Origin of the sequence: Streptomyces sp. NPDC018045, from assembly GCF_044327445.1 — a bacterium.
Taxonomy (GTDB): domain Bacteria; phylum Actinomycetota; class Actinomycetes; order Streptomycetales; family Streptomycetaceae; genus Streptomyces.
Genome location: NZ_JBIRFL010000004.1, coordinates 222,541 through 336,815 on the forward strand (window position 1 = coordinate 222,541; position 114,275 = coordinate 336,815).

At 73.1% G+C, this 114,275-nt stretch carries 97 protein-coding genes, 1 tRNA gene and 2 pseudogenes (2 of these 100 only partly in view); 47 read left to right on the forward strand and 53 right to left on the reverse strand.

Annotation, left to right across the window (positions count from 1 at the left end; all coding sequences use genetic code 11):
• The 6 genes from cobT to ACH4EB_RS11940 all read right to left on the reverse strand — a co-directional run.
• Positions 1-2,429: the 5' portion of a nicotinate-nucleotide--dimethylbenzimidazole phosphoribosyltransferase gene (cobT, locus tag ACH4EB_RS11915; RefSeq protein ID WP_398347273.1), read on the reverse strand. 1,543 nt of this gene lie to the left of the window's left edge; 2,429 of the gene's 3,972 nt are visible here — the first part of the coding sequence; its start codon is at positions 2,427-2,429; its stop codon lies off the left edge, out of view.
• A gap of 237 nt (positions 2,430-2,666) precedes the next feature.
• Positions 2,667-3,881: a precorrin-6y C5,15-methyltransferase (decarboxylating) subunit CbiE gene (cbiE, locus tag ACH4EB_RS11920; protein WP_398347274.1), complete on the reverse strand. Its 1,215-nt coding sequence runs from the start codon at positions 3,879-3,881 to the stop codon at positions 2,667-2,669.
• A 323-nt stretch (positions 3,882-4,204) separates the two neighbouring features.
• A complete protein-coding gene (locus ACH4EB_RS11925) occupies positions 4,205-4,840 on the reverse strand; it encodes a GNAT family N-acetyltransferase (RefSeq protein ID WP_398347275.1) in 636 nt (211 codons plus the stop codon).
• A gap of 192 nt (positions 4,841-5,032) precedes the next feature.
• On the reverse strand, positions 5,033-5,893 hold the full coding sequence (locus ACH4EB_RS11930) for a MetQ/NlpA family ABC transporter substrate-binding protein (RefSeq protein WP_398347276.1): 861 nt from the start codon (positions 5,891-5,893) through the stop codon (positions 5,033-5,035).
• Positions 5,894-5,999: 106 nt separating this feature from the next.
• Entirely contained in the window at positions 6,000-6,776 is a 777-nt protein-coding gene (locus ACH4EB_RS11935) for a methionine ABC transporter permease (protein WP_398347277.1), read from the reverse strand.
• Positions 6,773-7,834, reverse strand: coding sequence for a methionine ABC transporter ATP-binding protein (locus tag ACH4EB_RS11940; RefSeq protein ID WP_398347278.1), 1,062 nt, complete (start codon positions 7,832-7,834; stop codon positions 6,773-6,775). The genes ACH4EB_RS11935 and ACH4EB_RS11940 overlap by 4 nt, the downstream gene beginning before the upstream one ends.
• A gap of 704 nt (positions 7,835-8,538) precedes the next feature.
• Here ACH4EB_RS11940 and ACH4EB_RS11945 point away from each other — a divergent pair.
• A complete protein-coding gene (locus ACH4EB_RS11945) occupies positions 8,539-8,907 on the forward strand; it encodes a hypothetical protein (protein WP_398347279.1) in 369 nt (122 codons plus the stop codon).
• The gene (locus tag ACH4EB_RS11950; protein WP_398347280.1) at positions 8,900-9,352 is read left to right on the forward strand and encodes a hypothetical protein; all 453 of its coding nucleotides are present in this window, start codon (positions 8,900-8,902) and stop codon (positions 9,350-9,352) included. The genes ACH4EB_RS11945 and ACH4EB_RS11950 overlap by 8 nt, the downstream gene beginning before the upstream one ends.
• Positions 9,353-9,401: 49 nt before the next feature.
• Here ACH4EB_RS11950 and ACH4EB_RS11955 read toward each other — a convergent pair whose 3' ends face one another.
• The 3 genes and pseudogenes from ACH4EB_RS11955 to ACH4EB_RS11965 all read right to left on the reverse strand — a co-directional run bounded on the left by ACH4EB_RS11955 (position 9,402) and on the right by ACH4EB_RS11965 (position 11,868).
• Entirely contained in the window at positions 9,402-9,932 is a 531-nt protein-coding gene (locus tag ACH4EB_RS11955) for a GNAT family N-acetyltransferase (protein WP_398347281.1), read from the reverse strand.
• Positions 9,933-10,074: 142 nt separating this feature from the next.
• Positions 10,075-10,596: pseudogene (locus tag ACH4EB_RS11960) on the reverse strand (RNA polymerase sigma factor); the annotation flags it as partial.
• 117 nt (positions 10,597-10,713) lie between these two features.
• Positions 10,714-11,868: a glycerophosphodiester phosphodiesterase gene (locus ACH4EB_RS11965; RefSeq protein WP_398347282.1), complete on the reverse strand. Its 1,155-nt coding sequence runs from the start codon at positions 11,866-11,868 to the stop codon at positions 10,714-10,716.
• A gap of 251 nt (positions 11,869-12,119) precedes the next feature.
• On the opposite strand from ACH4EB_RS11965, the gene ACH4EB_RS11970 reads away from it, so the two are divergent.
• Positions 12,120-12,788, forward strand: a complete 669-nt coding sequence (locus ACH4EB_RS11970) for a lysophospholipid acyltransferase family protein (RefSeq protein WP_398347283.1) — start codon at positions 12,120-12,122, stop codon at positions 12,786-12,788.
• A 108-nt stretch (positions 12,789-12,896) separates the two neighbouring features.
• On the opposite strand, the gene ACH4EB_RS11975 is transcribed toward ACH4EB_RS11970, so the two are convergent.
• The 6 genes from ACH4EB_RS11975 to ACH4EB_RS12000 form a co-directional block, all read right to left on the reverse strand.
• The gene (locus ACH4EB_RS11975) at positions 12,897-14,849 is read right to left on the reverse strand and encodes a bifunctional metallophosphatase/5'-nucleotidase (protein ID WP_398347285.1); all 1,953 of its coding nucleotides are present in this window, start codon (positions 14,847-14,849) and stop codon (positions 12,897-12,899) included.
• Positions 14,850-15,000: 151 nt separating this feature from the next.
• Positions 15,001-16,587, reverse strand: a complete 1,587-nt coding sequence (locus tag ACH4EB_RS11980; protein WP_398347286.1) for an MFS transporter — start codon at positions 16,585-16,587, stop codon at positions 15,001-15,003.
• A complete protein-coding gene (locus ACH4EB_RS11985) occupies positions 16,584-17,135 on the reverse strand; it encodes a TetR/AcrR family transcriptional regulator (protein ID WP_398347287.1) in 552 nt (183 codons plus the stop codon). Before ACH4EB_RS11985 ends, ACH4EB_RS11980 begins: the two co-directional genes overlap by 4 nt.
• A gap of 294 nt (positions 17,136-17,429) precedes the next feature.
• Positions 17,430-18,857 carry an argininosuccinate lyase gene (gene argH / locus ACH4EB_RS11990; protein WP_398347288.1) on the reverse strand — a complete coding sequence of 476 codons (1,428 nt, stop codon included), beginning with the start codon at positions 18,855-18,857 and terminating at the stop codon, positions 17,430-17,432.
• 108 nt (positions 18,858-18,965) lie between these two features.
• On the reverse strand, positions 18,966-20,159 hold the full coding sequence (locus ACH4EB_RS11995; RefSeq protein ID WP_398347289.1) for an argininosuccinate synthase: 1,194 nt from the start codon (positions 20,157-20,159) through the stop codon (positions 18,966-18,968).
• 146 nt (positions 20,160-20,305) lie between these two features.
• Positions 20,306-20,671: a DUF488 domain-containing protein gene (locus ACH4EB_RS12000; RefSeq protein WP_398347290.1), complete on the reverse strand. Its 366-nt coding sequence runs from the start codon at positions 20,669-20,671 to the stop codon at positions 20,306-20,308.
• A gap of 161 nt (positions 20,672-20,832) precedes the next feature.
• Here ACH4EB_RS12000 and ACH4EB_RS12005 point away from each other — a divergent pair.
• A tRNA-Pro gene (locus tag ACH4EB_RS12005) sits at positions 20,833-20,906 on the forward strand.
• A gap of 194 nt (positions 20,907-21,100) precedes the next feature.
• On the opposite strand, the gene ACH4EB_RS12010 is transcribed toward ACH4EB_RS12005, so the two are convergent.
• Positions 21,101-21,658, reverse strand: a complete 558-nt coding sequence (locus ACH4EB_RS12010; protein ID WP_398347291.1) for a TetR/AcrR family transcriptional regulator — start codon at positions 21,656-21,658, stop codon at positions 21,101-21,103.
• Positions 21,659-21,730: 72 nt separating this feature from the next.
• On the opposite strand from ACH4EB_RS12010, the gene ACH4EB_RS12015 reads away from it, so the two are divergent.
• Positions 21,731-22,888: an FAD-dependent monooxygenase gene (locus ACH4EB_RS12015; RefSeq protein ID WP_398347292.1), complete on the forward strand. Its 1,158-nt coding sequence runs from the start codon at positions 21,731-21,733 to the stop codon at positions 22,886-22,888.
• Between the two features lie 213 nt (positions 22,889-23,101).
• Here the strand turns inward: ACH4EB_RS12015 and ACH4EB_RS12020 are convergent, their stop codons facing one another.
• The 8 genes from ACH4EB_RS12020 to ACH4EB_RS12055 form a co-directional block, all read right to left on the reverse strand.
• Positions 23,102-23,644: an arginine repressor gene (locus tag ACH4EB_RS12020; protein WP_030999552.1), complete on the reverse strand. Its 543-nt coding sequence runs from the start codon at positions 23,642-23,644 to the stop codon at positions 23,102-23,104.
• An 8-nt stretch (positions 23,645-23,652) separates the two neighbouring features.
• Entirely contained in the window at positions 23,653-24,906 is a 1,254-nt protein-coding gene (locus tag ACH4EB_RS12025; protein ID WP_398347293.1) for an acetylornithine transaminase, read from the reverse strand.
• Positions 24,903-25,880, reverse strand: coding sequence for an acetylglutamate kinase (gene argB, locus ACH4EB_RS12030; protein WP_398347295.1), 978 nt, complete (start codon positions 25,878-25,880; stop codon positions 24,903-24,905). Before argB ends, ACH4EB_RS12025 begins: the two co-directional genes overlap by 4 nt.
• Positions 25,877-27,031 carry a bifunctional glutamate N-acetyltransferase/amino-acid acetyltransferase ArgJ gene (gene argJ / locus ACH4EB_RS12035; RefSeq protein ID WP_398347296.1) on the reverse strand — a complete coding sequence of 385 codons (1,155 nt, stop codon included), beginning with the start codon at positions 27,029-27,031 and terminating at the stop codon, positions 25,877-25,879. Before argJ ends, argB begins: the two co-directional genes overlap by 4 nt.
• Complete coding sequence (gene argC, locus ACH4EB_RS12040; RefSeq protein ID WP_398347297.1) at positions 27,028-28,056, reverse strand: N-acetyl-gamma-glutamyl-phosphate reductase; 1,029 nt, start codon at positions 28,054-28,056, stop codon at positions 27,028-27,030. The genes argJ and argC overlap by 4 nt, the downstream gene beginning before the upstream one ends.
• Positions 28,057-28,208: 152 nt before the next feature.
• Entirely contained in the window at positions 28,209-29,318 is a 1,110-nt protein-coding gene (locus ACH4EB_RS12045) for a hypothetical protein (RefSeq protein WP_398347298.1), read from the reverse strand.
• A gap of 2 nt (positions 29,319-29,320) precedes the next feature.
• Positions 29,321-30,370, reverse strand: coding sequence for a hypothetical protein (locus tag ACH4EB_RS12050; RefSeq protein WP_398347299.1), 1,050 nt, complete (start codon positions 30,368-30,370; stop codon positions 29,321-29,323).
• A gap of 268 nt (positions 30,371-30,638) precedes the next feature.
• The gene (locus tag ACH4EB_RS12055) at positions 30,639-31,043 is read right to left on the reverse strand and encodes a DUF5997 family protein (protein ID WP_398347300.1); all 405 of its coding nucleotides are present in this window, start codon (positions 31,041-31,043) and stop codon (positions 30,639-30,641) included.
• A gap of 58 nt (positions 31,044-31,101) precedes the next feature.
• Between ACH4EB_RS12055 and ACH4EB_RS12060 the strand changes: the two genes are divergently transcribed.
• The gene (locus ACH4EB_RS12060) at positions 31,102-31,896 is read left to right on the forward strand and encodes a LysR family transcriptional regulator substrate-binding protein (protein ID WP_398347302.1); all 795 of its coding nucleotides are present in this window, start codon (positions 31,102-31,104) and stop codon (positions 31,894-31,896) included.
• A 123-nt stretch (positions 31,897-32,019) separates the two neighbouring features.
• Here the strand turns inward: ACH4EB_RS12060 and ACH4EB_RS12065 are convergent, their stop codons facing one another.
• Complete coding sequence (locus ACH4EB_RS12065; protein ID WP_398347303.1) at positions 32,020-32,646, reverse strand: TetR/AcrR family transcriptional regulator; 627 nt, start codon at positions 32,644-32,646, stop codon at positions 32,020-32,022.
• Positions 32,647-32,775: 129 nt separating this feature from the next.
• Here ACH4EB_RS12065 and ACH4EB_RS12070 point away from each other — a divergent pair, with 129 nt between their 5' ends.
• Complete coding sequence (locus ACH4EB_RS12070; protein ID WP_398347304.1) at positions 32,776-33,888, forward strand: FAD-dependent oxidoreductase; 1,113 nt, start codon at positions 32,776-32,778, stop codon at positions 33,886-33,888.
• A 259-nt stretch (positions 33,889-34,147) separates the two neighbouring features.
• Here ACH4EB_RS12070 and ACH4EB_RS12075 read toward each other — a convergent pair whose 3' ends face one another.
• Positions 34,148-36,370 carry an NADP-dependent isocitrate dehydrogenase gene (locus tag ACH4EB_RS12075; protein ID WP_398347305.1) on the reverse strand — a complete coding sequence of 741 codons (2,223 nt, stop codon included), beginning with the start codon at positions 36,368-36,370 and terminating at the stop codon, positions 34,148-34,150.
• A 361-nt stretch (positions 36,371-36,731) separates the two neighbouring features.
• On the opposite strand from ACH4EB_RS12075, the gene ACH4EB_RS12080 reads away from it, so the two are divergent.
• The gene (locus ACH4EB_RS12080; protein ID WP_398347306.1) at positions 36,732-37,955 is read left to right on the forward strand and encodes a beta-ketoacyl-[acyl-carrier-protein] synthase family protein; all 1,224 of its coding nucleotides are present in this window, start codon (positions 36,732-36,734) and stop codon (positions 37,953-37,955) included.
• 196 nt (positions 37,956-38,151) lie between these two features.
• On the opposite strand, the pseudogene ACH4EB_RS12085 reads toward ACH4EB_RS12080, so the two are convergent.
• Positions 38,152-38,529: pseudogene (locus ACH4EB_RS12085) on the reverse strand (VOC family protein); the annotation flags it as partial.
• Between the two features lie 168 nt (positions 38,530-38,697).
• Positions 38,698-39,732: an AsnC family transcriptional regulator gene (locus ACH4EB_RS12090; RefSeq protein WP_398347307.1), complete on the reverse strand. Its 1,035-nt coding sequence runs from the start codon at positions 39,730-39,732 to the stop codon at positions 38,698-38,700.
• 140 nt (positions 39,733-39,872) lie between these two features.
• Here ACH4EB_RS12090 and ACH4EB_RS12095 point away from each other — a divergent pair, with 140 nt between their 5' ends.
• Positions 39,873-40,754 carry an inositol monophosphatase family protein gene (locus tag ACH4EB_RS12095; protein WP_398347308.1) on the forward strand — a complete coding sequence of 294 codons (882 nt, stop codon included), beginning with the start codon at positions 39,873-39,875 and terminating at the stop codon, positions 40,752-40,754.
• Between the two features lie 123 nt (positions 40,755-40,877).
• On the opposite strand, the gene ACH4EB_RS12100 is transcribed toward ACH4EB_RS12095, so the two are convergent.
• Positions 40,878-41,387 carry a GNAT family N-acetyltransferase gene (locus tag ACH4EB_RS12100; RefSeq protein ID WP_398347613.1) on the reverse strand — a complete coding sequence of 170 codons (510 nt, stop codon included), beginning with the start codon at positions 41,385-41,387 and terminating at the stop codon, positions 40,878-40,880.
• Positions 41,388-41,881: 494 nt separating this feature from the next.
• Here ACH4EB_RS12100 and ACH4EB_RS12105 point away from each other — a divergent pair, with 494 nt between their 5' ends.
• The 7 genes from ACH4EB_RS12105 to ACH4EB_RS12135 all read left to right on the forward strand — a co-directional run bounded on the left by ACH4EB_RS12105 (position 41,882) and on the right by ACH4EB_RS12135 (position 50,076).
• On the forward strand, positions 41,882-42,625 hold the full coding sequence (locus ACH4EB_RS12105; RefSeq protein WP_398347309.1) for a GNAT family N-acetyltransferase: 744 nt from the start codon (positions 41,882-41,884) through the stop codon (positions 42,623-42,625).
• A gap of 46 nt (positions 42,626-42,671) precedes the next feature.
• Positions 42,672-43,760 (forward strand): IPT/TIG domain-containing protein, encoded by a 1,089-nt coding sequence (locus ACH4EB_RS12110; RefSeq protein ID WP_398347310.1) that lies wholly within the window; start codon positions 42,672-42,674, stop codon positions 43,758-43,760.
• 391 nt (positions 43,761-44,151) lie between these two features.
• Entirely contained in the window at positions 44,152-45,417 is a 1,266-nt protein-coding gene (locus tag ACH4EB_RS12115; RefSeq protein ID WP_398347614.1) for an extracellular solute-binding protein, read from the forward strand.
• A gap of 308 nt (positions 45,418-45,725) precedes the next feature.
• Positions 45,726-46,694: a carbohydrate ABC transporter permease gene (locus ACH4EB_RS12120; RefSeq protein ID WP_398347615.1), complete on the forward strand. Its 969-nt coding sequence runs from the start codon at positions 45,726-45,728 to the stop codon at positions 46,692-46,694.
• Positions 46,691-47,602 (forward strand): carbohydrate ABC transporter permease, encoded by a 912-nt coding sequence (locus ACH4EB_RS12125; RefSeq protein ID WP_398347311.1) that lies wholly within the window; start codon positions 46,691-46,693, stop codon positions 47,600-47,602. The genes ACH4EB_RS12120 and ACH4EB_RS12125 overlap by 4 nt, the downstream gene beginning before the upstream one ends.
• Positions 47,603-47,731: 129 nt before the next feature.
• Positions 47,732-48,736, forward strand: coding sequence for a carbohydrate kinase family protein (locus ACH4EB_RS12130; protein WP_398347312.1), 1,005 nt, complete (start codon positions 47,732-47,734; stop codon positions 48,734-48,736).
• On the forward strand, positions 48,733-50,076 hold the full coding sequence (locus ACH4EB_RS12135) for an alpha-glucosidase/alpha-galactosidase (RefSeq protein WP_398347313.1): 1,344 nt from the start codon (positions 48,733-48,735) through the stop codon (positions 50,074-50,076). Before ACH4EB_RS12130 ends, ACH4EB_RS12135 begins: the two co-directional genes overlap by 4 nt.
• Before the next feature lie 55 nt (positions 50,077-50,131).
• Here ACH4EB_RS12135 and ACH4EB_RS12140 read toward each other — a convergent pair whose 3' ends face one another.
• The gene (locus tag ACH4EB_RS12140; protein WP_398347314.1) at positions 50,132-50,650 is read right to left on the reverse strand and encodes a GNAT family N-acetyltransferase; all 519 of its coding nucleotides are present in this window, start codon (positions 50,648-50,650) and stop codon (positions 50,132-50,134) included.
• Positions 50,651-50,690: 40 nt separating this feature from the next.
• Complete coding sequence (locus tag ACH4EB_RS12145; protein WP_398347315.1) at positions 50,691-52,187, reverse strand: PLP-dependent aminotransferase family protein; 1,497 nt, start codon at positions 52,185-52,187, stop codon at positions 50,691-50,693.
• On the opposite strand from ACH4EB_RS12145, the gene ACH4EB_RS12150 reads away from it, so the two are divergent.
• Together ACH4EB_RS12150 and ACH4EB_RS12155 are read left to right on the forward strand one after the other, a co-directional pair.
• Positions 52,186-53,184 carry a DMT family transporter gene (locus ACH4EB_RS12150; RefSeq protein WP_398347316.1) on the forward strand — a complete coding sequence of 333 codons (999 nt, stop codon included), beginning with the start codon at positions 52,186-52,188 and terminating at the stop codon, positions 53,182-53,184. The genes ACH4EB_RS12145 and ACH4EB_RS12150 overlap by 2 nt on opposite strands.
• A gap of 140 nt (positions 53,185-53,324) precedes the next feature.
• A complete protein-coding gene (locus ACH4EB_RS12155; protein ID WP_398347317.1) occupies positions 53,325-53,528 on the forward strand; it encodes a DUF1918 domain-containing protein in 204 nt (67 codons plus the stop codon).
• A gap of 13 nt (positions 53,529-53,541) precedes the next feature.
• Here ACH4EB_RS12155 and ACH4EB_RS12160 read toward each other — a convergent pair whose 3' ends face one another.
• A complete protein-coding gene (locus ACH4EB_RS12160; protein ID WP_398347318.1) occupies positions 53,542-54,852 on the reverse strand; it encodes a glycoside hydrolase family 10 protein in 1,311 nt (436 codons plus the stop codon).
• Positions 54,853-55,031: 179 nt separating this feature from the next.
• On the opposite strand from ACH4EB_RS12160, the gene ACH4EB_RS12165 reads away from it, so the two are divergent.
• Complete coding sequence (locus tag ACH4EB_RS12165; protein ID WP_398347319.1) at positions 55,032-55,889, forward strand: 3-hydroxybutyryl-CoA dehydrogenase; 858 nt, start codon at positions 55,032-55,034, stop codon at positions 55,887-55,889.
• Positions 55,890-56,095: 206 nt separating this feature from the next.
• Positions 56,096-56,458 (forward strand): ArsR/SmtB family transcription factor, encoded by a 363-nt coding sequence (locus tag ACH4EB_RS12170; RefSeq protein WP_398347320.1) that lies wholly within the window; start codon positions 56,096-56,098, stop codon positions 56,456-56,458.
• A gap of 105 nt (positions 56,459-56,563) precedes the next feature.
• On the opposite strand, the gene arsB is transcribed toward ACH4EB_RS12170, so the two are convergent.
• Positions 56,564-57,664, reverse strand: a complete 1,101-nt coding sequence (gene arsB / locus ACH4EB_RS12175; protein ID WP_398347321.1) for an ACR3 family arsenite efflux transporter — start codon at positions 57,662-57,664, stop codon at positions 56,564-56,566.
• Positions 57,661-57,969, reverse strand: a complete 309-nt coding sequence (locus ACH4EB_RS12180) for an ArsR/SmtB family transcription factor (protein WP_398347322.1) — start codon at positions 57,967-57,969, stop codon at positions 57,661-57,663. Before ACH4EB_RS12180 ends, arsB begins: the two co-directional genes overlap by 4 nt.
• Before the next feature lie 211 nt (positions 57,970-58,180).
• On the opposite strand from ACH4EB_RS12180, the gene ACH4EB_RS12185 reads away from it, so the two are divergent.
• The gene (locus ACH4EB_RS12185) at positions 58,181-58,600 is read left to right on the forward strand and encodes an arsenate reductase ArsC (protein ID WP_398347323.1); all 420 of its coding nucleotides are present in this window, start codon (positions 58,181-58,183) and stop codon (positions 58,598-58,600) included.
• Positions 58,601-58,793: 193 nt separating this feature from the next.
• On the opposite strand, the gene ACH4EB_RS12190 is transcribed toward ACH4EB_RS12185, so the two are convergent.
• Both ACH4EB_RS12190 and ACH4EB_RS12195 read right to left on the reverse strand, forming a co-directional pair.
• Positions 58,794-59,549 carry a MerR family transcriptional regulator gene (locus ACH4EB_RS12190; RefSeq protein WP_398347324.1) on the reverse strand — a complete coding sequence of 252 codons (756 nt, stop codon included), beginning with the start codon at positions 59,547-59,549 and terminating at the stop codon, positions 58,794-58,796.
• Positions 59,550-59,977: 428 nt separating this feature from the next.
• Entirely contained in the window at positions 59,978-60,484 is a 507-nt protein-coding gene (locus ACH4EB_RS12195; RefSeq protein ID WP_398347325.1) for an SDR family NAD(P)-dependent oxidoreductase, read from the reverse strand.
• 437 nt (positions 60,485-60,921) lie between these two features.
• On the opposite strand from ACH4EB_RS12195, the gene ACH4EB_RS12200 reads away from it, so the two are divergent.
• Both ACH4EB_RS12200 and ACH4EB_RS12205 read left to right on the forward strand, forming a co-directional pair.
• On the forward strand, positions 60,922-61,713 hold the full coding sequence (locus ACH4EB_RS12200; protein ID WP_398347326.1) for a helix-turn-helix domain-containing protein: 792 nt from the start codon (positions 60,922-60,924) through the stop codon (positions 61,711-61,713).
• A gap of 225 nt (positions 61,714-61,938) precedes the next feature.
• On the forward strand, positions 61,939-62,307 hold the full coding sequence (locus ACH4EB_RS12205; protein ID WP_398347327.1) for a YciI family protein: 369 nt from the start codon (positions 61,939-61,941) through the stop codon (positions 62,305-62,307).
• 20 nt (positions 62,308-62,327) lie between these two features.
• Here the strand turns inward: ACH4EB_RS12205 and ACH4EB_RS12210 are convergent, their stop codons facing one another.
• The 7 genes from ACH4EB_RS12210 to ACH4EB_RS12240 form a co-directional block, all read right to left on the reverse strand.
• Entirely contained in the window at positions 62,328-63,581 is a 1,254-nt protein-coding gene (locus tag ACH4EB_RS12210; RefSeq protein WP_398347328.1) for an RNA polymerase sigma factor, read from the reverse strand.
• 143 nt (positions 63,582-63,724) lie between these two features.
• Positions 63,725-64,093, reverse strand: coding sequence for a YciI family protein (locus ACH4EB_RS12215; RefSeq protein ID WP_398347329.1), 369 nt, complete (start codon positions 64,091-64,093; stop codon positions 63,725-63,727).
• Positions 64,094-64,239: 146 nt separating this feature from the next.
• A complete protein-coding gene (locus ACH4EB_RS12220) occupies positions 64,240-64,788 on the reverse strand; it encodes a flavin reductase family protein (RefSeq protein ID WP_398347330.1) in 549 nt (182 codons plus the stop codon).
• 4 nt (positions 64,789-64,792) lie between these two features.
• Positions 64,793-65,272: an acyl-CoA thioesterase gene (locus tag ACH4EB_RS12225; RefSeq protein ID WP_398347331.1), complete on the reverse strand. Its 480-nt coding sequence runs from the start codon at positions 65,270-65,272 to the stop codon at positions 64,793-64,795.
• A complete protein-coding gene (locus ACH4EB_RS12230) occupies positions 65,269-71,094 on the reverse strand; it encodes an SDR family NAD(P)-dependent oxidoreductase (protein ID WP_398347616.1) in 5,826 nt (1,941 codons plus the stop codon). The genes ACH4EB_RS12225 and ACH4EB_RS12230 overlap by 4 nt, the downstream gene beginning before the upstream one ends.
• A 71-nt stretch (positions 71,095-71,165) precedes the next feature.
• A complete protein-coding gene (locus ACH4EB_RS12235) occupies positions 71,166-72,131 on the reverse strand; it encodes a hypothetical protein (protein WP_398347332.1) in 966 nt (321 codons plus the stop codon).
• Positions 72,128-74,110, reverse strand: a complete 1,983-nt coding sequence (locus ACH4EB_RS12240; RefSeq protein ID WP_398347333.1) for a CRTAC1 family protein — start codon at positions 74,108-74,110, stop codon at positions 72,128-72,130. The genes ACH4EB_RS12235 and ACH4EB_RS12240 overlap by 4 nt, the downstream gene beginning before the upstream one ends.
• Positions 74,111-74,367: 257 nt before the next feature.
• Here ACH4EB_RS12240 and ACH4EB_RS12245 point away from each other — a divergent pair, with 257 nt between their 5' ends.
• The 8 genes from ACH4EB_RS12245 (at position 74,368) to ACH4EB_RS12280 (ending at position 83,152) form a co-directional block, all read left to right on the forward strand.
• The gene (locus ACH4EB_RS12245) at positions 74,368-76,179 is read left to right on the forward strand and encodes an amino acid adenylation domain-containing protein (protein WP_398347334.1); all 1,812 of its coding nucleotides are present in this window, start codon (positions 74,368-74,370) and stop codon (positions 76,177-76,179) included.
• Position 76,180: 1 nt separating this feature from the next.
• Positions 76,181-76,405 (forward strand): MbtH family protein, encoded by a 225-nt coding sequence (locus ACH4EB_RS12250; RefSeq protein ID WP_398347335.1) that lies wholly within the window; start codon positions 76,181-76,183, stop codon positions 76,403-76,405.
• The gene (hppD, locus tag ACH4EB_RS12255) at positions 76,402-77,478 is read left to right on the forward strand and encodes a 4-hydroxyphenylpyruvate dioxygenase (protein WP_398347336.1); all 1,077 of its coding nucleotides are present in this window, start codon (positions 76,402-76,404) and stop codon (positions 77,476-77,478) included. The genes ACH4EB_RS12250 and hppD overlap by 4 nt, the downstream gene beginning before the upstream one ends.
• Positions 77,475-78,332: a hypothetical protein gene (locus tag ACH4EB_RS12260; protein ID WP_398347337.1), complete on the forward strand. Its 858-nt coding sequence runs from the start codon at positions 77,475-77,477 to the stop codon at positions 78,330-78,332. The genes hppD and ACH4EB_RS12260 overlap by 4 nt, the downstream gene beginning before the upstream one ends.
• Positions 78,325-79,854: a class I SAM-dependent methyltransferase gene (locus tag ACH4EB_RS12265; RefSeq protein ID WP_398347338.1), complete on the forward strand. Its 1,530-nt coding sequence runs from the start codon at positions 78,325-78,327 to the stop codon at positions 79,852-79,854. The genes ACH4EB_RS12260 and ACH4EB_RS12265 overlap by 8 nt, the downstream gene beginning before the upstream one ends.
• A gap of 82 nt (positions 79,855-79,936) precedes the next feature.
• Positions 79,937-81,460, forward strand: coding sequence for an FAD-binding oxidoreductase (locus ACH4EB_RS12270; protein WP_398347339.1), 1,524 nt, complete (start codon positions 79,937-79,939; stop codon positions 81,458-81,460).
• Positions 81,461-81,507: 47 nt separating this feature from the next.
• The gene (locus ACH4EB_RS12275) at positions 81,508-82,281 is read left to right on the forward strand and encodes an SDR family oxidoreductase (RefSeq protein ID WP_398347340.1); all 774 of its coding nucleotides are present in this window, start codon (positions 81,508-81,510) and stop codon (positions 82,279-82,281) included.
• Positions 82,282-82,357: 76 nt separating this feature from the next.
• The gene (locus tag ACH4EB_RS12280; RefSeq protein ID WP_398347341.1) at positions 82,358-83,152 is read left to right on the forward strand and encodes a DUF2306 domain-containing protein; all 795 of its coding nucleotides are present in this window, start codon (positions 82,358-82,360) and stop codon (positions 83,150-83,152) included.
• A 185-nt stretch (positions 83,153-83,337) separates the two neighbouring features.
• Here ACH4EB_RS12280 and ACH4EB_RS12285 read toward each other — a convergent pair whose 3' ends face one another.
• From ACH4EB_RS12285 to ACH4EB_RS12300, 4 genes are all read right to left on the reverse strand, one after another.
• A complete protein-coding gene (locus ACH4EB_RS12285; RefSeq protein ID WP_398347342.1) occupies positions 83,338-84,936 on the reverse strand; it encodes an MFS transporter in 1,599 nt (532 codons plus the stop codon).
• 136 nt (positions 84,937-85,072) lie between these two features.
• Positions 85,073-86,089, reverse strand: coding sequence for an alcohol dehydrogenase catalytic domain-containing protein (locus tag ACH4EB_RS12290; protein WP_398347343.1), 1,017 nt, complete (start codon positions 86,087-86,089; stop codon positions 85,073-85,075).
• A gap of 31 nt (positions 86,090-86,120) precedes the next feature.
• Positions 86,121-87,395 carry a cytochrome P450 gene (locus ACH4EB_RS12295; protein WP_398347344.1) on the reverse strand — a complete coding sequence of 425 codons (1,275 nt, stop codon included), beginning with the start codon at positions 87,393-87,395 and terminating at the stop codon, positions 86,121-86,123.
• Positions 87,396-87,438: 43 nt separating this feature from the next.
• Positions 87,439-88,620 (reverse strand): acyl-CoA dehydrogenase family protein, encoded by a 1,182-nt coding sequence (locus ACH4EB_RS12300; protein ID WP_398347345.1) that lies wholly within the window; start codon positions 88,618-88,620, stop codon positions 87,439-87,441.
• 230 nt (positions 88,621-88,850) lie between these two features.
• Between ACH4EB_RS12300 and ACH4EB_RS12305 the strand changes: the two genes are divergently transcribed.
• The 3 genes from ACH4EB_RS12305 to ACH4EB_RS12315 are packed head-to-tail and all read left to right on the forward strand — an operon-like array spanning position 88,851 to position 91,904.
• A complete protein-coding gene (locus ACH4EB_RS12305) occupies positions 88,851-89,276 on the forward strand; it encodes an SgcJ/EcaC family oxidoreductase (protein WP_398347346.1) in 426 nt (141 codons plus the stop codon).
• 23 nt (positions 89,277-89,299) lie between these two features.
• Positions 89,300-90,721, forward strand: coding sequence for an FAD-dependent oxidoreductase (locus ACH4EB_RS12310; RefSeq protein ID WP_398347347.1), 1,422 nt, complete (start codon positions 89,300-89,302; stop codon positions 90,719-90,721).
• 28 nt (positions 90,722-90,749) lie between these two features.
• Positions 90,750-91,904 (forward strand): epoxide hydrolase family protein, encoded by a 1,155-nt coding sequence (locus ACH4EB_RS12315; RefSeq protein ID WP_398347348.1) that lies wholly within the window; start codon positions 90,750-90,752, stop codon positions 91,902-91,904.
• 270 nt (positions 91,905-92,174) lie between these two features.
• On the opposite strand, the gene ACH4EB_RS12320 is transcribed toward ACH4EB_RS12315, so the two are convergent.
• The gene (locus ACH4EB_RS12320; protein ID WP_398347349.1) at positions 92,175-93,749 is read right to left on the reverse strand and encodes a 4-hydroxyphenylacetate 3-hydroxylase family protein; all 1,575 of its coding nucleotides are present in this window, start codon (positions 93,747-93,749) and stop codon (positions 92,175-92,177) included.
• A gap of 186 nt (positions 93,750-93,935) precedes the next feature.
• On the opposite strand from ACH4EB_RS12320, the gene ACH4EB_RS12325 reads away from it, so the two are divergent.
• Positions 93,936-95,261 (forward strand): extracellular solute-binding protein, encoded by a 1,326-nt coding sequence (locus ACH4EB_RS12325; protein WP_398347350.1) that lies wholly within the window; start codon positions 93,936-93,938, stop codon positions 95,259-95,261.
• 149 nt (positions 95,262-95,410) lie between these two features.
• Here ACH4EB_RS12325 and ACH4EB_RS12330 read toward each other — a convergent pair whose 3' ends face one another.
• A complete protein-coding gene (locus ACH4EB_RS12330; protein ID WP_398347351.1) occupies positions 95,411-96,589 on the reverse strand; it encodes an LLM class flavin-dependent oxidoreductase in 1,179 nt (392 codons plus the stop codon).
• Positions 96,590-96,782: 193 nt separating this feature from the next.
• Entirely contained in the window at positions 96,783-98,135 is a 1,353-nt protein-coding gene (locus ACH4EB_RS12335; RefSeq protein WP_398347352.1) for a condensation domain-containing protein, read from the reverse strand.
• 200 nt (positions 98,136-98,335) lie between these two features.
• On the opposite strand from ACH4EB_RS12335, the gene ACH4EB_RS12340 reads away from it, so the two are divergent.
• Entirely contained in the window at positions 98,336-99,580 is a 1,245-nt protein-coding gene (locus ACH4EB_RS12340; protein WP_398347353.1) for an acyl-CoA dehydrogenase family protein, read from the forward strand.
• Entirely contained in the window at positions 99,577-100,959 is a 1,383-nt protein-coding gene (locus ACH4EB_RS12345) for an FAD-binding oxidoreductase (RefSeq protein ID WP_398347354.1), read from the forward strand. Before ACH4EB_RS12340 ends, ACH4EB_RS12345 begins: the two co-directional genes overlap by 4 nt.
• Positions 100,960-101,656: 697 nt before the next feature.
• On the opposite strand, the gene ACH4EB_RS12350 is transcribed toward ACH4EB_RS12345, so the two are convergent.
• Positions 101,657-102,463, reverse strand: a complete 807-nt coding sequence (locus tag ACH4EB_RS12350; protein WP_398347355.1) for a TIGR03084 family metal-binding protein — start codon at positions 102,461-102,463, stop codon at positions 101,657-101,659.
• A 176-nt stretch (positions 102,464-102,639) separates the two neighbouring features.
• On the opposite strand from ACH4EB_RS12350, the gene ACH4EB_RS12355 reads away from it, so the two are divergent.
• From ACH4EB_RS12355 to ACH4EB_RS12400, 10 genes are all read left to right on the forward strand, one after another.
• Positions 102,640-103,641: a DUF1702 family protein gene (locus tag ACH4EB_RS12355; RefSeq protein WP_398347356.1), complete on the forward strand. Its 1,002-nt coding sequence runs from the start codon at positions 102,640-102,642 to the stop codon at positions 103,639-103,641.
• A 76-nt stretch (positions 103,642-103,717) separates the two neighbouring features.
• Positions 103,718-104,698: a DUF1702 family protein gene (locus tag ACH4EB_RS12360; protein ID WP_398347357.1), complete on the forward strand. Its 981-nt coding sequence runs from the start codon at positions 103,718-103,720 to the stop codon at positions 104,696-104,698.
• A complete protein-coding gene (locus ACH4EB_RS12365) occupies positions 104,695-106,062 on the forward strand; it encodes a cytochrome P450 (protein ID WP_398347359.1) in 1,368 nt (455 codons plus the stop codon). Before ACH4EB_RS12360 ends, ACH4EB_RS12365 begins: the two co-directional genes overlap by 4 nt.
• A gap of 309 nt (positions 106,063-106,371) precedes the next feature.
• On the forward strand, positions 106,372-106,941 hold the full coding sequence (locus ACH4EB_RS12370) for a DUF5987 family protein (protein ID WP_398347360.1): 570 nt from the start codon (positions 106,372-106,374) through the stop codon (positions 106,939-106,941).
• Entirely contained in the window at positions 106,938-108,599 is a 1,662-nt protein-coding gene (locus tag ACH4EB_RS12375; protein WP_398347361.1) for an FAD-dependent oxidoreductase, read from the forward strand. The genes ACH4EB_RS12370 and ACH4EB_RS12375 overlap by 4 nt, the downstream gene beginning before the upstream one ends.
• A 36-nt stretch (positions 108,600-108,635) precedes the next feature.
• Positions 108,636-109,694: a carboxymuconolactone decarboxylase family protein gene (locus ACH4EB_RS12380; RefSeq protein WP_398347362.1), complete on the forward strand. Its 1,059-nt coding sequence runs from the start codon at positions 108,636-108,638 to the stop codon at positions 109,692-109,694.
• Between the two features lie 99 nt (positions 109,695-109,793).
• Complete coding sequence (locus ACH4EB_RS12385) at positions 109,794-111,461, forward strand: MFS transporter (protein ID WP_398347363.1); 1,668 nt, start codon at positions 109,794-109,796, stop codon at positions 111,459-111,461.
• A 42-nt stretch (positions 111,462-111,503) separates the two neighbouring features.
• Positions 111,504-111,662 carry a hypothetical protein gene (locus ACH4EB_RS12390; protein ID WP_398347365.1) on the forward strand — a complete coding sequence of 53 codons (159 nt, stop codon included), beginning with the start codon at positions 111,504-111,506 and terminating at the stop codon, positions 111,660-111,662.
• Positions 111,659-111,916 (forward strand): DUF4190 domain-containing protein, encoded by a 258-nt coding sequence (locus ACH4EB_RS12395; RefSeq protein WP_398347366.1) that lies wholly within the window; start codon positions 111,659-111,661, stop codon positions 111,914-111,916. The genes ACH4EB_RS12390 and ACH4EB_RS12395 overlap by 4 nt, the downstream gene beginning before the upstream one ends.
• Before the next feature lie 512 nt (positions 111,917-112,428).
• Positions 112,429-112,686: a hypothetical protein gene (locus tag ACH4EB_RS12400; RefSeq protein ID WP_398347367.1), complete on the forward strand. Its 258-nt coding sequence runs from the start codon at positions 112,429-112,431 to the stop codon at positions 112,684-112,686.
• Positions 112,687-112,728: 42 nt separating this feature from the next.
• Here ACH4EB_RS12400 and ACH4EB_RS12405 read toward each other — a convergent pair whose 3' ends face one another.
• Together ACH4EB_RS12405 and ACH4EB_RS12410 are read right to left on the reverse strand one after the other, a co-directional pair.
• On the reverse strand, positions 112,729-113,259 hold the full coding sequence (locus ACH4EB_RS12405; protein ID WP_030017683.1) for an NUDIX domain-containing protein: 531 nt from the start codon (positions 113,257-113,259) through the stop codon (positions 112,729-112,731).
• Positions 113,260-113,308: 49 nt separating this feature from the next.
• A protein-coding gene (locus tag ACH4EB_RS12410; protein WP_398347369.1) for a transcriptional regulator crosses the window boundary here: on the reverse strand, positions 113,309-114,275 show its 3' portion. The gene runs 371 nt beyond the window's last position; 967 of the gene's 1,338 nt are visible here — the last part of the coding sequence; the start codon falls outside the window, past its right edge; the stop codon is at positions 113,309-113,311.

A 114,275-nucleotide genomic window follows, 5' to 3' on the forward strand; every position in this document is an offset into this window, starting at 1 on the left:
GAGCGGATGACGACGAAGTCCCAGGGCTGGGAGTGGCCGACGCTGGGGGCGGTGTGGGCCGCCTCCAGGACGCGCAGCAGCACCTCGTTGGGGATGGGGTCGGGGCGGAAGCCGTTGCGGATGTCGCGGCGCTCGCGCATGACGCGGTGCACGGCGGCCCGCTCGGAGTCGTCGTAGCCGGTGGCCGGAGGGGTGGTGGGTCCGGCCGGTGCGGCCACCGGGCCGGTCTCGGCGCCGGGCTCCGCGACAGCTTCCACCACGGGCTCCTCGGGGACGGCGGGCGCGGCCGGCGCGTCCGGAGCCGGGGCGGCGGCCTCGGCGGGCGGTACGGCCGCACCGGTGGCGGCCGCGGCGGGCTGCTCCCGGGGGGCTTCGGCCGGGGGGGCCGGGGCGTGCCGGGTTTCCGGTGCGTCCGTGGTGTCCAGGTCGTCGCCGAGCTGGACCAGTTCGGAGACGTCCTGCTCCGGGACCGGCTGGCCGGCGTCGTCCGGCGCTTCGGCCGGGGCGGGCTCGGCGGCGGGGGTCTGGGCGTCCTCGGCCACCGGGGCGGCCGGGGTCTGCTCGGCGGCCTGGGCCTCGTCGGCCTGCGGGGTGTCGCCGGGCTCGGCGGCCTGCTGCTCCGGGGCCGGGGCGGCGGCCTGCCCGGCCTCGGCGGGGGCGGCCTCGGCGGGGGCGGCGGGGACGGCCTCGGTGGCCGGGTCCTGCGCCTCGGCGGCCGGAGCGGCCTCGGCGGGCTGTGCCGCTTCCGCGCCCGTCTCCGAAGCGGGCTGTGCCCCCTCGGCCGCCGGGGGCTGCGGCTGCTCGGCCTGGGCGGCGGCCTCCTGCGGTACGTCGGTCACGGGCACGGCGGCCTGGTCCTGTTCCGGTACGGCCGGGACGGCCTCGGCCGCCACGGGGGCGGCGGGCTGCTCGGCGCCGGCAGCGGCCTCGGCCGGTGCGTCCGGGGCCGGTGCGTCCGGGGCTTCGCCGGCGGGCTCCTCCGGCTCGGCGGCCGCTGCCGCCGCGTCCGGGGACTCCGCGGGTGCCTCGGCCGGGGCGGCCGGTGCCTCCTCGGCGACCTGTATGGGCTGCGGTACCTCGGCCGGTTCCGCGGGCTGCGCCGACTGTGCTCCTTCGGCGGTGCCCGTGGCGTGCGTCGTCTCGCCGGCGCCGGCCTCGTCCTGGGCCGGTTCCACCGGCTGCGCGCCCTCGGCTACCGTGCCCGGCTGCTCGGCCGGTACGGGCTGCTCCGTGGCCACGGTCTGGCCGGCCGGTACGGGCTGCTGCTCGGCCGCCACGGTCTGCTCCGTCTGCGCGACCTGCTCGCTGCCGTCGGCGGCCGCCTGGGGCGCGGCACCCAGCGGGGCCGCCTCCGGGGCGCCCTCGCCGCCTTCCGGCGCGGGCTCCGACGGTGCTGCCGGGGCGGGGACTCCGGCCGTCGCAGCGTCCGGAGTCCCAGCCGCCTCGGCCGCCTCCGTCGTCTCAGTCATCTCTGTCGTCTCAGCAACTTCTGGCATCACATCAGCCACCGCAGCCTCCTCGGTACCGCGATCGACCGTTTCTGCAACCGGAGCGGCGCCGGCGTCGGCAGCGGTGGCCGCGTCGGCGCCGGCGTCCGGAGACGTCTGCACGGCGGCGGGCTGCGCGGCGACCGGCGCCACCGGGGCCGCCTGCGCCGGAGCGCTGTCCCACGACGGGGCCTGCGCGGGGATCTCGCCGAGCTGCGGCCCGGGCAGCGGTGCGGTGCCGGGGGCCGCGTACGCCTCGGCGGGCGTCTCCTGCGCGGCGGGAGCGGGGGCGGCCGCCGCCTGCTGCGCGCCCTCCTCGACGTCCAGGTACTCGGGGCCGCTCGCCGGCGGGCCGGGGACGCCGCGCACCGGAGTGCCCGGCGGCGCGCCGGCCGGGCCGCGGTCGGCGAGCGAGCGGACCACCCCGCCGGTCGCGTCGGGGACCGGCGGGCCCATGTGGAGGGGGCGGCGCGGCGGCGCGGGGGCCTGCTGCGGCGCGGCGGGCGGCGGTACGCGTACGCCGCCGAGGTCGACGGAGGCCGAGTCGCGGCCGCCGCTCTCGTGGTCGCCGGCCTCCGGCGGCAGGGGCTCGTACGCCATGGCGCCGCGCGGCGCGGAGTCGTACGGGCCCGGCTGCTCGGGCACGCCCTGCTGGGGCGGCGCCTGCGGCGGCTGGGTCTGCTGCGGGAACTGCGGCTGGTGGTGCTGCTGCTCGCTGCCCCACGCGCCCTGCGCCCCCGGCATCAGCAGCAGGTCGTCGTCCTCGGCGCCCGTGTCGGCGGGGTCCAGGAAGGTGTACGCGTCGGGCGCCTGGGGCATCCCCGGCGCCTGCGTCGGGCCGGCATCGGCAGGGGAGGGAACGGCCGCCGGCTGCGGCTGTCCGGGCTGTCCGCCTGCGTTCTCCGGCTGTCCCTCGCCCGGGACCTGGCCGGTGTCGGTCATGCGTACCCCTCGCCCATTGGTAGTGCTCCTTCCAACCGCTCGTGCGACGCGCTCCACCGCGGCGCGCCGACCGCCCCTATAGCTAGAACGAGCGAGCGCGCCTCGCGGCACGTCCGCCCGTGAGTGCTTCAATTACGGCCAAAACCACGGCATGTTCCCGATATTGGCGTACGAAACCGAACGTCGGACGGCGGCGCAACGATCCGCCAGCCTACCCCGCGCCGGTGGCGGGCCCGGTCACGGGTGAGCCACCCGGTAGCCGCTGAGCAGGAAGACGACGGCGCGCTCCCGCTCGACCCAGGCGGAGGTGTCCAGTTCGACGGACTGGAGCAGCGCGCACTCGGTCTCGTAGCCGCCGTCGGCCAGCGCGCGGCCGATCGCCTCGGCCTCGTCACGGGTCGACGCGTGCGTCACGATGCGCTCGGGACGGCGGGCGGCGCAGGCGGTGACCACCGCCGCTCCCCCGCCGCCGACCCGTACGACGTCCGGTTCCGGGAGGTCCTCCAGCACCTGGGGCGCCCGGCCCCGTACGACCTGGAGCTGGACGCCGTACCGGCGGGCGACGGCCGCGGTGCGCTCGCAGGCGTCCGGGTCGGCGTCGACGGCGATGACGGCGGCCCCGAAGCGCGCGGCCTCGACGGCGGCGGCGCCGCTGCCCGCGCCGATGTCCCAGACGAGGTCGCCGGGCCGGGGGCCGAGGCGGGCGAGCTGGGCGCTGCGGAGCTGGACGGACTCCCCTTCGTCCAGGACACCGCCGTACGCCTGCGCGGGCAGCCCCCAGCCGCGCGGCGGTGCCGGGTAGGCGACATCGCGCCCCGCCAGCCAGCCGCTGCCCTGGGTGGCGGCGTTGGCCCCGCCGACGACGATGACGACGTTGGGGTCGCGCCAGACGTGGTCGGCGGCCTTGTCGGAGGTGAGGACCGTCACCTGCTCGCGCGCGGTGCCCAGTTCCTCGCAGATGACGAAGGTGCGGTGGACGCCGTCCAGCAGCAGGGCGAGTTCGGCGGGCCCCGCGCCGGGCGCGGTGAGCACCGCGACCTTGGTGTGCGCGCGGCAGATGTTGACGGCCCGCCGCAGGTCGCGGCTGTGGGCGACGACGATCTGGGCGTCGTCCCAGGGCATCCCGGCGCGGGCGAAGGCCGCCGCGACGGACGAGACGGCGGGCACCACCTCGACCTCCAGGCCGTGCTCGGGCGCCCGCAGGGTCCGTACGACGCCGAAGAACCCGGGGTCGCCGTCGGCGAGCACCACGGCGGTGCCGCGGTGCTGGGCGATGCGGCGGGCGGCCAGGCCCACACTGCCCAGCCGGATGTGTTCGGCGTGCGGGGGGACTTCGGGCAGGGCGAGGTGGTGGGCGGCGCCGGCCACGAGGGTCGCCGCGCCGAGGGCGGAGCGGGCGGCGGCGGTCAACGGCGAACCGTCCCACCCGATCACCGTGACCCGGTCGGCCATCGTCGTCAGTCTCCTGGGCTTCGCTGGACGGAACAGGACTGGGCAATACGGGACAGAGCTAGGGGACACGGACTCGCGGGGCGCGCGCCGGACGGCTCACACGGCAGCGGTCAGCCGGTCACGGAGCCCTGTGGGCAGGCCGAGACTACCCCGAGAGGTCCGGACCACAGCGAAGCGGGCCGGGCCTCCCCCGGCCGGGCTCACCCGGCCACGCGGGCGGCGCGAGGCGGGCGGACACCCTCCCGGCGGAGCGGCGGACCGCGAGGGCGGAAGTCCGCTCAGAGTCTGTGTCACCACTCCGGCCGGGGTCGTGACACAGGCTCTCAGCTCCACTCGGGATAGGCGAAGCCGTTGGCGTCGGCCATCCGGCCCGGTACACCGTCGAGGTCCTCGGGCAGCAGGCTCCAGACGATCAGATCCGTACGGATGTCCGTCCAGCTTCCGTCCTCGGTGCGGGAGCGGGCTATCCAGGCGTTGCGCAGCACGCCCTCGCTGATGCAGCCGACCTTCTGGGCCACCTGCTGGGCGGCGGTGTTGCCGGCGGCGGTGCGCAGCTCGACCCGTTCGAACTTCTGGTCCCGGAAGAGCCACTGCGCGACCGCGAGGACGGATTCGCAGGCGTAGCCCTCACCGCGCGCCCAGGGGGCGGTGACGTAGGCGGCCTCGGTGCTCAGCACCCGCCAGTCGGTGTGGTCGAGTGCGATCGTGCCGACCAGGCGCTGGGTGAGGAATTCGGTGACGGCGAAGGCGATGCCGCGGCCTTCGGTGCGTACCGCGCCGGCCCGGCGGGTGGCCCACTCACGGGCGGCCTCGGTGGTGTAGGGCTGCGGCTGCGCGGTCCAGGCGGCGGTCAGCTCGTCGTTCATCATCTCGGTGAGCGCGGGCACGTCGGCCTCTTCGAACGGGCGAAGCACCAACCGATCCGTGCTGATGGAGATGTCCGGAAAGGTGGATGTCATGCCGCTGCTCCAACGCCGTTGACCGTGCTGCTCCGAAGTTCGGGCCCTGTTGACCGTCTTGAGTGCACCAGGATGCAGCATCCGACCGGGGATGTGCCACGCACGCGGGCCCCGGTGGCGCGGAGTGCGCGTCCGGGGCCCGTCGTGGCACGGCTCAGCCGTCCGTACGGTGCCGGCCTGAGGGGGCGGTGGTCAGCCCTGAGGGGCGCCGAAGGCCGGGATGACCGAGCCGTCCCGGTACTTGTCCTCGATGAACTTCTTGACCTCGGGCGAGTTCAGCAACTTCGCCAGCTTCTTGACCCGCGGGTCTTCCTCGTTGCCCTTCTTGACGGCCAGGAAGTTGGCGTACGGGTTGCCCGCGGCCTTCTCCAGCGCGAGTGCGTCGGTGGAGGGCTTGAGCTGGGCGCCGATGGCGAAGTTGCCGTTGATCACGCCGGCGTCCACGTCGGCGAGGCGCGGCGCGACCTGGCCGGCCTCCAGCTCGGTGAGCTTGATGCCCTTGCTGTCCTCGACGTCGGTCAGCTTGGCATCGGAGCCGACGCCCTTCTTGAGGGTGATGACGCCGTTGTCGGCGAGCAGCTTGAGCGCGCGGCCCTCGTTGGACGGGTCGTTGGGGACGGAGACGGTGTTGCCCGCGGTCAGCTCGGAGAGCTTCTTGACCTTCTTGGAGTACACGCCGAGCGGCTCGATGGCGACGTTGACGACCGGCACGACGTGGGTGCCGTTCTTCTCGTTGTAGGTGTCCAGGAACGGCTTGTGCTGGAAGAAGTTCGCGTCGACCTGGCCGTCCTCGGTGACCTTGTTCGGCAGGTTGTAGTCGTTGAACTCCTGCACCTCCAGCGTGAGCCCCTCCTTCGCCGCGAGCTTGTCCCGGACGAAGTTGAGGATCGCCCCGTGCGGGGTGGGGCTGGCGGCGACGGTCAGCGGCGCGGCGCTGTCCTCCTTCTTGCCCCCGGAGGAGGAGACGTCGGAGGGCGCGCTGCAGGCGCTCGCGCCGAGGGCGACGGCTGCCGCGGCCGCGACGGCCACGGTGATGTTGCGGGTGGTACGCACGAAAAGTGCCCCTATCTCGGTTTCTCGGACGCGCGGGGCCGGCGGCCCCGCGCGGGTGCGCCCGGCAAAGGGTCCGGGCTCAAGAGGGTCCGGAGCGGACCCGGGCTCAGGCGCCGGCACACTCCTCGGGGGCGTCGGCGGTGGCGGCCGCCGCGGGCTGTCCGGCGACGGTGGCCGGGGCGGGCGCCCGGCGCAGCCCGACGCGTACGGCGGAGGTGCCGCGGCTGCCGCGGCGGGCCAGCCGACGCACGATCAGGTCGCCGAGGAGCTGGACCAGGACCACCAGGACGACCAGGAGCACGATGGTGATGACCATCAGGTTGGTCTCGTACTGGAGGTAGCCGTAGGTGTAGGCCAGGTTGCCCAGCCCGCCGCCGCCCACCGCGCCGGCGATGGCGGAGTAGCCGATCAGCGTGATGACGGTGGTGGTGACGGCCGCGACCAGCGCGGGCAGCGCCTGCGGCAGCAGGACCTTGAAGACGATGGTCCAGGTGCCGCCGCCCATGGACTGGGCGGCCTCGACCAGGCCGTGGTCGACCTCGCGCAGCGCGGCCTCCACGAGCCGGGCGAAGAACGGGACGGCCGCGATGACCAGGGGCACGACCGCGCCGGTGGGGCCGATGGAGACGCCCACCACCAGGCGCGTGAAGGGGATCAGTGCGACGGCCAGGATCAGGAAGGGGAAGGAGCGGCCGATGTTCACCACCGCGCCGAGGACCTTGTTGACCACGACGTTCTGCAGGAGGCCGCCGCGGTCGGTCAGGATCAGCAGGACGCCGAGCGGGATGCCGAACAGGACGGCGTAGAACGTCGACCACCACACCATGAAGAGCGTGTCGAGCGTGTTGTTGTACAGCAGCGGCTGCATCTGGGACCAGGTCACTTGGCACCTTCCTTCACCAGCGCGCCGGCGGTCGCCGTCGTCGCGGGGCCGGCCGGCTCGCCGGCGACGTCGACCTGGAGGCCCTGCTCGCGCAGGAAGCCGATGGGCACGACGTTCTCCTCGAAGCGGCCGGGCAGCTCGATGCGCATCCGGCCGATCTGCCTGCCGCCGACGGTGTCCATGGCGGCGCCGAGGATGGAGATGTCCACGTTGTACGTACGGGACAGCTCGGAGATCACCGGGCGGGTGGCGGCCTCGCCGTGGAAGGTGACGTCCACGACGGTGCGGTCCGGCCCAGAGGGCTCGCCGCCGACCGGGAACAGCTCGCGGGCCAGTTCGGAGCCGGGGGTGGCGAGCAGTTCCGAGACGGTGCCCTGCTCGACGACGCGGCCGTTCTTCATCAGCGCGGCCGAGTCGCAGATCGTCTTGACGACGTCCATCTCGTGCGTGATCAGCAGCACGGTCAGGCCGAGCTGGCGGTTGAGATCGCGCAGCAACTGGAGGATGGAGCGGGTGGTCTCCGGGTCCAGGGCGCTGGTGGCCTCGTCGGAGAGCAGCACCTTGGGGTCGCCGGCCAGGGCGCGGGCGATGCCGACGCGCTGCTTCTGGCCGCCGGAGAGCTGGGCGGGGTACGCCGTGGCCTTGTCGGCGAGGCCGACCAGGTCGAGCAGTTCCCGTGCCTTGCGGGCGCGCTCGCGGCGGTCGACCTTGAGGATCTCCAGCGGCAGTTCGATGTTGTCCTGGACGGTGCGCGAGGACAGCAGGTTGAAGTGCTGGAAGACCATCCCGATGTGGCTGCGGGCGGCACGCAGCGCGGCGTTGGCGCGCTGCCCCCTGCCGGCCAGCGAGGTCAGCTCCTGTCCGGCGACGGTGACCGTGCCGGAGGTGGGGCGCTCCAGGAGGTTGACGCAGCGGATGAGGGTGGACTTTCCGGCGCCGCTCTGGCCGATGACGCCGTACACCTCGCCCTCGCGGACGTGCAGATCGACGCCGTCCAGGGCGGTGACTTCGCGGTCTCCTGAGCGGTAGACCTTGGTCAGGCCCGTTGTGGTGATCACAGGGAATTCCGTCACTGTCGTGTGCCGGGCGGCTCGCCCGCCGGGCACGGGGCATTCATTGCGGAGTGCGGCATGGGGGACCCGGAGGGCGCGGGGGCCCGGCTTCGGGTTCCGGTGGCGCGGGGCGGCCAGGGTCGTGGCGTACGGACGGGCGTACGGCCGGCACGGCGCAAGGCGGCGGGTCTCGCTTCGGGGCGCGAGGCTCGGCGGGGGCCCTCAGCGGTCACACATTCGACACATGCGACGAGCACCGGGCGTCATGGTCGCCTCGGTCGCAGGGGTGCGGTTGCTCGTCGTGGTCATGTTCGCCAGTAAACCAGACAGGCGTACGGACCGATCAAGCCTGTCCGTATCGCGGACAGGCCCGACCGAGGCGTGGACGACGGGTCAGTCGGCCGCGATGACCTCCAGGCTGCCCACCGTGGCCTGCGCGGACACCCCCGACAGGCCCTGGACGGGCGCATCGGCGGCCGGCCCGGCGCCCGGCGCGCTGTGGTCAACGCCACGACGACCAGGCCCCGCGCGCGGCCGGATCTCGGCCGCGTCCGGGTGACGGGGTGATCGGCGGCCGTGACCACGGGTGACCGGGCGGAACGGCCGGTCGCGACCGGCGGGGCCGCGCGCACCCGGCCCCCCGCCGCCGTTTAGAGTCACCTCATGCCCCTTTTCTCCACTGCGCGCAGCCGCGCCGCGCGGAGGTCCCGGTGATCGACGCGCTGACGGTCACGCTCGGCGTGACCGCGCTCGCCCTGGCCGCCTGGTGCGGCTTCGCCGCGTACCGCGACGAGCCGACGAAGGACTGGCACTTCATCGGCATGGCCGTGGTCTGCCTGCTCGGCGTCGTCCAACTCGTCGTGGGTCTGGTGCAGTTGGGCAGCGGCGGGACGCCGCGGGACGGTACGGCGATCTTCGTCGCCTATCTGATCGGCGCGACCGCCTGCGTACCGGCCACCGGATTGATGTCCCTCTCCGAGCGGACGCGCTGGGGCTCGGCGACCGTCGCGGCGGGCGCGGTGGTCCTCGCCGTACTGGAAGTACGGCTGTTCGACATCTGGGGAGGCGGCCATGCCTGAGACATCCGCAGGAGCCCGGTCCTCCGAGGCCGTGCCGCAGGGCGCGGCCGGAAAGCGGCGCTCCCTGGGCACCGGGCCCGGCCGGCTGCTGGTCGCCCTGTACGGCGTCTTCACCGTGGCCGCCGCGTCGCGGGCGGCCTACCAGCTCATCGCGCAGTTCGACCGGGCACCGCTGGCGTACATCCTGTCCGCGGTCTCCGCGGTGGTCTACGCCTTCATCCTGTTCTCGCTGGTGCGCGGCGGCGAGGGGGCCCGCAGGGCCGCGGTCGTGTGCTGCGCGCTGGAGCTGGCCGGTGTGCTCGGCGTCGGTACGTGGACGCTGGTGGACCACTCCGCCTTCCCGGACGCCACCGTCTGGTCCGACTACGGGATGGGCTACCTCTTCATCCCGGTCTTCCTGCCGGTGACCGGCCTGCTGTGGCTGCGGCGGGCCCGCCGGGCGTGACGCGCCCGGCGCCCGTACGCCCGGCGGGCCCCTGCCGCGCGGCGGCCGGTCAGGCGCTCGCCACGTAGGTCGGCGCGCCGTCCCCGGTGGTCGCGTCCGCGGTGGCCGCCTCCTTCTCCAGCGTGATCAGGCTGAGGCGGGGGCTGAGCTGCTCGGTGCCGACGGTCGTGTAGCCGTGGCCACGGTACAGGCGCAGGTTGCCCTCGCTGCGGTGGCCGGTGGACAGGCGGTAGCGCTTGGCCGAGCGCTCGGCGGTCAGCCGCTCCTCGACGGCGGTGAGCAGCCGTCCGCCGAGGCCGTGGCGCTGTAGCCGGGGGTGGACGACGAGTCTGCCGATGGCGGCGGTGCCGTCGGCGTCGACCGTGCCGCGCACCGCCCCGACGACCTCCGTGCCGAGCCGGGCGACCACCACGCAGGCGTCGCTCAGTTCGGCACGCAGGTCATCCAGGGTCTGGGTGAGCGGCTGGATCGAGTAGTCGTCGTACAGCGCGGCCTCCGGCTGGTAGCAGAGGTACTGGAGTTTGAGGATCTGCTCGGCGTCCTGGCCGGTCGCCGCCGAGATGGTCACGCTCATGCCCATGCGCGTATGCCTCCCCTTATTCGGTTCGGTGCGCCCGGGCGTGCAGAGGGTGAGAGGGTACGCCCGGACCGGTTGCCCTGACGGACGGGGCCGTGTGGTGCACGGCGCCGTCGTGGCGTGACTGACGCTGCTGCTTCCGGACTCCCCGGTTTTGCGCAGCGGCAACCTCCGCCGTGAGCATTCTGCGCAGGCATCCCAGGCAACGGGAACGGACCGGCCCCAAGCTCCCCTGTGACATTCCCAACTCGGATGAGATCTCGCGGTAGGTGAGGTCGGAGCGCGACAACAGGGCGCGCACCAGGGCGGGGCAGCGCCCGGGGAGCCGGGCGACGGCGGCGTGCAGCGCCCGCCGTTCCTCGGTCTCCAGCGCCGCGCGTTCGGCGACGGCGGCGACCAGGGGCTGTGGTCCGGTGGGGTCGTACGGGACCTCCCGCAGCGCCAGCCGCCGTGCGCCGCGGGCCTCGGCGCGGACCGCGCGGCGCAGCCAGCGGGCGGGTTCGGCGGGCGGCCCCGCCTGGCGGGTGTGCTCCAGCAGTCGGGTCCACACGCCCTGTTCGAGGTCCTCGGCGTCGGCTCCCGCCGCGGCCGCCTCGGCGGCGACTTCTGCGGCCAGCAGGGGGCGCAGCGTACGAATGAGGTCGTTGTCCGTGATGGCGTGCCGCATGGCGTGCGAGACGTGGCGGCGCGGCCGGGCGGTTTCGCCGGCGCCACGGCCTCACTCGTCCGTGGCGCCGGCGGCGCCGGGGTGACGCCCCGCGGCGCCACCCGTGGTGGGCGGGGGTCAGCGCCGGCGGAACTCGGCGGCGGCCAGCAGGGCCGTGTCGCAGTTGTCGGAGAAGAGGCCGTCGATGCCGGTGGCCAGGCACTTCCTGAAGTAGCCCAGCGCGTCGCCGTACGCCGCCGGGTCGCTGCCGCGGCGGAAGTCGGCGGGCAGGAAGGTGTTCTCGTTGCGGCCGGTGTAGGGGTGCAGGACCAGCCCGGCGGCGTGCGCGTCCTTGACGACCGAGGTGGGCCTGCCCAGCTTGTCGTCCTCGGTGCGCGGGAGGATGACGGTCAGGTCGGGGCCGATGCCCTGCGCGAAGCCGGCGATCCACTTCAGGCCGGCGGGCTTGACCAGGTCGGCGGTGGTGCGCGGGTCACCCGCCACCTCGAAGTCCCACGGGCGGTCCTTGGGGGTGCCCAGCAGGAGGACCTTGGGGCAGTCGACGAGCTGGTCGAGGCGCTGGAGGCTGCTCGGCTCGAAGGACTGGAGGAAGTTCGGCGCGTGCTTCTTGTGCCGGCCGTACTTGCGCAGCAGCCGGGCGAGACGTTCCTCCAGGCCCAGACCGAGCTTGCGGAAGTAGGTGGGGTGCTTGGTCTCGATGTGCAGCCAGACGCGGCGGCCCCGCTTGCGGCCCTCACGGTCGGCCCACTTCAGCACCTCTTCGAAGGTGGGTACCTCCCATACGCCGTCATAAAGGGTGTTGTGCTGTCGCGTGCCCGGAATGCGCTCCTTGGCCCGGAGCGTCTTCAGCTCGGCGAGCGTGAAGTCCTCGGTGAACCAGCCGGTGAGCTTGGCCCCGTCGACCGTCTTCGTCGTCCTGCGGTCCGCGAACTCCGGGTGCGCGGAGACGTCCGTGGTGGCCGTGATGTCGTTCTCGTGCCGGCAGACGAGGTGGCCGTCCTTGGTGGGCACCACGTCCTGCTCGATGATGTCCGCGCCCATGTCCAGGGCGAGCTGGTAGGAGCCGAAGGTGTGCTCGGGGCGGTAGCCGCTGGCGCCGCGGTGACCCACGATCAGCGGTACCGGCAGCTCGCCGTGCGCGCCGTGGCCGTGGCCGCGCCCGCGGGAACTCGCGGCGCTCGCCGTGCCGGTGCCGCCCCAGACCGCCGCGCCCGCGCCGAGGGCCGCCGCGCCCAGTACCGTCCGGCGTCCCGGCTGCTGCCGTTCCTGCATGTTCGCGCTCCTCGCTCCACGGCGCCGGTGAGGGTGTCCGGCACCTGTCAATGGGTCGAAGCGATCCTAGGCACGTACACCTTTCGCGCGGCAGACGTGGTCCGAAACGCCCGGAAAACCCACGTCAACTCTGCGTATCGGGCCCGTGAACCCGATGTGCGATCGAGGTGGGCCGACGAGTATCGTCCTGGGCTGCATACTCTTGCACGCTCGCGGCGACCGCCGCAGACCACCCACGACCGGAGGGCCCGTTGTCCCGCATTCTGCTGAAGGCGTTTCTCGGATTCGTCATGCGTGTCCTGTTCCGCCCGAAGGTCGAGGGCGTGGAGCGCATTCCCGGCAGCGGACCGGTGATCCTGGCCGGCAACCACGTCACCTTCATCGACTCGCTGTTCCTCACCCTCATCGTCAAGCGGCCGGTGTTCTTCATCGGCAAGGACGAGTACGTCAAGGGCAAGGGTCTCAAGGGCCGTCTGATGGCCTGGTTCTTCACCACCGCCGGCATGGTCCCGGTGGACCGGGACGGCGGGCACGGCGGCGTCGCCGCGCTGATGACCGGCCGCCGGATCCTGGAGGAGGGCCACGCGTTCGGCATCTACCCCGAAGGCACCCGCTCCCCCGACGGCCGCCTGTACCGCGGCCGTACCGGTATCGCCCGCCTCGCGCTGATGACCGGCGCGCCCGTCGTGCCGTTCGCGATGATCGGCACCGACAAGGTGCAGCCCGGCGGCAAGGGCCGCCCGCACCTCGCGCCGGTGACCTGCCGCTTCGGTGAGCCGCTGGACTTCTCCCGCTACGAGGGCATGGACCGGGACCGCTACGTGCTGCGCGCCGTCACCGACGAGGTGATGAGCGACGTCATGGAGCTGTCCGGCCAGGAGTACGTGGACATGTACGCCACCAAGGCCCGTGCGGCCTGACCGCCGCCGGACCGCCACGTGCGGGGCCCCGTCCGATTCCGGGCGGGGCCCCGCACGTTGCCGGTGGCGCGGCACGACGCCGTACCGCCGGCGATGCCTCCGTACGGCTCAGCAGGGCACCCGGAAGCCGTCCGCCGTGGGCCGTCCGGCGGCGAGCATCGCGGCCTCGGCCCGGGGCAGCACCGTGCCGTCCGCGCTCCGCAGCCGCGGCGGGACCGTGGTCTCGCCGATCCGCGCGCCCGGGGCGCCGCTGTTCTTCACCGTCACCCGGTTCAGCGGCGCGGGCGCGATCCGCTGCCGCTCCTTGACGTACGCGACGAAGCTCTCGAAGTCGCGGTTGTGCCGGAAGGGGCGGGTGAAGCCGGTGAACGCCGGATACCCGTCCTGGTTGAGCAACGTGTACGAGGGCGCCGCGACCCGGTACGAGCGGCCCACGTCCAGCGCGGTGCCGTCGATGAACACGTCCGCCGGGTCGACCCGGTCGCCCGCCGGGCCCGTCGCGTCGAAGCCGTAGCGGACGTTGGCGGAGACGGCCAGCGGCGCGTACTTCAGACCGCCGCCCGCGGGCACGGTCCACTGCTGCTCCAGCACGTCGTGGATCTGCTGCCCGGTGACGGTGGCCGTCACGATCGGGTCGCCGAAGCCGACCGCGTTCCACGCCTTGCCGAAGGCGACCGTGCCGCCGGTCGCGGAGTCGTACGTGAGGTCCCCGGCGATGATGGCCTGCCCGATGCGCGGCGCGATGGCGATGAGGGCCAGGTCGGCGGGGACGGCGGGGTCGAGGTTGGCGTCGTTCATCGGGCCCTGCGGCTGCCGCCCGGCCCACAGCGCCCAGTCGGCCACCAGGTCGCCCATGGTGGACTCGCCCGCCGCGTTGCGGGTCCGGGTGAAGGAGGCGGTCTGCTTGCCGAGGGCGACGGCGGCGCGCCGGGTGCCGTACCCGGCCCAGTACTTGACGACCTCGGACAGCTCCGGGTCGGGTGCCACGTCGCGGGTGTTGGGGTGGTTGGTGGCGGTGGTCAGCTCCCGGACGACCTTGCCGGTGCCCGGGTCCAGCCGGAGGCTGATCTCGTTGACGAGCTGGCCGTGGCAGCCGGCCTCGACGAACGGACGGGGCACGCCGTGCGGGTCGGGGACCATCATGGTGAAGGCGGTGTGCCAGTGGCCGCAGACGATGGCGTCGATATCCGGCGAGCAGCGCAACGCCAGTTCGTAGGCGGGGCCCGAGGGGTTGCTGCCGCTGTTGAAGTCACCGCCGGCCACCGCGCCGTCGTGCATGCTGAGCACGATCGCGTTGACGCCGCGGGACTTGAGTTCGGCGGCGCAGCGGTCGGCGGTGGCGAGCTGGTCCAGGGTGCGCAGCCCGGGCTGGTAGGAGGCGGGCATGGTCTCGGTGCCGATGGCGGTCAGGTGGATGAAGCCGATCGGCAGCCGCCGCCCCCGGCCGGCGTCCACCCACTCGATGTTGTACGGCGGCAGGACCCGCTCCCCGCTGCCGGCCCACACCGTGTTGGCGCAGTAGTACGCGAAGTCCGCGCCGTGGAACCGCTGTCCGGAGGAGTCGACGAAGGAGTTGTCCCAGTCGACCGTCGGATAGGAGATGCCGTCCACCATGTGCTGGGAGAGGAAGGCGGGCGACTTGTCGAACTCGTGGTTGCCGGCCGAGGCGAAGTCCAGGCCCATCCGGTTCAGGGCTTCGATGGTCGGTTCGTCGGCGAGCGACTCGGCGGGGAACTCCCAGCCGGAGAAGAGGTCGCCGGGCGCGAAGAAGAGGGAGTTGGCGCGGCCCGCCCGCAGCCGTTCGAGGTGCGCGGCCATGTAGGCCACGCCGCCCACGGTGTACTTCTTGCCACCGGCGCCGGTGATGACCGAGCTGCTGCCCGGTGCCGCCTGGAGGTATCCGTGGAGGTCGGTGATGTTGAGCAGTTGCACGTCCACGTACTCGTCCGCCGACCGCGCGTCGCGCGCGTGGCCGGTGGCGAAGGCGTGGGTGCCGACCGCGGTGGCGGTGGCCAGGGCCCCCGCTGCGGTGAAGAAGAGACGTCTGCCGAGCTCTGCCATGGTCTTCACCCTCCTGAGACTGCACGAGTGCGGGGGAATGCCTGGAGAGTCAAACGAGCCATGGGAGCCTTGCGGCCCACACGAGGCGGCCGGGACGTGAACGGGCGGGGGACAACTGCCGCCCCCCGCCCGGTACCACGGATTCCGCGGGTCAGTGGTGCGCGGCCTCGGGCTCGGTCTCCGCCGCGGCGGAGCCGTCCTCCAGCCGCTGGCCGCGCAGCAGGAACCACGCGGCGCAGGCGGCGGCGATCAGGACGGCGGCGCCGACCCCGGCCGCGGTGTCCAGGCCGTCGACGAACGCGTGCTGGGCGGCCCTCAGCAGACCGGCCCCGGCGTCGGCCGGAAGGGTGCCGGACGCCTCGACGGCGCCGCCGAGCGACTCCCTGGCGGCGTTCGCGGTCGTCTCGGGCACGCCGTGCGGGGTGGCGAAGTCCCGGTAGATGCCGGTGACGATGGAGCCGAGCAGCGCGATGCCGAGGGCGGCGCCCAGTTCGTACGCCGTCTCCGAGACCGCGGACGCGGCGCCCGCCTGCTCCTTGGGCACGCTGGAGAGGATCACGTCCGCGGTGACGGTGAAGGCGAAGCCCGCGCCGACGCCGACGACGAACAGGATCGCGCCGAGGGTGAGGGTGCTGGTGTCCTGGTCCAGGCCGATGCAGCCGGCCAGCGCCAGGCCGACGACGCCCAGTCCGCCGGCGACGACGAGCCGTACGGACAGCTTCCGGGCGACGTATCCGGCGGCCAGTCCCGCGCCCACCGCGCCGATCGCGGCGGGCAGTTCGACCAGGCCCGCGTTGAGCGGCGAGCGCAACTGCACCATCTGGAGGAACTGCGAGAGGAAGAAGACCAGGCCGGACAGGCCCAGGATGGTCAGCAGGTCGGCCAGTACGGCACCGGAGAAGCCACGGTGCTGAAAGAGCTTCATGTCCAGCAGCGGCGAGGCCAGGGACTGCTGTCGGCGGACGAAGGTGACCAGCGCGAGCGCCCCGAGGACGGCGGCCGCCGCGATGTCCCAGCGGAGGCCGTGCACCGAGGCTTCCTTGATCGCGTAGACGACGCCGATCATGCCCACCAGGGACAGGCCCACGCTGGGCAGGTCCCACGGGCCGGGGTTCGGGTTGCGGGACTCCGGCAGCACCTTGGCGCCGACGATCACCAGCAGGGCCATCACGGGCAGGTTGATCAGGAAGACCGAGCCCCACCAGAAGTGACCGAGCAGGAAGCCGCCGAGCACCGGACCGACGGCCGCGCCCGCCGAGGCCATGGCGCCCCAGATGCCGATGGCCAGGCTGCGTTCCCTGGGGTCGTGGAAGAGGTTGCGGATCAGGGCCAGGGTGGACGGCATCAGCGTCGCGCCCGCCACGCCCAGCAGCGCCCGCGCCACGATCATCATGGCCGGGGTGCCGGCGTACGCGGCGAGCACCGACATCGCGCCGAACGCGACCGATCCGGTCAGCAGCAGCTTCTTGCGCCCGATGCGGTCGCCGAGGCTGCCCATGGAGACCAGCAGGCCGGCGATGACGAACGAGTAGACGTCGCCGATCCACAGCAACTGGGTGCCGGACGGGCGCAGGTCCTCGCTGAGGAACGGGGTGGCCAGGCCCAGGACGGTGGCGTCCACGCCGACCAGCAGGACGGCGAGGACCAGGACGGCGAGCGCGAGCCAGCGTCCGGCGCCTGGCTGGTGCTCCGCGGTGACGCCGGTGCGGCCGGCGGTTTCCTTGGCGGGCTTGCTCATTTCTCCATGCTCCGTCGGATGCCGCCGAGCAGCAGCTCGGCGATCGAATGGTCGAGGTCCCTGCGGGCGACGCGCCCCTCGTGCACGGCCCACGCGCCGGCGCCGATCAGTCCGTACAGCGCCTCGGTGAGCCAGACGGGCGTCAGGTCGATCCGGAAGTCGCCCTCTTCCTGACCGCGCCGGAACAGCGCGTGGATACGGGCGTCCAGCCGCTCCCAGCCCTCGTTGACCTCCTCGCCCTCGAAGAGCTGGTTCTCGGTGTAGAGGAAGGCCATGAAGCCGGCCACCGGCTCGGCTTCGGCGATCAGCCGGCGCAGTGCCGACACGGCGTCGTCCTCGTCGAGGCGGGCCGCGTCCAGCGCCCCCGCGAACTGCCGGATGCACAGCTCCTCCAGGGCCTTGATCAGGGCGTCGCGGCCCGCGAAGTGGCGGTGGAGGGTGGCGCGGCTGATGCCGGCGGCCTTGGCGATCTCGTCCATATTGGCGGTCGCCCTGCGGGTGAGCAGGCCGGCGGCTTCCCTGAGTACGTGTTCACGGTCCACAGCCATGAGACATAGAGTACCCGAATGAGACATGGACGTCTCATGAGCGGGGTGCGTGTCGCCGTCCGCCCGTCTCCGGAACGGCTGCGGCCCCTCGGAGACTCCAAGGGGGCCGCGGCCCGGGTACGAGCACCGCCGTCCGGTGCTCGCCCCGACGTATGCAGGGGGTGGCGGAAAAGTGCGCCTGAGGGGGCCGGGGAGGCTCACCCCCGGGGCCGAGGAGACCCGTCCCAGGGAACCGGGAAGCCCCCGCGTGATCTCAAGGAGCCGGGAAGGTCCACCTCAAGAAGGCCGGAAGGCTCAGCGCTTGGCGTCGGCCCACGCCCGCTGGGTGGCCAGGTCCGTCTTGACCTCCGCCAACTGGACGGCGACGGCCGACGGCGCCGTGCCGCCCCGGCCGCTGCGCGAGGCGAGCGCGCCGGGCACGTTCAGGACCGTACGGACCTCCGGGGTCAGGTGCGGCGAGATCGCGGCGAACTGCTCGTCGGTGAGCTGGTCCAGCTCGATGCCGTGCCGCTCGCACGCCTTGACGCACTCCCCCGCGACCTCGTGCGCCACCCGGAACGGCACACCCTGCCGAACGAGCCACTCGGCGATGTCCGTGGCCAGCGAGAACCCGGCCGGGGCCAGCTCCGCCATCCGCTCCCGGTTGACGGTCAGCGTGGCCATCATCCCGGTGAACGCGGGCAGCAGGACCTCCAACTGGTCGCAGGAGTCGAAGACCGGCTCCTTGTCTTCCTGGAGGTCGCGATTGTAGGCCAGCGGCAGCGCCTTGAGGGTCGTCATCAGGCCCGTGAGGTTGCCGACCAGCCGGCCCGACTTGCCGCGCGCCAGCTCGGCGATGTCCGGGTTCTTCTTCTGCGGCATGATCGAGGAGCCGGTGGAGAAGGCGTCGTGCAGGGTCACGAAGGAGAACTCCTTCGTGTTCCAGATGATGATCTCCTCGGCGATCCGGGACAGGTCCACGCCGATCATCGCGGTGATGAAGGCGAACTCGGCGACGAAGTCCCGCGAGGCGGTGCCGTCGATGGAGTTGGCCGAGCTGCCGTGCTCGAAGCCCAGGTCGGCGGCGACCGCCTCCGGGTCCAGCCCGAGCGACGAACCCGCCAGCGCGCCCGACCCGTAGGGCGAGACCGCCGTGCGCTCGTCCCACTGCCGCAGCCGCTCCGCGTTCCGCGACAGCGCCTGGACGTGCGCGAGGACATGGTGCGCGAACAGCACCGGCTGTGCGTGCTGGAGGTGCGTACGGCCCGGCATCGCGACGTCCGGGTGCGCCTCGGCGAGGCCGACCAGCGCTTCCTGGAGGTCCGTGATCAGTCCGCCGATGATCCGCGCGTGGTCGCGCAGGTACATCCGGAAGAGCGTGGCGACCTGATCGTTGCGGGACCGCCCGGCCCGCAGCTTGCCGCCGAGGTCCGGGCCGAGCCGCTCCAGCAGGCCCCGTTCCAGCGCGGTGTGCACGTCCTCGTCGGCGATGGTGCCGGTGAAACCGCCGTCGGCGACATCGGCCTCCAGCCGGTCCAGCCCCTCCAGCATCCGCGTCAGCTCGTCCTCGGTGAGCAGCCCGGCCTTGCGCAGCACGCGCGCGTGCGCACGGGAACCGGCGATGTCGTACGGCGCCAGCCGCCAGTCGAAGTGGACGGAGGCGGACAGTCGCGCCAGGGCCTCCGCGGGGCCGTCGGCGAACCGGCCGCCCCAGAGCCGGACGTCACCGCTGTTGCTGCTCACTTGCTCAGCTCCTCGTGGATGGTGAGATGTGACGGTCCCCGGCGGCCGGACGAACCGGCCACCGGGGACGGAGTCGGGACGGTGCCCTGACCCGGGTGGAGCCCGGCCCTACGCCAGGTCCCGCTTGGCGGCGATCTTCGACGACATTCCGAAGATCTCGATGAAGCCCTTCGACAGCGACTGGTCGAAGGTGTCGCCCGTGTCGTACGTGGCCAGGTTGAAGTCGTACAGCGACTGCTCGGACCGCCGCCCGGTGACCACCGCGCGGCCACCGTGCAACGTCATCCGGATGTCACCGGAGACCGCCTGGTTGGCTTCCTGGATGAACCCGTCCAGCGCCCGCTTCAGCGGCGAGAACCACAGGCCGTCGTAGACCAGCTCGCCCCACCGCTGCTCGACCTGCCGCTTGTAACGGGCCAGCTCCCGCTCGACGGTGACGCTCTCCAGCTCCTGGTGGGCGGTGATCAGCGCGATCGCGCCGGGCGCCTCGTAGACCTCCCGGGACTTGATGCCGACCAGCCGGTCCTCGACCATGTCGATCCGGCCGATGCCCTGGGCGCCGGCCCGCTCGTTGAGCTGCTGGATCGCCTGGAGGACGGTGACGGGCCTGCCGTCGATCGCGACCGGCACGCCCTCCTTGAAGGTGATGACGACCTCGTCGGCCTCGCGCGGGGCGGCGGGGTCGGAGGTGTACTCGTACACGTCCTCGATCGGCGCGTTCCAGATGTCCTCCAGGAAGCCGGTCTCCACGGCCCGTCCGAAGACGTTCTGGTCGATCGAGTACGGCGACTTCTTGGTGGTCGTGATCGGCAGGTTCTTGCTCTCGCAGAAGGCGATCGCCTTGTCCCGGGTCATCGCGTAGTCCCGGACCGGGGCGATGCACTTCAGGTCGGGCGCGAGGGAGGAGATCCCGGCCTCGAACCGCACCTGGTCGTTGCCCTTGCCGGTGCAGCCGTGGGCGACGGTGGTGGCGCCATGCTTCTCGGCGGCGGCGACCAGGTGCTTGACGATCGTCGGCCGGGACAGCGCGGAGACCAGCGGATAGCGGTCCATGTACAGCGCGTTGGCCTTGATCGCGGGCAGGCAGTACTCGTCGGCGAACTCGTCCTTGGCGTCCGCGACCTCGGCCTCGACCGCGCCACAGGCGAGCGCGCGCTTGCGGATGACGTCCAGGTCTTCGCCACCCTGGCCGACATCCACGGCCACGGCGATGACCTCGGCGCCCGTCTCCTCGGCGATCCAGCCGATGGCGACGGAGGTGTCCAGGCCGCCCGAGTAGGCGAGTACGACGCGCTCGGTCACGGGTTTCTCCTTACGGTGCATTCGCTGATGGGTATAACTATGCACTCCACCGCATGTTTCGTCAACGCACTCCACCCGAATGGCGCAGCCGTAACGTCCCGAGGGGTCATAGCCCCAGCTCAGAGGTGGTACGCACCCCGCACCGACTACTCCCCCAGCGCCTCCGCCAGCACCGTCACATGGCTCAGCTCCATGCTCTTGGTCGCGGTCAGCAAGGTCAGCGGCCCGGCCGCCGCATACTCCCGCAGCCGCCCCAGCGCCTCCGCGGCCGGCGAGGCGGCCAGCTCCTCCCGGTACCGCGCGGCGAACTCCTCGTACCGCTCCGGCCGGTGCCCGTACCAGGTGCGCAGCCCCTTCGACGGCGCCACGTCCTTGCACCACTCGTCCAGGCGCGCCGCGTCCTTCGCCAGCCCTCGCGGCCACAACCGGTCCACGAGCACCCGCGCCCCGTCCCCGGCATCGGGCGCCTCGTACACGCGACGCCGCCGGATCTCTCCGCGTCGATCAGCCATAGCGCCATGGAAGCACGCGCCCACACGGCCTGCGTGGCACTTTCCCGCCCCTTTTCGACCGTTCTGTGCTCCGGCAGGGACCCCACTTTGGAATCAGAGCCCCGGACAGGGTATTTTTCTTGTGCACGCCGCGACCGGGGAAACCCGGCCGAAGCGAGCACCGGGACGTGGCGCAGCTTGGTAGCGCACTTGACTGGGGGTCAAGGGGTCGCAGGTTCAAATCCTGTCGTCCCGACTCATTGGAGTCGCAGATCAGAGGCCGCATCGGAGAAATCCGAGGCGGCCTCTTGATCGTTTTCTGCCCGAAGGATCACTGGACGAGAGCTGCGGCAGCGGAGACGGCCGAGGCGGCGGGCCGGTCCGGGCAGCCCGCCGCTGGTCGCTGACGGGGCGCGCGGCGCTCAGGCCGGAGCCGTGGACGGTCAGGGGCTATCGGAGGGCGGCGGTCACGAGGCTTTCGAGGGCCTCGCGCGGCACTTCGCCGCCGCCGACAAGCCGGTCGAAGACCAGGCCGTCGATACAGGACAGCAGTGTGCGCGTGCGGTTGTCGGCGTCCGTCACGCCGTGCCCGGCGAGGAACAGCCGGACGGCCTCGCGGCCGGCGTTCTCGCGGGGTACGAGGATCTCCCGCAGTTCGGGGTCCCGCGCGCTCTCGGCGGCGCAGGCGAAGCGGGCCAGCGAGCGGCGGCGACCCTCACCGGTGAGCCGCTGCCGGACGAGCGGCGCCATGGCGTTCACCAGGTCCTCGGCGGTGCGCAGGGGCGGGAGCCGCTCGGCCGCCGTCTGCAGTTCCGCCTGGTCGAGTTGGACCAGGCGGGTCACGAGCGCGGTGAGCAGCGCGGCCCGGGTACGGAAGTACGCCGACGTGGTGCCGGGTGGCAGGCCCGCTCGGCGGTCCACCGCGCGGTGGGTCAGGCCGCGGATGCCTTCGTCGGCGAGTACGTCGAGAGCCGCGTCCGCGAGGAGGGTGCGCCGGTCCGTAGCCATGCTCCCTTTCTACACCTGTAGCGCTTCCGATAAGGTCATCTTCTACAGATGTAGAAGAAGTGGGGGCTCGCCATGGGCAAGTCAGCGGTAATCGTCGGAGGCGGCATCGGCGGCCTGGCCGCCGCGGTCGGCCTGCGCCGCATCGGCTGGGAGGTGACGGTCGTCGAGCGCGCGCCCGTGCTCGACGACGTGGGGGCGGGCATCTCACTGGCCGCCAACGGCCTTCGGGCACTCGACGAACTCGGCGTGGGCAAGGCGGTGCGACAAGCATCGCGGGCCCAGTACAGCGGCGGTACCCGCACGCCGGAGGGCGGGTGGCTGGCCCGGATGGACGGCGCGGCGCTGGAGAAAGCGGTCGGCACGCCGATCATGGGCATCCCCCGCGCCACCCTGCACCGGCTGCTGCGCGAAGCCCTGCCCGCCGGGACACTGCTGCTGGGCTCTGCGGCCGGCCCGGTCCGGCAGGCTGGGCCAGGAGCGGTGCGCGTCGGCTGCGGCGAGACCATCCTGGACGCCGATCTGGTGGTGGCGGCCGACGGCGTCGGCAGCAAGATCCGCGACCACCTCTTCCCCGCCCACCCCGGACCGGTCTACAGCGGCTCGACGGTACTGCGCGCCATCACCGAGCAGGCAGTCGCACTGCGCACCGACTTCGAGCTGACCTGGGGCCACGGTACCGAGTTCGGGCACATCGCCTTCCCTGACGGGCGCGCCGAGTGGCACGCGGTCCTCAGCCTCCCCGCCGGAACGCGGTTCACCGACCCCCTGGCCGAACTGCGCCGGCGGTTCCACGACTGGCACGCCCCGATCCCCGCCCTGCTCGACGCGACCCGGCCCGACGCCGTACTGCACCACGACATCAACGAACTGCGCACGCCCCTTCCCTCGTACGCGGTCGGCCGGATCGCGTTGCTCGGCGACGCGGCGCACGCGATGACCCCGAACCTGGGCCAGGGCGCCTGCCAGGCGCTGGAGGACGCGGTCACCCTGGCCGCCGCGCTCACCACCGAACCCACCGTGGAAGCCGCACTCACCCGCTACGACACCGAGCGCCGACCGCGCAGCCAAGCCGTCGCACGCGCCGCCCGCCAGGCCGGACGGATGGGCCAGCAGCTCACCCACCCCCTGCCCGTCGCCCTACGCAACACCGCGATGCGGATGACCCCCTCCCGCACCGCCATACGCATGATCCTCCGGCACCACGCCTGGACCCCACCCCACCTGAACTGACCCTACGGGCGTCCCCCCAACTCGCCACCACCCCACCCCAAGCCAGCAAACTCGCTGCGAGCCCCACCTCCACCACCAGTCGAGGCGGCGCGCTCAGGCGAGCAGCGTTCGTGCCCGTGTTGCCGGCGGCGGTCCTCCCGTGTCGGCCGGGCGCGGCGGCGGGGCTGGGGAACGTGTGCCGCCGTACGGCGGACGGCATGGGGTGCGGGTGGTTCAGCGGGCCTTTTGTGCCAGGTTGAGCAGGTGGTCGGCGAGGGCCTGGCCGCCGGCCGGGTCGCGGCTGATGAGCATCAGCGTGTCGTCGCCGGCGATGGTGCCGAGGATGTCGTGCAGTTCGGCCTGATCGATGGCGGAGGCGAGGAACTGGGCGGCACCGGGCGGGGTGCGCAGGACCACGAGGTTGGCGGACGCCTCGGCGGAGATGAGGAGCTCGCCGGAGAGGCGGCGCATCCGCTCCTCCTTGGCGGACTCCCCCAGGGGCGCCCGCGGCTTGCGGTCGCCGCCCTCGCTGGGCACCGCGTAGATCAGTTCTCCGCCGGTGTTGCGGATCTTCACCGCGCCCAGTTCGTCCAGGTCGCGGGAGAGGGTGGCCTGGGTGACGGACAGGCCGTCGTCGGCGAGCAGCTTGGCGAGCTGGCTCTGGGAGCGGACGGCCTGCCGGTTGAGGATGTCCACGATCCGGCGGTGGCGGGCGGTGCGGGTCTGCGGTACGGCAGGCCCCCCGTGCAGCGTCTCGTTGTCCTGCGCCTCGGTCATCGTTGTCGTCAGTCTCCGGATCGTTGTACCCCGTGTGCCCCCGCGAGGGCCGCGTCGAGGACGGCGGGGAGCTTCCGGAGGAACGTATCCGCTTCGTCGTCCGAGACGATCAGCGGCGGAGCGAGCCGGATGACGTCCGGCGCGACCGCGTTCACCAGGAGGCCCGCGTCCTGAGCCGCTCGCTGCACCTGCGGTGCGACGGGCTCGGACAAGACGATACCCAGGAGGAGTCCCGCGCCGCGGACCTGGCCGACGAGCGGGTGTGCCGACGCCTCGATCCCGCCACGCAGCCGCTCGCCCACCCGCTTGACGTGATCGAGCAGGCCGTCGGCCTCGATCGTGTCCAGCACGGCGAGCGCGCCCGCGCACACCACGGGGTTGCCGCTGAACGTCGAGCCGTGCGAGCCGGGGGTGAGCAGGCCGGCTGCCGGGCCGAAGGCGAGGGTGGCGCCGATGGGCAGGCCGCCGCCGAGGCCCTTGGCGAGCGTGATCACGTCGGCCTCGACGCCCTGGGCCTGCGACGCCAGCCAGTGGCCGGTACGGCCGATACCGGTCTGGATCTCGTCCAGCACGAGCAGGGTGCCGGTGGCGGCGGTGATCTCGCGGGCGGCGGCGAGGTAGCCGGGCGGCGGGACCACGACGCCGTTCTCGCCCTGGACGGGTTCGATGATGACGAGGGCCGTTTCGGTGGTGACGGCGGCGCGCAGGGCCGCGGTGTCCCCGTACGGGACGAAGTCGACGTCGCCGGGGAGCGGCCGGAAGGGGTCCTGCTTGGCGGGCTGGCCGGTGAGCGCGAGGGCACCCAGGGTGCGGCCGTGGAAGCCACCGGTCGTGGAGACCATGTGGGTACGGCCGGTCAGCCGGCCGATCTTGAAGGCGGCCTCGTTTGCCTCCGCGCCGGAGTTGGAGAAGTAGACCCGGCCGGGGCGGCCGGCGATCCGCAGCAGCCGCTCGGCCAGCGCGACGGTCGGTTCGGCGACGAAGAAGTTGGAGACGTGCCCGAGGGTGGCGATCTGCTCGGAGACCGCGCGGACGACGGCGGGGTGCGCGTGGCCGAGGGCATTGACGGCGATGCCGCCGAGGAAGTCCAGGTAGTCGTTGCCGTCGGCGTCCTGGACGCGTACGCCCTCGCCGCGTACGAGAGGGACACGGGGCGTGCCGAAGTTGTCCATCATGGCGCCCTGCCAGCGCTCGGTGAGAGCCGCGTTGGACCCCGTGCCGTCCGCCGTGCCGGGCGCTGTGCCGATCGCCGTGCCGCTCATGCCGCTCCCGCCTTCTCGCTCTCGCTCGTGTTCGCGCCGGCCCCGGCGTCCGCCGCCGTGTCCGAGCCCGCGTGCGCGTCCGCGTCCGGCACAACCATCGTGCCGATCCCCTCGTCGGTGAAGATCTCCAGCAGGATCGAGTGCTGGACCCGGCCGTCGATGACCCGGGCGGTGTGCACCCCGTTGCGTACGGCGTGCAGGCAGCCCCGCATCTTCGGCACCATGCCGCTGGCCAGGTCGGGCAGCAGCTTCTCCAGCTCGGTGGCGGTGAGCCGGGAGATCACCTCGTCGCTGTGCGGCCAGTCCTCGTACAAGCCCTCCACGTCGGTGAGGACCATCAGCGTCTCGGCGCCGAGGGCCGCGGCCAGGGCCGCCGCCGCGGTGTCGGCGTTGACGTTGAAGACACCGGTTTCGTCGCCCGCGTCGGCGCTGCGGGCGACGGAGGAGATGACCGGGATGCGGCCGTCGTCCAGCAGCGCCTGTACGGCGCCGGGGTCGACCGCGGTGACTTCGCCGACCCGCCCGATGTCCACCCGCTCGCCGTCGATCTCGGCGTAGTGCCGGGTGGCGGACATCAGGTGGGCGTCCTCGCCGGTCATGCCGACGGCGAGCGGGCCGTGCTGGTTGAGCAGCCCGACCAGTTCCCGTTGCACCTGGCCGGCGAGCACCATCCGTACGACGTCCATCGCCTCGGGCGTGGTGACCCGCAGGCCCGCCTTGAACTCCGACTCCAGGCCCAGCCGGTCGAGCTGGGCGCTGATCTGCGGGCCGCCGCCGTGCACGACGACGGGACGGAGCCCGGCGTGCCGCAGGAAGACGACGTCCTGCGCGAAGGCGGCCTTCAGCCCCTCGTCGACCATGGCGTTGCCGCCGAACTTGATGACGACGGTCTTGCCGTGGTGGCGGGTCAGCCAGGGCAGCGCCTCGATGAGGGTGCGGGCCTTGGGCAGCGCGGTGTGCTTGCGGGTGCTCATGACGAGTACGCGCTGTTCTCGTGGACGTAGTCGGCGGTGAGGTCGTTCGCCCAGATCACCGCGGACTCGGTGCCCGCGCTGAGGTCGGCGGTGATCCGCACCTCCCGGTAGCGCATGTCGACCAGGTCCCGGTCCTCGCCCACCGAACCGTTCTTGCAGACCCATACGTCGTTGATGGCGACGTTCAGCCGGTCCGGGTCGAAGACGGCGGAGGTGGTGCCGATGGCGGACAGCACCCGGCCCCAGTTCGGGTCCTCGCCGTGAATGGCGCACTTCAGCAGGTTGTTCCGGGCGATGGACCGGCCCACCTCGACGGCGTCGTCCTCGCTCGCCGCACCGATCACCTCGATGCGGATGTCCTTGCTCGCGCCCTCCGCGTCGCCGATGAGCTGCCGCGCCAGGTCGTCGCAGACCGTGCGGACCGCGTCCGCGAACGCGTCGTACTCCGGGACCTCCCCGGACGCCCCCGAGGCGAGCAGCAGCACCGTGTCGTTCGTGGACATGCAGCCGTCCGAGTCGACCCGGTCGAACGTCGTGCGGGTCGCGTCCCGCAGCGCCCGGTCCAGTTCCGGCGCCGGAAGGTCCGCGTCGGTGGTGAGCACGACGAGCATGGTGGCCAGCCCCGGCGCGAGCATCCCCGCGCCCTTGGCCATGCCACCGACCGTCCAGCCATCGGTGGAGACCACCGCCGTCTTGTGCACGCTGTCGGTGGTCTTGATCGCGATGGCGGCCTTCTCCCCGCCGTGCACGCTCAGATCGACCGCGGCCTTCTCGATCCCCGGCAGCAGTTTGTCCATCGGCAGCCGTACGCCGATCAGCCCGGTCGAGGCGATGGCGACCTCGCCCGCGCTGTGCCCCTTGAGGACCTCGGCGGCCCGCTCCGCGGTGGCGTGGGTGTCCTGGAAGCCCTCGGGGCCCGTGCAGGCGTTGGCGCCGCCGGAGTTGAGGACGACGGCCGAGATCCGGCCGCCCTTGACGACCTGCTCCGACCAGAGCACCGGGGCGGCCTTGACGCGGTTGGCGGTGAAGACGCCGGCGGCGGCCAGTCGGGGGCCGTTGTTCACCACCAGGGCGAGGTCCGGGTTCCCGTTCTCCTTGATCCCGGCGGCGATGCCCGCCGCCGAGAAACCCTTGGCTGCCGTGACGCTCACGGTGCGACTCCGATCGTAGAGAGCCCGGTGGCCTCGTCGAGACCCAGGGCGATGTTCATGCTCTGCACCGCGCCGCCGGCGGTGCCCTTCGTCAGGTTGTCGATGGCGCTGACCACCACGATCCGGCCGGCCGCCGTGTCATGGGCGACCTGCACCAGCGCGGTGTTCGACCCGTACACGGCCGCGGTGGACGGCCACTGCCCCTCCGGGAGCAGCCGGGCGAACGGCTCGTCGCCGAGCGCCTTCTCGTACGCGGCCCGCAGGTCGGCGCCGTCCACGCCGGGCCGGGCCTTGGCGGAGCAGGTGGCGAGGATGCCGCGGGACATGGGCGCGAGCGTCGGGGTGAAGGAGACGGTGACCGGCTCCCCCGCCGCGGCGCTCAGGTTCTGCGCCATCTCCGGCGTGTGCCGGTGCACCCCGCCCACGCCGTACGGGCTCATCGAGCCCATCACCTCGCTGCCGAGCAGGTGCGGCTTGGGTGCCTTGCCCGCGCCGGAGGCGCCCGAGGCGGCGACCACGACGGCCTCCGGCTCGGCGAGCCCCGCCGCGTACGCCGGGAAGAGGGCCAGCGAGACGGCCGTCGGGTAACAGCCCGGCACCGCGACGCGCCGGGCGCCGCGCAGCGCCTCCCGTGCGCCCGGCAGCTCGGGGAGCCCGTACGGCCAGGTGCCGGCGTGCGGCGAGCCGTAGAACTGCTCCCAGTCACCGGCGTCCGCCAGCCGGAAGTCCGCGCCGCAGTCCACGACGAGGACGTCGGGCCCCAGCGCCTCGGCCACCGCGGCGGACTGCCCGTGCGGCAGCGCGAGGAAGACCACGTCGTGCCCGGCCAGCGCCTCGGCCGTGGTGGCCACCAGCTCCCGCCCGGCCAGCGGCACCAGATGCGGCTGCACCGCCCCGAGCCGCTGCCCCGCGTTGCCGTGCGCGGTCACCGCGCCGATCTCGATCTCCGGATGCCCCAGAAGCAGCCGCAGAACCTCTCCCCCGGCATAGCCACTCGCTCCGGCCACTGCTGCTCGTACTGCCATGGACCCTCCTCCTTGAGGGCATGACTATACGGATAGGGGAAGTTTTATGCAATGGTCGGTGGGCGGGTGGGCGTCCGGGCTGTGTGGCCGGGCCGCCGGAGGGCGGAGACGGGGGCTCCGCGCGCGGCGGACGGAGCCCCCGTTCGGCGTCCTCAGCCGAACCGCAGGACGCGCGGGGCGAAGGTGCTCTCGGGGCCGGCGGCGCGGCCGACCGACCACACCGCCGACGTGCCCGGCACCGGGGTCAGCCGCAGCACGTAGGAGTCGCCCTCCCCGGCCACCGTCGGTTCGCTGTACTCGGCGAAGGACTGTCCGTTCCAGGCGAGGAAGTCCGGTCCGGGGACCAGCGGCGGATGGCTGCCCGGCGGGCCCCACTTCTGCGAGCGGGCCACCGAGACCCAGCCCAGCGCGCCGGACGGGCCGGGCGCCAGTGAGCTGACCGAGCCGAAGTCGGTGGGCATGATCACCCGGCTCCACGCCTGGCCGTCCCAGCGGACCAGCAGCGGCGGAATCGGCTTGCCCGGCGGGCCGCCGATGAACCCGGCCGTGCCCCCCGCCCACACCTCCGTCGGCGAGACCGCGAGCACACTGCCCACGGCCGACCGCGGGAACCTGTTCACGATCGTCTGCTGCCACGCCTTCCCGTCCCAGTGCGACACGGCCGCGCCCGAATTGGCGGCGCCCGCGGCCCAGACGTCGTCGGCCGCCAGGATGTGCAGGCCGTACACGGCTCCCGGCGGCACCGGCAGCTCCTGCCAGCCACGCCCGTCCCGACGCAGCAGCACCTGCGCGCCGTCCCGTGCACCGATCAGCCAGGTCTCCCCGCCGCCGGCGACGACATCGGTCAGTACGACGCCACGCGGCGGCCGGCTCTCGGACCACGCCCTGCCGTCGAAGCGGAGCAGGCGGGCGCCGCCCGCCGCGTCGCGGCCGACCGCCCAGACCGCGGCCGGCGAGGTCGCGGCGATGGACAGCAGCTCGCCCTGCCAGCGGATCCCGGGCAGGCCCTGGCGCTGCCAGGCGGTTCCGTTCCAGCGCAGCACCAGCGGGAAGCCCGGCGCCGCGCGACCGACGGCGTCGGCACCCACCGCCCACGCCCGGTCGGGACCGAACGCCACGGCCCCGTTCAGCCCGGCCTGGGGACGCACCTGGGCCGGGACCGGAACGTGGCGCCAGGACGGGGTCTGCGCCGTGGCCGTGGTCATGACGGCCAGCAGGGTCATGGCGACGGCGAGGGCCGCGACGAGAAGTCTGCGCGCCATGGTCAGCCTCCCAGCCGCTCGCTCATCAGGTTCGGTTTCGAGCCGTAGATCTCGGCCGTCCCGAAGGACAGCAGTGCGGACCCGGCCCTCGCCAGCGCACGCGGCTGGACGTCGATCGCGTTCATGCGCCGCGGGCCGTAGGAGAAGGTGGTGCGGGAGCCGTTCATCCGCGCGTACTCCGACTGGAACGCGCGGTCGCTGCGCACCGGCAGCCACAGCGCGCCGTCCGGGCCGCGCACCATGGCCCCGGTGGAGGTGTCGCCCAGCGGCGGGTAGGTGGTGCGCCAGGCGTGCCCGTTCCAGGTCATCAGGTAGGGGCGGGACACGCCGTCGGCGTACCGGCTGCCGCCGACCGTGACCCGGCCGGACGGTTCGAGCAGGATCGTGTGCACGTTGCCGTTCGGCGGCAGCGGTACCCTCGCGTCCCGCCACGCCGTACCGTCCCAGCGCAGGACGGTGGTCCCGGTGCGGGTGTCCGCCCAGGCCCAGGCGTCGGTGGCAGTACGCGCGGTGATCCCCATCACGTACAGCACACCGTCCGGGACGGGCTGCGTGGTCCAGCGGGAACCGTCGTGGTGCAGCACCTTCAGCCCGGTGTCGTCCTCCCCGACCACCCACGCGGCACCCGGTACCGCGGCGAAGTCCTGGTGGCTGCGCAGGGTCTGCGGCAGCGGGACGGCACTCCACCCGCCCGCCGACCGGCGCAGGATCTGCCCCGCCCCCGCGCGGCTCTGGAAGATCCACACCTCCTCGCCGACGAACTGCACCTTGCCGAGCCGGCCCGGCTCACCGGCGCCGGGGAAGGATGCGTCCCGACGCCACGCCGTGCCGTCCCAGCGGTACAGCATCGGCCGCAGCCCGTCGGCGGCGTGCTCGTACCCGGTCGCCCACGCCTCGCCCGGTCCGCGGGCGGCGAGGTCGGACACGGTCACCGGCGGGGCCGCCGCCGGCACCGGCAGCGCCGACCAGCGCGGCGGCACGGCCGCGGCCGGCGACACCACCGCGGCACACGCGATCACAAAGCAGATGAAGAGCGCACGGAGACCGTTCACAGGACCTCCCCAGAACGCGAAGGCCGCTCAGCTTATTGGCGGTCACCCACCCATGAACAGACGGCACACGGCCATGCCTGCACTACGCGTCGACCGTGCGCACCGCGGGGGCCGGGCCGCGGCCGGAGCCGGGGCCGGTCCCGGCTGAAGTGGGCTGCTGACCAGGGCGGGAAGAGTCCTGCCCTGGTGACTCTTCGCCCGCCGGCTTCCCTGCTTCCCTGCCTGCTTCCCCCGCTGTCTCTCCTGCTTCTCTTAACTTCCCCTGCTGCTACTTCTCCTGCTGCTCGCGCTTGGCCTGGTCCGCCTTCTGCTTCTCCTTGATCCGCACGGTCTCCTTGCGGACCTCGGCCTGGGTGGCGCGCTCCTTCTGCAGCCACTCGGGGGACTCCGCCTTCAGGGCGTCGATCTGCTCCGTGGTGAGCGGCTCGGTGACTCCACCGCGCGCGAGACCCGAGATGGAGACGCCCAGCTTCGCGGCCACGACGGGACGCGGGTGCGGGCCGTCGCGCCGCAGCTCCCGGAGCCACTCGGGCGGGTCGGTCTGCAGCGCGTTCAGCTCGGCGCGCGAGACGACACCCTCCTGGAACTCGGCGGGGGTGGCTTCGAGGTACACACCCAGCTTCTTGGCCGCGGTCGCGGGCTTCATCGTCTGGGCGTTCTGGTGCGACGTCATGATGTCAAGGGTATCGATCGTGTGCGCTACCTCTGACCACGACCGGTAACCTGGCGGAGTGACAGGCTCGGAAGAAACCCTCTCGTTCCGGCTCGCGTACGTCCCGGGGGTGACGCCCACGAAGTGGGTGCGTATCTGGAACGAGCGGCTGCCCGGCATCCCGCTGGAACTCGTCGCGACGCCCCCCGCCGAGGCGTACGACGTACTGCGGGACGGCGGCGCCGACGCGGGTTTCGTACGGCTGCCGGCCGACCGGACGTTCTTCAGCGCGATCCCCCTTTACACGGAGACGACGGTGGTCGTGGTCCCGAAGGACCACCTCTTCACGGCGGCCGACGAGGTCTCCACGGAGGATCTCGCCGACGAGATCGTGCTGCACCCCCTCGACGACACCCTCGGCTGGGAGCGCCCGCCGGGGCAGCCCGCGTTCGAGCGGCCCGCGACGACGGCGGACGCGATCGAGCTGGTGGCGGCGGGCATCGGTCTGCTGGTCGTCCCGCAGTCGCTGGCCCGGCTGTATCACCGCAAGGACCTCAAGTACCGGACGCTGACGGACGCCCCCCAGTCCCAGGTCGCACTGGCCTGGCCGGAGGAGCGGACCACCGACCGGGTCGAGGATTTCATCGGCATCGTCCGCGGCCGGACCCTCAACAGCACCCGTGGCCGTACGCAGGACCAGCCCCGGTCCCAGGACCAGCCCCGGTCCCAGTCGAAGTCCAAGAACGCGGGCAAGTCCGGCGCCCGCCAGAAGCCCGCGGCCGGCAAGCCGACCGGCAAGGGCGCCAAGGGCCCGCGCGGAGGCTCGGGCGCGGCGAAGGGCGCCCGGCGCGGCAAGCCCCGCCGCCGGCCGTGACCACCGTCGGCGTGCACCCGGTGCCGGGGCAGTCGTAAATCCCGGGCCGGGGTGATTTCCGGCTCCGGCGCACCCCATCCTCGGCGCACCCCACCCTCGGCGCACCCCACCCCGGCGCACCCGTCACCCTTCCCGTTGCACCCCCTCCCACCCCCGTTCCAGCAGGGTGAAGATTTCTTCGGTGGCTCGGCGGGGTGTGGGGTGCTGGTTGGTGAGGGTGCGGGAGGCGAGGGCGAAGTGGGCCAAGGCGGCGCAGGTGATGTCGTCCTCGGGGGCGCCGGCCTCGTGGGCGATGGCGCGGGCCAGGGCCGTTTCATGGCGCATCCACATGCGCTGCGCGTAGTCGCGCAGCGCCGGGGTTTCGGCCACCAGGCGGGCGAACGCGGTGAAGTCGGACCGGGCGGCGTGGTCCTCGGTCAGCAGGACGTAGGCACGCAGGGCCTGGAGGATCGACTGGCCGGGGGCCCGGTCGCGTACGGCGGCGACGAGGGCGGCCTCGATGTCGTCGTCCAGGTCGAAGACGAGCGCCTCCTTGCCGGCGAAGTGCTTGAACAGGGTGGTCACGGACACGTCGGCGGCGTCGGCGATCTCTTTGACACCGACCTGCTCGTAACCGCGTTCGAGGAAGAGCCGCAGTGCGGCGTCGGCCAGGGCCTGGCGGGTCCGGGCCTTCTTGCGTTCGCGGCGGCCGACGGGGGCGCCGGTCCCGGCGGGGGCGGGGGGCTCGATGCGGGGGGCGGGTTCGGTCACGGTCGCAGCCTACCTCGCGGTGTAGTGAGTTCGAAGGTTTAGTCGTTGCACTTTTTTAGTGGGTGTGGTTTTTTTGGTGCGGCGCCGGACGGTCGGTCCGGCGTTCCTGCACCCCTGGAGGGGAACCCCATGAACCTCACCCGTGAGGCCCGTGTCGCGATCGTCGGCGGCGGCCTCGGCGGCCTCGTCTGTGCACGTGTCCTCCAGCTCCACGGCCGTTCCGTCACCGTCTTCGAACGTGAGGCGGCATTCGACGCCCGTCCGCAGGGCGGCACTCTCGACCTGCACCCGAACACGGGCCAGGCGGCTCTCCGCGCGGCGGGCCTGCTCGACCGGTTCCACGCCCTGTCCCGCCCCGAGGGCCAGGAGTGGCGGAAGGTGGACCACATCACCGCGGCCGCTCTGGAACAGGAGTGGCCCCCCGGGGACGAGGGCGCAGGTGAGGAGGACCGGCCGGAGATCGACCGGGGGCACCTGCGGGGGCTGCTGCTGGACTCGCTCGCACCGGGGACGGTCCACTGGGGGCGCGCCGTCAGCAAGGCGGCGCCGCTCGACGACGGCACCTGCCGCCTGGTGTTCGCGGACGGCGTCACCGAGGACTTCGGCCTGGTCGTCGGCGCCGACGGCGCGTGGTCGCGGGTCCGCCCGGCCGTCTCGGAGGCGCTGCCCGGGTACACGGGGGTCACCTTCGTCGAGACCGGCTTCGACGACAGTGACGTGCGCCATCCGGACCTGGCGCAACTGGTCGGTCCGGGCACGCTGATGACGGGGTCCGGCTCGACGCTCCTGTTCGCCCAGCGGAACAGCAACGGTCACATCCGCGCCTACGTGGCGTTCCGGGCCCCGCAGGACTGGCACACGGCCGCCGGGCTGAACCTGGACGATACGGCGGCGACGCGCGCGTACCTCGCCGAGCGGCTCGACGGGTGGGCCGACGGGCTGCGGTACGCCGTGCTCGGCGGTGACCACGCCTTCGTCCACCGGCCCCTGTTCGCGCTGCCGGTGCCGCACGTCTGGGAGCACGTTCCGGGCGTCACCCTGCTGGGCGACGCCGCGCACCTGATGCCGCCCCTCGGCGTGGGCGCCAACCACGCGCTGCTCGACGGCGCCGACCTCGCGCAGGCGCTGATCGGCGCGGAGCGGGTGGATGACGCCGTGCGGGCGTACGAGGGGCTGATGCTGCCCCGTTCCTCGGAGCTGGCCAAGCAATGCGCGGAGGGGCTGGCGCATCTGGTGCCGTAGGCGGTGGCGCCTGGGCACCGGTGCCCGGGCGTCGGCGCCGTAGGCATGTGGCTGAGACGGTCAGCGCGCGGAACAACCGCGTGACCGCCACGCCCCCCACGACCACCACGGCCGGTCGCCGGATCAGCCGGCCCGGCCGCCCCCGGCGTCGGGCCGACGGCCCCGGTCGGCAAGCCGCCCCGGCCGGGCAGTGTTCCCGGCCGGGGCGGACCCGTGCCCACGGGCGGCGGACGGAGGGGTTCCGTCCGCCGTCGTGGTGTCAGCTACCGAGCGTCGCCAGCGCCTGGTTGAGCGTCTGCGACGGGCGCATGACGGCCGCGGCCTTGGCCACCGAGGGGCGGTAGTAGCCGCCGATGTCGGCCGGCGAGCCCTGGACGGCGATCAGCTCGTCGACGATGGTCTGCTCCTGCTCGGCCAGCGTCGCCGCGAGCGCCGCGAAGGACTGGGCGAGTTGCGTGTCCTCGGTCTGCTCGGCCAGCTCCTGGGCCCAGTACAGGGCCAGGTAGAAGTGGCTGCCGCGGTTGTCGATACCGCCGAGCTTACGGCTGGGCGACTTGTTCTCGGCGAGGAACGTGCCGGTCGCGCGGTCGAGGGTGTCGGCGAGCACCTGGGCGCGCGCGTTGCCCGTCTTCTGCGCGAGGTGCTCGAAGCTCACCGCGAGCGCGAGGAACTCGCCCAGGCTGTCCCAGCGCAGGTAGTTCTCCTTGACCAACTGCTGGACGTGCTTGGGCGCGGAGCCGCCGGCGCCGGTCTCGAACAGGCCGCCGCCGTTGATGAGCGGCACCACCGAGAGCATCTTGGCGCTGGTGCCCAGCTCCAGGATCGGGAACAGGTCGGTGAGGTAGTCGCGCAGCACGTTGCCGGTGACGGAGATGGTGTTCTCGCCGCGGCGGATGCGCTCGACCGAGAACTTCGTCGCCTCGACCGGGGACATGATCTCGATCCGCAGGCCCTCGGTGTCGTGCTCCGGGAGGTACTGCTTGACCTTGGCGATGAGGTTGGCGTCGTGCGCGCGGCCCTCGTCCAGCCAGAACACGGCCGGGTCGCCGCTCGCGCGGGCGCGGGTGACGGCCAGCTTGACCCAGTCGCGGATCGGCACGTCCTTGGTCTGGCACATGCGGAAGATGTCGCCGGCGGCGACCGTCTGCTCCAGGACGGCGTTGCCGTCCTGGTCGAGGACGCGCACCGTGCCGGTGGTGGCGATCTCGAAGGTCTTGTCGTGGCTGCCGTACTCCTCGGCCTTCTGCGCCATCAGGCCGACGTTCGGCACCGAGCCCATGGTCGACGGGTCGTACGCGCCGTTCGCCCGGCAGTCCTCGATGACGGCCTGGTAGACGCCGGCGTAGCTGCTGTCCGGGATGACGGCGAGGGCGTCCTGCTCCTGGTCGTCCTTGTTCCACATGTGGCCGGAGGTGCGGATCATGGCCGGCATGGAGGCGTCGACGATGACGTCGCTCGGGACGTGCAGGTTGGTGATGCCCCGGTGGGAGTCGACCATCGCCAGGTCCGGGCCCTCGGCCAGCTCCGCGTCGAAGGAGGCCTTGATCTCCTCGCCCTGGGGCAGCGACTCCAGGCCCTTCCAGATGCCGCCCAGACCGTCGTTCGGGGTCAGACCGGCCTTGGCGAGCACGTCACCGTACTGGGCGAAGGTCTTCGGGAAGAAGGCGCGCACGACGTGACCGAAGATGATCGGGTCGGAGACCTTCATCATCGTGGCCTTGAGGTGCACCGAGAACAGCACGCCCTCGGCCTTGGCCCGCGCGACCTGCTCCTTGAGGAACTCGCGCAGCACCGCCACCCGCATCACGGACGCGTCCACGACCTCGCCCGCGAGCACCGGTACCGACTCGCGCAGGACGGTGGTCGAGCCGTCGTCGCCGGCCAGCTCGATGCGCAGCGTGCTGTCCTCGGCGATGACCACGGACTTCTCGGTGGAGCGGAAGTCGTCGCCGGTCATGTGCGCGACGTTGGTCTTCGAGTCGGCCGACCAGGCGCCCATGCGGTGCGGGTTGGCCTTGGCGTAGTTCTTCACCGAGGCGGGGGCGCGGCGGTCGGAGTTGCCCTCGCGCAGCACCGGGTTGACGGCGCTGCCCTTGACCTTGTCGTAGCGGGCGCGGATGTCGCGCTCCTGGTCGGTCTTCGGGTCGTCCGGGTAGTCCGGCAGCGCGTAACCCTGCTCCTGCAGTTCGGCGACGGCCGCCTTGAGCTGCGGGATGGAGGCCGAGATGTTCGGCAGCTTGATGATGTTGGCCTCGGGCGTCTTCGCCAGCTCGCCGAGCTCGGCGAGGGCGTCGTCGATACGCTGTTCCTCCTGGAGCCACTCCGGGAAACCGGCGATGATGCGGCCCGCCAGGGAGATGTCGCGGCTCTCCACCGCGACCCCGGCCGTCGAGGCGTAGGCCTCGATCACCGGCAGGAACGAATACGTCGCCAGGGCCGGGGCCTCGTCAGTGTGTGTGTAGATGATGGTCGAGTCAGTCACCGGGTGCTCCGCTCCACGTCTGCAACATTGCTCGACATCAAGATATCTCGTGATCGGGTCCTTTCCGGAAGGGCCCTGGCCAGTCGGGTTCCCGTCCCGTGAAGTCACCGCCCCTGAGCCGGCCGCGCCTCCCCCGCCTGCCCCGCCGCTCCCGGGCCGCCGCCCGGCTGCCGGGCGGCTGGGACGCATCGCCTCACCACGAGCGGCTTGCATGTTTCCCACAAGATCGCACCGACGAACTCCGTGGAAGCAGCCACCTGTCACCCCAAGAACCTCCTGGCAGAGTGAGCGACAAGCTGATCACTTCCCGGGCAGTCACGGCCCGGGAAGTTGTCTCCATACGACAAAGGGGGTTCATCTCGTGCACGCTGTCACCGAGGATGTGGTGGTCACCGGACTCGGCGCCACCACACCGCTGGGCGGCGACGCCGCCGCGACCTGGGACGCCATGCTGGCCGGGCGGTCCGGCATCCGCGCCATCGAGGAGGAGTGGGCGGCCGGCCTGCCCGTACGGATCGCGGGCCGGCTCGCGGCCGAGCCCGGCGAGGTCCTGGACCGGGTGCGGGCCCGGCGCATGGACCGGTGCGAGCAGGTCGCGCTCGTCGCGGCCCGCGAGGCGTGGGCCGACGCGGGCGCCCCGGCCGTCGATCCGGAGCGGCTGGCCGTGGTGATCGGTACGGGTACGGGCGGCGCGCTGACCCTGCTCGGCCAGGACGACGTGCTCGAAACCTCCGGCGTACGGAAGGTGTCCCCGCACACCGTCCCGATGCTGATGGCGAACGGCCCCGCCGCCTGGGTCAGCATCGAACTGGGCGCGCGCGGCGGCGCCCACACCCCGGTCAGCGCCTGCGCCTCGGGGGCCGAGGCCATCGCCATGGGCCTGGACCTGATCCGTCTCGGCCGGGCCGACGTGGTCGTGGCGGGCGGCGCGGAGGCCTGTATCCACCCGCTGCCGATGGCCGGTTTCGCCCAGGCCAAGGCGCACTCGACGCGCAACGACGCGCCCCATCTGGCGTCGCGCCCGTTCGACGTCGACCGGGACGGGTTCGTGATCGGCGAGGGGGCGGCCGTGGTCGTCCTGGAACGCGCCGGGTTCGCCGCCGCCCGCACGGCCCGCGCGCACGCCGCCCTCGCGGGCGCGGGCGTCACCTCGGACGCCCACCACATCACGGCCGCCCACCCGGAGGGCCAGGTCCGCGCGATGCGGCTGGCCCTGTCCGCCGCCGGGCTGGCCCCGCGCGACATCGAGCATGTGCACGCCCACGCGACCTCCACACCCAAGGGTGACCTCACGGAGGCCCGGTCGATCGCGGCGGCCGTCGGCACCCACCCGTCCGTCACCGCGACCAAGTCGATGACCGGCCATCTCTTCGGGGCGGCCGGAGCGACCGGCGCGCTCGCCGCGATCCTCGCCGTACGCGACGGTGTCGTCCCCGCGACGCAGAACGTCGACACGCTGGACCCGGAGATCGGCCTCGACGTCGTCACGGGCGCGCCGCGGAAGGGCGCGCTGTCCGCCGCCCTCACGAACTCCTTCGGCTTCGGCGGTCACAACGCGTGCCTGGTGTTCACGGGCGCGCCCTGAGGGCGGGGCGGCCGGCGGGGCCCGTACGGAAGCTGGACGGGGACGGTCGTCGCGCGCCTCAGCCGGATCCGGGTCACGCGCGCGACCGTCGGTGCGCCGCCCCTCCCGCTCAGGCCGGCGAGGGCGTACCCGCGCCGTCCGACGCTTCGTCCGGGGCGCCGCCCTCCTTCAGGTCACCGCCCTCATCCGGGTCACCGCCCCCGTACGGGCGGGTGATGATCTCCATCGCGTGGCCCGCCGGGTCGAAGAAGTAGACCCCGCGTCCACCGTCGTTGTGGTTGATCTCCCCCGGCTGCTTCCCGTGCGGGTCGGCGTGGAAGGTGAGGCCGGCCTGCTGGATCCGCGCGAAGGCGGTGTCGAATTCCGCCTCGCTGATGAGGAACGCGTAGTGCTGCGTGACGATCGACTCGGCCGGGATCGTGGCGAAGTCCAGCGTGACGCCGTTGGCGGTGTCCACCGGAATGAAGGGGCCCCACTCCGGGCCGGCTTCGAGCCCGAGGACGTGCGCCAGGAAGGCGGCGGACTCCCGGTTGTCCCGGGAGTGGATGATGATGTGGTTCAACTGCACCGACACTGTGGAATGCCTCCGTAAGGCAAACTCACGGGCACCTCCATGCCTCACCCGGTCGGTGACCGACACGCGATGCCGTGGCCGTGATGGTAAGCGGCGTCGCCGGTTTCGTCGAGAGACTTCCGGCGCTCCCCGGTGCCTGCCACCCGGCGCCTGCGGATGGCCGACGGTTCATCTGCCAGGGCGCTTGACCGCCTGACCGACGATGACGGTCTCCACGCCGGCGATGCCCAGGCCTGTCAGGTCCGCGCTGATCAGCCGGTACAGAGCAGCGAGGTCCCGCACCCAGACGGCAGCGTGCAGATTCGCGGCACCGCTGGTGGCGAACGCGCCGTGCACGGCGGGGTGCCGGGCCAGGGTGCGGCCCACGGCGTCCAGGTGGTCCGGGGGCACCCGCATCATCACGTTGGCGTCGATGTGCAGGCCCAGGCGCCTGGGGTCCACGGCCACCTGCGTGCGGAGCCGGCCGTCGCTCGTCAGGCGGGCGAGGCGGCGCCGGACGGTGGAGGCGGGGTGCCCGGTACGGGCGGCGATCGCCGCGGCCGGGGTACGGGCGTCGTCCCGCAGGGCCGCCAGGATGTCGGCGTCGACGGCATCGGGCGCGGACCCGGGAGCGGCGGGCGGTACGGATGTGTCGCGCACCGGGGTCAGCGCGGCCCGTTCCGCCGCGGTCAGGACGTCATGGCGCCAGTCGGACGCCTCGGAGAACACGTGCAGCACGGTGGCGGCCGACACGGACGCCACCGCCGGTGTGGCCGGCAGTTGCCGGAAGACCAGGTGGTCGCGGGATCCCGGTTCGGTGAAGGCGACCGCCGAGATCTCGTCTCCCGAGGCGGACAGGTCGATGAACGGGATGTCCGGGCGGGCGGCCAGGGCGGCGGTGAGGGCGTCCAGCTTGCCCTTGAGCACCTTGATGCGCAGCAGCAGCGCGCCGACCGAGTCGGGGCGCACCGGCTGGGCGAACACCTTGACCGTGCCGTCGCCGGTCAGCACCTGCCAGCGGCGGTGCACCGTGCGGGGGTTCTCCCCCAGCACCTCGGCGGCCCGCTCGGCGCTCAGCCGGCCATCGCACTGCAACGCGGCGATCAGGCGCTGATCACGGAGCCCGAGGACGGGCGCGGGGGCGGGGGCGGGGGCGGCCGTGGGGGCGGTGGCCGGGCGCGGGGCGGCGGCAGCACGTACGGGATCGCTCGGTTGTCGGGTCATGAGTGACAGTTTCGCTCACTTCACGCGTACGGAGAGTCCGGTTCTCGACTGCGCGGCGCAGGATCGACGGCATCAGCCGCGCCCGGTGCCGGAGGAGGCCTTCCCGCCCTCCGGCGCGGGCTGAGGACATGGAGAAGCTCATGACGTACGCCTCCCTGCTCGCCCCGATGGCAGCCGCCGCCCACGAAGTCGGCGCGCTCCTGGTGCAGGCTCCGCGCCGCGCCGCCGCGGCCGCCGACACCATGGAGGAACTGGCCGCCGTCTACCGGGCCTTGGAAGCACCGGCCGTCGCCGTCATGCGCCGGCATCTGGACACGCTGCTCCCCGGGGTTCCCTGGGCCGAGGAACTGCACGACGACAGCAGCCCGGGCGACGGGCCGGGCGCCGCGCCCGGGGCCACCCCCGGTGCGGGCCCCGCGCCGGGCGCCGCGCCCGCTCCCGGGGTGCCCGCGGTGGGTGACGTGTGGGTGGTGGACGTGATCGACGGCGCGGTGCAACTCATGCGGGATCTGCCGTACTTCTGCGTCAGCCTCGCGTTGGTGCGGGACGGCGAGCCGGTGGCCGCGGCCCTGCACGCGCCGCTGCTCGGGGAGACGTATCTCGCCGCGGCCGGGCACGGCGCCACCCGCAACGGCGAGCCGGTCGCGCCGTCGGCCAGGACCCGGCTGGAGGCGGCCCTCGTGGGCACCAGCCAGCCGCCCTTCGTCGCGGGACAGCCCGCGGCCGTGGCGGCGGCCGGCCGGTCGCTCGCGGCCGTGCTGCCCGCCGTGGGGGCCGTACGGAATCTGGGCCCCACCTCGTGGCAGATCGCCGACACGGCGGCGGGGCGGCTGGACGCGTTCTGGGAGTACGGCCGGGACGACGCCAATCTGCTGCCCGGCGCGCTGGTGGCCCGCGAGGCGGGGGCCGTCGTCTCCGACACCGCGGGCCGTCCGTGGCGGGCCGGCGCGTCCGGCTTCCTCGCCGCGCCGCGCGAGCTGCACGGCGCGCTGCTGGATCTGCTGAAGGTGCTGGAGCCGTGATCAGTTCCGGGTGGGAGAGCCGTGATCAGCTCCGGACGGGCGGACCCGTGACCGGGCCCGGCCCGCGCGGCCGTTACCGGACCGGCGCGGCCGTTACCGGGCCTTGTGTCGTCGGGCCCGTGCTCAGCCGACCGGGCGAGGCATGAACGCCATGCCGACCGAGGCGGGGGCGGTCTCGGTGAAGCCGAACTTGGTGTAGAGGTGACGGGCGTCGCCGTCGGCGATCAGCGAGACGTAGGCCCCCGCCGGAGCGCGGCGCCGCAGTTCCGCGGTGAGCGCCGTCATGATGCGTGTGCCCAGGCCGTGGCCCTGGTGCTGGGGCAGCACGCAGATGTCGACGATCTGGAAGAAGCAGCCGCCGTCACCGATGATCCGGCCCATGCCGATGGGTTCGCCGCCGTCCGCCGCGCTGTCGTCCACCCCACCGCCGTCCCGGCCGCCTGGCGCGTGCACGGTGACGCCGTACCAGGTGTTCGGCAGGCCGATCGCCGCGCCTTCGGCCGACTTGGCACCGAGGCCGGTCGCACGGCGCAGCCGCCGGTACGTTTCGGCCGACGGGACGCCGGACCTGACCTCGTAACCGTCGGCGTACGACGCCGGGTCATCGACTCGTTCGCCGGCCTGTCCACCGATAGCGGTACCGGTACCGTCACCGATCCGTCCGCCGGCCCGATCACCGGCCGGGCCGCCGTACGCGCCGACATCACCGTTCCCCTGCTTCATGCCTGACAGATTAGCGGCCTGCCTGGTCACGAAGCCGACGCGCCTTGGACGGGAGCGCGGAGGGGGAACACGGACGGGAGCACGGACGGGCGGGCGAACGGGCCGGATCGGAACGTGACGCCGTGGAGCGGCAGTTGCGCGCATGTCATGATCGGGCGCATGACCGATCCGGGGGACGCCGGAGCCGTGGAGGTGTCAGTGACGAACGGGTTCGTGCCGGTGGGGCCGTTGCGTGTTCGGTGGCGGACGCGGTGAGGCCGGCCCCGAGTCCGTTGCTGCGTCGGGTACGTGGGCTGTGGGAGACGCTGAGCGCGGCACCCGTGGCGTTTCCCCCGCCCGGCAGCCCCCCGGCCGTGGCCGTCTCCCCGGGCTCCGGCCTGTGTCCGCCTTCGTGGGTGGGGATCGTGGCGCTCGGGCCGTCGGCCATCGTCACCGCACCGGACCCGGCCACCGCGCACGCCCTCCGCACCGCGCTGAGCGCCGTCCCGGCCGACGCGCTGACCTGCCCGGACGCCATCCGCGCGGTACTGCCCGTCGCGGCCGTCATGGGCCCGGCCGGCTTGGCGTACGTGACGGAGGACGCGTGGTGCCCCAGGCCGGACGGCGGCGGTGTGCAGCGGCTTTCGGCCGGACCGGCTGCCGTGACCGCCCTGTTGGAGGCCGCCGGCCGTACGGACGCGGAGGAGAGCGGCCTGGCGGAGATCACCTCACCCGCCTTCGCCGTCTGCCCGCAAGGCGCGGGCCCCGTGAGCGCGGGCGCGGTGGACGCGGGCGCGGTGGGCGCGGGCGCGGTGGGCGCGGGCGCGGTGGGCGCTGACGAGCCCGTCCTCACCGCGGCGGCAGGTTACCGCCACTGGCCCCGCGGGACCGCGCACCTCTGCGTGCTCACCGCGCCGGACCGGCGCGGTGAGGGGCTCGCCCGCCGGGTGGCCTCCGCCGCGGTGGCGCACGCGCTCGCGGCCGGTCTCCTCCCCCAGTGGCGCGCCCGCCTTCCGGCTTCGCGGCGGGTGGCTCGGGCGTTGGGGTTCCAGGAGGTGGGGAGCCAGTTGAGCGTGCGGCTGGCGGACAGCCCGGGTACCGGGGTACCCGGGATGCCGTACGGCCGACTGCCGTACGGCCGGATTCCGCCCATGGGCCCACAGGAGTGACGGAAGGGGCGTAACGGGAACAGCCGTACGGGCGATGACGGAGGGCATGACCACTCGATTAGCAGCGGCCTGGTCGGCCCTCGTCCTCGCCCTGACCGCCCTGTTCACGGCGGGGCCCGCCGCCGCGGCCACCGCTCCCGCCACCGCCGACGGCCCGGACGTGGCCGTTTCCCAGGCGGGCAACTACCCGACGCGGCCCAACAGTCACGGGAACTTCTCCGTGAGCTGGACCTCGGTCGGCACGGCCGACACCACCGGGGTCACCCGCCTGACCGTCGACCTGCCGCCCGGCCTGAAGACCGGTGGCGCGCTGATGTACTCGACGCCGTACGACTACACCTTCGACCAGACCGTGTCGCCCGACGGGCGGCATCTGGAGGCGACCTTCCGCGGGACCCGCGTGCCCGGGCGCGGGGACTTCATGAAGGTGCAGGTGTCGTCGGGCGCGGCACGGCCGTCCGGGGTGATCAGGGCCGCCGTCGCCAACCGGGCCGACGTCGATTCCGCCGACAACGTGAGCACGTACACGGTCAACGGCCCGCAGCAGCCCGCCGAGGTGCCGGACCGGCCGGTGGTGACCGGGATCGACACGACGACCGGGCCGGGCGCCGGCGGCACCGCCGTCACCGTCACCGGAACCGGCCTGGACACCGGATTCGTGCTCTTCGGCTCCGCCGAGGCCACCACGTCGCACTGCACGGCCACGCGGTGCGCCGTCACCACGCCCGGCGGCTCCGGCAGCGTCCCCGTCACCGTCGTCACACCGGGCGGAGCCGTGGAAGCTCCCGGCGACGGCTTCACCTACACCGGGCCGCCGCCCGCGCCGCCCGCCGCCCCCGTGGTGACCGGCCTGACCGTGCGCGGCGGCCCGTCGCAGGGCGGGACTTCGGTGTACGTCCTCGGTACCGGCCTGGCGGGCGGCACGATCGCGTTCGGGGACGCGCCGGCCGCGCACGCGTCCTGCGGGAACTCCTTCTGCAGCGGCACCTCGCCCGCCGGAACGGGGACCGTGCACGTCACCGTGACGACGGCGGGCGGCCCGAGCGCCACCGTGGACGCGGACCGGTTCACGTACACGGACGCGTCGGCTACGGCCGCCCGCCCGGCGCCGACCACCGCCGCGCGGGCGGAGTGACGGCGCCTGTCGCCGCGCCCCACCCGTCGCCGCAGCACCATTGCACCGACCGGTGCCTGCTGGTTAGCTCATGAGGGCTCCCGACCGTACGGTCCGGGGGCCCGGGGCGGGCGCAAACGGTTCCGCGGGACCTTGGACCGGTTCTTCGAGGGGGTGGCCGGTGAGGCGCGACGCAACCGGCGGGGGCACGGGCCCGGCAGACTTACGGGACGACGGCACGCCGGCACGGCCACCGGGCCGCGGCACAGCACCACGGCCACCGAGCCGCGGCACCACATCTCCGCCACCGGGCCACGGTGCGTCGGCAGGCGCACAGGCCGACGGCGGCCGGCCGGACGCACCGCAGCCCGGCGGCCCGACCCGGCGCCGCCTTCTGCACACCGGCGCCGCGCTGGCGGCCGGTGTCGCGGGCATACCGCTCCTCGGCGCCTGCCAGTCCTCGGCGGCCCGGGGCGTCGGCGCCGACGGCAGGATCACCGTCGAGATGTGGCACGGTCAGGCCGACACCGGCCGCAAGGCCATCCAGTCGCTCGTCGACGCGTTCAACCGCGGGCAGTCGCACATCCGGGTCGACGCCGGGGGCGGCGGTGTGGTGGCCGACGCCATGCTCCAGAAGGTGACGGCGGCGCTGGCCGCGGGCTCGTACCCGGACATCGCGTACGTCTTCGGCGCCGACCTGGCCCGGGTGGCCCGCAGCCCCCGCGTCGTCGACCTCACCGAGGCGCTGCGCGGCACCGCGTACTGGCCTCGGCTGTGGGACTCGGTCCGCGACGCGGTCGAACTCAACGGCCGGGTACGGGCCGCGCCCGCCGTGCTGGACTCGCTGTGCGTCGTCTACAACAGGAAGCTGTTCCGGCAGGCCGGGGTGCCCTACCCCGAGGCGGGCTGGACGTGGGACGACTTCGTCCGGACGGCGCGCCTGCTGACCGACCCGCGCCACGGCACCTTCGGTACGAGCTGGCCGGGCACCGGCGACGAGGACACCGTGTGGCGGCTGTGGCCGCTGGTGTGGGACCTCGGCGGCGAGGTCATCGCCCCGGACGGGCACAGCATCGGCTTCAAGGACGTCGGGGAACAGGCGCTGGGCACCCTGGCGCGGCTCGCCGCCGACAAGAGCGTCTACGTCGACCCCAAGCCGGGCAGCGAGCAGATGCACCAGGTCTTCATAGGCGGCCGGATGGGCATGATGGCCACCGGTCCGTGGGAGCTGCCGGACATCATCGAGGGCAAGGTCGACTACGCCGTGGTGCCGCCGCCGACGTACAGCGGTCGGCCCTGCACGATCTCCGGCCCGGACACCTGGACCGTCTTCGACAACGGCCCGGAGCGTTCGCGGGCGGCGATCGCGTTCCTGCGCTGGCTGGGCGACCCGGCACAGGACGTGCGGTGGGCGATGGGCGGCGGCAGCCTGCCCCTGAGCAGGGCGTCGGCCGGACGCCCGGAGTGGCGGCGGTTCTCGGCGCGGACCACCGGGCTGCCGGTGTTCACCAAGGCGCTGGACACCGCGCGGGTCCGGCCCGTCCACCCGGCCTATCCGCAGATCTCGCAGGCCGTCGGCGAGGCGATCGTGGCGGTGCTGCTGGGCCGCAGCTCCCCCGCCGAGGCGCTGCGTACCTGCGCCGAAAAAGCCGACGCGGCCCTGCTGATCCCGCGATGAGACCCGACGACGCCCCCGAGGCGGCGGCCGGACGCGGCCGGACGGAAGAAGGCGCCATGCCGTCAGAGCCCCCCACGGACCACCGGACGCCGCGAGACCGGGCGGAGCCCGGGCGAACGGGCCCCGGACGGGCGGAAACCGGCCGGGCGGATGCCGGGCGTACGGATCCCGGGTGCACGGAGGCTGGCCGGGCGGATGCCGGGCGCACGGAGACGGGCCGTACGTCCCCCGAGCACCCGGAACCCCGCCGTACACATGCGCCGCGCCGCCGAACCCCGGCCCCCCGTAGCACCCCCCGGGCCTTCACCCTGGACCCGCGCCACGACAGCGCCGGCCGCCGGTCCAAGAACCGGCCATCCGCCGCCCACCGCCCCCGTACGCTCGCCGGTCGCGCCCGCCGGGAGAACGCCACCGCCTGGGCCTTCATCAGTCCGGCCGTCCTGATCATCCTCGGTCTGGGCATCGTTCCCGTGGTCTGGTCGCTGCTGCTCTCGTTCCGGGCGGACGACCTGGTCACGCCGGGGCGCTGGGTGGGTCTGGACAACTACCGTGCGCTGGCGCGGGATCCGGGCTTCCGTACGGCGGTGGGCAACACCCTGGTCTACGCGGGCCTGTACGTGCCGCTCAGCCTGGCCGGCGGGCTGTTCCTCGCGCTGGCGCTCAACCGCCGCATCCGGCTGATCGGCCTCTACCGGACGCTGATCTTCATCCCGTTCGTGATCTCGGCCGCCGCGCAGGGCGTGCTGTTCTTCTTCATCCTCGACCCGCAGTTCGGGGTGGCCAACTCCCTGTTGCACCACTTGGGCGTGTCCCCGCAGGGCTTCCTCTCCGATCCCGGGCAGGCGCTGTACCTGCTGGTGCTCATCTCGCTGTGGAGCGGGATCGGCTTCTGCGTCGTCGTCTACCTGGCCGCGCTCCAGGACGTACCGCCGGAACTGATCGAGTCGGCGCGGCTGGACGGTGCGAGCCGGCTGCGGGTGCTGTGGCACATCAAACTGCCCTCGCTGACGCCGGTGACCGTCTTCCTGCTGCTGTGGCAACTGATCACCGCGCTCCAGGTGTTCGACCTGATCTACGTCACCACGAAGGGCGGCCCGCTCGGGTCGACCACCGTCATCGTCTACTTCGTGTGGGAGCAGGCGTTCCAGATGTTCACCGCCGGATACGGGGCCGCCGCCGCGTACGTCCTCGCGGTCGCCCTGCTCGTCGTGGGCACCGCCCTGCGCCGGTACCGGCGGCGCCGGCCGGCCGCCGCACCGGACGGAGCGCTCCGATGACCGCGCCCGCGGCCGTGCCGCCCGGCACCGCCGGCCCGCCCGGTGCCGCGCGCCGGCGCGCAGCCGCCCCGCCACGGCGTCCGGCCCGCCGCCGGCGCCTGCCCTTCAGCGCCTGGCACCTGCTGCTCGCGCCGCTGTCGCTGGGCTTCGCGCTGCCGCTGGTGTGGCTGGTGCTCAGTTCGGTGATGACCAACGCGGAGATCAACCGCTTCCCGCCGTCGCTGTGGCCGTCCGGCGTCGATCTCGGCGGGTACGACTATGTGCTGGGCAACGCGATGTTCCCGCGGTGGTTCGCCAACTCCACGGTCGTCGCGGTCAGCGCGGTGCTCTCCAACCTGGTGCTCGGCTCGCTGGGCGGCTACGCCTTCGCCCGGATGCGGTTCGCCGGGTCCCGGCTGCTGCTGGGGCTGATGCTGGCGACCATGGTCATCCCCTTCCAGCTCACCATGATCCCGACGTTCCTGGTGATGAAGAGCCTGGGGCTGATCGACACGCTGGGGGCGTTGATCGTGCCGTCCCTGGTCACGCCGTTCGCGGTCTTCCTCTTCCGGCAGTTCTTCCTGGCGCTGCCGCGGGAGCTGGAGGAGGCGGCCTGGATCGACGGGTGCTCGCGGCTGCGGGTGCTGTACTCGGTCGTACTGCCGCTGGCCCGCCCGGCGCTGGCCACCGTCGCCGTACTGACCTTCCTGACCACGTGGAACGACCTGACCTGGCCGCTCATCGCGATCAACCACGACACCCAGTACACCCTCCAGCTCGGGCTGACGACCTTTCAGGGGCAGCACCACAACCGGTGGTCGGCGATCATGGCGGGCAATGTGATCACCGTGCTGCCGGTCCTGCTGGCGTTCCTCTTCGCGCAGAAGACCTTCATCCAGTCACTGACGTCCAGCGGGCTGAAGGGGTAGCCCGCCCCGGAACCGCCCGTCCGCCCGTCCGGGCCCGCTCCGTCCTTTCCCACCCCGCCCCCATCCCGCCCGTCTCGCCCGTCTCGCCCGCCCCGCGCCACTCCGTCCCGCTCCGTCCCGGAGGTACCCGTGTCCCGCTCCTTCGACCTCCTCGTGATCGGCGACGCCAACCCCGATGTGGTGGTCGGTCCGGTCCCGCGCACCCTGGAGTACGGGCAGCGCGAGCACCTCGTCGCCACCGGGCGCCTGCTGACGGGCGGTTCGGCGGCGATCACGGCCTGCGGCGCGGCGCGGCTGGGGCTGCGCGTGGCGTTCGCCGGGCGGGTCGGCGACGACGCGGCGGGCGCCTTCGTCCGTACGGCGCTGGCCGAGCGCGGTGTCGATGTCACGGCCCTGGCCACCGACCCGGAGCTGCCCACCCCGCTCACCACCGTCCTCGCGCACGGCGACGACCGCGCCATCCTGACCGCCCCCGGCTGCCTGGCCGCCACCGGGCCGCAGGACGTACCGGACCGGCTGCTGGCCGACTGCCGGCATGTGCACGCCGGATCGTTCTTCCTGATGCCGCGGCTGGCCCGGTCGCTGCGCGAGGTGTTCGCCCGGGCCCGCGCGCACGGCGCGGCCACCTCGCTCGACACCAACGACGACCCCGCACGGCGCTGGGACGCCGGACTCCTCGGCCCCGTCCTGAAGTCCACCGACGTCCTGCTGCCGAACGCGGCGGAGGCGCGGGCCCTGGCCGCGACCCTGGCGCCGGAGACGGACCGGCCCAGGCCCGCGGGCGCGGCGGATCGCGACGACGGCCCGGCCGCCGCTGCCGCCGCGCTCGCCCGCCTCGGCCCGCTGGTCGTCGTCAAGGACGGCGCGGCCGGCGCGCTCGCCCACGACGGCGCCACGCTCACCCGTACCGCCGCCGCCCCCGCCGACCCGGTGGACAGCGTCGGCGCCGGCGACAGCTTCGACGCCGGTTTCATCGCCGCGGTCCTGCACGGCATGGACCTGCCCGCGGCGCTCTCCTTCGCCGCCGCCTGCGGCGCCCTGTCCACCCGCGCCCACGGCGGTACGGCGGCCCAGCCCACCTGGGACGAGGCCCGAGCCGCCGCCCTCACGACCCGACCAGGGAGCCACGCATGACCAGCACCGCCCCGACCGGCCACACCGGCACCGGCACCGTGAAGATCGCCTTCATCGGCGCCGGCAGCGTCGTCTTCACCCAGTCGCTCCTCGCCGACCTGCTCGCCTTCCCCGAACTGCGGCACGTCCACATCGCCCTGCACGACATCGACCCCGAACGTCTCGCCACCGCCGAGGGCGCCGCCCGGCACATCGCCGCCACCCGCGGCGCCGCCCCGGTCGTCACCGCGCACCTCGACCGGCGCGCGGCGCTCGACGGCGCGGACTTCGTCGTCAACACCGTCCAGGTCGGCATGAACGCGGCCACCCGTACGGACTTCCGCATCCCCGCCCGCTACGGGCTGCGCCAGACCATCGGCGACACCCTCGGCATCGGCGGCATCTTCCGCGCCCTGCGCACCTTCCCGCTGCTGCGCGCCCTCGCCGACGACATCGCCGGGCTCTGCCCCGACGCCTGGCTGCTGAACTACACCAACCCGATGGCGATGAACGTGATGTACCTGGACCGGGCCACGCCGCTGCGCCGCGTCGTGGGCCTGTGCCACTCGGTGTACTGGACCGTGCACGACCTGGCCGAGCTGCTGGGCGTCCCGTACGAGGAGATCTCCTACCTGGCCGCCGGGGTCAACCACCAGGCGTGGGTGCTGCGCTTCGAACGGGCCGGGCAGAGCCTGTACCCGCTGCTCGACGACGCGATCACCAAGGACCCGCAACTGCTGCGCCGGGTACGCGTGGACATGTACCGCAGGCTCGGTTACTACCCGACCGAGACCAGCGAGCACTCCTCCGAGTACGTGCCGTGGTACCTCCACCACGACAGCGAGGTGGAGCGGCTGCGCCTGCCGGTCGGCACGTACCTGGACATCATCGAGGAGAACACCGCCGAGTACGAACGGACCCGGGACGCGCTCGCCACCGGATCGCCGCTGCCGGTGGAGGGGACGATGGAGTACGCGCCGCAGATCATCCACAGCATCGTCTCCGGCACCCCGCGCACCGTCTACGGCAACGTCCCCAACCACGGCCTGGTGGACAACCTGCCCGGCGCCGCCGTGGTGGAGGTGCCGTGCCTGGTGGACGCGCTGGGCGTGCAGCCCACCCGGGTCGGCGCCCTGCCCCCGCAGTGCGCGGCCCTGAACCGGGCCTACGTCAGCGTCAACGAACTGGTCGTACGGGCCGCGGTGGACGGCGAGCCGCGCCACATCAGGCACGCGGCGATGGCGGACCCGGCCACCGCGGCCGCGCTGCCCGTGGAGCGCGTCTGGGACCTGTGCGACGACCTCGTACGCGCCCACGCCGACCTGCTCCAACCGGAGCTGCGGGAGGTGCTCGGGCACTGAACCCGGGCCGCGCGCCGGGCCCGCGACACCGCCGGGCCGTCCGGGTCCGGCACCGCTACCGGAAGTCGAGCGCCATCCACTTGCCGGGCTCGGCCAGCGGCTCGAAGCCCACCCGGGCGTAGACGTCGTGGGCGTCGCCGGTCGCCAGCAGGACGCGGCGCAGGCCGTACGGCGCCAGGTGATCGCGGATGTGCGCGACGAGGGCCGTGCCGAGGCCCTTGCCGCGGGCGGCGGGGGCGATGTAGACGTCGCAGAGCCAGGCGAAGGTGGTGTGGTCGGTGACGACGCGGGCGTAGCCGACCTGCCGCCCCGCCCGGTCCCCGGCCGCGCCGCCGTCGGCCGCCGGCTCCGGGGCGGCCTCGTACAGGCCGAAGTTGAGCGAGCCCGCCACCGCCCGGTCCTGGCGTTCGCGGGGCCGCCCGAGGGCCCAGTAGGCGTCGGTGGAGAGCCAGTGGTGGACGAGGGCCAGGTCCAGCCGCTCGGGGTCGGTGGAGACCTCGTAACCGGCCGGAATACGGACGGACCCGGCCTCGGGGGCGTCCTGGGCCGGGGCGTCGGGGGTGCTGTTGTTCATGGTCGGAGGCTGGCAGAGGGGGCGTTCGGCGTCGAACGGATTACCCCTCGCCCCGGCTGTCGCCCCGCCCCGCCCCCGCCACTTCCTCGTACGCCGTGCCCAACCGCCGCGCCCCCTCGGCCAGTTCGGCCGTCCCGGCGGCCGAGGCGAACGTCAGGCGCAAGTGCGGGGCCGGGGGCTCGGCGGCGAAGTACGGGCGGCCCGGGGCCACCGCGACGCCCGCGCGCAGCGCCGCGCCGGCGAGCGCCGCCTCGTCCGTACCGTCGGGCAGGCGCAGCCAGAAGTGGTAGCCGCCGGGCGGGACCACCCGCACGCCGGGGCGGCCCGGCCCGGCCGGTTCCGCACCGCCGAAGTGCAGCCGGAGCGCCGCGGCGAGCGCCTCCCGGCGTACCGCCAACTGCCCCGATATGACGCGCAGGTGCCGGCTCCACGCCGGGGACCCGACCAGCTCCAGGGCCGCCTCCTGAAGGGGCCTGGGGACGAAGAAGCTGTCCACGACCTGGATGGCGCGCAGCCGGTCGAGGACCGGCCCGTGCGCGGCGAGCGCGCCCACGCGCAGGCTCGGGGAGGTGGCCTTGGTCAGCGAGCAGACGTGGACGACCGTGCCGTCCGGGTCGTCGGCGATCAGCGTGGGCGGCAGCGGGGGCGCGTCCTCGTGGACGAGCCGGCGCGCGAAGTCGTCCTCGACGACGAAGGCACCGGCCGCGCGGGCGATCCGCAGCACCTCGGCCCGGCGCCCGGCGGCCAGCACGGCCCCGGTGGGGTTCTGGAAGAGCGGCTGGCAGACGAAGAGCCGGGCGCCGCTGGCGCGGAAGGCCTCGGCCAGCAGGTCGGTCCGTACGCCGTCCGCGTCCATCGGTACGGGTACGGGGCGCAGCCCGGACGCGCGGGCGGCGGCCAGCATGCCCGGGTACGTCGGCGACTCGACGAGCACCGGCGCGCCGGGCGGGGCCAGCGCCCGCAGCGCGGCGGTCAGCGCGCTCTGCCCGCCCGCCGTCACCAGCACGTCCGAGCCCGCGAGCGCTCCGCCGGGGCCGCCGATCTCGCGCGCGAACCAGGCCCGCAGTTCGCTGACGCCTTCCATGGGCGGCCGGCCCCAGGCTCCGGGGCGGCGGCCGGCCCGCGCGAGCGCGGCGGCGAGCGCCCGCTCCGGTTGCAGGCCGGGGTGGAGATAGCCGCCGTTCAGCTCGATGACGCCGGCGGCGGGCGCGGCCAGGGTGGCGAGCACACCGGAGGCGTCCACGCCGCGCGGCGCGTGGTCGTCGGCCGCCTCCGCGCTCAGCGCGACCTCCTGCCAGGAGGTGTCGACCGGGCGGGCCCGCGGCCGGGCCTCGGCGCGGAAGGCGCCGGCGCCGGGGCGGGTGATCACCAACCCCTCGGCCGCCAGCTCGGCCAGGGCGCGGGAGACCGTCACCGGGCTCACTCGGTGCCGCTCCACGAGGGCGCGGCTCGACGGCAGCTTCTCACCCGGGGAGTAGCGGTCCAGGCCGTCTCTGAGGATGGCAGCCAGTTCAGCGACGCTGCTACGCTCGTGCATGAGAGATCACGATAGCGCTACTCCGGGCACCACGATAGCGGTCAACGTACCGCGCGGCGGCCCCGCCGCAGCCGGCCGGCCGGCCCCGGAAGCCGGCCGCCCGTCCGCCGTGCCGCATGCCGCCGCCCCCGCGTCCCGCGCCGCCGCCCGCGGCACCCTGCTCGCCGCCCTCGGTGTCGCCTCCTTCTCCCTCACCTTCCCCGCCACCGCCTGGGCCCTGGAAGGCATGGGCGCCTGGACGGTGGTGACCCTGCGCAGCGTGCTCGCCGCCGCCATCGCCGGCTGCTGCATGGCCGTCTTCCGCGTCCACCTGCCGGAGCGCCGCCACTGGGCGGGCCTGGCCGTCGTGGCGGCCGGTGTCGTCCTCGGCTTCCCGCTGCTCACCACCCTCGCGCTGGAGACGTCCACCACCTCGCACGCCGCGGTCGTCGTCGGGCTGCTGCCCCTGACCACCGCCGCGTTCTCGGCCGTACGGACCGGCGCCCGGCCGTCGCGTACCTTCTGGGCAGCGGCGCTGGCCGGGGCGGTCGTCGTCATCGGCTTCGCCGTCCAGCAGAGCGGCGGCGCGCTGAGCACCGGCGACCTCTACCTCTTCGCCGCTCTCCTGGTGTGCGCTGCGGGCTACACCGAGGGCGGCCGGCTCGCCCGCCACCTGCCCGGCTGGCAGGTGATCGGCTGGGCCCTGCTGCTGGCCCTGCCGGTCACCGTGCCCGGTGCCGCCCTGGCGCTGCTCGCCGAACCGCCGCACCTGACAGGGCACGCGGTGGCGGGCCTGTTGTGGCTGGCCCTCGGCTCGCAGTTCCTCGGCCTGGTGGTCTGGTACCGGGGCATGGCGGCCATCGGCGTGTCCAAGGCCAGTCAGCTCCAGCTCGCCCAGCCGCTGCTGACCCTGGTCTGGTCGGTGCTGCTGCTCGGCGAACAGCTCCCGCTGGCCGCCCCGGTCGCCGCCGTCGCCGTACTCCTCTGTATCGCGGTCACCCAGCGCTCGGCCGCCTGAGGGCCGGTGCGCCGGATGGCCGAAGACCGCACCGGCCCGGCGCGGGTGGCGCGTAACGCGGGTGCATCGGCGGAGCCCGCCGTAGACTGACGGCCACGGAACAGTGATCCTCCGACCGACTGACGAGGAGGCCGTAGCCGATGCGTGCGAATGTGGGAGACCGGCTGCTGGTGCACGGCAGGATCGTGGGGCAGCACGACCGGACCGCCGAGATCATCGAAGTTCTGGGAGCGGACGGCACCCCGCCGTACCGCGTGCGTTTCGAGGACGGCCACGAGACGCTGATGTCGCCCGGCCCGGACACCGTCGTACGGCACTTCCCGACGGCCGACGCCCAGGAGTAGGGGCGGCCGCCGCTCACGCGGGGCGCGGGGGCCGTACCGGCCCGTGGTAGTGGTCGGCCACCACCCGCGCCATCGCCCCGAAGCGGTCCTCGGCCACCTCCTTCGCGGAGAAGAAGATGTGGCCGCGGACCTGCGGGTGGCCGCGGGCCAGGGTGAGGTGGCGGGAGAGTTCGGCGGGGTCCTGCCAGGCGGGCGGCTGACCGGGCGCGCCCGCCTTGTACAGGGCCTCGCCGACGCACAACTGGACACGGGTGCCGGTGACCGTCTTCGCCCACCACGGCAGCAGCTCGGCGTAGTCGGCGGCGGGGAAGCCGATGTTCCAGTACACCTGCGGCACGATGTAGTCGATCCACTCCTCGCGCACCCACCTGCGGGTGTCGGCGTAGAGGTCGTCGTAGGTCTGCACACCCGCGCGGGTGTCCGAGCCTTCCGGGTCCGTGGCCTGGTTGCGCCATATGGCGAAGGGGCTGATACCGAACCGTACGGGGCGGTGGTGCGTACGGCGTGGCCTGCGCCGGCGGCCGCCGCCCCGGCCGGTCCACCGGCCGCCGCCCGGGGACCGCGCCTCGCGTACCCGCTCCCCGGTCTCGCGCACCAGCAGGTCGATGTTGTCCCGCCGCCAGTCCGCCCGGGTCGCGAAGTCCCCGCCGTACTCCTCGTACGCGGCGTCGTCGTCGAAGGTCCGGCCCGCCACCGGGTAGGGGTAGAAGTAGTCGTCGAAGTGGACGCCGTCGATGTCGTAGCGCTCCACCGCGTCGAGGATCGCGTCCTGCACGAAGGCGCGGACCTCGGGCAGGCCCGGGTTGTAGTACAGCTTGCCGCCGTACGGCACGACCCAGTCCGGACGCAGCCGTGCCGGGTGGGTGGGCACCAGCCTCGACGGGTCGGTGTGGTTGGCGACGCGGTACGGGTTGAACCAGGCGTGCAGCTCCAGGCCGCGCCGGTGGGCCTCGCGTACGGCGAATTGGAGCGGGTCCCAGCCGGGGTCGCGGCCCTGGACGCCGGTCAGGTACTCCGACCAGGGCTCGTACGGGGACGGCCACAGCGCGTCCGCCGTCGGGCGCACCTGGAAGACCACCGTGTTCAGGCGGCGCGCCACCGCCGCGTCCAGGTACGCGCGCAGCTCGGCCTGCTGCGAGGCGGCCGGCAGCCCCGGCTTCGAGGGCCAGTCCCGGTTGGCGACCGTGGCCAGCCACATGCCGCGGAACTCCGGCCGGCCGCCGTTCGCGCCGCGGCCGTGGGCCGCCGCGCCGCCCGGCGCCGGCCCCGCCGCGGCCGCCGAGAGGGCCGCCACCGCGAACGCTCTTCGTGTGATCCGTCTCATGCCGCGCCCCCAAAGTGTCCGGAACGTCCGTCCTAGGGCAACAGAATGCCCGCCCCTGCCCCCGCCGCACAGCATTCCGCGGAGTAACGTCGGGGCCGAGGCGGACGCCGGGGTTCCTGTCGCAGGCACGGACGGCCCCACGCGCCCCGCCGGACCCCGAGATCAGCGAAAGGCACGATGTGACCGACATCGAACGCGTCGGAGTGGTGGGCTGCGGCCAGATGGGCGCCGGTATCGCCGAGGTGTGTGCCCGCTCCGGCCTGGACGTGATGGTCGCTGAGACCACCGGCGAGGCGCTGGAGCTGGGCCGTACGCGGCTGACCAACTCCCTCGGCAAGGCGGCCGAGCGCGGCAAGATCACCGTCGCGGAGCGCGACGCGACGCTCGACCGGCTCAGCTTCACCACCGACCTCGGTGAGTTCGCCGACCGCGACCTCGTCATCGAGGCGGTCGTGGAGAACGAGCAGGTCAAGACGGAGATCTTCCAGGTCCTCGACCAGGTGGTCAGCCGCCCGGACGCGATCTTGGCCTCCAACACCTCCTCCATCCCGCTGGTGAAGCTGGCCGTCGCCACCTCCCGCCCCGACCAGGTCATCGGCATCCACTTCTTCAACCCGGCGCCGGTGCAGAAGCTGGTCGAGCTGATCCCCGCGCTGACCACCGGCGAGGAGACGATCAAGCGGTCCGAGGCGCTGGTCCAGGACGTCCTGGGCAAGCACGCGATCCGCGCCCAGGACCGCTCCGGCTTCGTCGTCAACGCGCTGCTGATCCCGTACCTGCTCTCGGCGATCCGCATGTTCGAGTCCGGCATCGCCAGCCGCGAGGACATCGACAACGGCATGGAGATGGGCTGCGCCCACCCGATGGGCCCGCTCAGGCTCTCCGACCTGATCGGCCTGGACACGGTCGCCTCGGTCGCCAACTCCATGTACGAGGAGTACAAGGAAGCCCTCTACGCGGCTCCCCCGCTGCTCGCCCGCATGGTGGACGCCGGACGCCTCGGCCGCAAGACGGGCTCCGGCTTCTACTCGTACTGACGCGTGTGACGGCGCCGCCAAGGGGCGCTGTCCGGGGGCGAGTTCTCCCCGGACAGCGCCCATGGCGGCGGCGCCGTCAGGGACAGCGGAGGGGCCGTCGCGTGTCGGACTCTCCCGGGGCGACACGACGCGAGCGGGTGTCCGTATCGGCGTACGGCGATCTCCATGCCCTTGCCTGCTGCATCGACGGCCGTCAACATGGACCCATGTCAAAGTCTGCGGGTGCCGTGGAGCGGTCGGCCCTGGAGGGCGGGGTGGCGCCGTGCTGCCCGCCACTGACCGCCGGGGAGCTGTCGGATACGGACGCGGTGACGATGGCGGCGATGTTCAAGGCGCTGTCCGACCCGGTACGCCTGCGCCTGTTCTCCAAGGTCGCCTCGCATCCGGGCGGGGAGGCGTGCGTGTGTGACATCCAGGACGTGGGGGTCTCCCAGCCCACCGTCTCCCATCACCTGAAGAAGCTGCGCGAGGCCGGACTGCTGAGGTCCGAGCGGCGCGGCACGTGGGTGTACTACCGCATCGAGCCGTCGGTGCTGGCCGCCATGGGCCGCCTGCTCACCTCCCCTTGACCGGCACGTACCGCGAGGCGGGCACCTTGCGGTACGGCGTCCACCGGATCGCCGCGACCGGCGGCACCGCACCGCCGATCCCCGCGCCTGCCGCACAGGTGCCGGTCACCGCCCCGGCAGCCCCGCGGCACTGGGGGCGAACTTCCGCCGCCAGGCCAGCGAGACGTAGACCAGGGCGACCAGGACCGGCACCTCGATCAGCGGGCCGACCACACCGGAGAGGGCCTGACCGCTGGTGACGCCGAAGGTGGCGATGGCGACCGCGATGGCCAGCTCGAAGTTGTTGCCGGCCGCGGTGAACGCCAGGGTGGCGGTGCGGTCGTAGGCCAGGCCCAGGCCCTTGCCGAGGGCGAAGGTGCCGAACCACATGATCGCGAAGTAGGCCAGCAGCGGCAGCGCGATCCGGGCGACGTCCAGCGGCTGCGAGGTGATCGTCCTCCCCTGGAGGGCGAAGAGGATCACGATGGTGAACAGCAACCCGTACAGCGCCCAAGGGCCGATCTTCGGCAGGAACCGGTTCTCGTACCGTTCGCGGCCCATCTTCCGCTCGCCCAGGCGGCGGGTCAGGAACCCGGCCACCAGGGGGATGCCCAGGAAGATGACGACGTTCAGGGCGATCTTCCCCATGGAGATGTCCAGGTGCCGGCCGTCGCCGAGACCCAGCCAGCCGGGCAGCAGGTCCAGGTAGAGCCAGCCGAGCAGACCGAAGGCGAGGACCTGGAAGACGGAGTTGAGGGCGACGAGGACGGCGGCGGCCTCGCGGTCACCGCAGGCCAGGTCGTTCCAGATGATGACCATGGCGATACAGCGGGCCAGCCCGACGATGATCAGGCCGGTGCGGTACGCGGGCAGGTCCGGCAGGAAGATCCACGCGAGGGCGAACATCACCGCCGGGCCCAGGACCCAGTTGATGACCAGCGAGGACACCATCAGCTTGCGGTCCCCGGTGACCGCGTCCAGCTTGTCGTACCGGACCTTGGCCAGCACCGGGTACATCATCACCAGCAACCCGACCGCGATCGGCAGGGAAATCCCGCCGATCTCGACCGCGGCCAGGACGTCGTTCAGACCGGGAATCAGGCGGCCCAGGCCCAGGCCGAGGGCCATGGCGAGCAGGATCCACACCGCCAGGAAGCGGTCGAGGGTGGAGAGCTTGGCGACGACGGACGGCTCTGCCACGTTCGCGGGGGCTTCGGCGCGGGTCACGGGCAGGACCTCTTCCGGTCGGCGGCGGCACGGGCGCGCTCGGCCAGCTCGCCGAACTGCCCGGCGAGGGCGGCGATGACGTCGGGGCGCAGCTTGTAGTACGTGAAGCGGCCGCACGGCTCGGTGTCCACCACGCCCGCGTCACGCAGCACCTTCAGGTGGTTGGACAGGTTGGTCTGGCGGGCGCCGGTCTCCTCGACCAGGTGCGTGGTGCACAGCGTCTCGTGGGCCAGCAAGGTCACGATCCTCATCCTGAGCGGGTCGGCCAGCACCCGCATCAGGTCAGTGTCGACTGACGTCATCATGGGCTGATACTCTCACATCACCCAAGACTGATACCAGTCAGGACTGATGCGACGGCCCGACGACGGGGGCCATGCCCGTTTCCGCTCCCTCCGCGCCTCCCGACCCGCGCCCGGCCGCCGACATGGACGACGGGATCACCCCTGGGCATGGGCGTCGGCCTCGCCCACGCCCGCTCCACCGCCGATCTCCCTGCGAAGAAGGAAGACCGAGATGCCCACCGCCCCTGCCGCGTCCGTGCTGTTCGTCTGCGTCCACAACGCCGGGCGTTCACAGATGGCCGCCGCCTTCCTCACCCACCTCGCCGGCGACCGCGTCGAGGTCCGCTCCGCCGGCTCCCTGCCCGCCGACCAGCTCAACCCCTCGGCCGTCGAAGCGATGAGGGAAGTCGGCATCGACCTCACCGGCCGACGGCCCAAGGTACTGACCACCGAGGCCGTCCGGGCATCCGATTACGTCATCACCATGGGCTGCGGCGACGCCTGCCCCGTCCTCCCCGGCACGAAGTACCTCGACTGGGCCCTGGAAGACCCCGCCGGCCAGGGAGTCGAAGCCGTCCGCCCGATCCGCGACCAGATCAGGAGCCGCGTCGAAGCCCTCATCGCCGAGATCGACACCCGGCGGAAAGCGTGACCGGGATTCTCGCCATACGTCCGGTCCCGGAATTCCGGCCGGGGTGCGAGGGACCGGTGTCACTCGCGGCGAAGAGGGGGCGGTCCTCGTGAATGCCCGAGGGCCGGTACGGCATTTTCTGCAGTGCACCACCGACCCTTGCGCCGCGAAAAGCCGCCCAGGCGGGTGAGGTTGCCGTAGCGCGTTGGCCCGGTCACGTATCGGCGGGCTTGCGCGGGAGGCTGTCCGCGCCCGCCTTTTCGCCGCACGGGAACGGCACGGGAATTCCGCCGGCCGCGGCCGGAGCGGGCTTCCGGATCTCGCCGTCCACGTCGCCGGCGCGTACGGCGTGACCGTGCCGCCCCGCGGCCGACGCGTTCTCCTGAGCGAGCCGGCGCAGCGCCAAGAGCGCGGGTTCGAGCAAGATGGTCAGCAGCACCACGCGTTCGGCTCGTTCCGCGGGGTCCCCCACTATCCGCAGCCGATCGAGGTCCAACTCCGCTGTGCGTCGGGCGAGTTCCGCGTACGGGACGAGGAAGCGCCAGTCGACGTCCGCCCCGAGCAGGCGCAGGGAGGCCAGGGTGTCCGCCAGCGCGCGCTTGGACCGGGCGTCTTCCGGGACCGCCCAGCCGATCCGGGCGAGCAGTCGCTCCACGTCCGCCGAAGCCTTCCTGCCGTCCTCGTCGTCGCGAGGAGGGACGGCGCCGGTTCCCAGCACGCGACGCAGTACTTCGCGCGGGTCGTCTTCGGGCTGGAAGGCGGCATCCAGGACTTCTTTTGCCGCGCGGACCGAAAAGCCGCGCACACCGATCAGCGCGCGTATCAGCCGAAGCCGACGCACGTGCTGTTCGTCGTAGTCGGCTCGGGTCGCAGCGGTGACACGTCCCGGCGGCAACAGGCTTTGGCGCAGGTAGTACTTGATACTGGCGATCGACACCCCGCTGCGCCTGCTCAATTCGGAGACGTGCAACGTTACCGCCCTCGCATCAGATCGAAGTGGTGCGCCGTGACCGGTACGCGGACAGATTACCCGCCGCCCCGGAGAACGCGGCTCTTGTCCGAGCGGTATTCGGTATTCGGCAATATCGAAGAAACGCGAGGCGCATCGCCCGGGGACGCGCACGCGCCCGGCGGGGGAGCCGGCCGGTGCCGGCGCCGCCCGCCGGGCCGCGGGAGGCTCCGGGCCGGCGCGTCCGAACCGCCCGCCGTTCCCGGCCCGGCCCGCGGACGCAGCGCAAGACCAGAGGTGCCGTGGCTCCGGCCCCCGCTCGACAATGGTTACCTCGCTGCTCGCGACTCCCGAGAAGCCCCCTGCCCTCTTCGGCCCCCGGGCCGCCGCCGGTCCGCCGGGCCCTCGTCCGTGACCGGCGCGCACCGCGCCGGCGGTCACGGCCGCTGCTACCCCGAGGGCGCGGGGGCCCCGCCAGGAAGGACAGCGCTCTGGTATGCGTCGCAATCACAAGAGACCGGAAGCACGGTGACCCCCCTGGGGGCGACGTGCTCGGCGAGTTGGTGGAGTTCCCGGCGCGACGCCGCGCGGACCGACATGACCACGATGAAGCCGCGGCCCCGGGCGGCCATGTGCGAGGCGACAGCCCGGGCCGCCGTGAGCTGCGTGGCCGCCTGCTCGCCGCTGATCGCCACCACCGCCACATCGATGCCGCCCGTCCACTGGGCCACCCCGGACGTGTAGTCCTCGACCTCGCGTCGATCACGGAGGTCGACCTCGGCGGATTCGGCGGTTCCGCCGGCCTCGACGATGCTGCGGGCCACGCTTTCGACGCTCTCCGGAACGGCGTCGGCCAGAAATACCAGTGCCCGAAGACGGGATAACGCCTTCGTCAGGGCCACGCCTTGCGGGTCCGAGACCCCGTAGACAACGACCGTTTTATCCTCAAGGTGCATGAAACCACTTCCCATCCAGTTCATGTGACGCTGCGCCCCACGCCTCCTCGACTCGGAGAGCGGCCACTGCCTTGCCACGCGGTCCCGGGATGGAATTCGTAATTCTTACGGCTTTTTGACTCCGTTCACACAATCCCCACGGAGTCCCCGCGCCGAAATACGACAAGGCAGCCGGACGCGACCGCCCCGCGATCATCTCATAGAGACGCGACCGCCATTGCTCTTTTCGCCAAGAAAACCGGACAGTTCACACAACACGCGTCATCGCGGTTCGTGCGCAGGTCAGAGGCCATACGGTCCCGCAATCCGGAAGATGCCTTCTGAAGTCGGATATGAAACCGTCACGTCGCACGAGCACGTCGATGCAGGTGCGACGGGCTGGCGACGTAGTGCATGAGAGATGACTTGGTTAGCACACACTGAGAATCGAGGAACCGTTGAGAGACGAGACCGAGCAGGCTATCGTGCGCGCCATCGACGTCATGCAGAACAAGCTGGGAGAGCCCCTCTCCCTGGATATACTGGCCGAAGCCGCCGTGTTCAGTAAATTCCACTTCTCTCGCCTCTTCCTGCGGGCCACCGGGGTCCCGCCGGGACGGTTCCTGTCGGCACTACGCCTGGAAAAGGCAAAGGAACTCCTGTTATCAACCGAGTGGAACGTCGTGGATATCGGCACCGCCGTCGGGTACAACAGCGTGGGAACATTCAGCACACGATTCAGCCGGAGCGTCGGGCTGTCGCCAACAAACTACCGTCGCTTCCGCGGCTTCGCACCCTGTCTCGGCGGCGCGGAACCCCCGGTCCGCTCCGCGCGGCGACGCCGGGTCCGCGGTACCGTCTCGCTGCCGCCGGGCGAGAAGCGGCGCGCCGTGTTCGTCGGCCTCTTCCCCGGCCCCATACCCGAGGGGCGGCCGCTCGCCGGTGTCCTCGTGGCCGCCCCCGGCCCGTACGAACTGTCCGTCCGGGCCACTCCCGAGAGTCATCTGCTGGCGTTCTCGTTGCCGACCGACGCGGCGGCCGGGCTCCACGCGCTCGCGCAGAAGGATGCCCGGCTCATGGGTGGCCGGCGGCTCGGAGCGCTCGAACCGGGCCCCGCACTGTGCCTGCCGGACCTGCCGCTCTCCTTCCGCAGCCGTCTCGACGTGCCGGTCCTCATGGCGACGCCGCGGCCGCTCACGCTGGTCCGCCCCGGTACGAACGCCGGGCTGCCCGAGCCCATGCCGGTGTGAGGGCCACGCGTCCGGGATGCGTCCTCCCGCCACCGGGAGGCCCGGCCCCGCGGCGGCGCGGCCGAGCGCGGTCGGCGGCCGTGGCCCCACGCCGGGGGCACCTCGGTCCGGCCGTGCCCAACTCCCGTACGCGGCACGCTCGTCCGCGCTCCGACCAGGCCTTCTCGCGTGCTGAACGGGTCGAGAACAGCGGTTCGGCTACGACCCGGGAGGAGGAGGTTTGCCATGAAGTATTTGTTGATCACACATATGGAACCAGGGGCCCGGGACGGCCTGGCCGAACAGGAGCGCGCCGAGATCTCACGGGGACATCGCGCGCTCCAGGAGACGGTCCGGGAGGCCGGCGAGATGATCGCCGTCAATTTCCTCGCCGACGCCTCGCAGGGCTCGGTGGTGCGGGTGACGGAGGGACGGGCGACGGCTGCCCCGGGGCCGCTCCCGGACGTCGCGGTGCACGCGGCCGGGTACTACCTGGTCGACTGCGAGTCACGTGAACGGGCCGAGGAATTGGCCGCGTTGATTCCCGACGCACGCTTCGACGGCTTCACCGTCGAGGTACGGCCCGTCATGGTGAGCGCGGGCACCGAGATGTGACGCGTCGTACGCCGCGCGGGTCAGCGCTCGCCTTCGAGGGCGGCCGCGCGCGATTCCAGGTAGCGCCTTTCCGGGAGGCTGGCCGTACGGCGGGCGGCCTCCCGGTAGCACGCGCGGGCGGCGGCGCGGTCCCCGGCCATCTCCAGCAGGTGGCCGCGGACCGCGTGGAGCCGGTGGTGCTCGGCGATCCGCGGGTCGTCGTCCAGTGAGCGCAGCAGTTCCAGGCCCACCAGCGGGCCGTCGGCCATGGCCGCGGCGACCGCGTGGTTGAGCCGGACCATCGGGTTCGGGGCGACCGTCGCCAGCAACTGGTAGAGGATGACGATCTGTCGCCAGTCCGTCTCTTCCGCGCTGGGCGCCTCGGCGTGGACGGCCGCGATGGCGGCCTGCAGGCGGTAGGAACCGACGGGTTGCTCCCTGGCCAGCGCCTCGGTGATCAGTGCCGTCCCCTTCTTGACGGCGCCCTGGTCCCACCGGGTGCGGTCCTGCTCGGCGAGCGGGACGAGGTTGCCGTCGGCGTCGGTGCGCGCGGGCCGGCGTGCGTCGGTCAGCAGCATCAGCGCGAGCAGGCCGGTGACCTCCGGATCGTCGGGCAACGCCTGGCGCAGCGCCCGGGTGAGCCGGATCGCCTCGGTCGTCAGCTCGACGTCGTGCAGGTCGGTGCCCGAGGTGCTGGTGTAGCCCTCGTTGAAGATCAGGTAGAGAACGTGGAGGACGACGGCGAGCCGGCTCGCCTGTTCCTCGGGCGGCGGAAGCTCGAACAGGGCGCCGGCGTCCTTGATGCGGCGCTTGGCCCGGCTGATGCGCTGGGCCATGGTGGCCTCGGGGACGAGAAAGGCCCGCGCGATCTGTGCCGTCGTCAGCCCGCCGCAGGCCCGCAGGGTGAGGGCGAGTTGGGACGACGGCGACAGGCTCGGGTGGCAGCAGAGGAAGAGCAGGGTGAGGGAGTCGTCGTGGTCCGCCGGCGGCTGGTCCTCGGGGCCGTGGGCGGCCCGCGCGTCGACCGGCGCCAGGGCGGCGACGGCCTCCTCACGCGTACGCCGGGCGGCGTCGCTCCGTGCCCGGTCGGCCATGCGGCGGGAGGCGACGGTGAGGAGCCAGCCGAGCGGGTTGTCCGGGACGCCGTCCCTGCGCCACTGGACGGTGGCGTCGACCAACGCGTCCTGGGCGGCGTCCTCGCACTCCTCGAAGTAGCCGTGACGACGCACCAGAACTCCGACGACACGGGGGATCAAGCCGCGCAGAACGGTATCGACATCACCGACGGCACCCATTCCCCGAACGTCCTCTCCACGCAAACGTTTGTCGGTAAGGAGCCAGCAACGCTAACACGCGGGGGAAAGGGCGCCGAGGCCGGAAAACCGCTGGCGCGGCGGCCGTTCGCCGGGGCTCCGGTCGAAGGCCGCCGCGCCACGGATCACTCGGGCAGGCCGTCGGAGAAGGCGATCGGACGCACCTCGATGCCGAGCCCGTCGACCTTGCTGTCCGGGATCATGGCGGCGATCTCGTGCGCCCGCTCCCGGTCCCGGCACTCGACCACGTAGAAGCCGCCCAGGAACTCCTTCGATTCGGCGTACGGGCCGTCGGTCACGGCCGGCACGCCGTCGCGTACCCGCACCACCGAGCTCTGCGCCGGCTCGGCGAGCGCCTGGGTGCAGACGAACTCCCCGGATTCCTTGATCTTCTTCATGAAGTCGCCGTGCCCGGACATCACCTCGTTGCGGGTCGCCTCGGGCAGCGCCTCCCAGACAGCGGGGTTCACATGCATGATCAGCAAGTACTTCATCGGTATACCTCCTTGTGACACGGCGCCTCGTTCGCGCCCTTCACCCCTGTGTCGGAGCCCGGCTCAGCTTCTCGACATCGACGACACCGTACTGTGCCGGGCCGGCGGAACCGGGCCGGGGCCCGGGGGCGGAACTGCCGCCCCGCTCAAGCGTCCAGGCGCGCCGGGGCCAGCCGGCGAAAGCCGCCGCCGTGGTACAGCAGCGCCGACTCCTGAGCGCTCCGGTCCGCCGCCAGCACCGCGCCGAGCATGATCGAGTGGTCACCACCGTCGTGTACGGCCGTCAGCCGGCACTCCAGCCAGGCCAGTGCGCCGGGCAGGAGGGGGGCGCCGGTGTGGACGCCCGGTGCCGTCTCGACGGCCTCGAACTCCCGGGCGCCGCGGGGCCGCGCGCGATCGGCGAACCGCCGCGCCACCGGCTCCTGATCGGCCGACAGGACCGATACGGCGAACCCCTTCTCGGTCAGAACCAGATCGTGCAGGGCGGCGGTGCGGGCCACACAGACCAGCACCAGGGGCGGGTCCAGCGAGACCGAGGTGAACGAGTTGGCCGTCATGCCACGCGGCTCGGTCCGTCCGGCGGTGAGGACGACGATGCCGGTCGCGAACGTGCCGAGCACGTCGCGCAGGTGCCGGCGCCCGCCGCGCGCCCCGGTGTCGAGGGCGCGGCCGGGCGGTGTCTCCGGGATTGTCATGTCCTCACCTCCCGTCGGCCGTCGCGCCTTGTGGTGCCGGGTCCGCGTACGGTTCCAGCGCGCGGCGCAGTGCCTCCGGCACCTTGGTGGGGCGTGTGTCGGTGTTCGGGCCGCGCATGCAGGCCACCCGCTGGCTGCCCCGGGCCACCAGGTCGCCCGGGACGTCCGCGCGGATGCGGACGTAGTCGAAGGCGAAGCCGAGCTGCGTCTGGGTCAGGTCGGTCAGGCGCATCCGGATCGACAGTTCGTCGAACGCCGTGATCTCGGAGAAGAACTCGCAGCCCACGGAGAGCGTGAACAGCTTGAGGTCCCCTCGGATGTCCTCCAGGACCTCCGGGGCCTGCTCGCGCAGGAACATCTCACGGCACCGTCCCTGCCAGCGGACGTAGTTGACGTAGTAGACGTTGCCGACCAGGTTGGTCTCCTCGAAGCCCACCAGGTGGCGCAGTTCGTAGTAGGGGCGTACCGCACGCGCTCCGTTCATCGGGGGTCCTCTCCCGTCGACATGAGGGCGAACACCGACGGCCGCCCGGTGCCGGCCGTCCCGAGGTGCACGGGGACGGTGGCGATCCGGGCGTCGCCGGCCCGCAGCACCGCCCAGCCGTCCGCCGCGGGCGCGCCGTCGGCGACGAGTTCCACCCGGGCGTGGCCGTTCTTGCGCAGACACTCGACGGCACCCCATACCCGGGTCGCCGCGACCGACAGCTCCTCACCGCGTTCGGCGGCGAGCAGCCGGGCCAGCGCCCAGCCGCTGTCACCCAGCAGCCCGGACCACTCCCCCGCGGCGCGTTCCTCGACCGCCTGCACGTCACAGCCGACTGCCCGGGCCCCCGGCCCCGCCGCCACGGCGAGGGTGACGCCGGCGCCGTGCGAGGCCGAGACGGCAGGGCCCCCGTCCACCTCCGGCTGCCCGTCGGGGCGGTGGCGCAGCAGCACCGGCCGGCCCAGCGCCTGGCCGAGTGCGCGCGCGGTACGTGCGCGGCGCTCCGCCGTGCCGCCCTCCGCTCCGTCGCCGTCCGGGCGGACGGCGACGCGCAGCGGGGCCGGGAGCAGGGTTTCGGTCCGGCGTTCCAGGTAGGGGCCGAGCAGGGCGGGAAGCCACGGGCCGGAGCCGTTCGTCCTGCGGACGGCCTTGAGTACCAGGCCCTCCCAGCGCTCCAGCGGAGCGCCGTCGGCGGCGCGCACGTCGAGGTCGTACACGTAGGTGTCCCCGTCACGTGAGCGCTCCGCGGCGTGCAGGACGGCGGTGCCGGCGGCACGCACCGCGGCCGGGTCGGCGAGGTGCAGCCGCTCGACGCCGACGGGCAGCAGGGTGGCGTCGGGAACGCACGCCTGGAGGGAGTGCATCAGCGCGTCCCGCGTACCGGGGTCGGCGAGCACGAGCTGCGACGGGAGGAACCCGGCGAACCACGGTGCGGTGGCGGCCGTGGAGATCTCGGCGGTGCACTCCTTCGCCGCGAAGTGCCGGTAACCCGTCAGCCGCCGGAAGCGGTCGCCCTGGAAGAGGACGCTGCCGTACATGTCCCGGGCGGGATCGACGAGCGGCGCGGGCACGGCCCCACCGGCGTCCGGGGTGCCGTGGTGCGGTGCGCGTACCGGTTCCGGCCGGTCGCCCGCGTCGTCGCCCGCGCGGCCGTGCGGCGGCCTGTTCCCGTACCGCAGCACCGCACGGAAGTGGTCGGCGCGGAAGTCGGTCTCCTCGCTGCGGATCACCGCGCGGACGGTGTCGGGGCCGGTGACCAGCACGGCCACCCGGATGGTCGTCTCGCCCTCCGAAGGGACCGCGACCGGGCGCAGGAACTCGGCGTCCTCCAGCACCGGCGGCCACGTGCGGCCGGTGAGCGCCGCCCCGGCCTGCGCCATCGCCTCCATGCCGAGCACCGCCGGGAACAGCAGGGTGCCGTCGAGGAGGTGGTCGGTGAGGTAGGGATCGGTGGTGGCGGACAGCACGGAGTCGGCGACGAGTTCGACGCCCGGGTAGTGGGCCCGGACCCGGTCGGTGAATCTCAGCAGCCGCGGCTCCGGCAGTTCGAAAGCGATCGTCGGCAGGCCACCGGCGCGGCCCATGACGACGACGGAAGCCGGGGTGTCCGGATCGGCGAGCAGGCTCCGCAGCATCGCGATGCCCTCGTCGGCGGGGACCGGATCGATGCCCTCGCGGACCAGCGATTCGAGCACGCCCAGCCGCTCCCCCATCCCGGCCCCGGACCACACGGACCACTCCAGCGTCAGACACCGGCATCCCGGCAGGTCCGCCCGCACCCGGCCGACCAGTTCGGTGAGCCAGTCGTTGGCGGTGGCGTAGTCGGCCTCACCGCGCAGGCCCGCCCGGCCGATGATGCTGCCGAACGCCACGAGCAGCCGCAGGTCGCCCGGCTCGACGGCGGCCAGCACCGCCTCCAGCCCGGCGAGCTTGACGGCCAGCGTCCGGCGGAACGACGGTTCGTCGAGGGCGGTCAGCGCGCGCGGCTCGTTGCGGCCCGCGCCGTGCAGCACAGCGGTGACCGGCCCGAGAGCCGCACGGACCTCCCGCACGGCCGCCTCGACCTCCTCCGGGGAGGTGACGTCGGCGCGGACGTAGCGGAAGGGGATTCCGGCGGCGGCCATCCGGGCGAGGTTGGCGGCGAGTTCGTCGTCCGCCTCGGGTGCGGAGCGGCCCAGCAGGCCGACCGCGCACCCCGTCTCCCGGGCCAGGGAGAGCGCGCACTCGGCGGTGATGCCCTTGCCGCCGCCGGTGACGAGGAGGACGTCGCCGGTGCCCAGCGGCAGCGGCCCCGGAGCCGCCGCGGCAGGCGGCAGGGCACGCAGCACCGGTACGCGTCGGGTGCCGTCCCCGTCGTAGTGCACCTCGCTGAACTCCGACGTGGCCGCCACGTCGGCGACGAGGCGGGGAATCAGCTCGGCGGCAGCGTCCGCCATCGGCAGGGTGACGGCGGTGACGGCGATGGACGGGGCCTCCAGGTGAAGGGTCTTGGCAAGGGCCGCCGGACCGCGCCGGTCGCCGACGGCGACGAACCGGGTGGCGGAGGCGAGCGCGGTACGCGCCGCGGCGAGCATCAGCCCGGCGTGCTCCTCGGCACAGTCCGGCGGCAGGCAGAGCAGCACTCCGCCGCCGAGCCCGGCAGCGCGCAGCGCCTCGGCGAGCGGCTCGGCCAGCGGGTGGCCCTCGCTTCCGAAGACCGTCCACGTGCCCTCGCCCGACGCCCCGCAGGGCCGGCCGGGTTCGGCCGGGACGCGGTCGACGGCGAAGGCGCGCACCCAGGGCGCGACGCCCTCCGCGGCGGGCCGGCGGCCGGCGTCGCCGGGGAGCGCGGTGCCGGACAGCCCGTCGAGCATCTCGGCCAGTTCCGCCAGCGTGGCGGTGGCGAAGGCCGAGGTGGTCACGGGGGTGTCGATGCCCAGTTCACGGACGGCCTCGTTCATGATCTGGCCGACGGTGATGGAGCTGAGGTGCAGCTCGTCCAGCGGGTTGGTGTCCGGGGAGACGGCCTCCGGCGGCAGTTCGGCGCGCTGGGCGGCGAGCCGCAGCAGAACCTCCAGGCTGCCCGTCGGCCCACCGGCGGCGGGCGAGGGGGAATCCACGGGCTCCTCGGCCGGCCCGGACTGGGCCGGTGCCCCGGCGGTCACGGCGAGCGGGACGTCGTCCTCGGGCGCCGACTCACACGGGCTGGCGAGGAACCGGAACTCCTTGTCGAGCGGCAGGGGCCGGGTGAACCGGTCCTCGAACAGGGCCTCGTGCCGCACCGGCGCGCCGAGCACCCAGGCCGCGGCGGCGGCCTGGAAGAGGCCGGCCAGGCTCGGGCCGCCCGCGTCCAGAGGGATGACGGGGACGCCGACGGTCTCGGCGGCGAGACCGGACAGGATGCGGCCGGGCCCCACCTCCAGCAGCAGGTCGCTTTCGGCGGCGAGGCCCGAGACCGCCTCGGTGAAGCGGACCGGCGCGAGCACCTGACGGGTCATGAGGTCGGCGGCTTCGGCGGACCGGTCGAGCGGCGCCCCGGTGACGGTGGAGAACACCCGCCCGGTGAGCGGGGCGAACTCCTCCTTCGCCAGGTGTGCGGCGAAGGCGCGCGCGGCGGGGGCGACGGCGGGCGAGTGGAACGCGTGCGAGACGTTGATCCGCTGGGTGTCCAGCCCCCGCCCGGCGGCCCGCCCGCAGACCCGGTCGACGGCTTCCGCCGGGCCGGAAACCACTGTCTGGGCGGGGCCGTTGTATCCCGCGATCACCACCGGCTCGCCGTCCAGCAGGGGCTCGACGGCCTCGGGCCCGGCGGCGACGCCGGCCATGGCGCCGCCGCCGTCGCTCGCCCGGGCCATCACCCGGCCGCGCGCCGCGGCGGTCCGGAGCAGTGCCGCCTCGTCCATGGCCCCGGCCCAGTGCAGGGCGGTCAGTTCGCCGAGGCTGTGGCCGGCCGACGCGGCGGCCCGGATGCCGAGTGCGGTGAGCACCCGCAGTCCCGCGGCGGACGCGGTGGTGATGCGGGGCTGGGCGACCTCGGTGGCCGTCTGATCGCCGGCGACGGGCAGGTGCTGGGTGCGGTAGAGGTCGTCCACCGTGGCGAACCGGCGGCGGAGCGCACCGCCGTCCGCGCCGCGCCCGGCGCCCTGGCCGGGGAAGAGGAACCCGATCCGGGGCGGCTGCCCGGTCCGGCTGCCGAGGAACAGCCCGGCGGCCGGGTCGACGACGCGGCGGGCGCCGTCGTCGATGCGGGCGAGCAGGTCCGTCAAGCGCTCTTCGGCCTGCTCGGGCGAGGAGGCGACGACCGCGGCGCGGACCCGGCGCCCGGCCAGGCCGGCTCGGAGGGTCGCGCCGAGGTCGCCGAGTTCGGCGTAGGACAGACGGCCGGTGAGGGTGGCCAGCCGGGTGAGTCGGTCCCGCAGCTCGGTGGTGTCCTCGGCGTCGACGAGCAGCAGCTCACAGTCCTGGCGCGAGCGCATCAGACGTACCGCCGACCGGGGCAGCGCGGTGCGGCGCACTCCGTCGGCGTGCTCGACGACGACGTGGGCGTTGATCCCGCCGAAGCCCATGGAGGAGACGCCGGCCCGCACCGGCATGCCGTCCGGCCACGGCTCGGCCTCGGCCGGCACCCGCAGCGCGGGGCGCTCGCCGGTGAGTTCGGGGTGGGGATCGACGTGCCCGGTGGCGGGCGGGATGATCTGGTGGCGGACGGCGAGCACCGCCTTGAGGAGCCCGGCGATGCCCGCGGCCGCCTTGGTGTGTCCGAAGTTGCCCTTGACCGTGCCGATCGCGCCGGGCGGGGCGTCGGGGTCGGCGGCGCGCCGGGCCTCGGTGAAGGCGCGCAGCTCGGTGGCGTCGCCCACGGCGGTGCCGGTGCCGTGGCCCTCCAGGTAGGCGACGGTCTCCAGGCCGAACCCGGCGGCGCGATAGGCGCGTTGCAGGGCGAGGCGGTGGCCGCTCGCCTCGGGCCGGGTGATGCCGCCGCGGCCGTCCGAGGACCAGCCCCAGCCCGCGATCGTCGCGTAGCGGAACCGTTGCTGCGCGAGGGCGTCGGCGTTCCGCATCAGGACCACGACGCCGCACCCCTCACCCGGCCAGAAGCCGTTGGAGCCGCGGTCGTAGACGCGCATCTCCCTGGTGGCCAGCGCACCGGTCTTGGCGAAGCCGACCACCTCGAAGGGGTCGATGCTGAGGTCCACGCCGCCCGCGATGGCGACGTCCATCTGTCCCGAGTCCAGCGCGTTGCACGCGGTGGCTATCGCCAGCAGCGAGGACGAGCAGGCCCCGTCCACGGTGAACCCGCCGCCGCCGAGATCGAAGTGGTTGCAGACGCGTCCGGCGATGGTGTTGGCCATGCCGCCCGCCAGGCTGTCCTCGTCGATGGGCGGGAACGGGGCCTTGTACCGCTCCTCCAGTCCCGCGAGGAACCCGGCCAGTTCGGCGTCGCTCCAGCCCTGGTCGCGCAGCGCGGCGGCCACGGTACGGCGCACGTACGGCCACCGCAGCCGCATCTGGTTGGCGCGGCTGAACTCGCCGTTGAGGCTGTTGCCGATGACGGCGCCGGTGGTCGGCGAAGGCAGGCCCGCCCCGCCCGGGAACCCGGCGTCCGCCAGGGCCCGTGCGACGGTGTCCAGCGTCAGCCAGTGCGTCATGTCCGTGGCGCGGAAGGTCGACCCGGCGATGCGGTGGGCCACCCGGTCGAACGCGAACCCTTCCAGTACGGCCGCCTTCCGCGCGTAGTGGCGGTCGGGCGCGGCCGGGTCGCTGGAGTAGTAGTCCTCGTGGCGCATCCGCTCGTCGGGGAGGCGGCGGAACGCGCGGCGCCCCGCGAGGACGTTCTGCCACATCTGCTCGGGGGTGTCCGCGTCGGGGTAGCGGCACGCGATGCCGACGACGGCGATGGGGGCTCTGCGGTCGTTCACGCGGCCACCGCCCCGGTCACGGACGCCCGCTCGCGGCGGCGCGCCAGGTGCGCGACCCACCAGCCGGCGCCGCGCAGGCCGCAGACGATGGTGGTCGCGAAGAACAGGGTGTAGACGACGTTGAACACCATCAGGACGCCGTACACCAGCGCCACGCCGGCGCCGAAGAGGAACTGGTCGCGGGGCCGTCCGGGTGTCGTCCCGGGGTCGCTGATCATGTAGTTGGTGAACAGCACGAAGGCGACGCCGCTCATCGGCCCGACCGCCGAGTACACGGCGACGTCCCAGACGAAGTGGCGGATCACCGCCTGGATCACGAACCCGCCGAGCCAGCCGACGATCAGCGCGATGCGCTTCGTCAGCAGCCCGTTGATGACGGTGCCGGCGGTCGCGATGATCAGCGGGACGGCGACCCGGAAGAAGGTGTTGGCATGCTCCGTGAACTGGTACGGCGGCGCGATGCTGAACCACGAGCCGAAGCACAGCAGCGTCACCGTGATGCCCAGGTTGGACGGGTTCATGTAGTGCCGCATCCGGCCGCCGATCGGGGCCTGCAGCACGTACTTGCCGCCGACGCCGACGACCACACCGAACAGGATGGGCAGCAGTTGGTCGTTGCCGTAGGTGAGCATGTTGACGGCGAGTGCGGTGATGTGGGAAGGCAGCAGGAACTCGTACAGCCCGCGTACGCCCCGCCCGAGGTAGCGCGGCGGGCGCCGGTGTGCCCAGCCGGTCAGCGATTCGAGGGCGATCTCGACGACGTAACCGGTCACGACGGCGATGACGGGCCAGATCCAGGGCTGCTCGAAGCCGAGCAGCGTGTAACCGAAGATGTTCAGGGCGCTGATCGAGACGGCGAAGTTGCGGAGCGCGAGATAGCGCGCGTCGGGTTTGCCGGCCGGCGGCGCCGTACCGGCCTGCCGTGCCTGACCTGCCGGGGGGTGAGCGACCGTTGCGGTCATCGGGTCGGAACCTCCTGGGCGTCACCGGTGAGCATGAGGGTGTGGGTACCGGGGGCGAGTTGTCGGGTCTGCTGGTGGATGCCGCCGTGCGCATCGCGCCACTTCAGGTGCGCGGTCACCGGGCCGTCGTGGGAACCGAGTCCGAACCTGACGTCGAAGCTGCGGTAGCCGCCGTGTCCGCCGCCGCCGTCGAGCTGGGCGATCTCGGTTCCGGAGGGGGTGGTGACGCGAACGGAGGCGTTGTACGCGGGGGCCCCGGCGCCGGCCAGGCCACCGGCCTTCGCGTCCGCGCCCGCGGCGGGCCGGACCAGGTGCAGCGTCAGGTGTTCGCCGACCTCCGGGGCGGTGTTGGCGTAGAACGCGGGCGGGCCCCACTGGCGGGCGACGGCGAAGTCGAGGCGCCCGGTGCCGGTGGTGTCGCCGGTGGCCAGCGCGCGGGTCGGCGTCTTCACGGCGAGGCCGAGCTGCTTGCTCACGTCGGCGAACTTCCCGCCCGCGGTACGGACGTAGAAGGCCAGGGCGTCGTGGCCGGCGATGTCGTCACCCGGCTGCACGTTGGGCCACATGGCCGGGTTGGAGAGCAGGTTGTCGTTGGTCATGGCCATTTCCTGGAGCCACGGCCAGCGGTCGGTCTTTCCCTTGACGAAGCCGTCGGTCTGCACGACCGCCTGTTTGCCGTCGTTGAGGAAGTCGCCCGTCTTCACGTCCCAGTTCCAGCCGGTCCACGCCAGGCCGTAATCCTCCGCCTCCTGGGTGAACGGGGCGGTGCCGGAGGCGAGTGCGGTACGCATGTCCTTCTCGTCCTTCGCCCGGTTCTTCCAGACGAAGTTGGACTCCTCCAGGCCCCATGCGGCGGTGATGTTGCTGACCACCATGTCGAAACGGCCGGTGTGGTCGAGGTCGGTGAACTCGGCCCCCATGCCCTTGAAGGAATCGTTGCCGAGCACAAACGATTTCGCGGTGTCGGGGTCGCGCTCGCCCTTGGCCTCGGTGAGCCGGATGCGGCCCGGTGCGGAGCGGTTGTACAGCAGGTGGTCGGGGCCGAAGTCGTTGGCGATGTACAGCTCGTGGCGGGCGTCACCGGTGAGGTCGGCGCCCGCGACGGCGAGGGTCCAGCCGGTGGACACCTCGTAGGGCAGCGCCTGGCGTTCCTCCGTGTAGGAGGCGGTCGGCGAGGTCCCGGTGGTGGCGCCGGTCCAGCGCAGCACCCGGTCGCCGCCGGCGTTCTTGGCGTTGGAGAGCGAGTCGTTCATCACGACGTTCTTCAGCCCGTCCGGGTCGAGCACGTCGGAGTCGGGGAAGTAGTTGCCGATGACGATGTCGGGGTGGCCCTCGCCGTCGAGGTCACCGACGTACGCGGTGTCGGTGTTCCAGCGTGGCCCGTTGTACTTCCCGTCGGTGGACTCCGACGGCACCAGCTCGCGGGGCGTGTAGGCGCTCGGCGCGGGCCGGTGCCCGTCGGAGCGGGCCAGGAAGAGGATCGGCGTACGGCCCCAGTAGGTGGCCAGGATGTCCATGCGCCCGTCGACGTTGAAGTCGCCGAAGGTGCAGCCGGTGGGCGCCATGGCCCGGTCCATCGGCAGCGGCGCGGGGTCGAGGAGGAACGGGGTGAAGCGGTCGGCGGCCGGGGCGGTCGGTGTGTGGGTGACGATCACCCGGTCGGTGCGGGTGTCGACGATGCACATGCCGTCGGCCCTGCCGCTGCCGGTGATGTCGTTCATCGCGATGCTCGCCCCCACCGACGAGATCCACGAACGGATCTTCTCGTACGCCGGATTGACGACGCGGACCGAGTGCTTGGGCAATCGGTCATAGCCCGGTGGCATGGCGATGGGCATTTCCTTGAAGCCGTACTTCTCGGCGGCCCGGTCACCGTCGGGCGCCGCGACCGACTCGCGGGTGGCGAAGAACAACACTGCGGCGACCAGGACCATCACCAGTCCCGGCACCATTCTGCGAATCCGCCTGCGATATGCCACGGCGGTCCTCCTTCTCGAATGCGGCTGCTGTTCACCGAGCGCGCCACGTCCCCGTGCTCGCCGGCGCCGCGCCGGACCCGGCAGCCGGGTCCGGCCCGAGGCGCGCGCACGCGGCAGGAAAGGTGCTCGGCCGCCATCGTCACTCGCGGGGTACGTCCGAAGGTTCTCGGAAAATGCGTTGGCCCATCGCAATCCCGGACGCCCCGAACGCAATTCACGAGATGCCGGAGGGTTTCCCACGGTGACACGGTCTGTTCATGACCGAATACCGCTGTGGGACGAACTCGCGGGGCCGGGAATCGGATGCCCCCGCCGAACGCGTTCGGCCCGGCTCGATTCAGGAAGGTTTTGCCGCGCAGCTCGCGCGGTCGCCGGACGCGCCGGCCGTCTCCGCGCCCCACGAGTGCCTGACCTACCGGCAACTGGACGAGCGGGCCGGCCGGCTCGCCCGGCTGCTGGCCGACTCCGGGGTCGAACCGGAGACGCCGGTCGCGGTGCTGATGGAGCGCTCCGTCGACCTGGTCGTGGCGACCCTCGCCGTGCTCAAGTCGGGCGGCTACTATGTGCCGTTGCACCACGCCCATCCCCCGGAGCGACTGCGCCGGATCATGGCGCACCACGGCAGCCCGCCGCTGCTCACCGACGAGGCCGGCTGCCGGCGCGGCGTGGCGGCGGCCCGGACCATCGTCGTCGGCGCCGGCCACGAGCCGCCGGCCCGCCCCGGCACGCCTCCCCGGCCGCCCGCCGATCCCGACCGGCTCGCCTACGTCATCCACACGTCGGGGTCGACCGGCGAGCCGAAGGGCGTGGCCGTCGCGCACCGGGACGTGCTGGGCCTCGTTCACGACCGTTGCTGGGAAGCGTCCCACCACGAGCGCGTGCTGATGCTGGCGCCGTACGCCTTCAACGTCTCCACCTACGAACTGTGGGTCCCGCTCCTGCACGGCGGGCAGATCGTCGTGCCGCCGCCGGGCGACCTCACGGCCGAGGCCCTCCGCGAGCTCATCGCACGGGAGCGGATCACCGGGCTCCATGTCACCGCCGGGCTGTTCCGGGTGCTGGCCGAGGAGAGCCCGGAGATCTTCGCCGGCGTACGGCAGGTGCTCACCGGCGGCGACACGATCGCGCCCGGCGCCGTCCAGGCCGTCCTGGACGCGCACCCCGGCCTGGTGGTCCGGGCCATGTACGGGGCCACGGAGGCGACGGTCTTCAGCACCCAGTCCCCGATGTCCGCCCCCTTCCGGGCGGGCACGTCGGTCTCCGTCGGACGGCCGATGGACGGGGTGCGCGTGCACGTGCTCGACGGCCGGCTGCGGCCCGTCCCCGCCGGGGAGGTCGGCGACGTGTACATCGCGGGGCGCGGCCTGGCCCGCGGTTACGCCGGCCGCCCCGACCTGACCGCCGAGCGGTTCGTCGCCGACCCCTTCGGCGCACCCGGCACGCGCATGTACCGCACCGGCGACCTGGGCCGGCTGTCCCCGGAAGGGACGCTCGACATCGTCGGCCGGGCCGGGGACCTCGTCAAGGTCGCGGGCTACCGCGTCGAGCCGGGTGAGGTGGAGGCCGTCCTGGCCGGGCATCCCTCGGTCCGGCACGTCGCGGTGACGACCCGGGACGCGGGCCCCGCCGGCGCGCGGCTCGTCGCCTACGTCGTCACCGACGGGCAGCCCGTCGACGCCGGGGCATTGCGCGCCCATCTCACGGGTGCGGTGCCGGACTTCATGATCCCGTCCGTCTTCGTCCCGGTACCCGGCCTGCCCCTGACCCCCAACGGAAAGGTGGACCGCCGGGCCCTCCCGGAACCGGTGGTGACGAGCGGACGGGCCTACCGGCCACCGGCCACCGACACGGAACAGGACCTGTGCGCGCTGTTCGCCGACGTGCTCGGCGTCGAGCGGGTCGGACTCGACGACAGCTTCTTCGACCTGGGCGGTCAGTCGCTGTCGGCGATGCGTCTGATCAGCCGCATCCGCAAACGCCACGGTGTCGACCTGACCGTGGGCGAGTTCTTCGACACGCCGACACCGGCCGAGCTCGGCCGGCTGCTGACCGGCCGGAAGGAGGAGTGACATGACCGACCCGTTCGCCGCCGCCGACGGTGCCTGTCTGGTCCTCGTCAACGACGAGGGACAGCACTCGCTGTGGCCCTCGACGATCGACGTACCGCAGGGGTGGACCACCGTGCACGGCCCCGCCCCCTACCGCTCCTGCCTCGACCACGTGACGGCCCACTGGCCCGACCTGCGGCCCCGCGGCCTCGTGCACCGGCACCACCACAAGGGAGGAACATCATGACGTCGACCGGGAGCCCCCTTGAGCACCTCGGGCTCGACCACGTCCGGTTGATGGTCGCCGACCTGGACGCGGCGACGCGCTGGCTGGCCGACGGGTACGGGTTCGCCGTCCACGCCCGGGACGCCGGGCACCCGCGCGCCGTGCGCTCCGTGGGTCTCGGCTCCGGAGACATCCGGCTGGTGCTCTCACAGCCGCTCGCCGCGGACACGGCGCCCGCCGCGTTCGTCGAGCGGCACGGTGACGCGGTCGCCGACATCGCCCTCCGGGTCGACGACGCCGGTGCCGCCTTCGGCCTGGCGGTCTCGCGCGGGGCCCGGCCGGTGGCGGAGCCGGCGCGCCGTGGAGACGTCACGACGGCGGCGATCGAAGGCATCGGTGACCTGGTGCACACCTTCGTCGAACGCCCACCGGGGCACGACCCGCGCACGCTGCCGGGCCTCGTGCCCACGCCCGCGGCGCCCGGCGGCTGCGGCCTCGCCGCCCTCGACCATATGGCCGTCTGTGTCCCGCCGGGCCGGATACGTGCCGCCACGGAGTTCTACCGGGACGTCCTCGGCTTCGGTCTGATCTTCACCGAGCGCCTCGCCGTCGGCGGCCAGGGCATGACCACCGAGGTCGTCCAGAGCCCGTCCGGCGAGGTCACCCTCACCCTGATCGAGCCCGACGCCGCCCTCCCGCGCAGCCACGTCGACGCGTTCGTCGAGGACCACGGGGGCATCGGCGTGCAGCACATCGCGTTCTCGACCGACGACATCGTGCGGACCGTCGCCGGCCTCGCCTCGCGGGGCGTCCGGTTCATGGGCACGCCGGACTCCTACTACGACGGCCTCGCCTCCCGGCTCACCCTCGCCCGCCACCGCGAGACCGACCTGCGCCGGCACCGGATCCTGGTCGACCAGGACCACGACGGACAGCTCTTCCAGATCTTCGCGCGCTCCGTCCACCCACGGAACACCCTGTTCCTGGAGGTGATCGAGCGCCTCGGCGCACGGAGCTTCGGCAGCGGCAACATCAAGGCGCTGTACCGGGCGGCGGAAGCGGAGCGGGCGGGCATCCCCGGGGCCGCCCGATGACGCTCCGCGCCCGTACCTCCGGCCGCGACCGGGAGTTCCGCGACGCCGTGGAGCGGCTGCGGGTCCCGGGCATGGGCACGGAGGCCGTCGCTCCGCTGCTCGCGAACCTGGTCCACCTCATCCGGCCCCGCCGGGTGCTGGAGGTCGGCATGGGATATACGACGCCATTCCTCGCCAGGGCGCTGTCGGAGGTCGAGGAGCTGATCGCGGAGGAGGCCGCCGGGCTGGCCCGCAAGACCGCGCCGTACGTACGCAAGGGCCGCGCGCTCGACGACGCGTGGGTCGACGCCGAACCCGCCCTCCTCGTGCCCGCCCCCTACCTCGACCCCTACCAGCCGCGGCTCGTCGCCGTCGACGACCTGTCCATGCCGGACTCCTCGGCGGGCCGGGTCAGTGACGTGCTGGGCGAGTTCGGGCTCGAAGACCTGGTGACGATCGTCAACGCCGACCTGCGCTCGTGCGTCCCGCTCCTCCCGGACGACCTCGTGCCCATCGACCTCGCCTGGGTGGACGCCTGGGACTGCCTGTACTTCTTCGAGGAGTGCTGGGACCTGATCAACCCCGACGGCGGCGTCGTCGCCATGCACTACCTGATGACCTATCCCGAGGGCGAGGCGGTCCTGGACTACATCGCCGAGAGCCGGCGCCTGCGCCCCGGAGAGTTCGAGTTCATCAACCTTCCCGAGGACCACAAGCTGCGCCAGAACAGCCTGACCCTCCTGCGCCGCACCTCCGGCCGCACCCCGCGCCGGTACTCCGACGTGGGGCAGCGTCCCCTGCTGGACGGCCGGATCCGGGAGGACGCGTACCGCCTCGCGCAGACGCTGAACGAAGCCGAGGAGAACCATGGCTGACGCCACGACACACCGGGGCGGCGACACCCCGGCCCACTCCTTCCTCACCGCGGGCCCCCGCGCGGCCGGCCCGGCGCTCGCCCGGCTCACGGCCGCCGTCTGGGCGGACGGGCTGGCGACGGCGGAGGCCGCACCAGCGGCCGCCGTCCTCGTGCGCGCCCTGGAGCGCCTGCCCGAGCACCTCCTCGGCCGCGCCCTCGTCCTCCTGGGCCTGCTCGCCGAAGCCGACGGCCCCGGCGCCCCGGACGCGTACCGCGAGGTCCGCAAGGGTCTCGGTGCCTGCCTCCGGCTCCTGGAGAGGTCCCGGGGCGACGATCCGCTCGTGCACGCGCTGCTGTACGTCGTCTCCCACTTCCCCGAGGACCGGGAGCGGATCCTGGACCGGGTCGACGCCCTCGGCCTCGCGGCGGACGTCTCCTCCCGGATCCGCCGCTGCCTGCGGCCCCTCGCCGGAGCGGACGCGGTCATCGGCCGTGTCTGGCCGTCCCCGGCGGAGTGGGACCTCACCGACGCCGAGCGCGAGCAGGACCGGCAGTGGGTCGCGGGCCTCGGCCCGGCGCGGCTCGCGGCCGCCTACGACGGCGACACCCGCATGCTCCTCGGGTACGCCGGGGCCCTCGCCCACTGGGCCGTGCGCCACGGCACCCCGCGACAGGTCCACGACGCGCGGGCGCCGCGCCCGTCCCCGTACCCGTCGCCGGCCGGCCCGGCTGCCTGGAGCCGGCACGCCGCCGTCCTGCGCTGCCCGTGCTGCGGAGGCCGGCCGTCCCCCGCCGCCGACGGGCACGCCACCTGCGCGGCCTGCTCGACGCGGTATCCGGCCGGCCACGGGATCCTGGATCTGACGGCACCGGTCGAGGCCGACGCCGACCCCGCCGACGTCCTGCGCAACGCCGCCACCCTGGCATCCGTGGGGCACTACTACGAGACGGTGCTGCGGCCCGGCTTCCTGCGGCTCATGGGCGGCAACTGGTCAGGAGCCGTCACGCCGGCGGACGAGGACGCCTACATCGCCGCGCACACCCGTCCCGCGGACGGGCCGGTGCTGGACCTCGCCGCGGGGGCCGGCCGGTGGACCGGCATGCTCGCGGAGGCGGTCGGCGTCCGGCGGCTGATCGCCCTGGACCTCAACCCCTCGATGCTGCGCCGGCTGCGGGGCGCGGTGCCCGAGGCCGCCGCCGTCCGCGCCGACGCCCTGTCGCTGCCGTTCGACGACGGCTCGCTCGGCGCGGTCAACTGCTGGAACGCCCTCCAGGCCATGCCGGATCCGGCCGCCGTGGTCGCCGAGGCGGCGCGGTGCCTGCGGCCACTGGGGACGTTGACCCTGATGACGTTCCGGGCGGCCGACGACCCGGTCGACCGCTACTTCCAACGGTCCTTCCGCGGCCCCGGGTTCCCGGACGGCATGCCGCTCGGCGACCTGTCCGACATCACGGCGTGGGTGACCGACGCCGGTCTCGACCTGCTCGACGCGTCCACTCCCGGGAACTTCGTGATGATCACCGCGAGGCGTCCGGGCTGACCGGGAACGGCAATCCGCGAGATGCCGGCCCGGCGGTCGATGAGCGACCGTCGGGTCGGCCCATGGGAGGGAGACGAGGAACATGCCCGACAGCACAGCGGCGCCGGCCGCGCCCATCACCGTCACCGCGGACGACCCGCGGTACCCCAACCTGGTCGAGAGCTACAACCACCGCTTCGTCGGACGGCCCGAGGCCATCCGGTTCGCCCGGTCGACCACCGACGTGGTCTCGGCCGTCGAAGCGGCCGTCGCGGCGGGCAAGCGCATCGCGGTCCGCAGCGGCGGCCACTGCTTCGAGGACTTCACCTCCTCACCCGACGTCCGGGTACTGCTCGACCTGTCCCTCATGAACGCCGTCGGCTTCGACGAGCGGATGCGGGCGTTCGGCGTCGAGGCGGGAGCGACGCTCGGTGACGTCTACCGCACGCTGTACACCCTCTGGGGCGTCACCGTGCCCGGCGGCACCTGCCTGGAGGTCGGGGCGGGCGGTCACTTCTCCGCCGGCGGCTACGGCCACCTCTCGCGCCGCGACGGGCTGGTCGTCGACCACCTCAGCGCCATCGAGGTCGTGGTCGTCGACGCGTCCGGCCGGGCGCGGGCCGTGGTGGCCACCCGGGACGCCGACGATCCCCACCGGGACCTGTGGTGGGCGCACACGGGGGGCGGCGGCGGAAGCTTCGGCGTGATCACCCGCTACTGGCTCCGCACTCCGGGGCGTGATCCGGGCGGCGACCCCGCGTCCCTGCTGCCGGCCGCGCCCACCCGGATGCGCCGACGCGTCGTCACCTGGCCCTGGGACGGGATGACGGAGGGTTCCTTCACCACGCTGCTCCGCAACTACTGCGGCTGGTACGAGGATCACACGGACCCGGACTCACCGGCGGCGAACCTGTGGAACAACCTCATCGTGCCGCACCGGAGTTCGGGGGCCTTCGGCATGACCGCCGTACTCGACGACGACACGCCGGGCTCGGCCGCGCTGCTGGCGGAGCAGTTCGCCCGGATCACCGACGGCGTCGGAGTCGCCCCGGTGGCGGACGAGCTGGACGTCGTACCGTGGTGGAGTGCGTGGATGCCCTCGTACGACTGGCCCAGCGATCCGCGCGGACGCTACAAGAACAAGGCCGGGTACCTGCGGCGGGGGTTCACCGAGCGGCAGCTCGACGTCCTGCACTGCTTCCTCGGCGCGCAGGACTGCCCCACGCCCTCGGGGTGCCTCGTCCTGACCGGCTTCGGCGGCCGGGTCAACACCGTGCCGTCCGACGCGACCGCGACCGCCCAGCGCGACTCCATCCTCAAGGCGTCGTACAGCACCGGAGTCTGGCAGTCGGAGCGGCAGGACGCCGCCAACATCGCCTGGGTCCGGGCGTTCTACCGGGAGATGTACGCCGACACCGGCGGCGTGCCCGTCCCCGGCGACACCGCCGACGGCTCCTACATCGGCTACCCCGACGTCGACCTGGCCGACCCGGCCTGGAACACCTCCGGCGTTCCGTGGCACGACCTGTACTTCAAGGACAACTACCCCCGTCTGCAAGCGGTCAAGCGGCGCTACGACCCGCGCGACGTGTTCCGGCACGCCCTGTCGGTCCGCCTGCCCGCGTGAGCGCCCGCCGCCGTAACCGCCCCGCGCCGACCCCACGGAGGAGCACCATGTTCGAGGACCGTACCGTCATCGTCTCAGGAGTCGGGCCCGGGCTGGGCCGGGCCATCGCCTTGCGCGCGGCCCGGTCCGGTGCGGACGTCGTCCTGGCGGCACGCACCGGGACGAGGCTGGCCGAGGTCGCCGCGGAGATCGAGGCGAACGGCCGGCGCGCGCTCGCCGTACCGACCGACATCACCGACGAGTCCTCGGCCGCGCACCTCGTCGAGACGGCCACCAGGGCCTTCGGGCGGGTGGACGTCCTGATCCACAACGCTTTCGCGGCTCCGCCGCTGGTGGAGCTGGGCGACGCCGAACCGGACGACATCCGGGCCGGGTTCGAGACGAACGTCATCGCGGCCCTGCGGCTCACCCGCCTCTGCGCCCCGGCCCTCGCCGAGTCCCGCGGCTCGGTCGTGATGATCAATTCCGCGGTCATACGGCACTCCCGGCCCGGATTCGGCGCCTACCGGATGGCCAAGGCCGCCCTTCTGTCCGCCGCGCGGAGCCTGGCGGCGGAGCTGGGGCCCCGCGGAATCCGGGTCAACACCGTCGCCCCGGGCTACATTTGGGCCGACGCGCTGCGGGAGGGCTTCGGCCACGCCGCGGCGCAGCGGGGGGTGACGGCGCAGCAGGTGTACGACGAGGTCGCCGAGACCCTCGACCTCCGCCGGCTGCCCGAACCGGACGAGGTCGCCGACGCGGTGCTCTTCCTCGCCTCGCCCGCCGCCCGCGCCGTCACGGGCCAGTGCCTGGACGTCAACGCCGGCGAGTTCCATCACTGATGACCCGCCACCCGGCCCGCTCCCGGGAGGCGGCTTCCCGCACGACCACCACAGGACGACGACTTCGGAGCTGATCGTGATACGCAGTGCTGGTCGGCCCGCGCCCGCGGGCCCGGACGAGGCGCCACCGGACCGCGCCGCCGCCACGCCGGGCGCCACATCGCGCCGTGTGGCGCGCCGCGCCTGGCTCGTCGGCGCGGCCGTGCTCGTGGTCTTCAACTTGCTGCACGCCTTCCCGCGGTACGCGACGGGGGACCCGCACCAGGCGCGGATCCCGCTCGACCAGGGGTTCCCCGAGCACTACGGGGTGCTGGTCACCCACGTGGTGCTCGGGAACCTGTCCATGGTCACCGTCTTCCTGCAACTGCTGCCCGGTTTACGGCGCGTCCACCCGCGCGTCCACCGGATCAGCGGCCGGCTCTACGTCTTCGCCGCCGCGCTGCCCGGCGCCCTCCTCGCGCTCGTGCTGCTGCCCTTCTCGAAGGCCCCGTCGGGCGGGATCGGCCTGGCGACGATGGCGGTCCTCTGGATCGCCACCACGGTGGCGGGGTATGTCCGCGCCCGGCAGGGCCGCTTCCACGACCACCGGCGGTGGATGGTCTACAGCTTCGCCCTGGCCCTCGGCACGTCGTGGGGCCGGGTGCTCTCCGAGGCCATGACCTACATCCCGGGCTTCCGGATCGACGTGTTCCCGCTGCTCGAAATCTCCTCGTGGCTCGGCTGGATCATCAACCTGCTGGTCGCCCACTGGTGGCTCCAGCGGAGCGCCCCGCCCGCCGGTCTTCCGGACGGCCGCGGGGCCGGGCGGGCCGGGCGGGCCGGTCTTCCGGACCGCGGCGGGCCCGGGCGGGCCGGCGCCCGGCCGTCGTAGGGGCGGGGCACACCGAGGACGGTGCCGGTCACCAGCTCGTGCGGGCCGGTGACCGGCGCCGTGTCGCCTGCCGGCCGGCACCGCCCTGCGGCAGGGAGCCCGCGGTCCGGCGGACCGCGGGCTCCGTCGTCCCGGTGGTGCGAGCGGCGGTCCCGTCGGGCGCGCCGCCCGGCCGCGCAGCGGGATCAGTCCGCTGCCGGGACGCGTTCCTCCGCCGCGTCCGCCGGGCCGGCCTGCTCGCCGGGCCCGCCGTCCTGCGTGACCTGCCCCGTCGGCGGCACGTGCCGGAGCAGCACCGCCACCAGGGCCGCCACGATCACGAGCACACCGGCGCACACGGCGGCCACGGTGTTCAGGCCGCCGACGAAGGCCGTGCGTGCCGCGTCCGCCACCTCCGCCCCCAGCCCGCCGGCGAGACGGTCGGCCGCCGTCAGAGCGCCCGACAGGGTGTCGCGGGCGGCGGTCGCGACGTCCTCGGGAAGCCCCTGGGGCAGCTTGTCGGCGATCGCGCCACGGTAGACCGAGATGGCGAGGGTGCCGAGGGCCGCGATGCCGAAGGCGAAGCCGAACTGGCCGCTCGTCTCGTTGATGGCCGCGGCCGATCCGGCCTTCTCGGGCGGCGCGGACCCGATGACCAGGCCGGCGCCGAGGGTGACCATCGGTCCGGCCCCGAGGAAGACCAGGGCGAAGCCGAGGATCAGCACCCAGGGGTCGTCGTTCGCGCTCATGAAGGCCATCACGAGCAGCCCGGCCACCGAGATCAGCAGGCCGCCGCCGATGACGTAGGCCGGGCGGATGCGCCGTGCCACGAGGGGGGACACCCCGAAGCTGATGGTGTTGGTGATCACCGCGGGGAGCATCCAGACGCCGGCCTGCAGCGGTGTCAGGCCGTGCGCGAGTTCCAGGTCCTGGGTGACGAAGAGCATGATGACGCCCGTCAGCATCGTGCCGAAGAGCATGCCGCCGAGCGCCGTGCTGAAGGAGCGGTTCGCGAACAGCCGCAGGTCGAGGAGCGGGTGGGTGAGCCGCCGCTGTCGGCGTACGAAGAAGACGGCGACCACGAGCCCGACGACGACGGCCGCGACCGGCCACGGCTGCCAGCCGTTGTTCGAGATCTCCTTCAGCCCGTAGACGATGGGGATGATGGCGGCCAGGGACTCGGCGACGCTGAGCGGGTCGAGGCGCCCGGCGTCCGGGTTGCGGTACTCCGGCAGCAGCACCGGCCCGAGGACGAGCAGCAGCACCATCGCGGGTACCCCGAGCAGGAACACCGAGCCCCACCAGAAGCTGTCCAGCATCGCGCCACCGACGATCGGCCCGATGATGGCGCCTCCGGAGAAGCACATCATCCAGATGCCGATGGCCGTGCCCCGCTGCTTGGCGTCGGTGAACATCGTGCTGATCAGCGACAGCGTCGACGGCGCCAGGGTGGCGCCGGCGATGCCGAGCAGCGCGCGGGCGGCGATCAGCATCGCCGGGTTGGCGGAGTACGCGGACACCAGGGAGGCCACGCCGAAGGCCGTGGCCCCGATGAGCAGCAGTTTCCGCCGCCCGATCCGGTCGCCCAGGGTGCCCATGGTGATCAGGAAACCGGCGAGCATGAACCCGTAGATGTCGGTGATCCAGAGCTGCTCGACGCCGCTGGCGTGCAGGGTGGTGCTGAGCTTCGGCAGCGCGAGGAGCATGACGAACACGTCGAGGGACACCAACAGGGTCGGCAGGGCCAGGACCGCGAGGCCGATCCATTCCTTGCGACCCGCCTTCGCGGGGGGCCCTCCGGCCATGCTTTCCATTGCAGTTCCTTCCCGGTTGCGGCTGATGGGGGCGCTTTCGCCGCGCCCTTCGGAACAGGGTCGGAACAGCTCGCGCGGTCTCGACGTCCCGGCCCCCGGGAATTGCCGGAGGCCCGGCGCCCCGTGCTCAGTAGGTCACGACCGCCCGGAACCGGACGCTCCCCTTCTCCACCCGGTCGACGGCCTCGTTGATCCGCTCGGCCGGGAACGTCTCGACGACCGGGGCCACCTTCCCCGCGGCGGCGAGCCGGAGCGCCTCCGCGAGCAGAGGGGGCCCGTCGTGGCTCGCCCCGATCACGCGCTGCCGCCGGGCCCACAGCGGTGCGTCGGGCCCGATCGTGAAGGAGTCGACGGGGTCGATCGTGGCGAGCACGAGCCGTCCGTCCACCCGCAGCCCCTGGAGGGCGTCCGAGGCGGCCCGGTACGAGGTGCCGGTGACCAGCACGACGTCCGCCCCGCCGAGGTCGCGCAGCCCGCTCCCGTCGCCGACGACGTGGTCGGCCCCCAGCCGGCGTGCCATGTCGTGCTTGTCCGGGGAACGGGTGACCGCCACCGTCTCGAAGCCGCCGGCCCGGGAGAACTGGAGGGCCAGATGCCCCAGGCCGCCGATCCCCAGGACCGCGAGGCGCTCCGACGGGGCCGGGGCCGCGGCGGCCAGAGCGCTCCACGCCGTGTATCCGGCACACAGCATCGGGGCCGCCTGCACATCGTCGATCCCGTCCGGGATCAGCACGGTTCCCGCCGCGTTCGCCACCACGTACTCCGCGTGCCCGCCCGGCGCGGTCATGCCGGTCAGGGCCGGCCGCTCGCAGGCCATTCCGGCCCGGCCGGAGAGCGGCGCGCCCCGCCGACAGGACGCGCACCGGCCGCAGGTGCCCTGGATCCAGGTCACGCCCACGCGGTCCCCGGGCCTTCTGCTGTCGGCCCCGGGCCCCGTCTCGACCACCTCGCCCACCGCCTCGTGGCCGATGACCGCCGGGCTCAGCGCCGGGAAGTCGAAGACGCCCCGCGACAGCCAGACGTCGTTGTGGCAGAGCCCGCAGGCGCGGACCCTGACCAGGACCTGGCCCGGACCGGGCCTCGGGGTGGGGACCTCGCGCAGTTCCCACGGGGCACCGGGATACGGGATCACCGCTGCTTTCATGTTCGTCTCCGCCTCTCTGATGTCGCCGCGGTCACCGGGGCGTCACCGGCGTTTCGCCGCGGCCGCCGGGACGTCCCCGGTGCCGGGTGGCCGACAGCCGGACCGGAAGGCGCAGGACGCCGTTCATGATGAAGGTGACCTGCGGTTCGAGCTCCTCGGGGGCGACGGCCAGCGTGAGGTCCGGGAAGCGTTCGAATAGCGCCGACAGGGCGATGCGCGCCTCCATCCGGGCCAGGGGCATGCCGATGCAGCGGTAGATGCCGTGGCCGAAGGACAGGTGGGTCTTGTCCTTCCGGGCGGCGTCGAAGGCGTCGGCCGACGCGCCGTGCACGCCCGGGTCGCGCCCGGCCGCCGCGAAGTTGACGAGGACGGGATCGCCCCGGGCGATGGTGACCCCGCCGAGTTCGACGTCCTCGGTGGCGAACCTGAACGGCAGGTGGGCGACCGGCGCCTCGGCCCGCAGGGTCTCCTCGATCACGTCCTCCCAGGTCACGCGCCCCTGCCGGACGAGGCGCAGTTGCTCCGGGTCGGTGAGCAGCGCGCGCACCGCGTTCGCGATCAGGTTCATCACCGGTTCCGTCCCGGTGGCCAGCAGCAGGTGCAGCGTGCCGACCAGCTCGGAGTCGCTGAGCCGGGCCGTTTCGTCCCGCGCCGCGATCAGGTCGCTCGTCAGGTCGTCGCCGGGCGCCCGCCGTTTGGCGTCGACGAACTCCTGCATGTCCCGGTGCCACCGTTCGACGTTCGCCGCCGCCTCCGCCGCGTCCACCGTGGTGTCGACGTTCACCTCACCGCCGCGGAGCAGGCGGGCCCGGTCCCCGGGAGCGACGCCGAACAGGTCACAGATGACGCGGGCCGGCAGGGGGTGGGCGAAGCGCGCCTTGAGGTCGACCACCTCGCCGGGGGCGGCGCCGGCCAGGGCGTCCAACAGCTCGGCCGTCGCCGCCCGCACGCCGGCGCGCATGGCTTCGACGCGGCGCGGGGTGAACGCCTTGGCGATCAGCTTGCGCAGGCGGTGGTGGTCGTCACCGTGCGCGGTCGTCAGATTGTCCATGAGAATCCACCCGATGAGCGGGAAGTCCGCCGCGACCTCGCCCTCGGCGAGCGGCGGCCAGTGCTTGCGGGGGTCCTTGGAGAAGCGGTGGTCGGCGAGGGCGCGGCGGGCCTCCTCGTGGCCCGCCACGGACCAGGCGGCGAGGCCGCCGGGGAGTGCGATACGGGTCACCGGCCCGTGTGCGCGGATCCGGGCGGCCTCGGCGTGGATGTCCCGACCGCTGGGGTCGATCACCACGGGGGCGCGGTCTGCCATGGGTTCCTCCTGGCGGCGTGGGTGGGCCGCGGACGGCCGGGGGTCAGATGTAGAGCGTGTTGGGGTCCAGGCCGGCCAGGACGCGCCCGTACAGCTCCAGGTTCGTGTCCGGGTGGATGATCGCGTGGCGGCTCATCGTCCGTATGTCACGCTCGATCCGCTGGATGGGGACGTCCGTGTAGACGGACGAGCCGCCGCTCGCCGAACTCAGGATCCCGACCGCCTCCTGGGAACGCCGGCACACCGACCCGAGGTCGAGGCGTACCCGCGCGCGCTCCTCCGGCGTCCAGGTCTCGCCCGCCGCCGACTTGGAGTCGAGCAGGTCGGCGGCGCGGAAGGCGTGGAACGCGGCTTCGTCGGTCCGCAGGGCCGCCTCGGCGAGTTGCAGGTGCGTCAGCGGTGCCTCGCGCTGGCTCTCGTAGTCCGTGTAGCTGATCTTCCGTCCGGGCAGCCGCTCCATGAAGAACTCCCGCGCCGCCTTCGCCATGCCGAGGGCCGGGGCGCCCACCGTCGCGCACGCGGTCGGCATGAACGGCGCGCGCCACACGGGGCGGCCGGCGTTGCGCGCCGAACCGTGCTGTCCGGCGAGCACGGGGCCCATGTGCAGCACGCGTGCGTCCGGGACGAAGACGTCCTCGGCCACCGTGGAGACGCTCCCCGACCCGCGCAGGCCGCTGGTGTGCCAGTCATCGACGACGGTCAGGTCGTCGAGCGGAACGGCCACCATGATCGGCTGTGGCTGCCGGTCCGCGCCGACCAGCACGGCGGCGTTGGTGTTCCACGAGCTGTGCAGTGCTCCGCTGTTGAACGTCCACCGGCCGTTGAGCACGACGCCGCCCGGTGCGGGGACGGCCCGCACGGTGGGGCTCAGAATTCCGCTGATCCGGACGGCCGGATCGGCGAAGATCTCGTCCTGCACCTCGTCCGGGAACAGGCCGGCCATCCAGGTGCTGATGGCATAAACCGCTGTCGTCCAGGCGACGGAGGCGTCTCCACGGGCGAGTTCGGAAATCACCCCGACCGTCGTCCGCATATCGGACTCGAATCCGCCGTACCGATGCGATACGCGCATGCGGAGCAGCCCGGAGTCGGACAGCGCGCCCAGCACGTCGTCGTGAATCCTGCGGTTCTCCTCCATCCACAGCGCGTGGCTCCGGAGCTGCGGGACCAGCTCCGCGGCACGGCCAACGAGTTCCGCCCCGGTCGGGACAGCAGTGACAGTCATCGGATACTCCGTCGGAATAGTCGCGTCGGTCAGGGCCTTCCGCGGCCCGGCGCCACGGTGCCCTTGTCACCGCCAACAGTGCTACCGCCGTATTCCTGCGGCATCTTCGGGGTTGCGACACCCGGCCGGTGTCCCGGTAAATCCGGGGCGCAATACGGGAGATGCCCCGGCACTTCGGCCCGTGCGAATCTTCCACCCGTCCGTCGGATTACCGAGGAAAGGAAGAGAAAATGGCCGCTGATTCCACGGAGCAGAACGCGGGGAACGTGCTCGCGGACGTGCGCGCCGTACCCGGGCGCATCGTCGCCGCGTGGCAGCAGAACGACGGCGAAGCGTTCGCGGACGCCTTCACCGAGGACGCCACCCTCGTCCTTCCCGGGACGTTCCTGACCGGACGCCGGGCCATCGGCTCGTTCATGACCGGGGCGTTCGCCGGCCCCTTCAAGGGCACCCGGGTGACCGGCGACCCGGTCGACGTGCGGGTGCTGAGCGGTGACGTCGCCGTACTGACGACGCGCGGCGGCGTCATCCCGCCCGGCGCGACCGCGCTGCCGGAGGAGAACGCCATCCACGCCACCTGGGTTCTGGTGCGGCACGCCGGTGACTGGCTCATCGCCGCGTACCAGAACACCCCGGCCGTCACCGCGCGGTCCTGACCCGGCCGGCGAAGGGGACACAGGTGACGGAGCAACATACCGGGACGCGCGCCGTCGTACTCGGCGGGAGCATGGCGGGCCTGTTGGCGGCGCGGGTCCTCTCCGAACGGTTCGGCGAGGTCGTGGTCGTGGACCGGGACGTGATCCTGGGGGCGGCGGGCCCCCGGCGGGGCGTGCCGCACGGACGCCACGCGCACGGGCTGGTCGCCCGCGGCCATCAGGTGCTGGAGGAGCTGTTCCCCGGGCTCACCGCGGAGCTGCGCGCCGCCGGCGCCGAGCCGGGGGACTTCAACGGGGACATCCGCTGGTACTTCAACGGCCGTCGGCTGCGGCCCGGCCGGTCCGGGCTCGTCTCGGTGCCGGCCACCCGTCCCGTCCTGGAATCGCAGGTGCGTGAGAGGGTGCGGGCGCTGGCGAACGTGCTCTTCCGCGAGCGGACCGACATCGTCGGACTGTCGGTCTCCCCGGACCGGCGCCGCGTCCTCGGCGCCCGGGTCCAGCCCCACGGCCACCCCGCGCCCGTGGTGATCGACGCCGACCTGGTCGTCGACGCCACGGGGCGGGGCTCCCGGACGCCCACGTGGCTCGACGAGCTGGGCTACCGGCGGCCCGACGAGGACCGCGTCAAGATCGACCTGGCCTATACGACGGCGCACTTCAAGCTCCGCGGCGACCCGCTGGGGTCCGATGTCGCGATCATTCCGGTCGCCACCCCGGCTCATCCGCGCGGTGCGCTGCTCTACCGTGTGCCGGGGCGCGCGGACTGCGTCGAACTGTCGCTCACCGGCGTGCTCGGCGATCATCCGCCGACCGACCCCGAAGGGTTCCTGCGTTTCGCGGCCTCCCTTCCGGTTCCCGACATCCACCGTGCGGTCGGGGACGCCGAATTGCTCGACGAGCCGGTGATGTTCCGGTTCCCCATGAGCGTCCGCCGCCGCTACGAACGGCTGCCGCGCTTCCCCGAGCGGTTCGTGGTCATGGGGGACGCCGTGTGCAGCTTCAACCCGGTCTACGGGCAGGGCATGAGCGTCGCCGCGCAGGAAGCACTGGTGCTCCGCCGCCACCTGGCGCGGGGCTCCGCTCCTGACGCCCGGGAGTACTTCCGGGACCTCGCGCGGGTCGTGGACGCGCCCTGGGACTTCTCGGCGGGCGCGGATCTCGGCTACGCGGGCGTCGAAGGCCACCGGACCGCGAAGATCAAGTTCGCGAACGCGTACGTCGCGCGGCTCCAGGACGCCGCCGTCCACGACGCGACGCTGGCCAACTCCTTCATGCGCGTCGCGGGGCTCATGGACGCGCCGGCCACGCTGATGAGCCCGCACCGGGCGTTCCGCGTACTGCGCCACGGCCTGCGCCGCGGGCCACGGCACGGTTCCGGTTCCCGGCGCGCCGCCGCGGCGGGTCCGGCGGCCACCCGTCCCGCTTCCGACACCCGCGACACGTGAGGACCACCGACCCCGGAAAGGCTTTCGCATGCGCCCTTTTCGTATCGCCGTGCCCCAGGCCGACATCGACGACCTCCACCGGCGGCTCGACGCGACCCGGTGGCCCGACGAGGTGCCGGGCACCGGGTGGGACCGCGGGGTGCCGCTCGCGTACCTCCGCGACCTGGCCCGGTACTGGCGGACCGGGTTCGACTGGCGCGCCGCCGAGGCACGCCTGAACCGGTATCCGCAGTATCTGACGGGGATCGACGGCGGCACCGTCCACTTCCTGCACGTCCGCTCCCCCGAACCGGATGCCCTCCCCCTGGTCGTCACGCACGGCTGGCCCGGCTCGGTGACCGAGTTCCTGCGGGTGATCGGCCCCCTCACCGACCCCCGGCGCCACGGCGGGCGCCCGGAGGACGCCTTCCACCTCGTCATCCCCTCCCTGCCGGGCCACGGCTTCTCGGGGCGGATACGCACGACGGGGTGGGACGTGCGCCGGGTGGCGCGGGCATGGGCGGAACTGATGGAGCGTCTCGGGTACGCGCGGTACCTGGTGCAGGGCGGCGACTGGGGGATGCCGATCTCGCTGGAGCTCGGGCTGGCCGCCCCGGAGCGGGTCGCCGGGGTGCACGTCAACATGTTCGCGGCGTTCCCGCCGGCCGGCGTCTCCACCGCGGACCTGGACGCCCGCGACCGCGCGCGGCTGGAGTTCGCCGCGTACTTCGAGCAGGACGGGGCCGGCTGGCGCAAGATCCAGTCGACGCGTCCCCAGACCCTGTCCTACGCGCTGACGGACTCGCCGGCCGGCCAGCTCGCGTGGATCACGGAGAAGTTCCGCGAGTGGTCGGCCGCGGAGGACCGCCCCGAAGAGGTCATCGACCGCGACACCCTGCTGACCAATGTCTCCCTCTACTGGTTCACCGCCACCGCGGGGTCCAGCGCCCAGTTGTACTACGAGTCGAACCGGCTCGACGCGGACTTCCTGCGGACCTGGGCCGGGCCGTGGCCGCTGTCCGCGCCCGTGGGCGTGGCGGTGTTCCCGCAGGACGCGGTCCGGCCCGTCCGGCGGTTCGCCGAGGCGGCCCTGCCGACGCTCTCGCGCTGGACGGAGTTCGAGCGGGGCGGCCACTTCGCGGCGCTCGAACAGCCTGAGCTCCTGGTCTCCGACGTGCGCGCCTTCGCCCGTACGCTGCGCTGACCGGGCCGCACGCTCCCGGCCGGCCCGCCTCCCCGGCCGGGTCCGTGCGGGCAACGGCCGGGTCCGTGCGGTCCGTGCAGGCATCGGCCGGGGGCGCGCCGGGCCTCGGTGCTCCGTCGGCGACGCCGGAGGCCGGCCCCCGCCTCCGGCGTCTTGTCGTCTTCGCTCCCGTGCACCGCGACGCCCGGCCCCGCCTGCCCCCTCCCAGCGGTCCGGGCGGACCCTGTGCCGCCTGTCGGGCACAGGGCCGCCGACGGTGCCGACGCCGCCCTACGGGCGCTCGTCGCGTTTCCTGCCGTGTATCAGGTCGCGCCCCGCCCGGCCCAGTTCGTCGAACGCGTCGAGGTCCGGGACCGTCCAGCCGTCCAGGCCGTACTCCCCCAGGCACGTGTCGACGAGCCCCTTGAACTCGTCGAGGCGCCCGTCCGCCGCGTGCTTGAGGAGCACTTCGATCCGTACGTTCTCGTGGTTGCCCGCGTAGTTGCGTTCGTAGAGTTCATGCCGGCCGCCGAATTCGGTTCCGACGGCGTCCCACAGCAGCTTCATCAGTTTGACCCGTTCGACGGCGTCCACTCCGTCCGACCCCCGGATGAACCGGTCCAGGTACGGGCGGATCTCCGGGTTGGCGAAATCCTGGGCGGACGAATTGAGGTAGATGAGGCCACTGGCGACATCCTGCAACGCGATCTCCCGAATCCGGGGGTAGCCGAGCTGCATGAACCATCGGTAGGCCATTCCGTACTGCGGGTTCGGCAGCAGCGCCCCGTTCTTCCACGGCACCGGATTGCGTGCCGCCGCGTCGGACAGCCCCCAGAACAGGTCGCGCCAGGCCAGCACCTCGCCCAGCCGGCTCTGCACACCGCGGAAATCACTGCTGCCGGTGGTGTCCAGGGCCTTGGCCAGCAGCCCCGCCATGAAGTCGAGTTTGACCGCCAGCCGCGTGCAGCCGTGGAAGGTGAACCGCTCGATGAACCCGGATTCCCCGGAAAACCTCCTGATCTTCTCCGCTTCCCCGTAGATGAACACGTTCTCCCAGGGGATGAGCACCTTGTCCAGGACCAGGATCGCGTCGTTCTCGTCCAGGCGGGACGACAGCGGATAGTCGAACGGGCTTCCCGCGAGCGCGGCGGTGGAGCTGTATGAGGGCCGGCAGATGAGTTTCACCCCGGGCGCGCTCATGGGCACCGTCGCCACCAGGGCGAAATTCCTCTTCTTGATCGGCAGACCGTAGTGGGCGATGAAATTGTAGTGGGCCAGCGCCGAACCCGTCGCGACCGCCTTGGCGCCACTGACCACGAGGCCCGCGTCGGTTTCCCGCTCGGCGTGGATGAAAACGTCCTCGACCTGGTCCGGGGGCAGGCTCCGGTCCACCGGCGGATGGACGATCGCGTGATTCCAGTACAGCACTTTTTCCTGCGATTCGGCATACCAGCGCCGGGCGTTGTCGGCGAACGGCCCGTAATAGTCGGCGTTGGCACCCAAGGTGCCCAGGAACGACGCCTTGTAGTCGGGGCTGCGGCCCATCCAGCCGTATCCCATGCGCGCCCACGCCGCGATCGCCCGTTGGTCCCGCACGAGGTCGTCGACGCTGCGGGACACGGTGAAGAATTTATGCGTGTATCCGTCGCTGCCGGTGTCGGTCGCCGTGACGAGTTCGTCGCGGCGTTCCGGGTCGTGCAACACGTCGTACAGGCGGGCGGTCATCCGGGCCGGATTGCGGAAGGCCGGATGCGCCGTCACGTCCTCGACCCGGTCGCCGTGGAGGTAAATCTCGCGAGGGTCTTCCCGAAGGCTGTCCAGATACTCCTCGCCGGTCAACGGGCGGGTGCTGCGGCGTTTCGCCATACGGCACTCTCCTCACTTCCGTGCGTCGCGGGTTCGAACGCCCAGAATCCCACCGGCGGGCTGCCGGCACTTCTTTGGGAATGCGGTGATCCGGTCCGGCGGAAACGAGCAAGGACGAAGGTGCCTGCCGGCTGCCGGGCGGCCGACGATGGCCGCCGGGCAGCGGAGAACACAGGAAGGCTCTTCATGACATCCGAGCGAATCATTACGGTATGGGTGCCCCACTACCCGGTCATTCCTGACCATGCCCAGGAAATGCAGGAGAGGGGAGACAGCTTCTGCGCCGCCCATCCCGGTTACCGGGTGGAGGTGCGTGCCGTCGACTGGCTCGCCTTTCCCACGGAGGTGCACCGTGCCGCGCTGCGCGGCGATCCGCCCGTGCTGGCGCAGTACTTCTACACCTCGGCCCAGGAGGCGCTGGACACGCGGACGGCGTCCGGTGAGCCGCTGTTCGCCCCGATCGGCCCGGCGCTCACCGGCCGCGACGAGATCCTCGGCGAACCGGTCGTCCTGGACGACCTCGTGCCGGCGGCTGCCCGCTACTACACGCGGGACGGCGACCTCCTCGCGATGCCGTCGCTGGTCTCGACGACGCTCATGTACGCCAACACCACCCTGCTGGCCTCGGCCGGCATCACCGAGGTGCCGCGGACCTGGGCGGAACTGCGAACGGCGTGCGAGGCCGTCTCGTCGCACCACGGTGGCCCGGCGATCTCCTGGCCGAATCACGGCTGGCTGTTCCAACAGGCCCTTGCCCAGCAGGGCGGCCTCCTGGCCAACCACGACAACGGGCGTGCCGCCCGCGCCGACGCCGTCGACCTGCTCTCGGACGAGCTGATGGCGTACGCGCACTGGTGGCGGGCGCTGCACCGCGACGGACATTACCTGTATCTGCACAACGGGAGGGCCGTCGACTGGGACGCCAACTTCCGGGCGTTCGCCGACCAGCGCGTCGCGTTCACCATGACGACCTCCGTGGAGGCGGAGCGCATGGTGCAGGCCGGCCACGACGGGGGCTTCTCGGTACGCGCGTGCCGACTCCCTCACAACAGCGAGACCGGGTACGCGGGCAACGTGATCGGCGGCGACGCCCTGTGGCTGGCCCGCGGGCTCGACGACGCCACGCGCGACGGCGCGCTCGCCTTCACGCAGTACCTCCATCATCCGGCCGCGGCGGCGGAGCGGCACCGGCGGACCCGCTTCATCCCCGTGACCGGTGACTCCTTCCGGCTGCTCGACACCGACGGGTGGTTCGACCGCAACCCTCACCTGCGGGTCGCGGTGGACCAGTTGGCGGCCTCGGGGGGCTCGCCGGCCGCATGTGGGGCGTTGCTCGGAGAGTTCGCCGGGATCCAGGAGTGCATGACCGACGCGATGCACGAGGTGCTCGTGGACGGTTTGGCGCCTGCCACGGCCTTCCGGGCAGCGTCCGCCCGCGCCCAGCACACCCTCGACCACTACACCGCCTACTGCGCGGGGCGCACCGCGCGCGGGCCGGTCGCCGTGGGCTGACAGGTCAACGGTGGACGGCGGTGCCCCGGCCGGGGCACCGCCGTCCACCGTTCTCGCGCACGCCTTCTCGGGACCGGCCCCGCGGCTGCGCGCCACACGCCGAAAGGGGCCGCCCATCTGCGGCCGGGCGGCCCCTCGGCACCTCGTCGTCAGGTCTGCTGGACGGCCACCCGGCCGGGACCGGGCCTGGTGGCCGCGAACAGTTCGGGGGCCACGTCCTCGGCCATGGCCGTCGCCGACTGCCAGGCGATGTCGTGCGCCGTGCCGACACCGCCGCAGAGCAGCAAGAACCGTGTCAGGCCGGCGGACAGCAGCGCGTCCAGCTTTTCCCGCACCGTCTCGGCCGACCCGACGAGGGCGAACGGGTTCTTGACGAAGAAGTCGTCCGGTGCTTCGCGTACCGCCTTGATGCCCATGCGCTCCTGTGCCTCGGGCGAATCGAGCGGACTTTCGCCGGGCGCGGCTCCGGCCATCCGGGCCAGGTGCCCCGCGGCGGCCTCGACATGGGAGATGAAACCGCTGCGTACGATGTCGGCGGCCTCCCGGTCGGTGTCCGCGACGACGGTGAAACAGCTCGCCATGACATGGGCCATCGACAGGTGGTGTCCGTGTTCCCGGCCGATCTCGATGTACCGCTGCAGTCGCGGAACCATCTCCTCCACGCCGACCGTGGTCAGCCCGCCGGCGGACGGGTTGATGTTCAGCCCGGTGAAGGTCCCCAGGCCGCGGCGTGCCGCGGTGGCGAACGACTCGTCCGAGCCCGCCGCGGCCCACAGCGGCACCCGCTTCTGCACCGGCCGGGGCCAGACCGTGACCTTGGCGGCCTCCACGTCCGGCAGGAAGGTCGCCGACGACGTGGTCAGGTCGGCCCTCCGCACCGGGAGGTCGACCGTGTTGAGGCCGCCGTCGACGAGGTCGATCGCGTGCTCCTGCGCGGCACGGTCGCCGATGCGGCCGAGACCGACCTCCAGCCGCCCGCCGGAGAGCACGTCGACCATGGCGAGCTGCTCGGCGAGTTCCATCGGGTGGTGCAGCAAGGGGAGGTTCGCGCCCGAGAGGATACGTGTCGTGGTCGTCCGCGCGGCGAGCGCGGCCAGGATGATGTTCGGGTGCGGGCAGGGTGACGAAGGGCCGAAGTGCTCCGGCATGCTGACACCGGCGTAACCGAGACGTTCCGCCTCGACGCAGTGGTCGAGATAGCTTGCGTAGAGCCGGGCCCCGAGCCCGGCGTCCCACTCCTCCGGTATGCGCGACCCCGGTGGTGCGTACGTGAGGTTGTCCCAGTAGACGAACTTGACGATGTCCGGGTCGTCGCCAATCGCATTCATGCGGCTGCCACTCCTCAATTCGCGGAACCGTTCTCACCGTATTCATGGTGAAGGTATCCCCGCGAGAACCGCGCTTTCATCTTCCGAATTGCCGGGCCGGGCAGTGGAATTCTGCGTTGCCGGCCAAAGCGTCCCGCGCGGACGGGACGACGGTCCGCCTCCCCGGGACACCGTCGCGCGTTGGAATTCCATATCACCGAACGCGTCCTCGACTCACCCGGACAGGCGGGGCGTCCGGGTCCCGGACCACCTCCCGCAGGACCCGTGTGTAGTCCCGGGCCGCCTCGGCGATGGTGCTCTCGTCGAAAAGGTTGCTGTTGTACTGGACGGCCGCGACCACGTCTCCGGCCGGGTCGAGGTTCAGCGTCCACAGCGCCCCGTTGGGCACGTCCGACCCGATGGGCTGCGAGCGCAGCCGCCGGCGCACCTCGGAGTACTCGACGTCGCCCACCTGCTCACCGTCGAGCAGGTGCGGGAACGGGAAGACCTGGAACACACACGCCGCGCGCCCGTCCTCCAGCGTCCGGTCCATGAGGCCGTCGGCCACCCCGACCACCCGCATGAACGGGGTGTCGTGCGCGTACGCCGTCAGGCAGCTCCGCCGGACCCGCTCCAGGACGTCCCGGAAGCTGCCGCAGTGGGACAGGTCGGTGCGCAGCGGGAGGTAGTTGAAGAACAGGCCGACCGTACGGTGGAAGTCCTCGTCCTCACGGCCGGGCGAGAACGTCGGGACGACGAGGTCGGTGACGCCCTCCCGCCGGTGCAGGAAGAGCTTGAAGGCCGCCATGAACACCATGAACGGCGTGCAGCGGTGGGCCCGTCCCAGCTCCAGTGCCGGCGCCACCACGTCGGCGCCGATGGCGAACCGGTGGATCGCGGTGGCCTCCGGCCGCCCGGAGGACTTGGGGTGGTCGACGGGGACCGAGACGGCCGATGCGCCGCGCAGGTTGTCCCGCCAGAAGTCCAGCGCGCGTCGCGCGTGCGGCCCCGTCGCGTCCGCGCGTTGCCGGGCGGCGAACTCGCGGTACTGGCGCACCGGTCGCGGCGGCACGCCGAGCGCGCGGCGCGCCGCGTAGCACTCGGCGATGTCGCGGATGACGATGCGCACCGACCAGCCGTCCGCCGCCGTGTGGTGGACGGCCAGCACGAGCAGGGCGTCCTCGTCGTCGAACCGGGCGAGGACCGCCCGCAGCAGCGGTGCCCGCCGGGCACTGACCGCGCCGGTTTCGGCCTCGATCAGCAGATCCTCCACGGCACGCGCGCGGTCGGCCGCCCCGAGTCCGGGCAGGTGCCGCTCCTCCAGCGCGGGCGGCGACGGTGCGAGCACCCGCTGGTGCGGCGGGTCCTCGTCGCGGGCGATGACGGTGCGCAGGGCCTCGTGGCGCGCGACGACGTCGCCCAGCGCCGCCCGGAGCACCGGCCCGTCCACTGACCCCCGCAGGCGCCAGCCGTGGACGATGTGGAAGCGCGGCCCGAACGGCCCTTCCGTGTCCCCGCGGTCGAAACCGCAGATGAATTCCTGATTGAAGGAGAGCGGGAAATTCACGAGCATCCTCCCCGGGACCGTCCGCGGTCCCCGTTCCTGGAAAACGCAGCCGCCGGCCGACTCTAGTGACGCCGCCGGCCGGCCGGTACTTCCAGCGTGCCGAAATTCCGGACAGCAACCGCAAGGGGCGAGATGCCCCCGCGAGCGGGCCCTCGCGAGGCTGGTCCCGATCGTTCGCCACGAGCCCGAAGGAGCCGCCCATGGACGCGGAATCAGTTGTCGGCACCCTGCCCGCACCGCCGGAACCGGGTATCGGGCCGGACACCCTCGTCGCCCGGGCCAGGGCCCTCGCACCGAAACTGGTCGAGCGGCAGGCGGACACCGAACAGCGCACGTTCTACGCGCCGGACATCCACGCGGAATTCCGCCGCGCCGGGTTCTACCGCATTCTCGTTCCGCGCAGGTTCGGCGGCTACCAGTTCGGCGTCGAGACCTTCCTCCGCGTCACGATGGAACTGGCCCGCGCGTGCCCGTCCACCGGATGGATGTACTGCCTCGGCGCGACCCACGCGCTCCCCGCCGCCTCCCTGTTCGACGCCGCGGCGCAGGCCGAGATATTCGCCGGAGGTGACTTCATCTGCCCGGCCACCATCGAGCCCAGCGGCACGGCGGAGCGCCTCGACGACGGGCACTGGACGATCAGCGGAACGTGGCGGTACTGCTCCGGCTCGCCGTACGCCACCCACCTCCTGGCCCATGTCATGGTGCCGGACGAGGACGGTGGCCAGGCCCCGATGCTGTTCATCGCCCCGCGCGACCGGTGGCGCCGGCTCGACGACTGGGGGCAACAGCTCGGCCTCAGAGGCAGCGGATCGCACAGCATCACCATGCGCGACGCCCGCATCCCGGACCGCTTCACCCTGCCCGGCACCCATATGAGCGAGGCGGACGCGTCCTCGGCACCCGGGCGGCACCTGCACGGCGATCCCGAGTACGGGGGCGCGCAGTTCAGTTTCATGCTGCTCGAAGTGGCCGCGCTGGCCGTCGGCATGGCCCGCGGGGCCCTCGACGCCTACGCGGACCTGATGCGGACCCGCCCGGTCATGCTGAGGCCCTCGGTGCGCCGCGCCGACGACGCGGACCACCAGCTCTGGTACGGCGAGGCGGCGGGCATGGTCACGACCGCCGAGGCGGCGGTGATGAACGCCGTACAGCAGTGGAGCGGGCTGTGTGCCCGGCCGCCCTCCGACTTCACCCGGGCCCGGGACCTGGCCATCGCGGCGATCTGCCGGGAGGCCATCCGGCTGTGCTGGAGCGCGGTCGAGAGCCGGTTGTTCCCGTCGTCCGGGTCCAGCGCGGTCCGGCACGGGGAGCGCATCGAACGCGTCTGGCGCGACCTGTCCACCCTCCACAGTCACGCGGGCGTCGGCGTCCTCCTGGCGGCCGTGACCCCCAGGGAGCTGGCGCGCGCCCTCGTCGACGGGCCGGCGGAGGAGCGGTCGTGAGCGGCGGGCCGGGCGGCGCGGCCGCCCCGCTCCCGCGTCCGGGCAGCGCCGGGTACGCGGCGGCGGTCCGGGCGTTCAACCTGGCCGCGCCGCTCCGCCCGGACGCGGCGGTCGTCGTGCGGTCGGTGGACGACATCCGGCTCGCCCTGCGCCGGGCGGCGGCCGAGGGGCTGCGCCCGCGCATCCACACCACGGGGCACGCGGCGGGGTCGGCCGGTTCCATGGCGGGCGCGCTCCTGCTCCGGGTGGCCCCCGCCGGCCGCGTCGAGGTCGATCCGCTCCGGCGCGTCGCCCGCATACCCGCCGGCACACCGTGGTCGGCGGTCGTGGCGGAAGCGGCCGCCCACCGGCTGGCGGTCGCGCACGGTTCGTCACCGACCGTGGGCGCGGTGGGGTACCTGCTGCGCGGCGGGGTGAGTTTCTACGGGCGCTCCGCCGGTCTCGCCTCCAACCTGGTCCGTGCCGTCGAGCTGGTCACCGCGGACGGAAGACCGCGGCGCGCCGCCCCGGACTGCGACCCGGAGCTGTTCCGGGCGCTGCGCGGGGGCGGCGGTGGCTTCGGGGTCGTGACGTCCGTGGAGATCGAGCTGCTGCCGGTCCGCCGTGTCGTCGCCGGGACGGCGTTCTGGCCCGCCGAGTGCGCCGATCCGCTCCTCGACGCCTGGCTCCGCTGGTGCCGGACCGCCCCGCCGGAGGCGACGACCTCGCTGCGCGTCATGAACCTGCCGCGCGTACCGGGCATTCCGCCGTCGCTCACCGAAGGGCCCGTGCTCGGGGTGGACGGGGTGATCGTCGCGCCGGACGACGACCTCGACCGCGCCCACCGTGTGGCCGCCGGTCTGCTCGGGCCGCTGCGCGCGGTGGCGGAACCGCTCCTGGACACCTGGTCGGTGCTGGCACCGGAGGCGGTGCCGGCCGTGCACATGGACCCGGTCGAGCCGGTGCCGGTGCTCGGTGATCACATGCTGCTGGCGGATCCGGGGTCCGCCGGGGCCGCGGCGTTCCTGCGGGTCGTGGGAGCGGGCTCCGGTTCGCCGCTGGTCAGCGCCGAACTCCGGCAGTTGGGCGCCGCTTTGGGCCGGCCGGACGCCCGCGGCGGCGTCCTCGACCACCTGGCCGCGGCGTTCGCCTACATCGGCGCGGGGATCGCGGACGGCCCCGTGGCGCGGGACGCCGTGGCCGCGCACCACCGACGGGTCCGTACCGCGCTCGGGCCCTGGGACACCGGGCGCACGGCGCCCACCTTCGTCGAGACCGCGGGACAACCGCAGGGTCACCTGGAGCCGGCGAAGGTCCATGAGGTGGACCGGGTCCGGGTCCGCGTCGACCCGGACGGCGTGTTCCGGGACGATGTCATGCCCGGATCGTCGGCACGCTGACCGCCGGGCCCGGGCGGCCGCTGTCCGTGAGGCCCGGCGGCCGCCCCACGTGCCGGATGGCCGAAGGCCGGTACGCGCCGGTCGGCCGAGGAACGGGCCGCGCCGGGAGGGGCGTTCGCGGTGTCGCGGTCATGGTGCCGCGGTCGCGGCTTCGTGGCGGGGAGTCGCCGGACGGCGCGTGCGGGCCGGGCGGCTCACGAAGACGCGGCGCCCCGGCCGGGGCGCCGCGTCTTCGTGGGCCGGGGCCGGGCACCGGATCGCGGCCCCGGGTGGCCCGGCCCCGGGTGTCCTGACCCGGCCGTACATGGTCCGCCCATGCCGGTGACCGGTCGCCCACGAGCAGGTCGCCGCCGCGAGGAGCGGCGATGACGGCTCACCGCGCCGCCGGGGGCGCGGCGTACCGGCCGGTGCCGACCCATCCGCCGGGAGTCGCCCGGCAGGCCCCGACGCCCGCCCCGTACAGGACGAGCACGCACCGGCCCCGACACCCGCCCGACACCGGACGATCACGCTGCGCACGGGCCCGGCCCCCACCGCCACTCACCACCCCCGGCCGCAAGCCCCGGACAGCGCCCCCTACGCGTCCCGAGCGATCCGTACGGACATCCGCCCGGAAGGGCCGAGAGGGCGTCCGCGAAGGCCCGTACGCCTGACGGCATTCCCGCGCGGACACCCCGTGAGAACACCGGAGAAACGCTCAGCCGCGGGCGCGCGCCGCGAACTGACCGGGCTCGCGCCCCGGCCCCGCCGACCCGCGGTACGCCTGCGCGATGTCCAGCCACCGGTCCGCCACCGCGCCCGACGCACTGAGGGCGAGGTCGTCGCGGTGCCGGCGACGCGTCGCGAGCAGGCACAGGTCGACCGCGGGCCCCGAGACGCACTCGTCCGCCTCCGGCTCCCCGAACACCCACTCGGCGCCCGACGGCCCGGTCACCTCGAACCGCAGGCCCCGCCCCGGCACCGGCAGGTCCCGCGACCGGTATCCGAAGTCCCAGGTCAGTGCCACGAACCCGGCGACGTGCCGAATCCGGTCGGTCCGTTCCGGGGTCACATCACGGGCGTCGGCGATGTCCTGGCCGTGGGCGAACAGCTCCATCATCCCGGCCGCCGCGAGGACGCCGGCCGGTATCGGCCGTACCAGCCAGGGGACGATCTGCTCCGGCGGCAAGGCGGACAGCGCCCGTTCCGTGGCCGCGCGCTGGGTGCGCCACCGGTCGAGCAGCTTCGCGTTGCCGTCGCCCAGGTACGGCAGCAGGCCCGCCTGGACGGCGTCGTCGAAGGAGCCTTTCAGCCCGCCGATGACCGCCCCGAACGCCCGCGGTGCCGCCGCGGCCTTCTCCGCCAGCGAGAAGACCATGGTCAGATGGGCGATCTGGTGCGCGATGGTCCATCCGGGGGCCGGGGTCGCGGCCGCCCACCGGGCGTCGTCGAGTCCGTCCACGAGCCCGTCGACCCACGTCCCCTCCAGCACCAGGTCGTCGAACACCTCACGTTGCGGCTCCATGACGCTTCCTTCCGGTCGGGTGCACTGGTTTCCGTCAGTCTGCTGGCCCGCCCCGGCCGCCACTTCTCCCGCCATGCTGTCCTGCGTCCCGCCGGTCGCCGCTGCGCAACCGGGGAGAAGCGGGACCCCGGCGCCCCGCCGCACGATGAACCGGCCACCGACACCAGGGAGGACACATGGCGAGGGCCCTGCGATCGCTGCGCCGGACGCTGTTCGCGCCACCGCTCGACGAGGTCTCCTTCGCTCGGCGCGGTTTCCCGCCGCTGCCCGCGAACAGCCCCGCGGACGCCCTGCAAGCCGTCCCCCGCGCCGTGGTCTGCGGTTTCGAGTGGGCCATGGAAGCCGGCGGTCTGCCGGAGCTGACCCACCGTCTGGAGCTGGTCGACGCCGAGCAGCGTGGCTTCGCCTACGAGGGCGCCGCCATGGCGTGCACGGTGCTGGACACGGTCCGGCCGGGCCACGGCAGCCGTACCCGCGCGCTGCTCCAGGGCCCCGGCCGGCCCCACGTACTGCTCGCCTACATCGGTCTGGGCTTCGCCATGGCCCGGCTGCCGCGGGCACTGTGGAAGAAGGTGCTCCCGGACCTGCCCGGCCAGCCCTACCACCCCGTCATGAGCTGGCTGGCGGTGGACGGCTACGGATTCGATCTCGCCTACTTCCACACCCGGCGCTGGGTCGACGAGCAGCGGATACCGCCGGCGTACCCGTGGCTGGGCGCGCCCGACTACTTTCCGCGCGCCGTCGACCAGGGCATCGGACGCGCCCTGTGGTTCATCCACGGCGCCCGCCCCGAGCGGGTCGACAGTGCCGTCCGCGCCTTCGCCGCGCACCGGCGACCGGACCTGTGGAGCGGCGTCGGGCTCGCCGCGGCCTTCGCGGGTGGCTGCGGGGCCGACACCTTCGAGGCGCTGCGGCGGCTCGCCGGGGAGCACCGGGCCGAGCTGGGCCAGGGGGCGGTCTTCGCCGTCCGTGCCCGCGACCTCGCCGGCTTCGTGCCGCCGCACACGGCCGTCGCGTCCCGGGCCCTGACGGGGCTCTCGGTGGCGGACGCGGTCACCCTCGCCGACTCCTGCGCGGTCCGGGGCCCCGGCGCCGGTCCTGTCCCCGCCTACGAGCAGTGGCGGCGCGCGATCGGCTCCCGCCTCGCGCCGGCGGCCCGGCGAACCAGCGGGCCGTGAGCCCGTGATCCCGCACACCGACGACCGACGGATTCCGGGCGAGCCCGGGGAGAGACCACGGAGATTGGGGACGCACATGCCGAGCGCACTGGGCAGGCTGCGGCGCAGGCTGCTGACGCCGAGCGTCACGCAGACCCTGCTGGAGACCCGCGGCTTCCACCGCAAGACGCCCGAGGCCCAGCGGCTGCTGGAGACCATCGGGGCACGTTTCCTGGAGGGCTACGGGCACGCCGTCGCCGCGAGCACCACCGACGAGGCCGAACGCGGTCTGGAGGCCGTCCCGGAGCGGTTCCGGGGCTTCGCCTACGAGGGGGCGGGCATGGGCGCGGCAATGCGCGACGCCCTGCCCGGCCTGGGCCGCGGCCACGTGGACCGGCTGCTCGCCGGACGGGGCGCCGCCCACCCGTACATGATCTACGTCGGCATCGGCTGGTCCATGGGCCGGCTGCCGCGTCGCCTGTGGCCCGACGTGGACGCTCTGGACCCGCTGCTGCGCTGGCTGGTGCTCGACGGGTACGGCTTCCACCAGGCGTACTTCCGCACCGAACGCTACGTACGCCGCCAGTACCGCGATCCCCGCTTCCCCTGGCCGGCGCACGACCACCCGGACTACACCGGCCATGCCATCGACCAAGGCATCGGCCGCGCGCTGTGGTTCGTCTGCGGGACCGACCCCGATCTGGTGGCCACCACCATCGAGAAGTTCCCCCCGTCGCGCCACCGCGATCTCTACGGCGGCGCGGGACTCGCCGCGACCTACGCGGGCGGCTGCGACACCGCCGAGCTGACGGCCCTCCGGGACCGGGCCGGTGCGCACCGCGGTGCCCTCGCCCAGGGCAGCGCGTTCGCCGCGGAGGCCCGGCTGCGGGCCGGCCTGAGCGTGCCGCACACCGCGGCGGCCACCCGGGTGTTCTGTGCGATGGAGCCCGAGGAGGCCGCCGCCGTCACGCAGGACGTCCGCCCGGACGGTGCGGTGACGGGGCCGTTGCCGGCGTACGAGCAGTGGCGTGCCGCCATCGCCGAACGGATCACCGGCATCGGGACGGGCCCCCGATGACCGTGGCCCCCCGCGCGGCGCCGCGCGGCTACGCCTGCCCACCGCTGCGCGCTCTGCCCTCCCTGATGCGGCAGTTGGCCGGTGACCGGCTCGCCATGATGCGGGCCGCCGCCGGGTACGGCGACGCGGTGCGGATCTCGCTCGGCCCCAAGACGATGTACATCTTCAACCACCCCGAGCACGCCAAGCACGTGCTCACCGACAACGCCGCCAACTACCGCAAGGGCATCGGCCTGACCCAGGCCAAGCGCGCCCTCGGCGACGGCCTGCTGACCAGTGAGGGTGAACTGTGGCGGCGGCAGCGCAAGGTGGTGCAGCCCGCGTTCCACCACCGGCGGATCGCCGGCCAGGCTCCCGTGGTGGCCGAGGAGGCGGCCGGACTCGTCGCCCGGCTGCGCGCGCACGTGGGCCGCGGTCAGGTGAACCTCACGCAGGAGTTGACCGGCCTGACGCTCGGCGTACTCGGCCGCACCCTGCTCGACAGCGACCTCGGGGCGTTCTCCGACCTCGGCCGGGCCTTCGAGACGGTGCAGGACCAGGCCATGTTCGAGATGGTCACGATGAGCGCGGTGCCGATGTGGGTCCCGCTCCCCGGGCAGCTCCGGTTCCGCCGGGCCCGGGTCCGACTGCACCAGGTCGTCGAGCGGCTGGCACGGGAGCGCGCCGCGCGCGGCGGGACCGCGGAGGGCGACGACGCGCTGTCCCGGCTGCTCGCGTCGGTGCGCGAGGAGCCCCACCCGCCGACCGGGGAACGGCGGCTGCGGGACGAGTTGATCACGCTGCTGCTGGCCGGGCACGAGACCACCGCCTCGACCCTGGGCTGGACGTGCTACCTGATCGACCGGCACCCGGAGGTACGGGAGCGGCTGCGCGGCGAGGCCCTGGACGTGCTCGGCGAGCACCGGCTGCCGGAGTACGAGGACCTGGTGCGGCTGCGGTGCACGGCGGCGGCCGTCGAGGAGGCGATGCGGCTGTATCCGCCGGTATGGATCCTGCCGAGGCAGGCGCTGGCGGACGACGAGGTCTGCGGTCACCGGGTACCGGCCGGGGCCGACGTGCTGATCTCCCCGTACACCCTGCACCGCCATCCGGGCTTCTGGGAGGCGCCGGAGCAGTTCCTGCCGGAGCGGTTCACGCCGGAGCAGCGGGCCGGCCGCCCGCGCTACGCCCACATCCCCTTCGGTGCCGGGCCCCGGGTGTGTGTGGGGAGCAGTCTCGGCATGATGGAGGCCGTGTTCACGGTGGCCCTGCTCTGCCGCGAGCTGCGCCTGGAGAAACTGCCGGGATACCAGGTGCGGCCGGAGCCGATGCTCTCGCTCGGCATCCGTGGCGGGCTGCCGGTGACGGTACACCGCGCGGGGTGAGCCCGCCGCGACCGGCACGGCGGGGCGGATCCCCTGCACCGGCGGCCGCCCGGTGAATCGCGCTGCCACGGGGCCGTCGCGCATGGCGTACCGCCGTGTCGTCGGCGCTCAGCCGCGTCCCCGGAACAGGGCACGCACAGCGCCGGGCGCGTGATCCGAGGACCGCCCTCCCGGACGCCGACCACGGCGCCTCCGCAAGCGCCGTACGCGGCCCCGCACCGGCGGCCCCGGGACCTGGCCACGGCCCACCGATGTCCACCCAGACCAGCCAGACCAGTCCAGTTCCCCGACGTGAAAGGCAGGGCAGCCATGACAGCCCCCCGGCCGGACCGCCACGCGAACAGGTCCCTCACCCTCGAAGCGTTCGCCGACACCATCGTCCCGGGCGAGCGGCGTTCCCCCGACGACCGCGCCGTCGCCGGTGCCGCACCCGGTCCCGGCGCCGTAGCGGCCGGCGCCCTCGCGCTCCTCGAAACGCCCGCCACCGGAATCGCCGACTCCCTCGACGAGTACGCCCGCCTGCTCGACGAGCACGCCCGGGCCCACGCCGTCCGGCACACACTGGACCTCGACCCCACCGTGCCCCCGTTCGTCGCCCTCCCGTTCGGCGACCGCACCGCGCTCGTCGCCACGCTCGTCGCCCCCGGCCACCCGGAGCGCGAACTGTGGGTCCTGCTGGCCCTGTTCAGCAACATGGCGTTCGACACCGGGGCCCATCTGCACACCACCGACGCGATCGAGGCCGGGCACCCGGGGCTCAAGGCCCTGGGCTTCGCGGACCCGGACAGCGACGGTCTGTGGAGGTTCCCCGCCTTCTCCTACGGCCGTCCCCTCGCCCGCCTCCACCCCGACACCGCGGCCTCCGGGAGCCTGGCATGAGCACCTCGATCAGCGAGCGCACCGACGTCCTCGTCGTGGGCAGCGGTTTCGGCGGCGCGATCGCCGCCTACCACCTCGCCGCGGGCGGGGCGAAGGTGACGATCCTGGAGCGCGGCCCCTGGCTGGAGTCACGGGAGTTCGACCACGACTTCCTCCTCGGCTCCTCCTACACCCGGATCTTCGACTTCGTGGTCGGCGACGGCATGAGCCTGCTCGGCGGCAACTGCGTCGGCGGCGGCAGCGTGGTGTACTTCGCGGCCATGCCCCGCGCCCCGCGCTTCGTCTTCGAGCGCACCGGCTCGATCGGCCGCCGCATGTGGCCCGCCGCCATCGGCCGGGACTCCCTGGACCCGTGGTACGACGTGGTCAGCGACGCCCTGCCCGTCACCACCCAGGACTGGGGCGACGTCAGCTACGCCGGCGGGCTGTTCGCCGCCGCCTGCGACCACGCCGGCCGTACCGCCAACCCCGTCCCCACCGCCGTCGACAACACCAAGTGCACCAACTGCAACTGGATGATGGCGGGCTGCCGCTTCGACGCCAAGCGGTCACTGCTCCTCAACTACCTGCCGGCGGCCCGCGCGTACGGCGCCGAGATCCGCCCGCTGCACGAGGTGCAGAAGCTCACCCGCACCGACGACGGCGGCTACCGCGTCCACTACACCACCATCGACGACACCGACTACCGCGTGCACACCGGCAGCGGCACCATCGACGCCAAGATCGTGGTGCTGGCCGCGGGTGCCGGGGCGACACCGGTGATCCTCCAGCGCTCCGCGGCCGACCTCGGCACCATGCCGCACGCCGTCGGCCGCTACTTCTCCGGCAACGGCGAACGCCTCAACACCGCGGTCATCGACGAGGACAAGGCCCGGGACCTGCTCGGCCTGGACCGCGGGGACGGCACGGCGTACCTCGCCAACCAGATCGGCAAGGGCCCCGTCGTCGCCAGTTGGGACAACCTCGACGCGAGCCTTCCCGAGCACTCCCGCTACTCGCTGGAACAGCTCTACTTCCCGCCCGGCTTCGGCACGATCCTCGCCCAGGTCCCCGGCCTTCGGCACCCCAGTTGGTTCGGCGCCGAGAAGAAGGAACTCGTCAGCCGGTGGCGCTCCTGGCTCACGATCTTCACGATGGTGGAGGACGACAACGAGGGCGTCTTCGGGCCGCCGCCGCCCGCCGGCAACGCCACGCGCATCTCCCAGCAGATGCTCGGCCGCGGCTCCCTCCACTACCGGCCCAGCGCCAACACCCTGCGGGGCTGGGCGGAATCGGACGCGGCCGTCAAGGACATCCTGGAGCGCGACGGCCTCTCCCGCGTGATGCCGTGGACCAACGACGTCGTCGGTGCCTACACCGTCCACCCCCTCGCCTCCTGCCGCGTCGGTGACGACCCGCACACCTCGGCACTCGACGACCGCCACGAACTCCGCGGCCACCCGGGCATCTTCGTCACCGACGGGTCGGCCGTCCCCGGCGCGCTCACCGTGAACCCCGCGCTCACCATCTCCGCCCTCGCCGAACGCGCGGTCCCCGGCATCGTCGAGGCGGCCCGGCAGCGTGGCGTGACCGTCACGTACGGCGCCCCGACGCCGGACGGTGACGGCTCGGCACACCGCGGCACCCGCCGGCAGCTCCCCTACCTGACGCGTGGTTAGGCCCGTGATCCCGCCCCTCGGCAAGGAGACCGACCGATGACGAACGTGCTCGTGCGCCGGGCGCTGCGCGCGCCCCTGTCGCAGGTACGCCATGTGTCCCCCGTCCCGCCCGCGTCCGCGGACGGGCTGGTGGCCGCGGTGTACGACGCGACGGAGCGCGACTTCGGGCTCCTCGCGCCCCCCATCGCCCTCCACTCACCCGACCCCCGCCTGCTCGCCGCCGCCTGGCTGATGCTCCGCGAGACGCTGGTCGCCACCGGCCGCATGGCGCGCGCGGACAAGGAGGCCGTCGCCACGGCCGTCTCGGCGGCCAACCGCTGCCCGTACTGCGCCGAGGTGCACGGCGCGACGCTCCACGGGCTACTGGCCGGCGGCGCCGGGAGCGGGCGGCCCCGCACCGGGCCGGGCGGCCCCAGCGCCCGGGCGGGCGCGCCGCCCCTTCACGGGGAGGCCCCGGTTCCTGCCGGCCAGGTGCCGGAAGCCGTCGGCGTGGCGGTCGCCTTCCACTATCTCAACCGCGTCGTCAACGTCTTCCTCGGAGAGCCACCGTTCCCGTCCTGGGCGCCGGAACCGGCCCGGCGGGCGAGCCGCCGCATACTGGGCCGGGTTCTGCGGGCGCAGGCCCGCGGGCACCGTGAACCCGGCCGTTCCCTGGACCTGCTGCCCGCGGCCCCGCTCCCCGACGACCTCGCCTGGGCGGCCCCGGTCCCCACCGTGGCCGGGGCGTTCGCCCGCGCCGCCGCCGCGATCGACGGCGCGGCCGACGGCGCCGTACCCGCATCGGTGCGCGGCCTGGTCCGCGACCGTATCGACAAGGGGGGCGGGGCGCCCCAGGGCCTGGGCCTCACCTGGCTCGACGAGGCCCTGGCCCGCCTGCCCCGGGAGGACCGGCCCGCCGGCCGGCTGGCCCTCCTGACGGCCCTCGCCTCGTACCGCGTGGACGAGCGGGCGGTGGCCCCGTTGCGGCGGGCCGGGTACGGGGACGGCGAACTCGTCGCCCTGGTCGCCTGGGGCGCGTTCACCGCCGCGCGCCGGGCCGGGGCCGGCCTCGCCCCGCCCACGGAACAGACCGCGGGCCCCTCCCCCGCCCTCTGAACGGCGACGACCGGCCGAACCACCGTTCACCGCTGCCGGCGACGTCGTGCCGCCCGCACTCCCCCGGTTTTCCCCACCCGCGAGACGGAAGGCCCCGTCATGCCCCCTCACCTCCGCACCGGCACCCGCGCCGACACCACCCGCGGTTTCCAGCGCCCGGTCGCCTTCTGGCTCGGCACCGCGACCTGCACCGCGGGCGTCGTCCTCCACCTGCCGATGTACTTCGGCGCCCGGCACATGCACTACCACCTCGCCGGGATGCGCCCCGACCCCGCGATGATCCTCGGGATGGCGCTGATCGGTGCCGGCCTGGTCGTGACGCTCTACGGACTGCTCCCCCGCCGCGGCCGACAGGTCCAGGAGGCCGCCGCCGGCATCCGCGTCCGCGCCCTGGACGATGCGCCGATCCGCGCCCCCCACGTCCTGCTGCTGATCGTCATGGCGGTCGCGGTGACCATCGACGTCATGAAGCCCACGTCGCTGGCGTTCGTCGCCTCCGGCGCCGCAGAGGAGTACGGGCTGCGCTCCCCCACGCATCCCGACGGCGGCATCAGCGTCGCCTGGCTGCCGCTCTCCGGAATCACCGGAACGGTGCTGGGGTCGTGGATGTGGGGCTGGCTCGGCGACCGCATCGGACGCCGGGCCTCGATCCTGTTCGCCGGAATGCTGTTCGTGACGACCTCCATATGCGGCACCATGCCCAGCTTCACCTGGAACATCGTCATGTGCCTGGTGATGGGGATGGGGGCCGGCGGCATGCTGCCGATCACCTTCACCCTGCTGGCCGAGACCATTCCGGCCCGGCACCGCGGTTGGCTGATGGTCCTGGTCGGAGGCGACATCGCCGGGGCGTACGTCATCACCAGTTGGCTCGCCGCGGAGCTCACACCGACGTTCGGCTGGCGGATTCTGTGGCTGATAGGTCTCCCCACCGGCCTGGTGTTCCTCGCGCTGAACCGGTGGATCCCCGAGTCGCCGCGGTTCCTCCTGGCACGGGGCCGGCAGAAGGAGGCGGAGGCGGTGATGGCCCGGTACGGGGCCGCGGTGGTCCGGGAGAAGAAGAACGCGCCGCGCACCGCCGCCGCGTCCGCCGCGGATTCCCCGCCCGGTTTCCGCACCCTGCTGCGCCGTGGTCTCGTCGGGCCGACGCTGGCGATAACCCTGCTCGGCATCGGGGCCGGCCTGACGACCTACGGGTTCCAGCAATGGGTGCCCACCAACCTGGAGCAGATGGGCTTCTCGAACGTCAACTCGGCGTATGTGGTGCGCAACGCGGCGCTCCTCGGCCTGCCCCTCACCGTCCTGACCGCCTGGATGTACGGAAAGCTCGGCAGCCGTTGGACGCTCATCGCGCTCAGCGCCCTCACGGGCATGACGCTGTTCGGATTCGTCATCGCCGGTGACGCGCTGGCCCACCGCCAGTGGCTGCTGTCGCTGCTGCTGGTCGTCCCGCTGTCCGGGATCAGCTCGGTGGCCGCCGCCGTCATGGGTTACGCGGCGGAGGTCTACCCGACGGTGGTGCGCTCACGCGGCGCGGGGCTGGCCGCCGGGATGACGAAGATCGGAGGCGTGCTGATCCTCGCGCTCACGGTCGCCGCCGCGACCGTGCCCTCCCTCGCCTCGACGGCGCTGATCGGGGCGGTGCCCCTGCTCGCCGCGGCCCTCGCCCTCGTCCGGCTCGCCCCCGAGACGAAGCACCGTGGCCTGGAGGACATCAGCGACACGCTCATGGGCGAGCGCACCGGCTCCTCGGCCACCCCCCGCTGACCGCACCGGAACCACCCGGCCCTCCCGGGAAAGGACGCGCGTATGCTCCTGCTCGACCTGTTCATCCTGTTCTCCGGCATCCTGATCGGCACCGTCGCCCATCTCTCCGTGCCCGTCGCGGTGGCGGCCGGCGCCGCGGTCGGTACGGTCCTGCTCGCCTTCTTCGTCAGGGAACACCGGACGAAGGGATCCCGGCGATGACCGGGCGGACGGCGGGCGGGCACCGGGGCGGCGACGAAGCCGCCGCCTCCTTCATCATGGGCATGACCGGGTTGCTGGTGTTCAACCTCCTGCTGGGCCCCTGCGCCGTGGTACTGGCCTCCGTGGCACTGGCCCGCCGGACCCGCCGATCACTCCTCGCCGGCCTCGGACTCGGCCTCGGCCTCGCCGACCTCGTCGTCCTGGCGGCCTTCAAAGCCATGGACCACACCTTGAGCTGGCACATCGGCTTCTGACCCGGACGCGCCCCGCACCAAGACCGCTCAGCGCGGACGGCACACGGCGCGCGGGCCGCTTCCCGGCTGGGGAAGCGGCCCGCGCGCCGTCCTGCGCCCCGCGCACCGGGCCGGACGGCCCGGTGCGGCTGACGTGCGAATCCGCCCGCCGTCCCGCCCCTTGAGCGACGTCCCCCGTTCATGGTCCGCCCGCCGCTCGGGGGAAAGACGGCGGGCGGACAACCGGCCGATGGGCGCCCGTCCACCGGCAGCGGCCCCCGTTGATGAACAGCCTCGGTGTTCGCGGCCATGGTCGGCAGCGTGTGAACCCACCCGCTTCGGGTGCGGGGCGCACACCCCGTGTGAAGTCGGCGCTCCCGCACGGGCCGTCACGGCGGGTGACTTCACACGGGGTGTGCGCGGCAGACCCGCATATTCGTTCCGCACACGCTCCCGCCGTCCGTGCCGAGGTAGTTGACTGCTGCGCGTATGGACAACGAAGTCCCGCCCGAGAGAGGAAAGAGGAGCGGACCGTGACCGCCCACCCCGAACCCGACCTGGTTGCCACCGACATGGCGGAGTTGAGACGCTGCCTCGATGTGCGGACGGCACGTGTCGACGGCCAACTGGCGCTGCTCGCACAGCGCTCCGAACAGAACGAGCGTGACGCGGGCGACTTGCAGGCCCGCGTCACGCGGTTGGAGCACGGCCGCTGGCCGCTGCCCTCCATCGCCGCACTCACGGGGCTCGCGGCGCTGGCGATCGCCGTATGGCAGGCGATGGGGCACTGAGGCCGGCGGGTCAGCGGCGCACCCCACGCGCCGCGGCCCGGGTCACCCCAGCCGGATGTGATGCAGCAGCAGCAGTGCGGCCGCCATGTTGGCGGCCGGCACCTCCCCTCTCGCGATCATGTCAGGTACCAGTTTCAGGGGGACCCACTCCCGTTTGTCGGACTCGAAGTCGTCCTCGGGATGGCCCACGTACGCGCCTTGGTCGGACCAGAAGATGTGGTGCCGGGCGTCCGTGAGGCCGTTGGACGGCTCCACGGAGAGGAGGTGTTCGAGGGGGCCGGGGCGCCACCCGGTCTCCTCCTCCATCTCCCGGGCGGCCGCGGCGGCGATGTCCTCGCCGTCCTCGACCACCCCCGCGGCAAGCTCCCATCCCCAGGTGTCGGTGATGAAGCGGTGCCGCCACAGCAGCAGCACCTCGTTGGCCTCGTTGACCACTGTGGCCACGGCGACGGGCCGCAACCGGATCAGGAAGTGATCCAGGTGGCGGCCGTCGGGGAGTTCGACATCGGCGAGGTTGACCCGGAACCAGCGGTTCTCGTACACGGTCTGCTCACTGAGATTCTTCCATCGCACGTATGTGCCACCTTCCGCCGTTGGGCTGGCAAGGTGACATGGGCCGGCTTCACAGTGGAACGCGCAGCGCCTCGTCGATCAGATCGGCAGCTTCGTCGGTGGCGGAACCTCCGGTTTCGGCCAGGTGCTCGCGCACCGCCCGCAGCCGGTCCCGTAACCGCTGCGACTCCATTCCCCGCGCCTGTTCGGTCATCTGCGCGGCGTTGGCCACAGCCTGGTCCGCGTCCCCTTGGCGCAGCTCGATATGGGTGAGCATGGCCAGCCGGTGGACCCGGCCCCGGTCGTGCGCGGGGGTGTCGACGGCGGCGTCCGCGTGGGCCCGGGCGGCCCGCAGGTCCCCCAGGCTCAACAGCGCCTCCGCCACTTGGACGTTCACCAGGCCCGGCTGGACGTAATCCGTTTCGTCGGGTTCCTGACCAGGGCGTATGCGCTCGGCCGCCGCCTCCGCACGCCGGATGCAGGAGAGCGCGCTCGCCCCGTCCCCCAGGCGTGCGTACGCCTTGGCCTGCATCGCGTAGAGATCGGCCGCGAGCGCCGGGGTGATCTGCGGCCCCGCCGCCCGCAGAGCCGCCTCCGCGAAGGCGACCGCCTGACGGTACTCCCGTACGAACAGGGACTGGTTGACCAGCAGCGCGATGACATACGCGCCGAGCCCCCGGTCCCCGCTCGCCTTGGCCAGCCGCAGCGCCTGATGGAAGTAGCGCTGCGCCAGCCCGAGGGCGTCCGAGTCGTACGCACAGATTCCCGCGACGGCCACCAGTCCACCGGTGGCCCGGTGGAGCTGACGTCCCGTCGCATCGGTGTAACTGCCCCGCAGCAGCGGCGCCGCCTCGGTGTTGAGGAATCCCACGATCCGCGTTCTCGTCGCGATACCACCCGCCTTCCGGTACATCTGCTCGTAGTGCGTACGCGCCGCGCGGAGCATTTCGATGTCCGCCATGGAGACCCTGGTCAGGCCGTCCCGGGACACGTCGGAGTCCTCGGGCGGGTTCTCCCACTCCCAGACCGGGATGACC

Bases quoted from the DNA above. Each gene is read 5' to 3' on its own strand.
- ACH4EB_RS12340 (WP_398347353.1), top strand. From the start codon at position 98,336: ATGGACGCGGAATCAGTTGTCGGCACCCTGCCCGCACCGCCGGAACCG.
- ACH4EB_RS11980 (WP_398347286.1), bottom strand. From the start codon at position 16,587: ATGAGCAAGCCCGCCAAGGAAACCGCCGGCCGCACCGGCGTCACCGCG.
- ACH4EB_RS12110 (WP_398347310.1), top strand. From the start codon at position 42,672: ATGACCACTCGATTAGCAGCGGCCTGGTCGGCCCTCGTCCTCGCCCTG.
- ACH4EB_RS12155 (WP_398347317.1), top strand. From the start codon at position 53,325: ATGCGTGCGAATGTGGGAGACCGGCTGCTGGTGCACGGCAGGATCGTG.
- ACH4EB_RS11925 (WP_398347275.1), bottom strand. From the start codon at position 4,840: ATGACATCCACCTTTCCGGACATCTCCATCAGCACGGATCGGTTGGTG.
- ACH4EB_RS12290 (WP_398347343.1), bottom strand. From the start codon at position 86,089: ATGAAAGCAGCGGTGATCCCGTATCCCGGTGCCCCGTGGGAACTGCGC.
- ACH4EB_RS12125 (WP_398347311.1), top strand. From the start codon at position 46,691: ATGACCGCGCCCGCGGCCGTGCCGCCCGGCACCGCCGGCCCGCCCGGT.
- ACH4EB_RS12215 (WP_398347329.1), bottom strand. From the start codon at position 64,093: ATGAAGTACTTGCTGATCATGCATGTGAACCCCGCTGTCTGGGAGGCG.
- ACH4EB_RS12210 (WP_398347328.1), bottom strand. From the start codon at position 63,581: ATGGGTGCCGTCGGTGATGTCGATACCGTTCTGCGCGGCTTGATCCCC.
- ACH4EB_RS12365 (WP_398347359.1), top strand. From the start codon at position 104,695: ATGACCGTGGCCCCCCGCGCGGCGCCGCGCGGCTACGCCTGCCCACCG.
- ACH4EB_RS11955 (WP_398347281.1), bottom strand. From the start codon at position 9,932: ATGGGCATGAGCGTGACCATCTCGGCGGCGACCGGCCAGGACGCCGAG.
- ACH4EB_RS12055 (WP_398347300.1), bottom strand. From the start codon at position 31,043: ATGACGTCGCACCAGAACGCCCAGACGATGAAGCCCGCGACCGCGGCC.
- ACH4EB_RS12330 (WP_398347351.1), bottom strand. From the start codon at position 96,589: ATGAATGCGATTGGCGACGACCCGGACATCGTCAAGTTCGTCTACTGG.
- ACH4EB_RS12250 (WP_398347335.1), top strand. From the start codon at position 76,181: ATGACCGACCCGTTCGCCGCCGCCGACGGTGCCTGTCTGGTCCTCGTC.
- ACH4EB_RS12135 (WP_398347313.1), top strand. From the start codon at position 48,733: ATGACCAGCACCGCCCCGACCGGCCACACCGGCACCGGCACCGTGAAG.
- ACH4EB_RS12220 (WP_398347330.1), bottom strand. From the start codon at position 64,788: ATGACAATCCCGGAGACACCGCCCGGCCGCGCCCTCGACACCGGGGCG.
- ACH4EB_RS12305 (WP_398347346.1), top strand. From the start codon at position 88,851: ATGGCCGCTGATTCCACGGAGCAGAACGCGGGGAACGTGCTCGCGGAC.
- ACH4EB_RS12020 (WP_030999552.1), bottom strand. From the start codon at position 23,644: ATGACCGAGGCGCAGGACAACGAGACGCTGCACGGGGGGCCTGCCGTA.
- ACH4EB_RS12140 (WP_398347314.1), bottom strand. From the start codon at position 50,650: ATGAACAACAGCACCCCCGACGCCCCGGCCCAGGACGCCCCCGAGGCC.
- ACH4EB_RS12150 (WP_398347316.1), top strand. From the start codon at position 52,186: ATGAGAGATCACGATAGCGCTACTCCGGGCACCACGATAGCGGTCAAC.
- ACH4EB_RS12375 (WP_398347361.1), top strand. From the start codon at position 106,938: ATGAGCACCTCGATCAGCGAGCGCACCGACGTCCTCGTCGTGGGCAGC.
- hppD (WP_398347336.1), top strand. From the start codon at position 76,402: ATGACGTCGACCGGGAGCCCCCTTGAGCACCTCGGGCTCGACCACGTC.
- ACH4EB_RS12325 (WP_398347350.1), top strand. From the start codon at position 93,936: ATGACATCCGAGCGAATCATTACGGTATGGGTGCCCCACTACCCGGTC.
- ACH4EB_RS12230 (WP_398347616.1), bottom strand. From the start codon at position 71,094: ATGTGGCAGAACGTCCTCGCGGGGCGCCGCGCGTTCCGCCGCCTCCCC.
- ACH4EB_RS11950 (WP_398347280.1), top strand. From the start codon at position 8,900: ATGCCTGAGACATCCGCAGGAGCCCGGTCCTCCGAGGCCGTGCCGCAG.
- argB (WP_398347295.1), bottom strand. From the start codon at position 25,880: ATGAGCACCCGCAAGCACACCGCGCTGCCCAAGGCCCGCACCCTCATC.
- ACH4EB_RS12390 (WP_398347365.1), top strand. From the start codon at position 111,504: ATGCTCCTGCTCGACCTGTTCATCCTGTTCTCCGGCATCCTGATCGGC.
- ACH4EB_RS12025 (WP_398347293.1), bottom strand. From the start codon at position 24,906: ATGAGCGGCACGGCGATCGGCACAGCGCCCGGCACGGCGGACGGCACG.
- ACH4EB_RS12205 (WP_398347327.1), top strand. From the start codon at position 61,939: ATGAAGTATTTGTTGATCACACATATGGAACCAGGGGCCCGGGACGGC.
- ACH4EB_RS12225 (WP_398347331.1), bottom strand. From the start codon at position 65,272: ATGAACGGAGCGCGTGCGGTACGCCCCTACTACGAACTGCGCCACCTG.
- ACH4EB_RS12285 (WP_398347342.1), bottom strand. From the start codon at position 84,936: ATGGCCGGAGGGCCCCCCGCGAAGGCGGGTCGCAAGGAATGGATCGGC.
- ACH4EB_RS12360 (WP_398347357.1), top strand. From the start codon at position 103,718: ATGCCGAGCGCACTGGGCAGGCTGCGGCGCAGGCTGCTGACGCCGAGC.
- ACH4EB_RS12245 (WP_398347334.1), top strand. From the start codon at position 74,368: ATGACCGAATACCGCTGTGGGACGAACTCGCGGGGCCGGGAATCGGAT.
- ACH4EB_RS12270 (WP_398347339.1), top strand. From the start codon at position 79,937: ATGCCCGACAGCACAGCGGCGCCGGCCGCGCCCATCACCGTCACCGCG.
- cbiE (WP_398347274.1), bottom strand. From the start codon at position 3,881: ATGGCCGACCGGGTCACGGTGATCGGGTGGGACGGTTCGCCGTTGACC.
- ACH4EB_RS12010 (WP_398347291.1), bottom strand. From the start codon at position 21,658: ATGGCTACGGACCGGCGCACCCTCCTCGCGGACGCGGCTCTCGACGTA.
- ACH4EB_RS12000 (WP_398347290.1), bottom strand. From the start codon at position 20,671: ATGGCTGATCGACGCGGAGAGATCCGGCGGCGTCGCGTGTACGAGGCG.
- argC (WP_398347297.1), bottom strand. From the start codon at position 28,056: ATGGCAGTACGAGCAGCAGTGGCCGGAGCGAGTGGCTATGCCGGGGGA.
- ACH4EB_RS12180 (WP_398347322.1), bottom strand. From the start codon at position 57,969: ATGATGACGTCAGTCGACACTGACCTGATGCGGGTGCTGGCCGACCCG.
- ACH4EB_RS12170 (WP_398347320.1), top strand. From the start codon at position 56,096: ATGTCAAAGTCTGCGGGTGCCGTGGAGCGGTCGGCCCTGGAGGGCGGG.
- ACH4EB_RS12090 (WP_398347307.1), bottom strand. From the start codon at position 39,732: ATGACCCGACAACCGAGCGATCCCGTACGTGCTGCCGCCGCCCCGCGC.
- ACH4EB_RS12185 (WP_398347323.1), top strand. From the start codon at position 58,181: ATGCCCACCGCCCCTGCCGCGTCCGTGCTGTTCGTCTGCGTCCACAAC.
- ACH4EB_RS12260 (WP_398347337.1), top strand. From the start codon at position 77,475: ATGACGCTCCGCGCCCGTACCTCCGGCCGCGACCGGGAGTTCCGCGAC.
- ACH4EB_RS12095 (WP_398347308.1), top strand. From the start codon at position 39,873: ATGACGTACGCCTCCCTGCTCGCCCCGATGGCAGCCGCCGCCCACGAA.
- ACH4EB_RS12195 (WP_398347325.1), bottom strand. From the start codon at position 60,484: ATGCACCTTGAGGATAAAACGGTCGTTGTCTACGGGGTCTCGGACCCG.
- ACH4EB_RS12395 (WP_398347366.1), top strand. From the start codon at position 111,659: ATGACCGGGCGGACGGCGGGCGGGCACCGGGGCGGCGACGAAGCCGCC.
- ACH4EB_RS12070 (WP_398347304.1), top strand. From the start codon at position 32,776: ATGAACCTCACCCGTGAGGCCCGTGTCGCGATCGTCGGCGGCGGCCTC.
- ACH4EB_RS11975 (WP_398347285.1), bottom strand. From the start codon at position 14,849: ATGGCAGAGCTCGGCAGACGTCTCTTCTTCACCGCAGCGGGGGCCCTG.
- ACH4EB_RS12355 (WP_398347356.1), top strand. From the start codon at position 102,640: ATGGCGAGGGCCCTGCGATCGCTGCGCCGGACGCTGTTCGCGCCACCG.
- ACH4EB_RS12275 (WP_398347340.1), top strand. From the start codon at position 81,508: ATGTTCGAGGACCGTACCGTCATCGTCTCAGGAGTCGGGCCCGGGCTG.
- ACH4EB_RS12145 (WP_398347315.1), bottom strand. From the start codon at position 52,187: ATGCACGAGCGTAGCAGCGTCGCTGAACTGGCTGCCATCCTCAGAGAC.
- ACH4EB_RS12015 (WP_398347292.1), top strand. From the start codon at position 21,731: ATGGGCAAGTCAGCGGTAATCGTCGGAGGCGGCATCGGCGGCCTGGCC.
- ACH4EB_RS11985 (WP_398347287.1), bottom strand. From the start codon at position 17,135: ATGGCTGTGGACCGTGAACACGTACTCAGGGAAGCCGCCGGCCTGCTC.
- ACH4EB_RS11965 (WP_398347282.1), bottom strand. From the start codon at position 11,868: ATGCAGGAACGGCAGCAGCCGGGACGCCGGACGGTACTGGGCGCGGCG.
- ACH4EB_RS12265 (WP_398347338.1), top strand. From the start codon at position 78,325: ATGGCTGACGCCACGACACACCGGGGCGGCGACACCCCGGCCCACTCC.
- ACH4EB_RS12320 (WP_398347349.1), bottom strand. From the start codon at position 93,749: ATGGCGAAACGCCGCAGCACCCGCCCGTTGACCGGCGAGGAGTATCTG.
- ACH4EB_RS12300 (WP_398347345.1), bottom strand. From the start codon at position 88,620: ATGACTGTCACTGCTGTCCCGACCGGGGCGGAACTCGTTGGCCGTGCC.
- ACH4EB_RS12235 (WP_398347332.1), bottom strand. From the start codon at position 72,131: ATGACCGCAACGGTCGCTCACCCCCCGGCAGGTCAGGCACGGCAGGCC.
- ACH4EB_RS12160 (WP_398347318.1), bottom strand. From the start codon at position 54,852: ATGAGACGGATCACACGAAGAGCGTTCGCGGTGGCGGCCCTCTCGGCG.
- ACH4EB_RS12380 (WP_398347362.1), top strand. From the start codon at position 108,636: ATGACGAACGTGCTCGTGCGCCGGGCGCTGCGCGCGCCCCTGTCGCAG.
- ACH4EB_RS12370 (WP_398347360.1), top strand. From the start codon at position 106,372: ATGACAGCCCCCCGGCCGGACCGCCACGCGAACAGGTCCCTCACCCTC.
- ACH4EB_RS12295 (WP_398347344.1), bottom strand. From the start codon at position 87,395: ATGGCAGACCGCGCCCCCGTGGTGATCGACCCCAGCGGTCGGGACATC.
- ACH4EB_RS12385 (WP_398347363.1), top strand. From the start codon at position 109,794: ATGCCCCCTCACCTCCGCACCGGCACCCGCGCCGACACCACCCGCGGT.
- ACH4EB_RS12315 (WP_398347348.1), top strand. From the start codon at position 90,750: ATGCGCCCTTTTCGTATCGCCGTGCCCCAGGCCGACATCGACGACCTC.
- ACH4EB_RS12045 (WP_398347298.1), bottom strand. From the start codon at position 29,318: ATGGCGCGCAGACTTCTCGTCGCGGCCCTCGCCGTCGCCATGACCCTG.
- ACH4EB_RS12350 (WP_398347355.1), bottom strand. From the start codon at position 102,463: ATGGAGCCGCAACGTGAGGTGTTCGACGACCTGGTGCTGGAGGGGACG.